Genomic DNA, 113,945 nt, shown 5'->3' with positions numbered 1-113,945 from the left:
AGCTTGCGGTACCGCATGGATGCTCCTCTGTGCCGGATGAGGCTTCCGCGTTGGGCGACGGATGTCTGAACAGCTTCGGCGTGCCGCCGACGGCTGGTCCTGCTTGGGCGTACTGGGGGCGTGTACCCCGGTCGCGGACGAAGCGGGTCGGGCCGGAGGCCGGCGCCCGCCGGTGCGAGTCTGCTCCACGCCGCTTCCGCCCGGTGCCGCGATGCGGCGGTCCGGCCGAGGCGCAGCGGGGCCCCGGGGCGGGCGGAAAGCCGGCCGGCGACGGGCCCTTCGGGCTCAGGCCGGATGAAGGACCCGGTCGCACGCGGCTGCCCGGTGACGGCGCGGCTTGTCCAATTGCCGTCGATCATTGACGATCAGTGGGTCGGTGCCATCGAGGTTCGAGCGGCACGTGGTTGTGGTGTCAGGGGGCAGGGGGACTCGCGGATGCGGGCGCGGATCTGGATCTCGGGGCGTTCGGCCCGGGCTTGTCGTAGGAGGGCGGACGGGTTCGGTGGTCGCTCGCGGCTTGACGGGGTGCCCGCCGCTCTGCGTCGCCACGCTGCCCCGGCCCTGCTGATCCTCGCCGTCGCGGTGGCCGCGGGGGCCGGGTGCCACGCCATGGGGGGTCCGGGCCCGGGTCCGTCCGCGTCGGGCCAGGGCGGTGGGGCAACCCGCCGGGCCGAGGTCAAGGCGACCGATCCGCCACCGGGACTGCCCGCGGTGTTCACCACCGGCCAGCGGCTCGACTGGGCCTCCTGCCCGGCACCGTCCGAGGCGCGGGGCGGCGGTGACGCACCCGGCGACGGATGGGAGTGCGCCACCATGAAGGCGCCGCTGGACTACCGGCGGCCCGACCGCGACACGATCGACGTCGCCTTGATCCGGAAGCGGGCCACCGGACCGGAGCGCAAGCGGATCGGCTCCCTCCTCTTCAACTTCGGAGGCCCTGGCGAGTCCGGCGTCACGGGGCTCCCCAGGTTCGCGGACGACTACACCTCGCTGGGCGAGCGCTACGACCTGGTCAGCTTCGATCCGCGAGGTGTCGGCAGGACCGCCCCCGTCAGCTGCGGGGAGAAGGAGTTCGAGAGCGGCGACGCCTGCGAGAAGCACTCCGGTCGGCTCCTGCCGTACGTCGGCACCTCACAGACGGCGCGCGACCTGGACCTGATGCGCTATCTCCTCGGTGACGAGAAGCTGAACTACTTCGGCGTCTCCTACGGCACCGAGCTGGGCGGCGTCTACGCCCACCTGTTCCCGAAGAACGTGGGCAGACTCGTGCTCGAGGCCCCCGTCGACCCGACGCTGGACCTCCTGCAGGACAACATCAGCCAGGTCAAGGCCGTCCAGCTCGCCTTCGACCGTTTCACCCGACACTGCGCGAAGACCTACGACGACTGCCCCACCGGCAACGACCCCGAGCAGGCCGGCCAGCGCGTCATCGAGCTGCTGGACAAGCTCGAGAAGAAGCCCGCTCCCACCGGCGGCGGCGAGAAACTCGACGCGGATCTCGCCGCTCACGCCATCGCGAACTTCCTGGACCTCGGCAAGCAAGGCCGGCCGCCACTGGTCAAGGCGCTCAGCGAGGTGATGGAGCGGGGCACCGGCGGGAAGTTGCTGGAGAAGGCCTACGACCACGCCCCGGGCGCCCGGGCCCGGGCCGGCGTCGGCGACCGCGGTGGGGTCTCGGGCGACAACAGCGTGTCCGCCTACGTCGCGATCACCTGCGCCGACTCCAACCTGCGCCCCGGATTCACCGAGGCCGAGGAAATGATCAAGAAGACCGAGGCGGCCTCGCCCGTCTTCGGAAAGGCCTGGTCCTCCTTCGTCTACCTCTGCTACGACTGGCCGTTCAAAGGCGAGCGCGCCACCCCCGACGTCAGCGCTGACGGCGCTCCCCCGATCGTCGTCGTCGCCAACACCGGCGACTCGACAACCCCGTACGAGGGCGCCAAGCACATGGTGCGCGAGCTGGGCGAAAAGGTCGGCGTCCTGCTGACGGTGCGGGCCGAGGGCCACGGCTCCTATCCCTACAGCCGTTGCGCGACCAGGACCGTCGACACCTACCTCCTCGACGGCACGCCCCCTGAACGCGGCACGACGTGCTCGTGATACGCCGTTCGGAGCCGGCGCCCCTCGGAGGAGCACCGAGGCGTGGCAAGAGCATGCCATCCGGGCCGGTACCGCACGGTGACGGGGGCCGGCGGTGCGTCCCCCTCGGTACATCGACAGCGCGTCGATGGCGCCGACCCGGTCGGCGCCCGGTTCAGTTCAGGATCGCGATGAACTCCCCGCAGGCCTTGGCGCAGGTCCGGCAGGCGCCTGCGGCCTGCTCGGCGCCGGGGTGCCGGTCGAAGACGTGCGCGCTCTCCAGACAGACGCTCACACACCAGTCCAGCTGGGTGCGGAGGGCGGCCTCGTCCTGGCTGTTCTGCTCGGACAGCACCCGGCAGGTCGTGTCGCAGACCTCCGCGCACATGATTCCCATGCGCCGCAGGAGTTCCTGCTCCTCGCTCCCACCCGGGTCCACCAGGCTCGCCCGCAGGGCGCTGGCCCGCGCACACTCCGTGCACGCCTGCGCACAGGCGAACCGGTCCTCGAGGAACCGTATGAGTTCCTGTTGCGAAGTCGTCGATGGTGGCGTAGATGGCGTAGTCACACTCGGCGGGTAGCCGGTGCCCTACCCGCCAAACCCGCTGTTCCCAAGGGCTCCGCCCCGTTTTCCGTGCCTCGTGCAGGGCACTCGACCGGCCCGGAGATCAAGCAGGACGGAGGTGGATTCAGTGCCCGGACGACAGGAACTGCCGTCGACACTGGAGCGCTCCCCCGAGGACGCCCAGCGCACCTGGATCAAGGCCCACGACTCGGCGGTGGAGGAGTACGGCGAGGGCGAGCGGGCGCACCGCGTGGCGTACGGCGCGCTCAAGCACAAGTACGAGAAGGTCGGCGACCACTGGGAGCGCAAGGAGGGCGGCCGCAAGGGCCCCTCGGACCCCCAGTCGGCCCGGCCCCGCGGCCAGGGCGGGCGCAGCGGCGAGGGCGTCGACGAGAGTGCGTCCAAGGAACACCTGTACGACATGGCGAAGGAGCTCCACATCGAGGGGCGCTCGCACATGTCCAAGGGTGAGCTGCTGGAGGCGATCCGCAAGGAAAACCGTTCTCGCACCCGTCAGGCCCGCTCGTGAGGCCGGACGATTCGGGTGGGCCGAGTCCGTCCCCTCGCGGGGCGTCCTTTCGCCAACCCGGCCCGCCGTCCGGTCGTTCCCGGTGAGTCGGTTCGTGGTGGTGGGCACGGGTACTCGCGCGACATGAGTCCGACGCCGTACCGGCTGGGCCCCGGTGGCCGCCGACCCCGCCGACCGTCTCGTCTCCATGTGAGGCCGTCGCACAGAGGGAAGTGAGATCCATGGCCGATGATCCCGGCCGCAGTACCCTGCCCCTGCCCGACTACGACCATCTTCCCCTCGGCGCCCTGGAGAGCCGCGTGCGCTCGCTGTCCGCCGAGGAGGTCGAGGAGCTGCTCGCCTACGAGCGCACCCACGCCGACCGCGTTCCGGCGACCGAGGTGCTGACCGCCCGTCTCGAGCAGCTGCGGTCGGGCGCCCAGCCCACCCCGGGCGACCCCACGGCGCTGCGCCCCGAGCAGACCCAGGGGCAGGCGGGTTCCCAGGTGAGCCCCGCGACCTCCCCGCAGCCGTTCGGCCCGCCCCCGCACGGCACCCCGGACCAGCCCGGCAAGCCCAAGGGCGACCGCACATGAGGAGCGGGTGACAGCTGGTTTCCCTTCCGGCACGGGCGCACGAGTATTCACTCGTGCGCCCGTGCCGTTGCGTAAGTCAAAGGCGCGGGTCCGGCTCCGGGTCCGGATATTGGAACACCATGCCGAGCACCCCGCACCCGAGCACGCCGAAGCCGAGCAGTGCGAGCCACAGGCCGTAGACGACACCCAGCGCGAGCACGGCCGTGCCGAGCGCGACGACGACCGGCCAGGGGCTGTGCGGGGAGAAGAAGCCCACCGGTCCGGCGGCGTCGATCACCTCGGCGTCGGGGCGGTCCTCGGCACGCGGGCCGTCCCTGCGGTGCCGCACCCGCAGGAAGAACGCGACCAGAGCGGCCATGACGGCGGCCAAGGCCAGGGCCGCGGTGCCCGCGGGCTCGGCGGACCACCGGCCGTAGTCCGCGGCGGTCACGGCGAAGAACAGCGCCACACCGGTGAAGAGCCGGACCTCCGTTCTCACGACACGCTCCTCCCCTCCGTCAGTTCGCGGTCTGCCGCTTGCCGTTCGCTTTGCCGTTCGCTCTGCCGTTCGCTCGGTTGTTCGCTCGGCTGTCCGTTGCTTGCCGCTCCCGCCGGACGACGTCCGGGTGGTGCAGGTCGAACGCCGGGGACTCCGACCGGATGCGGGGCAGTGCGGTGAAGTTGTGGCGCGGCGGCGGGCAGGAGGTGGCCCACTCCAGGGAGCGGCCGTAACCCCAGGGGTCGTCGGTACCGGCCGTGCGGCCGTGCCGGGCAGACGTCCAGACGTTGTAGAGGAACGGCAGCGTGGACAGCCCCAGCAGAAAGGCGCCGATGGAACTGACCGTGTTGAGCAGGGTGAAGCCGTCGGCGGCCAGATAGTCGGCGTAGCGGCGCGGCATGCCCAGCTCGCCGAGCCAGTGCTGGACGAGGAACGTGGCCTGGAAGCCGACGAACAGCGTCCAGAAGTGGATCCTGCCGAGTCTTTCGTCGAGGAACCGGCCGGTGTCGGTGGTGGTGGTCCACCGCAGCAGCGCCTGTCCGGGTCGTCCAGGTCCCGGACTCGTCCGACGCACCCGCGCCCCGCGCGGCCCCCGCGCGCTCCTTCTGTCCGCCGTCATGCGCCGCGGGTACCCGGCGAGGTCCTGCTCAAGCCGCCGCCGCCGACGGCCCGTCGGGCTGCGCCCGGCCGGTCGGGTCGCGATGATGGACACGGGCTGGTTTCACGCGCCCCGCGCGGTCACCCGCGGCACCGGAAGGAGGCGCCGTCACCATGTCACGCCGAAGGACGCGCCCGTCGTGGGCCGTTGAACTCCACCGGCGGGGCAAGCGGCTGGAACTCATGCACCGGGCGCTGGGGTTCGCCACTCTGGCCCTGATCACCCTGGCTCCGCTGCTGATCGTCGTCGCCGCGGCGGACCCCCTGCGCCACAGCGGTTTCGCGCTCTGGCTGGTGGACGGCATGGACCTGTCCGGCCGGTCCGCCGAAGTGCTCTCCGACGTCTTCAGCCCACCGCGCGAGGTGACCGGCACCACCAGCGTGTGGGGCGCGGTCCTGCTCGCGGTGTTCGGCCTGTCCTTCGCCGCCGGCGTCCAGAACGCCTACGAGCGTGTGTGGCGGCTGCCCGCCGGGCCGTGGCACCGGATCTGGCGGCAGGCCGTCTGGCTGGGCGTCCTCATGGTCTACCTGTACGTTCAGGTGCAGACCCGCACCGTGCTCGCCGGGAACCACCGCATGCTGCTGAGCGTGGCGATCGGTGTGCTGTTCTTCTGGTGGGGGCCGCGCTTCCTCCTCGGCCACCAGGTGCGATGGCGGCTGCTGCTGCCCGGTGCCGTCGCCACCATGGCCGGCCTGGTGGGCCTGCGGGCCTTCTCCTACCTGGTGTTCACGCCGCTCATCGTCACCAACGCGGTCAGCTACGGCTCCATCGGCACCATCCTGGTGGTGGAGTCCTGGCTCATCGGCGCCGGGTTCGTCGTCTACGGCGGTGCGCTGGTCGGTCATGTCTTCTGCGACCGGACGGGACACCTGCTCAAGCATGGGGAGGCCCCCGAGGAGCCCACGGAATTCGGAGAACTCGGGGAACCCAGGAACGCCGGCGAGCCCGAGCAACCAGGGGAACCAGAGGACCCGGAGGAGCCCCCGCAGCGGACGCGTGGGTGAAGGGCGGCCGCGGGTGAACGGCCGCCGGCCGCGCCGGGCCGGCCGCCGCCCGTGGGCGTGTCGTCCAAGGTGTACGGGGCACTCGGGCCAGGGCACACGAGGGACTCGGGCCGGGGCACTCGAACCGTTGCCCGCCCCGCCCCCGGACCTCACCGGATCCCGTCCATCCGCACGTCACTGGAGAGGAAGCGCGCCATGACGGCCGCAGAGCGGTCCTACGACGACCAGGGCACCGTGCCCCTCGGCGGGTACGCCGTGCTCGCGGCGACCTTCGCGACGGGCGCGGCACTGTTCGCCGTGGGGGCCCGGCGGAGCGGCGTACGCCTGCCCGACCAGGTTCCGCCGTGGGACGTGGCGCTGCTGGGCGCGGCCACGTTCAAGGCGTCCCGGCTGCTGACCAAGGACAAGGTCACCAGCTTTCTGCGCGCCCCCTTCACCCGTCGCCGGGCCGACACCACGGCGGGCGAGGTCATGGACGAGCCGCGCGGCGACGGCGTCGTCCGGCGCGCCGTCGGTGATCTGGTGTCGTGCCCGTTCTGCGTCTCCGTCTGGGTGGCCGCCACCCTGACCGGGGGGTACGCCTGCGCGCCCCGGGCCGCCCGCCTGGTGTGCGCGGGGATGGGTGCGGTGACAGTGGCGGACTGGCTCCAGTACGCCTGGAGTCTTACGGAGCGGAAGGCCGAGGACTGAGCGGGGCCTGGAGGCCGAGGACTGAGCGGGGCGCGCGGGCCGGGGAGCTGAGCACGGTGACCGAGCTGGCGGTGCTGGTGGGGTTGCAGGCGTCGGGCAAGTCCACGTTCTACCGCTCCCGGCTCGCGGACCGGTTCGAGCTGGTGAGCAAGGACCTCTTCCCCCGTGGCGCGCGCCGCAAGCAGGCCCGGCAGATGCGGCTGGTCGAAGGGGCCCTGGCCGCGGGCCGCTCGGTGGCCGTCGACAACAACAACCCCTCCCCGGAGGAGTGGCGCCCCCTGGTGGACGCCGGGCACGCGCACGGCGCCACGGTCATCGCCTACTGGTTCCCCCCGGATCTGGCGGGTTCACTGCGCCGCAACGCGCTGCGCACGGGCCGCGAACGGGTCCCGGACGTCGGCATCCACGCGACGCACGGACGGCTGCGCCGCCCCGCGCCCGGTGACGGCTTCGACGCGGTGTACGGCGTGCGGTTCGACGGCCGTGGAGGGTTCGAGGTGCGGCGGATCGCTTGACGACCGGCGACCAGTCGGGCAGCTGGGACTACATCCGCTGGCAGATATCACGTCGCCGCGCAACGGGCCGCGCTGCGTACCATGCCGGCCCCGCCCGAGGGGGAGGCCTGGGCCGGTGATCTGCCCTGGCTGAACGCCACCAACGGCTGGGGGCCGCCCGAACGCGACCGCAGCAACGGGGAGTCGGCCGCCGGCGACGGCCATCCGCTCACCCTCAACGGCACCTCCTACGCCAAGGGCATCGGCGCGCACGCCGGCTCCGACATCGAGTTCTGGCTCGGCGGGCAGTGCTCCTCGCTCACCGCCACGGTCGGCATCGACGACGAGATCAACGGCTACGGCGGCGTGTCCTTCTCGGTCGTCGCCGACGGCAGGACACTGTGGTCCTCCCCCACCGTCAGCGGCAAGTCCGACCCGGTCCCGGTGAATGTGACGCTGACCGGGGCCCGGCACGTCCGCCTGGTGGTCACCGACACCGACGGCACGAAGTCCGGTGACCACGGCGACTGGGCGGACGCGAAGTTCCACTGCGCCTGACGCGCGGACGTGCCTGACCCACGGACACGGCGGCCGGTACCGGCCCTGGGGGGTGTCTCGTCGATCAGGCCGGATCAGGGAGCGGTGGCCGGTGATGGGGGTATCTCCCACGCCGTTCAGGCAGTCGGGGGAGCATCGCACGGCGGAGGAGGGAGTCGACGTGGAGCATCGGCGACCGACGACAACGCGGCGGGGTGCGGCGCCGGCCACCGCGAGCCCGGTCTGATCGGCGAGACGCCGCCTACGGCCTCTCGCGCCGTGGGGCCGGGCCACCGGCCGGTGCGGTGCTCGCGCGGACGACGAGCCGCGGCTCCACCGAGGCCGGTTCCGGCAGCGCTCCGGGGTCGGCGATGTGCCGCAGCAGATGGGCCACGGCGAGCGCGCCCATCTGCCCGAACGGCTGGGCGACGGTGGTCAGCGACGGCGAGCAGTACTCGGCCAGCTCGATGTCGTCGACGCCGACCACGGAGATGTCCTGAGGCACCCGCCGGCCCTGCTCGTGCAGGGCCCTGATCACGCCGAACGCCATCTCGTCGCTGGCGACGAACACCGCCGTCACCTCGGGGATCCGGGCCAGGACCAGTCCGCCCCGGTACCCCGAGGAGGGCGACCAGTCGCCCTCCAGGGGCGGTGGCACCGGCCGGCCGGCCTCCTCGAGCGCGGTGCGCCAGCCGTCGCGCCGGGCCGCCGCCTCCAGCCACTCCTCGGGACCGGCGAGGTGCCAGACGGTCTCATGGCCCAGGTCCAGCAGGTGGCGGGTGGCCAGCCGGGCGGCCAGCGCCTGGTCGACGGCCACCACCTCGGTGGCGTCGGTGCGCGACCCGTCGATGGTGATGGTGGGGACGGCCCGGGTGAACTGCTCGATCCGCGGACTGCTGTGGGTCAGCGGCACCGACAGGATGATCCCCTCGACTCCCTGGTCGGCCAGCCGGGACAGGGCTGCCTCGATGGCCGAGGTGTCGAGCGAGGCGGTGGTCGCGGTGCTGACCGTGTACCCGGCGGCCTGGGCCGCGCGCTCGATGCCCGAGGTGACGGCGGCCCGGGAGTAGAAGGTGGTCCGGAGGGTCACCACGCCGATGGTGCGGCTGCGTCCCGAGGAGAGCATGCGGGCCGCGTTGTTGCGCCGGTAGCCGAGCTGCTCGACCGCGGCCAGGACCGTGGCACGTGTCTTCTCCCGCACGTTGGGGTGCCCGGACAGCACGCGTGACACGGTCTGCGCCGACACTCCGGCGACCCGCGCCACATCGGTCATCCCCGGCGGCCGCCCCTCGGCGCCCTTCTGCTTCGCCATGGGTTCCTTCCTCGTACCGGGCTCGATGATATCGCCCACAAACCCGGCGCTTCCGCTGCTCCCTCGGGCTCCGTCCTGCCTGCGCTCCGCCTGTTGGCATCGATAACATCCTCTGCCATAGTTGCGCCCGTCGGCCCGCGCCCACCATCCAGGAGGAGCCGTGAAGAGCCACGTCCCCCGGCGGGACGGCATCGATCACATCCCGGAGTTCCCCGCGGATCCTTCGGGGGCCGGGGGAAAGCCGGCGGACCCCGCGCGGTCCCTGCTGACCCGCTCCGGCGGCATGCTGCTGCGCGCCGGACGGCCGCACCGGGTGCTGTCCGGTTCGCTGCACTACTTCCGGGTCCGTCCAGAGCAGTGGGCCGACCGTTTGCGGCGGCTGGCGGCGCTCGGCCTGAACACCGTGGACACCTACGTCCCGTGGAACTTCCACGAGCGCTCCGCGGGCGATGTCCGCTTCGACGGCCCACGCGACCTGACGCGCTTCGTCCGGCTGGCGCAGGAGACGGCACTGGACGTCATCGTGCGCCCGGGACCGTACATCTGCGCCGAGTGGGACAACGGCGGGCTGCCCGCGTGGCTGACCGGCACCCCGGGCATGCTGCCGCGCACCTGCCACGGCCCGTTCCTGGACGCGGTGGGGCGCTGGTTCGACGCGCTGATCCCGCGCGTCGCCGAGCTCCAGGCCGGCCGGGGCGGACCGGTCGTGGCCGTGCAGATCGAGAACGAGTACGGCAGTTACGGTGACGACCACGCCTACGTCCGCTGGGTGCGCGACGCCCTGGTCGAGCGGGGCGTCACCGAACTGCTGTACACGGCCGACGGGCCGACGCCGCCGATGCAGGACGGCGGCACCGTGCCCGGGGAGTTCGCCGCGGCCACGCTCGGCTCACGGCCGGCCGAGGCGGCGGCGCTGCTGCGCTCGCGCCGCCCGCACGAGCCGTTCTTCTGCGCGGAGTTCTGGAGCGGCTGGTTCGACCACTGGGGGGAGAAGCACCACGTCCGGTCCGCCGCGGGCGCGGCCGAGACCGTGGGCCAGATCCTCGGCGCGGGCGGCTCGGTGAGCCTGTACATGGCGCACGGCGGCACCAACTTCGGGCTGTGGGCCGGCGCCAACCACGACGGTGAACGCCTTCAGCCGACCGTCACCAGCTACGACTCGGACGCGCCGATCGCCGAACACGGCGCGCTCACCCCGAAGTTCTTCGCCCTGCGGGAGAAACTGGCCGCGTACGGCGGCCCGGACGCGAGGATCCCCGCGCCACCGGCCGATCCTCCGCTGCTGGCGCCCCGCACCCTCGAGGTCACCCGGCGGGCCGCGCTGCTGCCCGCGCTGCGCTCGGCCGCGGAGCCGGTCCTGGCGCCTGTGCCGCTGAGCTTCGAGAAGCTCGGCCAGGCCTCCGGTCTGGTCCTGTACGCCGCCGAACCACTGCTGCCGCCGGGCCGCCACGAGCTGACCGTCACCGGCCTGCACGATCGCGCCCAGGTGTTCGTCGACGGCGCCCCCGTCGCCGTACTGGACCGGGAGACCGCGTCGTTCACCGTGCCCGGCACGGGCGCCCGCGTCCGGCTGGAGATGCTGGTGGAGAACCAGGGCCGGATCAACTACGGCCCGTTGCTCGGGCAGGCCAAGGGCATCCTCGGCGGGGTGCGCGTGGGCCGCCGGCTGGTGCACGGCTGGAGCATGTACCGGCTGCCGCTGGACGAGTGGGGGCCGCAGGACACCGCCCGCGCCGTGGCGGCGGCACCCCCCGGTGGCGGCGCGGGCTTCGCCACCGCCCGGCTGGTGCCGGCCGAGCCGGCCGACGCCTTCCTGGCCCTGCCCGGCTTCGGCAAGGGCTTCGTGTGGGTCAACGACACCCTTCTCGGCCGCTACTGGGAGATCGGTCCGCAGCGCACGCTCTACGTGCCCGGCCCGCTGCTGCGCGCCGGTGAGAACACACTCACCGTCCTGGAGCTCGAACGGTTCGGCGACCGCCTCGCCCTGCTCGACCGTCCCGTCCTCGGACCGCCCGAGGAGTACGTCGAGACCTTCGACTGACCCCCCGTACCCCACAGGAACCGCACAGGCACCACACCCAGGGGGCGGCGCATCCCGGCGCCGCCCGTCACGAGTAAGGAGCACCTGTGTCAACTCCACCGTCAACTCCACGGAGAAGACTGGCCGGCGCGCTGGTCGCCGCGGTCGTCGCCACGGCGCCGGCCGTGCTCGGCGGCGGTACGGCGGCCGCCGCCCCCGCGACGACCGCCGCCGGCCCCACGTACACCGTCACCGTCGGCGCGAAGGGTTCCTGGACCCATCCGGACGACACCCCGGCCGCCCCGTACATCGACAAGGACGGCACCTTCCACTTCCAGCAGTCCCACGCCCTCTACGGCGCGAACGACAGCCGGCAGTGGACCTTCTTCACCGGCAGGGACTTCGACACCGCCACCCGTGACGCCCGGCTGAGCGACGCGGTGAACCCGGCCGATCCCGACGACCGGAACAACGACACCACCTCGCGGTGCAACAACAGCCCCACCGGCCTGACGGCCACCTACGCCCCGGCCGGCTCGGGCTACGCGCAGAAGAACTACTGCGACCTGGCGGGTGTGTGGGTCGACCCGGACACCGGCGACTGGTACGGCCTGGTGCACAACGAGTTCACCCCGCAGCCGTTCGGCGACGGGCTCCACTACGACGCCATCGACTACGCCGTCTCGAAGGACCAGGGCCGGACCTGGACCATCGAGGACCACGTGATCACCTCGCCCTACAGCACGCGGCGCGGCGACACCACCGCGTTCCCGCAGCAGACGTACCACTACGGCGACGGCGACCCGCGCCTGTTCGTGGACACCGCCTCCGGCTACTTCTACGTCTTCTACGGCTCGCGGATCGTGGAGAAGGGCGGCGGCTGGAAGGCCTTCCACGCGCATGTGGCCCGCGCCCCGATCTCCGGCAAGATGGCGCCGGGTTCGTGGCGGAAGTGGTACGACGGCTCCTGGTCGCAGCCCGGCACGGGCGGCGAGGAGAGCAACATGGTGCCCGCCGACGCCGCGCACCCCACCGGCTACACCCCGCCGGGGCAGGAGTACGACCCGGCGAACAGCGGCACGGTGAGCCAGCAGGTGGCCGCGGGCGAGATGCCCCCGACGTCACCCCTGTTCGTCATGGACGTCACCTACGACGCCCATCTGGGGCTCTACATCGGCGAGCCGCAGGCCGTGGACCAGAGCGGGAACGCTCCGCAGCAGTTCTACGCCACCGACGACCTCGCCGCGCAGAAGTGGCGGCTGATCGGGGACACGGGCGGCCACACCAACGCCTCCTGGTACCGCTGGTTCCTGGACCCCGCCAACCGGACCTCCTCCACCATCGTGGGCAAGTCGTTCCGTTCCTACTGCTCCTTCGGCTGCTCGGGCGGCTCGGCGAGCGAGTACGTCGACGTCACGATCGGAACCTCCGCGCCCGCCACGCCGGTCGACCCGCGCCGGACGTACCGCGTCACCAGCGGCGGCGGCCGCGTCCTCGCCCAGGTCCCCGGCGGCTCCGCCACCACCTCCACGGCCAGGGCCACCGGCTCCGCCCTCCAGTCATGGATCTTCACCGGCAACGGCGACGGCTCGTACCGCATCGCCAACGCCGCCACCGGCGGCCTCCTGGGCGTCGGCTCCTCCGCCACCGCGCAGCGCGCCTGGGGCACCAGGCCCACCGTGACCGCCGCCCGCGCCGGCGGGCCCTCCGTCGGTCAGCAGTGGTGGGTGATCCCCGGCACCACCGCCGACGGCACTCCCACCGGAACGTACCGGCTGGTCAACCGCTACAGCGGCCTGGTGATCGGGCTGTCGCCCGACGCGCGGCGGCTCGCCGAGACCACACCGGCCCGCTACTGGAGCGACACCGGCGGCAGCCGCGTCGGGGGTTCGCGCACCGCGGCCGAGCAGACGCTGACCCTCACCCCCACCGGCCGGGCATCCGCCTCACCCCACCACTGACGCTGTCCTGCCCTCCCCCGCCCTTCGCCCTGCCGCGTCAGCCGCGCAGCAGGGCGAGCTGGTGTCGTACCGCGGCACCGACCCGGGGTTCGTCGTCGGAGGCGAGGAGGTCGAGCAGGGCGCCGCGGAGCACCGCCAGGGCCAGCGTGCGGCGGACGGCGCCGGTCTCGGAGTCCCGCTCCGGCAGCGGCTGGCAGGCGGCCAGGACCGCGAGCCAGTCGTCGACGGTGGCACGGGCGAAACCGGCCCACGCCCCGCCGGGCTCGACGAGGGACCGGGCGTACGCCTCGGCCCACAGCCGCAGCAGCGGGCGGTGCTCCTCGCCGGCAAGCCACTCCCACACCCGTTCGACCGCCGGAACCAGTCCGATGGGCTGCCCGGACCTCCCGGGCTGCTCGGCCTGCCCGAGGCGGTCCAGGATCGCCAGCTCGTCGGTGCGGGCGCGCGCCAGCAGCGCCCGCACCAGACCGTCCTTGTTGCCGAAGAGGAACATCAGCACCCGGGGGCTGGAGCCGATGGCCGTGGCCAGCGGGCGCAGCGACAGATCGGCCAGGCCGTGGTCGAGCACGTACGTGTAGGCGGCCTCCAGCAGCTCGACCTGCCGGGCGGACGGGGCTGTCGTTCCCTCGGGCATGGAGCTAGCGTAGCGTTACTGAAACAGTTGTGTCAGTGGGTGGAGGGAAGCGACCATGCCGCAGCAGGACAACCGGCCGCACGTCACCGTGCGCCGCGCCGACCGTCCCGGCGACCTGGGCTGGGTGGTGATGGCGCACGGCGAGGTCTACGACGAGCAGTTCGGCTGGAACACCGACTTCGAGGTCCTGGTGGCCCGGATCGTCGCCGACTACGCCGACGGGCACGACCCGGCCGGGGAGGCCGGCTGGATCGCCGAGGTCGACGGCGAACGCGCGGGATGCGTCTTCCTGGTGGCCGGTGACGAGCCGGGCGTGGCCAAGCTGCGCATCCTGCTCGTCACCCCGGCCGCCAGGGGCCTGGGCGTCGGCAGCCGCCTCGTCGGGGAGTGCCTGGACTTCGCCCGCGAGGCCGGCTACCGGCAGGTGACGCTGTGGACCAACGACGTGCTGGTGTCCGCGCGCAGGATCTACCAGGGCCACGGCTTCACCCTCGTCGACGAGCAGCCCCATCACAGCTTCGGTCACGACCTCGTCGGCCAGAACTGGACGCTCGACCTGCACGCCGGCCCGGCGGGGGACGCGGCGGACCCGCTCGGTGACGGCGCTCGCGGGAGCACACTGGAGGTGTGCGCCGGGCACGCCGGCGACGGGTCTCACCGCAGCGTCAGCCGGTGACGTGGCCCGACGCAGCGCCAGGAGGACACCGTGGAGTTCGACGTGATCGTGGAGATCCCCCAGGGGTCCCGCAACAAGTACGAGATGGACCATGAACTGCACCGCATCCGGCTGGACCGGCTGCTGTTCACCTCCACCAAGTACCCGGCCGACTACGGCTACATCGACCACACCCTGGGACGGGACGGCGATCCTCTCGACGCCCTGGTGATCGTCGGCGAGCCGACCTTCCCGGGGTGCACCATCGAGTGCCGGGCGGTGGGCATGTTCTGCATGAAGGACGAGCAGGGCCCGGACGAGAAGATCCTCTGTGTGCCGGCGCACGACCCCCGGTTCGCGAGCCTGCAGGACATCGGTGACGTCCCCGACTTCGACCGGCTGGAGATCACCCACTTCTTCGAGGTGTACAAGGACCTGGAGCCCGGCAAGAGCGTCGAGGGCTCTCACTGGGAGAGCCGGGAACGGGCGTACGCCGAGATCGAGGCCTCCCGCGCCCGGGCCGGCGGGGCCGCCACGTGATCACCTGACCGGGCTCAGGTCCCGGACCGCCGCCCGGTGCGGCCCTTGTCCAGGAAGCGCCGCAGCCGCGCCTCCGACCAGGTGTTGATGACGTCGTCCCCGGTGAGCCAGCCGCGCTGGGCCGTGCCCACGCCGTAGCGCATGTTCGCCAGGTGCAGGGTGGAGTGGGCGTCGCTGTCGACGGCGAACTTCACGCCGTGCCGTCTGGCCCGCAGGATGTCCTCGTCGCGCAGGTCCAGGCGGTCCGGGTGGGCGTTGATCTCCAGCGCCGTACCGGTGCGCGCGCACGCGGCGAAGACCTCGTCCAGATCGGCGTCCAGGCCCGGCCGCTTGCCGATGATCCGGGTGGTGGGGTGGCCGATGATGTTGACGTACGGGTTCTCGCAGGCCCGCACCAGCCGCCGGGTCAGCTCCTCGCGGCCCTGGTTGAAGTGCGAGTGCACCGAGGCGACGCACAGATCGAAGCCGGCCAGGAACTCCTCCGGCCAGTCCACCTCCCCCTCGGGGTCGATGTTCAGCTCCGCCCCGTGCAGCAGCCGCATGCCGCCGCCCCGGCTGCGCCGGCCCCGCTTGCCGTAGGCGCCGTCCAGCTCGCGGACCTGCTCGCGCTGGGCGAGCATCCGCTCGTCGGTCATGCGCTGCATGTACAGGGTGGGCCCGTGGTCGGTCACCGCGTAGTAGGCGTAGCCGCGTTCGGCGGCCGCCGCGACCATCTCCTCCAGCGGGGCCAGGCCGTCGGTGAGGTCGGTGTGGGTGTGCAGGTCACCACGGATGTCGGACTCCTCGATCAGCTCGGGCAACTCGCCGTGGAGTCCGGCCTCGATCTCCCCGCGGTCCTCGCGCAGCGCCGGATGGATCCACGGCAGGCCGAGCCGCGCGTAGACCTCCTCCTCCGTCTCGGAGACGATCTTCTCGTCGCTCTCGGCGTCGAACAGCCCGTACTCGGACAGCTTCAGTTTCTGGTGCACGGCCAGTTCGCGGGTGCGGATGTTGTGCGCCTTGGAGCCGGTGAAGTACTGAAGCGCCGCGCCCCACGAGTCCGGTGGTACGACGCGGAGGTCGACGGAGAGGCCCTTGGTGGTGCGGATCGAGGTCTTCTTCTCACCGTGGGCGATGACCTCCGAGACGTACGGCAGCTCGGTGAGGACCCGCATCAGCGGCTTGGGCCTGGTCGCGGCGGCGAGCACGTCGATGTCGCCGATCGTCTCGCGGAAGCGGCGCAGTGAACCGGCGTAGGTGCACCGCCGGCAGCCGGTCACCCGGGACAGCTCGGCGACCACGTCGTCGGCGAGGTCCAGGGCCACGTCGAGCAGCACACGGTCCTCGGCGGACTGCAACAGCTCGATGCCGTGGAGGATGTTCTCCTCGGTCTTGGGCCCGAAGCCCTTCAGATCGCGCAGCCGCTCGGCGTGGATGGCGTCGGCCAACTCGTCGACCGAGGAGATGCCCAGCTCCTCGTGCAGGACGCAGGCCTTCCTCGGGCCGAGGGTGGGGATCGCCGTCAGCCGCCGCACACCGGCGGGGATCTTCGCCCGGAGTTCCTCCACCGCGGACACCTTGCCGTCGCGGAAGTACTCGGCGATCTTCTCCGCGATCGACTTGCCGACGTTGGGGATCTCCTGCAGGCCCTTGACGTCGAGCGTGGCCACGTCGGCGTGGTAGCCGCCCACCGACCGGGCGGCCTTCTCGTAGACGCGCGCCCTGTACGCGTCTCCTCCGGTGATCGAGATCAGGTCCGCGTATTCGGCGAACAGCGCGGCGACCTCGTCGTTGGAACGAGCCACACCTCCAGCGTAGGCGGCCGTGGCCGGCCGTGCCGAACGCCGGGGCGGCGCTCCGAGAACCGCGGTGGTATGCGCAGCGGCGAATCGGCATCCGGGATCTCGTGCCCGATGTGGATCACATGCCGGCGGGGCAACCCAGGGGCCGAAAAGCCCGTCAGTAATGAGCGTCGACAGTCATCCGGTCCAGGGAAGGTCCCCCCATGCCGCTGCGCACCCGAATAAGACGGCCTCGCGTCCTCATCGCCCTCGCGACGGCCGTCATCCTGACCGCGGCCGTCGCTCTGATCGTGGCCCTGACGGTCACGACGTACGACCACACCTCGCCGCGAGCCGCCCGCGGCAAGGCATCCGGCACGGTGGCGGGCCCCGTCGACTGCCGCAAGGCGAAGTGCGTGGCCCTCACCTTCGACGGCGGCCCCAGTCTCACGACCCCCAGGCTGCTCGACATCCTGAAGCAGCAGCATCTGCACGCGACGTTCTTCGTGCAGGGCCGGGGTCACATCGCCGAGTACCCCGAGATCCTGCGCCGTATCGCCGACGAGGGGCACGAGATCGGCAACCACACCTGGACGCACCCGGTCCTGACGCAGATCGACGCGGACGACGCCCGTGCGGAACTGACCCACACCCAGGACGCCATCGAGAAGGTCACCGGCACCAAGCCCGTCCTGATGCGGCCGCCGCAGGGCCGCACCAGCCGCAAGGTCGCGAACATCTGCAAGGACCTGGGGCTGGCGCAAGTGCTGTGGAGCGTCACGGCCAAGGACTACGAGACGACCGACACGGCCCTGATCACCAAGCGGGTGCTCGAGCAGACCCACCGCGACGGCATCATCCTCCTGCACGACCTGCACAAGGGGACCGTGCCCGCCGTCCCCGGGATCATCAAGGCACTCGAGGACCGCGGCTACACCATCGTCACGGTGTCCCAGCTGCTCGCCCCGGCCCGGCCCGAGCCGGGGATGGTCTACCGGCCCTGACCGCCTGCGCCCCGGGACTCCGGCCGGGCAGAACGGCAGTGGCCTCCCGCCGCGAGGCCGAGCGCCGCGTTCCTACCGAAGGGGACGCGGCATCCGGACGATCGCGGTTCCTCCGGCCAGATCCACCGTCGTCCTGTTCGGCGGCGCTCCGTCATCCTCGCCGTCCGGCATCACCAGCGCCGACTGCCGCTCCTTCAGCTCGTTCTGCTTGCCCGGCGACAGGCTCGCATGCAGCTGCTCGAAGCGGGCTGGTCTCGCTGCTGTGGGTCGGGGTGAACGAGGAAATCCACAGCCGCGGCCTGGTCCAGCAGACCCTCACTCCGCTCGGCGTGATGCGGGCGGCCGTCGGCGTCGCCGTCCTCTTCGGCGCCGGGCACCTCCAGAACTACCTGTTCTTCGGCGCGCAGTTGAACGACACGTTGTGGCAGATGCTCTCCGCCACCCTCTTCGGCTTCACCTGCGCCGGCCTGCGCTACGCGATCGGCTCCGTGTGGCCGCTGGTCGTTGTCCACGCCCTCGACGACTTCTTCCAGATCCGCTCCCCCGGCGCGGCCCCGGACTGGTGGCAGGGGGGCGTGTACGTCTTCCACGTCGCTTACGGCCTGTGGCTGTTGCACCGATACGCATACGCCGCTGAAGACGCCCCCACGCTGCGCGCTTCGATCCGTACGGACCCTGGCGAGCGTCCCGAGGGAGCCGAGGCGCTCGACTGACGTCCGCCTGCCACCCAGCCCGCGGTCGCAGTGACGCGGGCCGCCAGGGAGGCTGCACCCCGCCGGCCTTCGACATCGGCTTCCCGGCCCAGGCTGTCACCCTCACCGGCGTCCCCTGCAGAACGTCCACGGCGCCGACGCCGCTCCCGAAGTCTCCTCGATCGGCTGGGTCTGCAGGACTACGAGCCGGTCGGCGTCGTCGGCCTCAGCGGCCTCCGCCCGAACTGCGCACGCCACATGCGGAACCCTCGGGCGTCCGGGGCTGCCCGGCGCCTACCCGAACGGCACTCCTCTCATCCGGCTGACCGACGCTGCACCGCGCCGGAGCAACGGCGGTACCGCCTGCCCGCGGCCGACCGGCTACCGCTGCGACGAGTGTCCCTTCCGCTCGGCCCGGAGGACGAGAACGTGGGCGCACCCCCACCGTTGTGAAGGGCGATGCGGCCCGCGTCCGGTAAGTCGTCGGGTGAGGGTCGGGCAGGCCGTTCGCGTGACCTTTCCCGGCCGCAAGGTCGATACTGCCGACATCAGCTTGTGAACCGAGCCGCTGAGGACGACGGCACGCACTTGAAGACCCGTCACCAAGGTCGGCATCGAGTCGGCATCAGTACCGCCGGAGCCCGATCGGAGCCGCCACCGACCGCAAAGATCGATAACTGACCCTAGCCCTCGTGACCTGGGGAAATGCAGGTCAAGGGCCCACCTGCTAGTCTCACCAGGAGGTACCCATGAAGATGCTGATCAACGTCGCCGAGACCGTCGTCGCGGACGCGTTGCGCGGGATGGCGGCCGCTCATCCCGGGCTGGCGGTCGACGTCGAGAACCGGGTGATCGTACGGCGGGACGCCCCCGTGGCGGGGAAGGTCGCCCTGGTGTCCGGTGGCGGGTCGGGGCACGAGCCGCTGCACGGCGGGTTCGTGGGTCCCGGGATGCTGTCGGCGGCCTGTCCCGGGGAGGTCTTCACCTCGCCGGTGCCCGACCAGATGGTGCGGGCCGCGGCGGCCGTGGACAGCGGCGCGGGCGTGTTGTTCGTCGTGAAGAACTACACCGGTGACGTGCTCAACTTCGACATGGCGGCCGAACTGGCCGAGGACGAGGGCATCCAGGTCGCCAAGGTGCTCGTCAACGATGACGTGGCGGTGACCGACAGCCTGTACACGGCCGGGCGGCGCGGCACCGGCGCCACCCTGTTCGTGGAGAAGATCGCGGGCGCGGCGGCCGACGAGGGGCAGCCGCTGGAGCGGGTGGAGTCGATCGCACGGCAGGTCAACGAGAGCTCGCGCAGCTTCGGAGTGGCGCTCAGCGCCTGCACCACCCCGGCCAAGGGCAGCCCCACCTTCGATCTGCCGCCCGGTGAGCTGGAGCTGGGCATCGGCATCCATGGCGAGCCGGGCCGGGAGCGGCGGCCGATGATGACCTCGGGGGAGATCGCCGACTTCGCGGTCAACGCGGTCCTGGAGGACCTGAGCCCGAGCAATCCCGTGCTGCTGCTGGTCAACGGCATGGGCGCCACCCCGCTGCTGGAGCTGTACGGCTTCAACGCGGAGGTGCACCGGGTCCTCGCCGAGCGCGGGGTGCCGGTCGCCCGCACGCTGGTCGGCAACTATGTGACCTCCCTCGACATGGCCGGTGCCTCCGTCACCCTGTGCCAGATCGACGAGGAGCTGCTGCGGCTGTGGGACGCGCCGGTGAACACGCCGGGTCTGCGCTGGGGCGTGTGACCCGGCCCCCTCCCCCGACTCCACCCATCGCACCGGCCACGCAAGGGAGTTCCAGTGCTCGACGCCGATTTCTTCCGCCGCTGGATGGCGGCGACCGCCGCGTCCGTCGACCGCGAGGCGGAACGGCTCACCGCCCTCGACTCGCCCATCGGGGACGCCGACCACGGCAGCAATCTGCAGCGCGGGTTCACGGCCGTGCGGGCCGCGCTGGAGAAGGACGCGGCTGACACGCCGGGCGCGATCCTGGTCCTGGCCGGGCGCCAGCTGATCTCGACGGTCGGCGGGGCCTCCGGCCCTCTGTACGGGACGCTGCTGCGCCGGACCGGCAAGGCGCTCGGGGACGCCCCGGAGGTGAGCGAGGAGCAGCTCGCCGAGGCGCTGCGGGCCGGTGTGGAGGGGGTCATGACGCTGGGCGGCGCGGCGCCGGGCGACAAGACCATGGTCGACGCGCTGGTGCCGGCGGTGGACGCGCTCGGTGAGGGTTTCGTGGCGGCGCGCACCGCCGCCGAGCGGGGGGCCGAGGCGACCACGCCGTTGCAGGCCCGCAAGGGCAGGGCGAGCTATCTGGGCGAGCGCAGCATCGGCCACCAGGACCCGGGGGCCACCTCGTCCGCGCTGCTGATCGCGGGGCTGGCCGAGGCGGCGGAGGCCTGACATGGGCGACGACAAGCTGGTCGGGATCGTGCTGGTGTCGCACAGCGCGGAGGTGGCCGCGTCGGTGGCGGCGCTGGCGAAGGAGCTGGCGGGCGGGGCCGAGGCGGTGCCGGTGGCCCCGGCGGGCGGCCGAGAGGGCGGCGGGGTCGGTACGAGCGCCGAGCTGGTCGCCGCCGCGGCCGCCTCCGTGGACCGGGGGGCCGGGGTCGCGGTGCTCACCGATCTCGGCAGCGCGGTGCTCACCGTGAAGGCGCTGCTCGCCGAGGGCGACGAGCTGCCGGACCGCACCCGCCTCGTCGACGCACCGTTCGTCGAGGGTGCGGTCGCCGCGGTCGTCACGGCGGCCACGGGAGCGGATCTGGACGCGGTGGAGGCTGCGGCCGCGGACGCGTACGCCTACCGGAAGGTGTGACGGGCGAGTGCGAAGGGCGGCTGGCCCGGGCGCGTGCGCCGGTCATCGGGGGCGTGGGCTGTCGCCGTGCACCAGTTTCCGGGCCAGGCGTTCGCCCTCCGCCACGGCGGCGGCGTGGTTCTCGATGTGCTTCGCCTTGGAGTGCTCGAAGACGATGCAGGTCACGCCCGAGCGGGTGCCGCCGGCGCGCGGGTCGGCGGGGATGCCGAGCCGCCGGGCGGTGGGGTAGGAGGCCTCGCCGATGATGTCCCGGTGGCCGGTGTCGCCGACGGCCGCGTAACGCACCCGGCCCCGGTGGACGACGGCCGCGACCGAGCCGCCGCCCAGGCCGTGGGCACGGTGGTTCCCGACACGGCTGGGGGCGGGCAGGACGATGCAGGGCAGGCGCTCGGCGTCCGGACGGCGGCCGTCGGACTGCGCGCAGGCCGCGGCGGGCGAGAACCCCGGGTCGGTGCGGCGGCTGCAGCGGCGGGTGGGCCGCCCGTCGCGGTCGATGTCCATGTCGGACTTCCAGAAGACGGCTCCGCGCAGGCCGCATACCGGGATGGTGGCGGGCCGGCCGGCGTCGGGACGGTAGCGGCCGCGGGAGACCGGCGCGCAGCCGCGTGCCTTGCCAGCAGGTCGGCGGTGCGGCACGGTGGCGGTGGGCGGTGTCGTCGGAGCCAGCAGGGCGGCGCTCGCCGCGACGAGCGTCAGCGACTGGACACGCACCATGCGGAACCCTCTCCTCGGGGACACGGACTGACATTCATTCTGAAATGGGGTGAATTCATCGTGCGCCCACGTGAGGTGACCGGACGGGGCGTCGCCCGCAGCACTTGCCGGACGGCCGGGGGCCGAGGCCGCGCCGGCCCGGCCCCCGGTCGCCCGCACCGGCGCGGTATCAGCGACGACAGCGGTCCGCGCCCACGGCACGAACTCCCCTTCTGCTCCGGGCAGTTCGGCCGGGGTGAGGTTTCAGCATACGTAACTCCCCGGGAACGGCGGCAACGACGCCCCCCTTGATGCCCTCCGGCCGACGCGGCATATTGGTCCGGACCATTGGATCGAGCGGTGTCCCGGCCGTGCGCACCGCAGTTGACCGGGAGGCAGACCTCGTGCGACGCGTTCCCGACCTCGTTTCCCGCCCTGGCCGTGTTCCCGGGCCTGTCGTGGCCGTGTGCGGTGCGCTGGTACTGCTCGCGGCCTGCGGCCGGAGCGCCGCGGACGACGGGGAGGGCGACGGCCCCGGGGCACCGACCGGAGTGACCGCCACGGCCGGCAGTGCGACCAGCGTGCACGTCATGTGGAACGCGGTCACCTCCACGTCGGGCATCCGCGGCTACCAGGTGTATCGCGGCACCACGAAGGTCAAGGACGTACCGGCGTCCGAGCACATGGTGGACGTCCCCCGGCTCAGCCCCGCGACGACCTACGTCTTCACCGTGCGGGCGCGGGACAACCGCGGCAGGCTGGGGCCGCGCAGCCGGGAGGTGCGGGCGAGGACACCCGCCGCGGTCGCGGCGGACCACTCGGCCCCCACCCGCCCGCTCGCCCCTCGGGGCCGGGTGGCGGGCAGCCGGGCCGTGCAGTTGTCCTGGTCCGCCTCGACGGACGACCGGGGCGTGGCCTCCTACGACATCTACCAGGGGACCACGAAGATCCACAGCGTGGGCGGGAGCCAGACGGCGACCGTGGTCACCGGGCTGCGGCCGCGCACCCGCTACTCCTTCACCGTCCGGGCCCGCGACGCCGCCGACAACCTCTCCCCCGCGAGCGCCCCCGTGCGGCTCACCACCGCGCCGGGCTCCGACGACGGCCGGGGCACCGCGCCCACCTCCTTCCGCGCCGGCACGCACCGCACGGACGGCGCCTGCTACCTCGACCTGGCCTGGGTCCCGCCGCGCACGGACGGCGTGGTGACGGAGTATCAGATAGTGCTGGACGGACGCCCGGCCACCTCCCTCGTCCGGGGCGGCACCGCACCGCGCGAGAAGGCGTCGTACAGCTTCTACCTGGGCCGCGACGCCGGGATCAGCCACCGGGTGCGCATCCGCGCCAAACTCCCCGACGGCACCTGGGGCGGCTTCTCGCCCACCCGCACGGTGACCACCGGCCGGCGACACTCCTAGGCCCTCTCGACTCGCTCGGCCGTTCGGCCGTCGGCCGCGTGGGTGGGGTACGCGTGCGGCGGGCCGTCACGGGGGATGGGCTGCCTCGGAGGCGGCACGGGCACCTCTTCGTCCGCGGCGGTACTCGGGACGGTCCGCCGACCGTGCCGCCGGAGGAGAGTCCATGCGCGATCGATCCCTCCTGCGCGGCGGCCCGTGGCCCGTCGCCGCGGCCGCCGCCCTCACGTTCCAGATCGCCGCCGGAACGGCTGTGGCCGGGCCGGGGATCTCCGCGAGCACCAGCGGCTCCACGGTGACGGTGAGCACCAGCTCGTGCACCCCGGTCAACGGCGCGTGGGGCACGGCCTCGCTGCTCAGCGCCGGCGAGACCGGCTTCGCCGAAGGACGCCGGGCGGCGCTCGCCGGGACGACCGCCGGCCAGTCGGCGGTCTGGCGGGACGTGCGCCCGGGCACGTACACCGTGATCGTGGTGTGCGCCGACGACATGACGGCGGGCACCCAGTCCGTCGTCGTCTCCGCCCCCTCGAAGCCGGCGACCTCCTCCGCCCCCGCCGCCTCCACGCCGTCGCGCGGTCTGCTGGACCGTCCGAGCAGCCGTGTCGAGGCCGACGGCACCATGGTGCTCGCCATGGGCGGGGCGCTGGTCGGGGCCGCGATGATCGCCACCGGGTGGGTGCTGCGCCGCCGTTCGAAGCCGTACCCGCTGTGAGCGGCGGGCCGCCGGAGGCCGGGAGGGGACACGGTCGACGCGGGGCGACGCGGGGCGACGCGGTCGTCTCAGGCCGGATCCGTGCCCGGCAGTTCGGCGAACTCCTCCAGCGCGTGCCTGAGCCACCCGGTCCAGAAGGTCTCCAGGTCGATCCCGGCCCGCAGGACCAGGTGCTGCAACCGGTCCTGGGGGCTGTCCTTCCCGGGCGGGAAGTCGCGCTTCTCGATCTCCTGGTACTCCGCCAACTGCCGCTCGTGCAGCTGAAGGTGGCGCCTGAGATCGTCCTCGAGCCCCGCCGTGCCGACCACGGCCGCCGCGCGCAGCCGCAGCAGCAGGGCGTCGCGCAGCGGCTTGGGCTCCTGGGAAGCCGCCGTCCAGCGGGCCAGTTCGGCCCGGCCCGCCGGCAGTACCTCGTAGCTCTTGCGCTGCCCCCGGGCCGGCTGGTCCGCCGGCAGGGCGCGGATCAGGCCGTCCGCCTCCAGCTTCCCCAGCTCCCGGTAGATCTGCTGATGCGTGGCCGACCAGAAGTAGCCGATCGACTTGTCGAAGCGGCGCGTCAGCTCGAGCCCCGACGACGGCTTCTCGAGCAGGGCGGTGAGCATCGCGTGCGGGAGTGACATGGGGTCATCCTAGGGACGGGCCGGCCCTGCCCCGGCGCGCCCCTACAGGGCCGCCGCCACCTCCGTGCCCTGCTTGATCGCGCGCTTGGCGTCCAGTTCGGCGGCCACGTCCGCGCCACCGATGAGGTGGGCGCGGCGTCCGGCGGCGACCAGCTCGTCGTACAGGTCGCGCCGCGGCTCCTGTCCGGTGCACAGCACGACGGTGTCCACCTCCAGGACGGTGCTCGCGCCGTCGACGGTGATGTGCAGCCCGCTGTCGTCGATCCCGTCGTAGCGCACGCCCGGGAGCATGGTGACGCCGCGGTGCTTGAGCTCGGTGCGGTGGATCCAGCCGGTCGTCTTGCCGAGGCCCGCACCGACCTTGCTGGTCTTGCGCTGGAGCAGGTGGACGGTGCGCGGCGGGGCGGGCCGCTCGGGCGCGGCGAGGCCGCCGGGGGCGCGGTAGTCGGTGTCGACGCCCCAGGCACGGAAGTACGCGGCGGGGTCCTCGCTCATCCTGTCGCCGCCGTCGGTCAGGAACTCGGCGACGTCGAATCCGATGCCGCCCGCACCCAGGATCGCCACCCGGTCGCCGACGGGGGCGCCGTCGCGCAGCACGTCGAGGTAGCCGAGGACGCGCGGATGGTCCACGCCGGGGATCTCCGGGGTGCGCGGGGTGACCCCGGTGGCGACGACCACCTCGTCGTGGTCGGTGAGGTCGCCGGCGCTGACCCAGGTATTGAGGCGTACGTCCACACCGTGCGCGTCGAGCTGGTGGCGGAAGTAGCGCAGGGTCTCGTCGAACTCCTGCTTGCCGGGGACCTTGCGGGCGACGTTCAGCTGGCCGCCGATCTCGTGCGCGGCGTCGAAGAGCGTGACGTCGTGGCCGCGTTCGGCGGCGCTCACCGCGCAGGCCAGCCCGGCGGGACCGGCGCCGACGACGGCGACACGCTTGCGCCGTCGGGTGGGCGAGAGCACCAGCTCGGTCTCGTGGCAGGCGCGCGGATTGACCAGGCAGGAGGTGATCTGCCCGCTGAAGGTGTGGTCGAGGCAGGCCTGGTTGCAGCCGATGCAGGTGTTGATGGCCTCCGGCCGGCCGGCGGCGGCCTTGGCCACGAAGTCGGGGTCGGCGAGCATCGGGCGGGCCATGGAGACCATGTCGGCGCGGCCCTCGGCGAGCAGCTGCTCGGCGAGTTCCGGAGTGTTGATGCGGTTGGTGGTGACGAGCGGGACCGAGACCGCGCCCATCAGCTTCTTCGTCACCCAGGTGTAGGCGCCGCGCGGCACGGAGGTGGCTATGGTGGGGATGCGGGCCTCGTGCCAGCCGATGCCCGTGTTGATGATGGTCGCGCCTGCCGCCTCGACGGCCTTGGCGAGCGTGATCACCTCCTCCAGGGAGGAGCCGCCGGGCACCAGGTCCAGCATGGACAGCCGGTAGACGATGATGAAGTCCTCGCCGACCGCCTCGCGCACCCGGCGGACGATCTCGACCGGGAAGCGCATGCGGTTGTCGTAGGAGCCGCCCCAGCGGTCGGTGCGGTGGTTGGTCGGGGCCGCGACGAACTCGTTGATCAGGTAGCCCTCGGAGCCCATGATCTCGACGCCGTCGTAGCCCGCCTGCCGGGCGAGTCGGGCGGTGCGGGCGTAGTCGTCGATGGTCCGCTCGATGTCGGCGTCGGTGAGCTCGCGGGGGGCGAAGGGGCTGATGGGTGCCTGGAGCGGGCTCGGTGCGACCAGGTCGTGGTGGTAGGCGTAGCGGCCGAAGTGCAGGATCTGCAACGCGATCCGGCCGCCCTCGCGGTGCACGGCGTCGGTGACGACCCGGTGCTGCCCGGCCTCCTCGTCCGTGGTCAGCTTCGCGCCGCCCTCGTACGGCCGGCCCTCGTCGTTGGGGGCGATGCCGCCGGTGACGATGAGGCCCACTCCGCCGCGCGCCCGGGCGGCATAGAACTCCGCCATCCGCTCGAAGCCGCGCTCGGCCTCCTCCAGGCCGATGTGCATGGAGCCCATCAGGACGCGGTTGGGCAGGGTGGTGAAGCCCAGATCGAGCGGGCTCAGCAGGTGCGGGTAACGGCTCATCGGGCCCTCCGTGCGCGGTGTCGTCACCGCATTTGTAGAGGACGCCGAGGCGTTTATGCAACTAGTTGCACAACCGGGGTGCGGGCTCGGCCACCGGCGGACGGTTCACTCCGGTGGCCGTACGACCGCCGCCGTCCCGGATTCGGACGGCCGCGGCCCGGATCAGCGACTCTCCAGGCGTACGTGCAGCTCGCGTTCCTGGTCGCCGGACGCCGTGCACAGGTCCTGGACGGTGAACAGGGAGTCCAGGGTCGTGCGGAACCGGTCGATCGCCCAGTAGCCGCCCTGCGCGTCGGCCGTGACGGACGCCCCGAGGTGCGCGGGATCGCATGTCCCGCGGGGCTCGGCGACGTCGAAGGTGCCGAGCCACACCGTCGGGCGTACCTCGTGGTAGTCGCGGGGCACGTCGTCCGCGCGCCGGTCGGACGAGAAGCAGGCGCGCAGGGCGTCGAACACGGTCCGGGCGTCTTCCTTGCTGCATCCGCTCAGCTCCACCGAGACGGATTCGGGGTGCTCGGGCTCACTGACCATCGTGATCGCTCCTCTCGTGGCCGCGCTGCGACTGCCGCACAGGCTTCCTGCGACTGCCGCACAGGGTTCCCCCGAAACCGCGCTCCACCCCCACCCCTCAGCAAAGCACCACCTCCCGGCAGAGCACCACCGGCGGAGCACCATCGGCGGCGTTCCCCGTCACGGACCTCATCCGCGCGGGACATCTCGGACACCGCGCAGCGTGCGGCCCCGTCGGCCCTTACGGGCGACTCGGCGGGACGACCACCCGGGTGGTGAGGGATGGTGGAAAGAGGCGACGGACCCTCGGAGAGGTGAGCGTGGGCGCGGTACAACAGGGGGTGTCGGCACCGAGCACGGCGGGCCGCGTGGACGGGCGAAGGCGGTGCGTGCGATGACTGCAGCCGGGGCTGCCTCGGCCGAGGGCCAGGAGCCGTTCGGCGCTCCGGTGGGGCCGAGCGGGCTGCTCGACGTGCTGGGCGTGGCCTCGGTGGTCCTCGACGCCCAGGGGCGCATCGTGCTGTGGAGCCCCCAGGCGGAGGAACTCTTCGGCTACTCGGCGCAGGAGGCGCTCGGGCAGCTCGCCGGCCGGCTGATGGTCCACGAGGAGCACCTGGACCTGGTGATCAAGCTGTTCGCCGACGTCCTGCGGACCGGCCAGGGCTGGGCGGGCGCCTTCCCCATACGGCACAAGGACGGCAGCACCCGCCTGGTGGAGTTCCGCAACATGCGGCTGCTGGACGACCGCGGCGACGTCTACGCGCTCGGGCTCGCCGCCGACCAGACGACCGTGCGCCGGCTGGAGCGGGACGTGGCGCTGTCGGCGCGGATCGTCTCGCAGTCCCCGATCGGGCTCGCCGTCCTGGACACCCGGCTGCGGTACGTCTCGGTCAACCCGGCCCTGGAGCGCATGGACGGGCTCCCGGCCGAGGCGCACATCGGCCGGACCATCGCCGAGGTGCTGCCACAGGTGGACGCCGCCACGCTGCAGACCGCGGCGCTGCGGGTGCTGGAGAGCGGCCAACCCCTCGTCGACGTCTTCGCCGTCGGCCGGACACCCGCCGATCCCGAGGAGGACCACGCCTGGTCGGTCTCGCTGTACCGGCTGGAGGACGCCGTCGGCACGGTGCTCGGCGTGGCCGTGTCGAGCGTGGACATCACCGAGCAGTACCGGGCCGGCATCGAGGCGGAGGCGGCGCGCCGGCGCCTGGCCCTGATCGCCGACGCCTCGGCCCGGATCGGCACCACCCTGGACCTGGACCGGACCGCCCGGGAGCTGGCGGACGTGGCCGTTCCCGAGCTGGCGGACGTGGCGGCCGTGGACCTGCTGGAGGCGGTCGTCGGGGGCCGGCGCAGCAGCCTGGGCCCCACCGAGCCGGCGGTGATCCGGGCTCTGGCCGTCCGGGCGGAGCATGCCGCCGACGCCCTGGAGGCCGCCGACCCGCCGGGCCAGATCGCCCGTTACGGCCCCGAGCGGCTGGTCACCCAGTGTGTCCGCACCGGACGCCCGGCGCTGGTGCGGCATGTGAAGGACGAGGACCTGGCGCGCATCGCCCGGTCCCCGGAGGCGGCCGTCCTGCTGGGCCGCGTGGGCGTGCACTCGTATCTGGCCGTGCCGCTGATCGCGCGCGGCGAGGTGCTGGGCGCGCTGGACCTCAAACGCACGCGGAACCCCGAGCCGTTCAGCGAGGACGACGTCCTGCTCGCCCGGGAGCTGGCCGCGCGCGCGGCCGTGCAGATCGACAACGCCCGCTGGTACCAGAACGCCCGCGACACCGCCCTCACCCTCCAGCGCAGCCTGCTGCCCCACCACCCCTCCGTCACGGGCGGGCTCGAGGTCGCCTCCCGATACCAGCCGGCGAGCGCCACGATCGAGGTGGGCGGTGACTGGTTCGACGTGATCCCGCTGGAGGGCGACAAGACGGCGCTGGTCGTCGGGGACGTCATGGGCAGCGGCATCAGCGCCGCCGCCACGATGGGCCGGCTGCGCACCGCCACCAAGGCCCTGGCCTCGCTCGACCTGGACCCCGCGCGGCTCCTGGAGCACCTGGACCGGATCACCGACGGCCTGGACCAGTCCATCGCCACCTGCCTGTACGCCGTCCACGACCCGCATCTGCGGCAGTGCCGGATCGCCAACGCCGGGCATCTGCCCCCGGCCCGGGTCCGGCCGGGCCGGCCCCCGGAGCTGCTCGACCTGCCCACCGGGGTGCCGCTGGGCGTCGGCGGGGTGGCGTTCTCGACCACCACCGTCGATCTGGAGCCGGGCGACCAGCTGGTGCTGTACACCGACGGACTCGTGGAGACCCGGCGGGATCCGCTGGACCAGCGCCTGGAGTCGCTGCTGACGCTGCTCGGCGATCCGGGGTGCCCCTTGGAGGACCTCTGCGACATGCTGCTGCGCACGCTGCACCAGCCGGACAACCACGACGACGTGGCCCTCCTGGTGGCCCGCGCGCAGACGCTCCCGCCGCCGGATGCCCCGACCGCCTGACGGCGGGACCGGGGTTTCCGACGAGCCGGGTCAGACACCTGGGCAGTGTCTCGTCGATCAGGCCGGATCGGGGACCGGTGGCCGGCGGTGGGGGTACCTCCCACGCCGTTCAGGCAGTGGGGGAGCATCGCGGGGCGGAGGAGGGAGTCGATGCGGAGCATCGGTGACCGACGACAACGCGGCGAGGTGCGGCGCCGGCCACCGCGAGCCCGGCGTGATCGGCGAGACACCCCTTATGGCTTCGTGCCGATGACCACGTTCGCGTAGAGCTCCGGCGACACGGCCAGGCGCGGGGTCAGGCCGGCCCTGGTGAAGGCCTCCACGGCGGCCGGGGTCTGGCGTTCGCTCGTCTCGACGAGGAGGCGGCCGCCGGGGGCGAGCCAGGCGGGGGCTCCGGCGGTGACACGGCGCAGCACGTCGAGGCCGTCGGCGCCGCCGTCCAGGGCGACCGGCGGTTCGTGGTCCCGGGCCTCGGACGGCAGGAGCCCGACCTCGGCGGTGGGGACGTAGGGGACGTTGGCGGCGAGGATGTCGACCCGGCCGCGCAGCCCGGCCGGCAGCGCCTGGAACAGGTCGCCTAGGTGGACCCGGCCGCCGAGGGGACCGATGTTGCGCCGGGCGCAGCGCACCGCGGCCGGGTCGATGTCGGCGGCGTGCAGTTCGGCCGGGCCGAGCGCGGCGGCCAGCGCGGCGCCCACCGCGCCGGACCCGCAGCACAGGTCCACGACGACGCGGGCGTCCGGGGCCCGGGCGACGGCCTGCTCGACCAGGAACTCGGTACGGCGCCGGGGCACGAAGACACCCGGCTCCACGAGCACGCGCAGGCCGCGGAACTCGGCCCAGCCGAGGACCTGTTCGAGCGGCAGCCCGGACGCGCGCCGGTCCACCAGTGCGGTGAGTTCGCCGGGTGTGCGGGCGGCCGCGAGGATCAGCTCCGCCTCGTCCTCGGCGAACACACAGCCGGCCGTGCGCAGCGCGGTGACGACCGCGGCACGGGACTCCGGCGGGAAGGCGCCGGCGGCGGAAGGAGACGACGGAGCCGGAACGGAAGGAGAAGCAGAACGCGGAGTGGAACGTTCGGGCATGGAGAGCCGGGACCTTTCGGGAGCCGACGGACGCTCCCCCGGTCACCTATCGGCGGTGACCCGCGCGGTCGTGCGGAGAGAGCACCCGAGCTGACACAGCGATGATGGGTCTCACCCCCTCGGCTTCCCACGGTCGGGACCGTCCGCGACCGCTGGTCACCCTACCCCAACCCGCGGGCGCCGACGGTTCCTTCGCTCTCCCCCCGGCGACGGCCGGCGGCCACGGCCCGACCAGCCAGTTGTACTATGCAACCAGAGCGGCAGGGAGGTGTTCCGTGACAGCGGCCGAGAGCGAGCGCGAGGGCGAGACGGCCGTGGAGACGATCCACCGCGAGATGACGGTCTTCGCGCGCCGGGCCCGGGCCTCGGCGGGGCGCATGCACCCCGAGCTGTCGCTGGTGTCCTACACCCTGCTCGGGCATCTGGAGGAGCGGGGCGGCTGCCGCGCCACCGACCTGGCGGCGCACTACGCGCTGGACAAGTCCACGGTCAGCCGGCAGGTGACCGCTCTGGAGCGGGTGGGCCTCATCGAGCGGCGCCTGGACACCGAGGACCACCGGGTGCAGGTGCTGCATCTGACGGACGCCGGCCGGGAGATCCTCGCCCAGGTCACCGAGAGCCGCCGGGCGGCCTTCCGGGAGCGGCTGGCGGACTGGCCGGAGGAGGACCTTCAGCGGTTCGCGGCGTATCTCACCCGCTACAACGCGTGGCCCCTGGCGCCGAAGGACAGGATCTAGGACTGCCCTGACCCAGGGCCGGTCCCGGGCCGCTCCGGCGAACACGTACGGTGGAGCACCATGAACGTCACCCGAGGATTCACCGGGCGTCCGCGCGTCGCCGACCCCGGACTGCCGCCCGGGCAGTACGACGCCGCCGACGACTGGCCGGTGCTGTCCGCCGAGGTCACGCCCGGCATCGCGCCCTCGGACTGGACGTTCCGCGTCGACGGCATGGTCGCCGAGCCCCGCAGCTGGGACTGGGAGCAGGCACGGCAGCTGCCGGCGTCCGCGTACGAGGGCGACATCCACTGCGTGACCGGCTGGTCGAAGTTCGGGGTGCGGTTCGAGGGCGTGTCGCTGGACGTGTTCCTCGACGCGGTACGGCCCGTCGCCGGCGCCACGCACGCCGTGGCCTACTCGCACAGCGGGTACACCACGAACCTCCCGCTCGCGGACCTGCGGGGCGGGCGCGCCTGGATCGCGTTCGCGTACGACGGCGCACCGCTGCCCGCCGAGCACGGCGGTCCGGCGCGGCTGCTGGTGCCGCACCTGTACTTCTGGAAGAGCGCCAAGTGGATCGCGGGCCTGCGCGTCCTCGACCACGACGAGCCGGGCTTCTGGGAGCAGAACGGCTACCACGCCCGGGGCAACCCCTGGGAGGAGCAGCGGTACTCCGGTGACTGAAACCTTCGCGCCCCCGACCCGGTTCGCCGTGCCCGGCCGTATCGCCGTGAGCGAGCAGGCGGCCGCCCGATGGCAGACCGCGACCCTCACCGAGATCCGGCGGGAGACCCCGCGCGCCGCGACCTTCCGCCTGGCGGTGCCGGCGTGGCCGGGGCACCTGCCCGGGCAGCACCTGAAGCTGCGGCTGACCGCGCCCGACGGCTACTCGGCGCAGCGCCACTACTCGATCGCCTCGGCGCCCGACGACTCCGGGCACATCGAACTGACCCTGGACCACGTCGAGGGCGGCGAGGTCTCCGGCTGGTTCCACACCGTGGCCCGCCCCGGCGACCGGGTGGAGGTGCGCGGCCCGCTGAGCGGCTTCTTCGCCTGGCCCGGCGACCGGCCGGCGCTGCTGCTCGGCGCGGGCTCCGGCGTCGTGCCGCTGATGTCGATGGTGCGCCACCGCCGGGCTCGGGGGCTGACCGTGCCGCTGCGGCTGCTGGTGTCCGCGCGCGACCCCGAAGAGCTCATCTACGCGCGGGAGTTCGGTCCGGAGACCACGCCGGTGTTCACGCGCCACGCACCCGAGGGCGTGCCGGTGGGGCGGCTGTCGGCCGCGCATCTGGCGCCGCTGGTGGCGGGGCCGCCCGCGGGCGGCTGGGAGGCGTACGTGTGCGGGTCCAACGGCTTCGCGGAGCACGCCTCGCGGTTGCTCGTCGCCGCGGGCCTGCCCGTGGACCGTATCCGGATCGAGCGCTTCGGCTGACGGGGGCCGGGCTCTGCGGCCCGCTCACCGGGCTTCCACACGGCCGGTCGCGTACAGGTGACCCGACCGCCTGCCCGGGTACCGCTCCGCCGGGCCGTCCGGCCCGTCGAACGAAACCGGTCCGCGCGGTTGCTCTGACCAGCGGCGATCGGCCCGCACGGGCCCTCGCGCGCGGGCGGTCACTGCGTGGACAGGGCCTGGCGAGTCCTCCGACCACCGCCGTACGGTGTGATCACCTATCGGTATTTTCTGTGTGCGAAGGCGGTTGTTGATGGCCCTGTTCGACCTTCCTCTCGACGAACTCCGTGAGTACCGCAGCGAGTCCACCGAGCCGGAGGACTTCGACGCCTTCTGGTCCAAGACCCTCCAGGAGGCCCGCGAGCACGATCTGGACGCCCGCTTCGACCTGGTCGACGCGGGACTGACCACGGTCAAGGTGTACGACGTGACCTTCGCCGGGTTCGGCGGCCACCCGGTCAAGGGCTGGCTGACGCTGCCCGTCCGGGTCGACGGGCCGCTGCCGCTGGTCGTGGAGTTCATCGGCTACGGCGGCGGACGCGGCCTGCCGCACGAGCACCTGCTGTGGGCGTCGTCGGGCCGGGCGCACTTCGTGATGGACACACGGGGGCAGGGCAGCGCCTGGGGCGGCGGAGGCGGCACCGCCGACCCGGTGGGCGGCGCACCGGCGTACCCCGGCTTCATGACGCGCGGCATCGACGCGCCGGAGAACTACTACTACCGCCGGGTGTTCACCGACGCGGTGCGCGCGATCGAGGCGGCGCGCTCGCACCCGCTGACCGATGCGGCCCGGACCGTGGCGATCGGCGGGAGCCAGGGCGGCGGCATCACGATCGCGGTGGGCGGTCTGGTGCCGGATCTGGCCGCGATCGCTCCGGACGTGCCGTTCCTGTGCGACTACCCGCGTGCGGCGGCGCTGACCGACCGCCACCCGTACCGGGAGATCGGCCTGTACCTCAAGACCCACCGCGGGCGCACCGAGGAGGCGCTGCGCACCCTGTCGTACTTCGACGGCGTCCACTTCGCCGCCCGGGGCTGTGCGCCGGCGCTCTTCTCGGCGGCACTGGAGGACCAGACCTGCCCGCCGTCGACGGTTTTCGCCGCGTTCAACGCCTGGGCACACGAGGACAAGACCATAGAGGTGTACGACTTCAACGACCACGAGGGCGGCGGCCCCTACCAGGAGGCGGCCAAGCTGCGCTGGCTGCGGTCGTACGCCTGAGCCGGGCGCCGGGCCGGGCGGTCCAGGTCGCCGGGGTGCGGTCCGGGGTGGATCATGGACGGATTTCGGCCGAACCGCCCGGCCGCACTTCCGAACTGGTTTAGACCAATGGTAGATCTGGTGGCGCAATGAGCCCGAGCGGCTACGGTACGTCATCAACAGGAGGCGGGGCATGGCCCGCACCACCCCCCGGACCCATCCGACGACGGAAGGAACCACCGAGGAACGGCCGCTGTACTGGAGAGTCGCCGGCGAACTGGTCGGAGAGCTGCGCGACGGCACCATCCCGCCCGGTGAACGACTCCCGGGCGAACGGCAGTTGGCCGCGCACTTCGGGGTCAGCCGGGAGACCGTCCGGCAGGCGCTGGAGGTGCTGCGCCGCGACGGGCTGATCTCCACCGACCGGCGCGGCAGCCATGCCACGCTGACCGGACTGCCGGTCGAGGCCCCCTCCTCGCTGGCCTTCCCGGTCGGCGCCCGCACCGCCGACCCGGACGCCTTCGACCGGGCCACCGTCGCCTGGGAGGCGCCCCCCGCGGAGCACGCCGTGGCGCTCGGCCTCGCCCCGCACCGGCCGACCCTGGTGCACCGCTACCGGTCCGCGGCGGCCGACGGCACCGGGCTGCGCACGGCTGTGACCTCCTTCTCCGCCGTGGCCCTGGCGGAGGTCGAGGAGCTCGCCCGCTACCGCGACCGCGCCGACGGCTCGGGCGCCGCACAGCTGCGGCGGACCTACGACTGGATGCGCCGGGCCGGCCTGACCCTGCATCACCGCGACTCGATCACCTGGCTCGGGAACGGCGCCTCGGTACGGGTGACCCGGCGCGTCCACGACCAGTACGCGCGCCCGCTGGAGATCACCGACCTGATCGTGGACGCCCGCCAGGACGCCCTCGTCTACGAGTTCACCCTGCCGGCCGCGGTCTGACCCGCCGTCTCCGGGCCCGGCCGCCCCGCCCGTCAGGGTCCGCCGGGGCCGGCCTGCGGGCGGCGATCATCCGGGCCCGGGGGCTGCCGTCGGCGCGGTGGCCGAACCCGGGCAGCGCGTACAGCTCCACCCGGAAGCCCGCGCGCTCCAGCTCCCGCCGCACCTGCCCGAAGCGCAGGGCGCGGTAGTACATGACGAACGGCGGCCGCCACACGGCGTTGCGCACCCGCATCACCGCGTCGAAGCCGAGCAGCATCCAGAACGCGGTCGAGCGCGGTCGGGGCGGGGCGAGGACCGGGAACGCGAACAGGCCGCCGGGCCGCAGTGCCGCGTGGACGCCGCCGAAGAGTCCGGGCAGTTCGGCGGGGAGGAAGTGGCCGAACGCGCCGAAGCTGACGACGAGGTCGAAGCCTGAGGCGAAGGGCAGGGAGCGGGCGTCCGCGCGCACGAGGCGGGCCCGGGGGCCGGCGTCCGGGAGCCGTTCCCGGGCGACGGTGAGCATCCCGGCGCTGAAGTCGACCCCGGTGACCGACCTCCGGCACACGCGGGCCAGCACGTCGAGGCCGGCGCCCGTGCCGCAGCACAGGTCGAGTCCGTCGTCGTAGGGCCCGGTCAGGTCCAGGACCGCGCCGACGGCGTCCAGCACCGCGTCCGGGGTCCGGAACGGGGTGTGGTCGAACTTCGGCGCGAGCAGGTCGTAGCCCCGCTCGACGGAGGACAGCGCCTGCACGGCGAGCTCGCGGAGCGTGGGGCCTTCGGGGCTGAACATCGGCGTCAGCTTAGACCGTCGCAGACCGGCGCACGCCGGGTGACGGGGTGAGGACGGACCCGTGGCACCACGGACAGGTCCGTGGTACATTCCGATCAGCACGCGTGTACGCCCCGCTTGCGGGCGCCGGTGCGAGTTCTCGATTCTTTCGTGCCCTTCAGCCGATCCGTCCGCCGCTTCAGATCGCGCGTCCGGTGTACCGGCCTTCTGTCACCACCCGGTCGGTCGTGTGTGTCCCGCGTTCGCGGGTCCGGCCTACCGAGGTGGTGTTCTCCCGCCGCCGCGGACCCTGCCCCGAGCAGCCTCCGCCCTGCGGCTTCTCCCTTCGCCCACACGCCTGTTCCCCCAACACGCCTGACGTGTCATCCGTCCGTGAAAGGACCGCCATCCCCATGACCACCACACTCGAACACCCTCCGGTGGAGCGCCGGCCGTCACCGGCCGCCCGGCCCGTCACCGGTGTCCTGGACATCGACGCGAGCGGGAAGGGCAGGCTGCGCGGTGCGGACTGCCTGTCCTCCCCCGCCGACCCCCAGGTCCCCGCCGCCCTGGTCCGCCGGTACGGACTGCGCAGGGGCGATCTGGTCGAGGGCGTGCTCGGCGACCGGCACGCCGTCACCGGCATCGTGCGCGTGGGCGGGCGCGCCCCGGACGAACCGGGGGGCCGGCGCCGCTTCGCCGACCTGACCCCGCTGCACCCGCGCGAGCGGCTGCGCCTGGAACATCCGGTGGCCGGTCTCACCGGGCGCGTGGCGGACCTGGTCGCGCCCGTGGGCAAGGGCCAGCGCGGACTGATCGTGGCGCCGCCCAGGACCGGCAAGACGGTGCTGATCCAGCAGATCGCGGCCGCCGTCGCCGGGAACCACCCCGAGTGCCGGCTGATGGTCGTGCTGCTGGACGAGCGCCCCGAGGAGGTCACCGACATGCGGCGCTCCGTGCGCGGCGAGGTCTACGCCTCGACGTTCGACCGGACAGCCGGGCAGCACATCGCGCTCGCCGAACTGGTCGTGGAGCGGGCCAAGCGGTGCGTGGAGGCCGGCGAGGACGTCGTCGTGCTCCTGGACTCCCTGACCCGGCTGTGCCGGGCCCACAACAACGCGGCCGCCGCGGGGGGCCGCACCCTCAGCGGCGGTGTCGACGCCGCCGCGCTGCACGGCCCCAAGCGGCTGTTCGGGGCGGCCCGCCTGGCCGAGGAGGGCGGTTCGCTCACCATCCTCGCCACCGCGCTGGTCGAGACCGGCTCCCGCGCCGACGACCTCTTCTTCGAGGAGCTGAAGAGCACCGGCAACCTGGAGCTCAGGCTCAGCCGCGAACTCGCCTCCCGCCGCCTCTTCCCGGCCGTCGACATCCAGGCCTCCGGCACCCGCCGCGAGGAACTCCTCCTCTCCCCGGCCGAGTTGACGGCGACCCGCGGGCTGCGCCGGGTGCTGCGGGACCGCGACGGGCGGACCGGACTGGAGACCCTGCTCGAGCGACTGCGCGACACACCCGACAACGCCACGTTCGTGCGCCGCGTCCAGCCGACGCTGCCGAGTGGCTAGTGCCATCGGCCAGGTGCCCGCGCCGACCCGAATGGCGGCGGGCGCTGGGACATCCGGGTGCCGGTGGTCCCCATTCGGCCCTCGGCAAGGTCTCGCCTCCACCGGTTCGTTCCTAGCTTTGCGGTATGACGATCGGTTTTTCTCCTCGAGTGACCCTGTCGGCCTGCGCACTGTGCGCGACGGGCGTGCTGCTGCTGGCCTCACCGGTGGCCGCGGTGGGCGGGTCCGGAGCGGACCCGGGCGGCCAGGGGCAGCCGAAGACGGCGATGCCCCAGCCGGCCCTGCTGAATCGCGAGGGCACACATGTCCGGCTCCGCGACGGGGCGCCCGAGACACCGGACGTCTCCGCGATGTCCTGGCTGGTCGCCGACGCCGGCACCGGCGAGGTGCTCGCCGCGCACAACGCGCATGTGAAACTGCCGCCCGCCAGCACCCTCAAGACCCTGTTCGCGCTGACCGTGCTGCCCGCCTTCCCCGGCGGCGTCCGGCACACCGTCAGCCGCGACGAGCTGATGGGGATCGGCGAGGGCAGCAGTCTGGTGGGGGTCGTCGCGGGCAACACCTACAAGGTGGCCGACCTGTGGCGCGGGGTGTTCCTCAACTCCGGCAACGACGCCGTGCACGTGCTCGCCGCGCTGAACGGCGGCTGGGAGCACACGGCCCGGCAGATGCAGGCCAAGGCCCGCACACTGGGCGCCCTGGACACCCATGTCGTCTCCCCCGACGGCTACGACGCCGACGGGCAGGTGTCCTCGGCGTACGACCTGGCGGTGTTCGGGCGGGCCGGACTGCGCAACGCGGACTTCGCGCGCTACTGCTCCACGGCCGAGGCCGCCTTCCCCGGACTGGGCGGCGCGACCTACGAGATCGCCAACACCAACCGGCTGCTGACCGGCGCCAGCGGTGTGAAGCCCTACCCCGGCCTGATCGGCATCAAGAACGGCTACACCACCAACGCCGGAAACACCCTCGTCGCCGCGGCCCACCGGAACGGGCGCACCGTCCTCGTGACGGTGATGCACCCTCAGCAGGGCGGCGGACTGGCGGTGTACGAGGAGGCGCGCGCACTGCTCGACTGGGGATTCGACGCCTCCGGGCACGTCGACCCGGTGGGCTCCCTGGACGCGCTGCGCCCGGTGGCCCGCACGGCGCAGGCGGCGCCCTCGGCGGGCGCGCTGCACGCGGCGGCATCGAGGCCTGCCTCGGACTGGGACTGGCCCACGACGGGCGCGGTCGCAGGCGGGGCCGGGCTGGGCGCGGGTGCGCTGGTGATCGTCCTGCGACGCAGGGGCAAGCCGCTCACCCGCGGCTGAGCCGGCTCAGAACACCGACAGGCCGGTGAGCGTCGTGAAGCGGTCCAGGGCGGCGACGCCCGCCACCGAGTTGCCCCGCTCGTCCAGAGCGGGACTCCACACGCACAGCGCGCACCGGCCGGGGACCACCGCGATGATGCCGCCGCCCACACCGCTCTTGCCGGGCAGCCCGACCCGGTAGGCGAAGTCGCCCGCCGCGTCGTAGGTCCCGCAGGTCAGCATGATCGCGTTGACCTGCTTGGCCTGGCTGCGGCTGAGCAGCCGGGTGCCGTCGGCGCGGACGCCGTGCCGGGCCAGGAACGTGGCGGCCAGGGCCAGGTCGGCGCAGGACGCCGCGATCGAGCACTGGCGGAAGTACTGGTCGAGCAGGACCGGCACCGGGTTGTCGATGTTGCCGTAGGACGCCATGAAATGCGCGAGGGCGGCGTTGCGGTCGCCGTGCGCGGTCTCGGAGGCGGCGACCTCCTCGTCGAAGTCGAGGTCCGGGTTGCCGCTCTCGGCACGCAGCAGAGCGAGCAGTTCGCCGGCCGCGTCCCCGGTACGGGTCTGGAGGCGGTCGGTGACGACCAGGGCGCCCGCGTTGATGAACGGGTTGCGCGGGATGCCGTTCTCGTACTCCAGCTGCACCAGCGAGTTGAACGGGTTGCCCGAGGGCTCGCGGCCCACGTGCTCCCACAGCTCGTCGCCCTCGCGGGCCAGGTCGAGCGCGAGGGTGAACACCTTCGTGATGGACTGCGCCGAGAACGGCTCCCGCCAGTCCCCCACCCCGTACACCGTGCCGTCCAGTTCGGCGACGGCCATGCCGAAGGCGCGCGGGTCGCGGGCCGCGAGCGCCGGGATGTAGTCGGCGGGGCGCCCGCGGCCGGGCGTGTGCTCGACCTCCTCGGCGATGCGCTCCAGGACCGGCTGGAAGGCCGGGGTGGACGACGGGGGAACTGCCATGATCACCATTGTGCCTCCGGCCGGTCCCGGTGCGCCGCCGCGGCTCAGACCAGAGGTGCGCCGCTGCCCGCCACGACCTCCGGCCGCAGCAGGTCCGCCAGCCGCTCGGCCGGCAGCAGGCCCTTCTCCAGAACGAGTTCGGCCACCCCGCGGCCGGTGGCGAGGGCCTCCTTGGCGATGTCGGTGGCGGCGGTGTAGCCGATGTGCGGGTTGAGGGCGGTCACCAGGCCGATGGAGTTCTCGACGGTGGCGCGCAGCGCCTCGGTGTTGGCGGTGATGCCGTCGACGCAGCGCTCGGCGAGCGTCAGGCAGGCGGCCCGCAGGTGGGTGATGCTCTCCGACAGGGAGTGCAGGATGATCGGCTCGAACGCGTTGAGCTGGAGCTGTCCGGCCTCGGCGGCCATGGTGATGGTGACGTCGTTGCCGATCACCTCGAAGGCGACCTGGTTGACGACCTCGGGGATCACCGGGTTGACCTTGCCGGGCATGATGGACGATCCGGCCTGCACCGGCGGCAGGTTGATCTCGCCGAGGCCGGCGCGCGGCCCGGAGGAGAGCAGCCGCAGGTCGTTGCAGCTCTTGGAGAGCTTGACCGCGATCCGCTTGAGCACACCGGACATCTGGACGAACGCGCCGCAGTCCTGGGTGGCCTCGACCAGGTTGGCCGCGGTGACCAGAGGCAGTCCGGTGATGTCGGACAGGTGGCGGCGGGCGGACTCGGCGTATCCGGCGGGCGCGTTGAGGCCGGTGCCGATCGCGGTGGCGCCGAGGTTGATCTCGTGGATCAGCTCGACGGCCTCCGCGAGGCGGCTGCGGTCCTCGTCGAGCATGACGGCGTACGCGGAGAACTCCTGGCCGAGCGTCATCGGCACCGCGTCCTGCAGCTGGGTGCGGCCCATCTTCAGTACGTCGCGGAACTCGACGGCCTTGCGGGCGAAGGCGTCCTGGAGCACGGCCATCGCCTTGAGCAGCCCGCGCACCGCGAACACGGTCGCGATCTTGACGGCGGTCGGGTAGACGTCGTTGGTGGACTGGCCGAGGTTGACGTCCTCGTTGGGGTGCAGGTGCCGGTACTCGCCCTTGGCGTGACCCAGCAGTTCCAGGGCGCGGTTGGCGACGACCTCGTTGGCGTTCATGTTGGTGGAGGTGCCGGCGCCGCCCTGGATCACGTCGACCACGAACTGGTCGTGCAGCTTGCCGGAGCGGATCTCCCGGCAGGCGGCGACGACGGCGGCGGCCTTGCCCGGATCCAGCAGGCCGAGCTCCTCGTTGGCGAGGGCGGCGGCCTCCTTGACGGCGGCCAGGGCGTCGATCAGGTGCGGATAGGCGGAGATCGGCGTTCCGGTGACGGGAAAGTTCTCCGTGGCGCGCAGGGTGTGGATGCCCCAGTACGCCTCGGCGGGAACGTCCCGGTCGCCGAGCAGGTCGTGTTCGCTTCGGGTGACGGCGGTCATGAGGATGCGGCCTCTTTCGGAAGTACGAGGTCTCGTCGTCCCCTTCCCCTCGTCCGCCCGGAGGACGGGCGGACAGGGACGTGGCGACAGAGCCCGGAGAGGAGGGGTGCGGGTGTGATCAGGCGCAGGCCGGCTCGGTCAGTGGCTCCAGCGCGCGGACCGGGCGGACCCGGCCGACCGGGACGCCGCCACCCAGCAGCTGCTCACCCGCGAACTCGGTGAGCAGCTCCGCGTCGACGCCGGCCCGGACGAGGGCAGCCGCGGCGACCGGGATCCGGGCCCGGTTCGCACCGTCGGCGATCTTCACGGCGACGGCCCTGCCGTCCGGCAGCGCGGCGACCTGGACGCCCTCGAAGCCGTCCTTGGCGAGCAGTCCGGGCACGGCCCGCATCAGCGCGGCCACGTCCCGGCCGGAGCCGGAGGCCATCTCGGCGTGCTCGCGCATCGCGTCGGCCACGCGGGCCTCGGGGGTGCCGGGGGCGGCGGTGGTGATACGGGCGAGGGCGCGGGCGAGGCCGTGCAGGGAGACGGCGAACAGGGGCGCGCCGCAGCCGTCGACCGTGACCTGTGCGATCCGCTGGCCGGTGAGGTCCTCCACGGTCTCGGCGACGGCCTGCTGGAGGGGGTGGGCCGGGTCCAGGTAGTCGTCCGGGGACCAGCCGTTGAGCTCGCAGGTGTAGAGCATGGCGGCGTGCTTGCCGGAGCAGTTCTGGGCGAGCCGGGAGGGCCTGCGGCCCTCGCGCACCCAGGTGTCCCGGACCACCGGGTCGAACGGCAGGTCGGGGACGTTGCGCAGGTCGTCCTCGGCCAGCCCGGCCAGTTCGAGGATCCGCCGGGCGCCGGCCAGGTGGCGTTCCTCGCCGGAGTGGCTGGCGGCGGCGAGCGAGAGCAGGTCACCGTCGAGCGGGAGGCCGGCCCGCACCATGGCCACGGCCTGGACGGGCTTGAGGGCCGAGCGCGGGTAGAAGGCCGCCTCGATGTCGCCGAGCTGGAAGCCGGCCCGGCCGTCGGCGTCGAGGACGACGACGGAGCCGTAGTGGATGCCCTCGGTCACGCCGCCGCGGACGAGGTGGGCGACGGGGGCGTGGAGGGGGTCGCGGACGAGGGGTGCCGCCGCGGGCGAACTGCTGTACATCACTGCCTGCATCACTGGTGGGTGGGTGTCGTGGGCCTGCGCGGGGTTCATGTGCCGGCCCGGCTGGGGGTGCGGCCGGCGGGTCTGCTCACGCCTCGGTTCCGCCGTCGGTGCGCTCGTCGGGGCGCGCGGCGCGCATGATGTCGGTGAGGGTGGTCTCGACGCGGTCGAGGTGGTGGGACATCGCGGCCACCGCGTCCTGCTCGCTGCCGCCGGTGAGGGCCTCGACGATGGCGCGGTGCTCCCGGTTGGACTGCTCGCGCCGGCCGCCGAGCTCGTTCAGGAAGGCCGACTGGCGGGCCAGCGCGTCGCGGATCTCCTCGATGACCCGGCGGAACACCGGGTTCCGGGCGGCCTGGGCGACGGAGAGGTGGAAGAGGGTGTCCAGCGCGACCCATGAGGTGGTGTCGGTCTCCTGCTCCATCCGCTCCAGCAGGTGGACCAGCTGGTCCAGGTCCTCGGGGGTGCGGCGCCGCGCCGCGTAGCCGGCGACCGGGATCTCGATGTGCCGGCGCACCTCCAGCAGGTCGCTGGCCGCATAGTCGCCGAAGGTGGGGTCCTCCACCGCACTGGCGACGACGAAGGTGCCCTTGCCGGTCCTGGAGACGGTCAGGCCCATGGTCTGCAGCGCCCGCAGGGCCTCGCGCAGGACCGGCCGGGAGACCGCCAGGGTGCGGCACAGCTCCGCCTCGGAGGGGAGCTTGTCCCCGATGGCGTACTCACCGCGCTCGATGGCGTCCCGCAGGTGGGTGAGCACCGCTTCCATCGCGCTGACGCGCCGCGGCACAGGCCCACCTGTCTGGCTGTCTGACAGGTTCACGCGCCGATGGTGCGGGTGCCGGGCGCTCCCTGTCAAGTGAAGCGAGAAGACGGCGTTCACTCCCCTCTCTTGCGTGAAAGCGCGCATCCAGCCGCTGATTCTGTCTTTTGGCGCTCTTCCCGGCCGCACGCGCTTCCGTCACCATGGACGGCATGGCGGAGACGATGACACCGGCTGAGACCCTGCAGTCGGACCTGATCGACGTGACGGACGTGCCTCTGGCCGAATTAGGAAAGGTGCCTCTGCAGCCGACCGCGCTGGTCGGCCTGCTGGGCGGGCTGGGGGCCTCCCCCGCTCCCCTGTGCGAGGGCAGGATGGCCGCCCTGTGCGGGATCACTCCCTGGCCGTCCACCGGTGCGCCGCATGACAGTTGAGCGCGCCTGAGAGGTTCCGGCTGCCGCTGTCGACGCTCACCGCGGTGGCCACGGGGCAGGTCGGTCACGCCGATCTCGCCCTGCTGCGATCGTCCCAGCGCAGCCGGCTCCTGCTCACCCTGGCCGCGATCCTCGCCCACCGCGAGGAACCCGCGAAGACTGCGCGGCGCGACGCCGAGGGTCCGACGCGGCCGGCCGCGGCCTGGGACGTCCTCGCCCATGTCCAGCGCCAGGATCCCTCGGCCGTCGAGGCCGTCCTGGAGGATCCCTGTGTCGGCTCATGGGCGTTTCCGCTGCTGCGCAGGCTCCGCCATGGCGCGGCGGCGGCCGGCACACGGGTGCCGCCCTGGGCGGAGGCGTCGCTGTTCGCCGCGCTGGCGGGTGCGGCCGCCGTTCGGGCCGGGGTGCGTGCCACCGTCCGGATCCCGGCCTATCACGGACGGGTGTGGCTGCCGTCGCTGGGTGTGACCGACTCGGTGGGCCGTGGCCCGTGGGCGGTGGCGACGCTCGAACACGGTCCCCATGGCACGGTCGTCTTCGGCGGTCAGGGGTCCGTGCGGCTGCCGGACGATCCGGCACGCCCCGCCGACGGCTGGCATCCGCTGCCCCGCCCCGGCGGCCCCGGTGGACCGTACGGCGAGGGGTCCGTCACGCTCGACCATCTCAGTCCGTTCCGCGACTTCCGCTCGCTGGCCGACCCGGTCGCGCTGTCGCCGCGGACGCTGGAGCGCTGGCACGAGCTGCTCGCCGACAGTGAGGCGCTGCTGCGCCGGGACCAGCCCGAGGCGCATCGCCTGGTGACCGGCGCCCTGCGCACCATCGTGCCCGTGGACGGCCCGAGCGCGCTCCAGCCCGTCAGTGCGACGGTCCCCGACGCGCACGGCGCGGTCACGATGTCCCTGCCGCTGGACGCGGCGGCCATGGCGGCGATTCTCGTCCACGAGGCCCGCCACCAGCTCCTGAGCGCCCTCGCCGACCTCACCCCGCTGTTCGTCCCCGTCCACGAGGGTCCCGAACCCACCTACTTCGCTCCCTGGCGGGCCGATGCCCGGCCGCTGCGCGGACTGCTGTTCGGCGCCCACGCCTTCACGGGTGTGATGTCGTTCTGGCTGACGCAGCGCACCGCCGACCAGGACCGCGCGGAGTTCGAGTCGGCCCTGCACCACCGGCAGGTACGCACGGCCCTCGCCCAGTTGCGGAACGCCGCCGGGCAGCTGACCCGCGCGGGCGGGCTCGTCGTCGAGGGGATCGCCGCGTCCTTCCACCGGCACGGCCCGCTGGAGCCCGTCACGACGCCGCCACGCCGGCTGGCCGAACTCGCCCACGACGACGAGCAGGCGGCATGGCGGGTGGCGCACCTCGCGGTGGATCCCGAGGAGGCCACCGCCCTGGCCCGCCGGCTGCTGGCGGGCCGGCAGGCGCCCGCGCACCTGCCCCCGGCCCGGATGCGCCCGGCGGCGAGCCGTGCCGCACACCCCTCCGGCGGTCAGGCGCCCCGCACCTGGCTGGCTCGCCTGCGGTGCACCGACGGTGAGGCATTCGCCGCCGCGCGACGGGAACTGGGGAAGCCGCACGCTTCCCCGGCCGCCGTCAAGGACGCGACCCTCGGGGACGCCCAGCTGGTGGCCGGCGAGACGGACGCGGCCCTGGACTGGTTCCGCGGCCGGCCCGGCTCGGTGCAGGCATGGATCGGTGCCGGTCTGGCCCACCGGGCGGGCTCCGCCCGGCTGCTGCGGCAGCGCCCCGAACTGGTGCTGGCCCTGCACCACGCGCTCCGGGACCTGGGCGCGGCCCCGCCGGCCGCCGAGGAACTGGCGGCCTGGCTGGACTCGCGCCCCACGCCCGCGGGCTCAGACGCTCAGGGCGTCGATGTCGCAGTTGGCCCGGATGCCATTGGCCGCGTCCCGGGTGGCCTGGTGATCGACACCCAGCACGCGGCGGAATGAGGCGAGGGCCCGCTCGTATTGCTCCTTGGCCTCCACGGTCTGGCCCAGCCCCTTGAGGTCGTAGGACAGATTGAGCCGGACGGCCAGCGTCGACGGGTGGTCCTCGCCGCGGGACTCGACGCTCTGCCGCAGCAGTTCCTCGTCGATGTCGTGGGCCCGGCGCACCTCGCCCAGCGCGAAGTAGTCGCTGGCCAGGTTGGTCCGGGCGAGGATCGTGCGCGGGTGCCGTTCGCTCAGCACCCGGCTCAGTCCGCTCACCGCCTCCTCGTCCAGTGCGCGGGACTCCTCGATCTGTCCGAGCAGCCGCAGGGTGACCGCCAGGTTCGTGACGGTGGCGTAGGTGTGCGGGTGCTCCGCGCCCAGCAGATCGCGGGTGTGCATCATCGTCTCCCGGCCGAGCGCCGCCGCACCGGCCAGATCACCGGTCTGCCGCAGGTCGGTGGCATGGTTGAGCGCGGCGCGGGCCGTGTCGAGCGACCTCTCGCCGCGCGTGCGCCGCAGCACCTCAAGGACCTTGGACGACAGTTCCAGGGCGCCGTGGTGGTCCCCGGCCTTGCGACGGGTGACGGACAGCTCACGGGTGACCCACACCGTCAGCGAGTACTCGTCGCCGAACATCTGCAGGGCCCGCTCCCGCAGCGCCTCCTGACCCTCCAGAGCCGCCTGGAACCGGCCCAGTTCCTGCATGTCGATGTAGAGCTGGTGGAGGGTGTTGAGGGTCAGCAGGTGGTCGTCGCCGAGGACCTCCACCCGGCGCTGATAGGTGTCCTCGTCCAGGCGCAGCGCCTGCTCCAGGTCCCCTGCCAGGCGCAGGCTCACGCCGTAGTTGTGCGCGGAATCCAGCGTTCCCGGATCGTCGGGGCCCAGTTCCCGCAGCGTCGTCTCGTACGCCTGCTGATCCAGTTCGCGAGCCCGGTAGAAGTCCCCGCGGGTGCGCAGCACGAGCGCGAGGAAGCTGAGGGCACGCTGGGTGGCCTCATGGCTCTCGCCCAGCACGCGACGGCAGCGTTCGACCAGTTCCGACTGGACCTGATAGGCATCCCTGTAGCGGCCGAGCCAGCGCAGGGCCTCGGCGCGCACCTGGTCGATGGAGATCACGTGCTCGTGATCGTCGCCCAGCAGGCTCCGCCAGCGCCCGGCGGCTTCCTCCGCGGCTTCCAGCGCCGGCTCGTAGTCGCTGCGGGCGAGCAGGAACCGGGCCTCGTTGAGCACGAGCTCACGGACCCAGCCCTCCTGGCACTCGACCATGCCGGAGGCCCGGACGTGCGGCAGCAGAGCCGAGTAGCGGGGCCATGTGCTGGCTCGCTGCGGATTGCGCGGGTCGGAGTGCGCGAGGATCTCGTGTGCGCAGTGGCGCATCTCGGCCCGCTCGTGGCTGTTCATCTGCTCGATGAGGACACGCTGCACCAGACGGTGGACCTGGATGGTCGACTTGCGGTGGTCGATGCGGGCGAGGGCGTAGCGCCCGATCTCCCGCACCGCCCTGGCCAGCTTGATCGGGTCGTCCAGGGCGGAGCGCAGCGCCTCGGGGGCCGCGACGCCGCGTACGGCGGAGAAGAAGTCCCAGTCGATCGGCTCGGGCGCGAAGAACGCGCAGACCTGCAGCAACTGCAGAGCGGCCGGATGATCTTCGCGCAACCGGTCCAGGGAGACGTTCCAGGCGGCGGCGACCGGAAGGTCGTAGTCGGCGGGCGGATCCACCTGAAGCAGTTCCGCGTACTTCGTCTCGAAGAGATCGAGATACTGGTGGACCGGCATTCCTGTCTCCGCCAGCCACACCGCGGCCTGCTCCACGGCCAGGGGCAGGTCGCCGAGCGAGTCGGCGAGTCTGTCGGCCGCGTCATCAGGAATCTCCGGACTGCGTCGTTTGATGAGCGCGACGCTTTCCTCACGTGCAAACACATCGACCTCTAGGGAATTGGCCAAGCTCGACCACTGGGCATTACGGGACGTGACCAGCACTCGCCCGGGCCCGTCGTTGGGGAAGAACTGCCTGACCTCATGCGGGTTCTCCGCGTTGTCGAAGACCAGGAGCCAGTTCGAGTAGGGTTCTCCGACCCGCAGGGCCTCCAAGACAGCCGGTACGGCGCTTCGGTCGGCGCCGGCCCGCAGGTCCATCTGTTCCCCGAGTTCGATGAGGGACTGCACGATCAGGTTGGTCTGTTCGGCTGGAATCCACCAGATGAGCCGATAATCGCGACTGTGTCGATACACGTGTTCGATGGCGATCTGGGACTTCCCGACGCCTCCCATGCCGTGCAGGGCCTCGGGAAGCACGGCCGTCGTCCCCTCGCTCAGACGCCTGTTCAGTTGCTCCAGAAGTTCTTCGCGTCCCGTGAAATTGCGGTTCCGTTGCGGAACACTCCCCCACAATCGCGGCGGCACATCCGTACGAGTGACGGTCGGGACGGGCTGCGACGCGGTGGACACGGAACCTCCTGGTGCTTGGTGCGACGGGACGGACTCCTGCTCGGGTGAGACAGGAGGCGGCGAGTGCTCGCCAACCGTAGTAGATACATCACCCTGTGTCACACCGACTGGTGTGGAGGGGTTCTCGGGTTCGCTCAGCAGCCGCCTGAGACGTCCGGCGCGGGCCAGATACGGGCCGGCCAGAGCCGAGAGCGCCGAGTGCAGGGGGCGCACGAACGGGCGGGTGCGCGCGGTGACCGGCGGGTCCGCGGCGTTCGGACGCCATTCGACAAGCCGCTCCCCGCCCGCGATCGTGGTGGCGAGACGCGGCCCGAGATGCGTCGCCACCTGGCGCAGCACGCCCATCGTCTCGGCCCGGGAGCCGAGGCCCAGCAGCTCCTCCCTGACCCCTTCGTCGAAGTCGTAGGAGACCTGTCGGTCGTCCTCGGCGTCGACGTGCTGATCGGTTCGGTGCAGCAGGCCGAACAACACGATCTCGGCGAGGTTCCACGCCTCGGCACCCGGCAGGGACCTCTGGATGAGCCGCATGACCGGAAGGTTGAGGGGGGCGGCGGCCAGCCGGCGCGCCAGGGCCACCGCGGTCGGTGACGCCTTGGCCATGAAGTTCCTGACCGTGTCCCGTGCGCGCGTCACCGGGACCTCCGACCAAGGCAGTGCCTCCTGACGGAGCACTCCCAGGTCTCCTCGCGGGCTGGTGAGAAGCACGGCAGCCTGGTGCCGGCGGCCGGACGCCGCCACCAGGCGCGCCCAGCGCCCGAGGGCCCCCGGCGACATCTCCAGCACGGGGACCGGCACGGCCTGCTCGGCGTGGGCCGCCGCTCGCGTGCCGAGGCCCATGCCCGGGCCGCTGGTGCCCAGGACGCGCAGCAGCCGGTTCGGGGCGGCGGCCGCGACCGTGTCCAGCTCCGCCCTCATCGCGGTCGGCAGGGTGAACTCCCAGACCTCCTGCGGCATCAGACTGAGCACGGCGGTCGGGGAGGTGCGGGCGGCCGAGCTGAGGAACGCCGCCGCGTTGCCGTTGCGCCAGGCCTGGGCGAAGCCGTCCGTCACCACGAGCACGACGTCGTCCGGCCCGCTGCCGACGGCGGGCGCCCGGCGGCGATGGCGACGCACCGCGGAACCGGCGGCGGCCACGTCCACGGAGGTCACGGTGATGTGCCGGAACGCCGCCGTCTGTTCCAGCACCCCGCGTAACTGACGGATGGTACCGGTCCACAGCTCCATCGACGGCGAGCTGTCGATCAGCAGGACGAGACCCAGCCGGCGCTCCTCGGGCTGCCGGCAGACCGGCAGCCACAGTCCGTCCGCGGCGATCCGGTCCGCGGTCGCCTCCTCATCCATCTCCCACGCGTCCGGTTCCGGGCGACGCAGCCGCAGCGGCCGTAACGCACGGGCCAGGGCCAGTCCGCCGCGCGGCAGTAGCACGGCATGGGCGGGCTCCGGCTCGAGCGGCCCGTGGACGCCCGGTCCGGCCCGTCTGTGCGGCGGATCGTCCCCGCCCTCGGTGTTCCCCGTCGGATCGCCGCCGGGAAGACGGAACGCCCGTTCGGCCGCCTCGGTGCCCGTACGGTCCGGCGCGGCGCCGTTGTGTCCGGCACCGGGGCCGTCCGGGGCGGTGCCGTTCCGCTCGGTGTCCGTCGGCATCGGGTCCGGTCGTTCCCCTTCGGGGACGGGTGATGCGGTCCCGGTCCCGTTGACACGCTGCGTCCGACGACGGCCCGCGGAGCGGCGGCCGGTCCGCGGGGGTGACCAGTCACGGTAGGGTGCCGCCGCGTCCTGGCAGGCGGCCAGGTACACGGCGTCCCGGACGTCCAGCCAGGAGACGCCGCTCACCGGTGGTTCGTCGGCCGAGTGGGTCATTCCGGCCTCACCGGCGGTGCCGTCCCGTCGAGTCGGTGCCAGATCGCCTCGGTGAGGCCCAACAGCCCTTCGTCGTCCCCGGACGGGCGTGAGGCGGCCAGATAGAAGGAGTTCAGCAATTGGTCGATGGACAGCCCCCCGCGCTCCCGGCTGCGCTTGAGGAAGTCGGCGATCAGGGTGCCCGCCCGTTCCTCGGCCAGTCCGTCACCGAAGTGGGCGGCCGCCATGGCCGCGAGGTCCTCGTCGCCCGGCTCGGGCATCTGCAGCAGCAGGCACCGTCGCAGGAAGGCGGGAGGGAACTCCCGTTCACTGTTCGACGTCATCACGACCACCGGGAAGGCACGGCACCTGACCACGCCTGCGACGATGTCCGCCTCCCCGTCCGGATCGTCCGTCTGCACCCGGACGACGGGATTGCGGCGCCGGGCGCGGCGCAGCTCCGGAATGGTGAACGTGCCGTCCTCGAACACGCTCAACAGGTCGTTCGCCAGATCGAGGTCGCTCTTGTCCAGCTCGTCGATCAACAGGACGCGCGGCTCCGCGTGGGGCAGCAGAGCCGTGCCGAGCGGGCCGAGCTGGATGTAGTCGCCGATGTCGGGCGGGGACGTCCGTGCGTCCTCGCCCCGAGGCGCCTCACCGGCCGCGGCGCGCAGCGCGGCGGTGTCCTGGATCCTGCCGATCGCGTCGTACTCGTACAGCCCGCGCTGGAGGGTCGTCCTGCTGGTGATGTGCCACCGCAGCACCCTCCCCAGCCGTAACTCCCGGCTGATCCGGTAGGCCAGGCTCGACTTGCCGGTGCCCGGCCGCCCACTGACCAGCAGCGGACGGCGCAGCAGCAGGGCGGCGTTGACCAGGTCGGCTTCCGTGCGCGCGGCGCGCGGCGCGTATCCGGCGGGCTGGTGGCCACCCAGCCGGCGGACGTTCTCCTCCTCGTCGTCCGGCGGCGGATCCACCAGGGGACCTCCGTCGAACGCCCGCCAGGGCGGGGGCGGCGGGAGCAGTTCGCCGAGCGTCGTGTCGTGCAGCGGCTCACCGCTGCCGCGGTAGATCCACCAGCGCGGCCGCCCCGAGGCGCCGGCCTGTGGCCGGAACTCCGGATGCGGCAGGGACGTGTCGTCAGGTGGCGTCACCGGCCCTCCTCCACGACCGTGGGCGCGGCCTCCTGGCTGCTGCGCGCGGGCACGACCGGCATACGGTCGGGGTCGTCCCACAGCAGCGCCACATGACGGCCGACAACAGCGTTCTCCTCAGGATCGCGGTCCGCGGCGGCAATCCGCAACGCCTTGACCACGCCCGGCAACCCCCGCAGATCATGGCGCGCGAGCAGATCGCGCAACTGAGCGCGAAAGGCGGTGTCCGCGGGTCCCCTGCGATCCCAGAGCACCACGGGGACCCCTGCCCGCAACGCCTCACCGAGCTCGTCCGTGCGTCCATGCGCCCCGGCGGCCCTCCGTGCGCTCCCGGGAGCCGCGCTCAGGACCACGACGGCCGGGGGCGGATCGGACAGCAGGTGGGCTCTGCCGTCCTCCGGGAACCAGTGGACACGTCCGGCGTTGCCCTCGCTGAAGACACGCCATCTGCTGCCCCAGCGGCCGTGCAGGTCGCGCCGGTCGTGACGGTCCAGACTGCGCAGAACGACGTGATGTTCCTCCCCCAACACCCCACCCACTCCTTGGAAAGCCGTCTTGCGCCATCGTTCCACGCGCAGGTCCAGCAAAGCACGCGGAAGGACGAACTCGACCGCGATGTCCGTCTTCAGATATCCCCAGTCGCTCTCCGCGCGATGGATCAGTTCCCGCACGGCGCTCTCGGCCTGCCCCAGGGCGATCCGCCGGTCCGTGCCCCGCTGCTGGTGACCGGGCTGCACCCGCCACCAGTAGGAGAGCAGCACGTCCGTCGGCCGCTCGGAGTCCAGCAGCGGCCGGAATCGGATGACCAGGTAGCTCGTGGGGCTCCACACATCCGTCCGGCGTGACTCGGAGGACTTCGCGGCCGGCTCCTCGCGGGTATCGGGCTGCGCCGGGCCGAAGTCGTGCGCGTCCGCCCAGTCGGCGAGCGCGAGGTGCTGCTCGCCGTCCGCGACGAGGGCCAGCTGCCGCAGCACCTGGAAGCAGGGAAGGCTCTCCCCCGGGCGGGTGTTGAGAGTCGCGGCGTGCAGGAAGACGGACCAGGGTTCGGTGCAGTACGCCGGCGGGAGCGAACGCCCCCGGCCGTGCAGGAAGTCCGCGTACCATCGGCGCAGATCGGGCACGCGCACGCCGTCGAGCAGCACGAGGACCTCGTTCCACTCCTCGGTGGTGAACAGCTCGACCTCCCAGGCCGCGTACGCCGCCTTCAGCCGCTGGATCACCGTGGTGTTGCCCTCCCGCACCTCGAGATGGCGCACCAGCGGAGCCAGCCTCTCCGGCCCCTCGCACATCTCCTCCATGAGCTGCACGAGCACTGCTCGGCGCCCACTCGGCACCGTGCTGTCCACCGCTGCCCGGCTGCGCCGGCCGAACCGGCGGATGACCTGCCCCAGGGAGACGGGATCCAGCAGTGAGCAGGCGTCCTCGACCACATCCACCAGGTATCTGGGCAGCTCACGCGGCTCGTCCCCGACCAGCTCCTCCGTTTCAGTCATCCAGGCCCCCCGCGGCCGGTTCCGCCGAACAGCAGATCCGGTCCAGCACGGCCACGGCCTGCTCGGCGGACCTGGAGCCCGCGCCCAGGGCCAGCACCGCGGCCCGCAGTGCGGCACAGCCGCCGCGGTGGTCCACACAGCTCTGGACGAGTCCCTGCACGTGCTGCCGGGGCCAGGGATGGTCCGGCGCCGCGCGCCGGACGGGGGCCGGCAGCTGTGCCCGCAGCAGGCGGCCGCTGTCGTGCCCGATCTGCGGCACGTCCAGCAGGGCGTCGGCCAGTTCGTACTGCTCCTCGACGGAGGGCGGGTCGCAGGCCGGGGCGGAGGCGGCGCGGACGGCGGCCGCCAGTGGCGGCCACAACCTGGTGACCGCCTCCACGGGCAGCATCCAGGCGACCTTCGCCGTGCGGTCGGTGAGGGCCGCGGTGACGATCCCGACCAGACGCCGGTCGGCCGGGTCCCAGACCCCCGCCCCGCTGAAGCCCCTCTCGACCGGTGCCCCGGTCATGTGCAGGCCGTCCAGCTGCACCCAGTCCGGACAGGCGCCGCCCCGGCCGGTCGGGTGCGCCGTCGCGACCAGCCCCGCCGGCGCGCCCCGGGGGTAACCCACGATCGCGACCCGTCGGCCGTCCGTGGGACTGTGCGCGGCCACCGGCAGCGCGCCCGCGCCCCGCGGAAGCCGGTGCCCGCCGTCGTGGAGCGCGAGAACGGCCAGATCAGCCCGGTCGGTCAGTAAGGCCCCCGGAGGAGGACTGTCGAGCGGCGGGGGTGGTGACCAGGCCTGGGCGAGGACGTCCGCACGCGCCGACCATCCGCGACCGGGAAGGTCGATGACCAGATGCCCGGCGCCCTGCCCCGCTTCGGGGCGTGCCCCGTCGTCCAGCCCGAGGGCCGCCGTGACGACATGCGCGCAGGTCAGTACGCACAGCCCGGCACCGGCCGGCGCGACCAGCGCCCCGGCGCCCCAGACGGCGCCGTCCTCGGAGAGTATGCGGACTTGCCCTCCCTCTGGCCCCACAGTGATCGTCTCCCCCATACGTCACGCATGTGCCCGAACCCGTTCCCTCAGTGTAAGAGGGCATTCCTCTTCGGTTTTCGGTTGTGCGCCGGGGGATTCCGGGGCCGCGCCGCTCCGCGCGGTCAGGCGCTGAGCGTGCCCGTGCCCAGCAGGCCGAACAGCAGCACGCCGACGGCGATCCGGTACAGGACGAAGGCGTTGAAGGAGTGCTTGGCGACGAACTTCAGCAGCCAGGCGATGGAGGCGTAGGCCACGATGAAGGAGACGATCGTGCCGACCGCGAGCGGCGCGGCGCCCACGCCCGCGCCCAGGGCGTCCTTCAGCTCGTACAGGCCGGCGCCGGTGAGGGCCGGGATGCCGAGGAAGAAGGACAGACGGGTGGCGGCGACGCGGTCCAGGTCCAGGATGAGCGCGGTGGACATGGTGGCGCCGGAGCGGGAGAAGCCGGGGAAGAGCAGGGCGAGGATCTGCGAGGTGCCGACCAGCATCGCGTCCTTGAAGGACGTGTCGTCCTCGCCGCGCTTGTGCCGGCCCATCTGGTCCGCGCACCACATCACACCGCTGCCGACGATCAGCGAGCCGGCGACCACCCACAGGGAGGCCAGCGGGCCCTCGATCAGGGGCTTGGCCGCGAGGCCCACCACGACGATCGGGATGGTCGCGTAGATCACCCACCAGGCGAACTTGTAGTCGTGGTGGTAGCGCTCCTCGCGGTTGGTCAGGCCGCGCAGCCAGGCGGAGACGATCCGCACGATGTCCTTGAAGAAGTACACGAGCACGGCGGCGATGGCACCGACCTGGATGACGGCGGAGAACCCGACCACGGCGTTGTCGTCGACCGGGATGTCCATGAGCCCCTCGGCGATCTTGAGGTGGCCGGTGGAGGACACGGGGAGGAACTCGGTCACCCCCTCGACGACTCCGAGGACGACGGCCTGACCGACGGAGATGGCGCTCATGGGATCCAGTTCTGGGAAGAGTTGGTCGACAGTGTTGTAGACGGTCCTTGCGTTGCAGACACTCTTACTACGCCGAAGTGAAGTCCCGGTGACCTACGACCACAGGGCCTGTGACATCCAGACTCCGGCGAAGGCGGCACCGAGGCCCGCCACGACACTCGCGGCGGCGTTGGCGGCAGCGTAGAGCCCGGCGCCGCTCTCGGTCAGCCTCTGGGTCTCGTAGGAGAACGTCGAGTACGTCGTCAGGGCCCCGCACAGACCGGTGCCCAGCAGCAGCTGCACATGCGGGCCGGCGGCGCCGGCAGAGACGGCGCCGGTCAGCAGCCCGAGGGTCAGGCAGCCGGTGGCGTTCACCACGAAGGTGCCCCAGGGGAAGACCGAGTCGTGGCGGGACTGCACCGCGCGGTCGGTGAGATAGCGCAAGGGGGCGCCGACCATGGCTCCCACGGCCACCAGCAGCCAGTTCACAACGACCTCTCACCCTTCCCGCCCGTGTCGACCTGGATCACCGGGGACGGACCCGCCCTCGTCCGCACCGCGGCGTCCGCGGCCGACATACCGGATGACCTCGCAGTCGTCGAGGATGACGAGCCCCTCGGTGACCAGCTCGTCCAACTGCGGCAGAAAGGCCCGCACCCGCTCCTCGGTGTCGACGATCACGATCGCCACGGGCAGGTCCTCGCTCATCGACAGCAGCCGCGAGGTGTGGATGAGGGAGGACGCGCCGAAGCCCTCCACGCCTCGGAAGACGCTCGCGCCGGCCAGGCCGGCGGCGTGCGCCCGGTGCACGATCTCCGAGTAGAGGGGCTTGTGGTGCCAGGTGTCGTTCTCGCCGATGAAGACGGTCACGCGCAGGGCACTGCCGGTGAGTCTCGTCATGGCTGCCTCCACTTCAGGACCCGGCGGGCCGCCGTCACGGCGAGCCACACCGCCGCGAGCGCCGAGCACAGGGTCGCGGCGAGATAGGCCAGGCCGGTGCCGGGGTGGCCGGAGTCGGTCAGCTTCTGGATGTCGACGGCGTAGGTGGAGAAGGTGGTGAACCCGCCGAGCACGCCGGTGCCGAAGAAGGGGCGGACCAGGCGGTGGGCGACCCATACGTCGGTGATGACCACCATGAAGACGCCTATCACCGCGCAGCCGACGACATTCGTCCAGAAGGTCGCCCAGGGAAAACCGCCGGGCGGCGTCGGCCACCACAGCGAGGCCGCGTAGCGGCCGGAGGCGCCGAGCGCGCCGCCGAGCGCCACCACCGCGACCACCGGCGCCTGGGCGCGCCAGGCGTGCCGCCGCGCCGGACGCCCGGTCCGCACGCTCAGGCTCTCGGTCTCGGGGGCTGTCATCCTCGTGCGTCTCCTACTCGCCCGGGCCCTGCGGACATGCGGGGCCGCTGCCTTCGCAAGTAGGGACCGTTGGCGGCGACGGTGCCGCGGTTCGGGTACGGCGGGCCCCACCGCCGCGCCGCGAGGTGATCGCGGCCGGGCAACAGGGTAACGCCGGGCGACGGGGCGGGTCACACCGAGGGCCCTGCCGAGGTCACCAGCCCTTCTCGAACAGCCGGGCCACCTCGGCGATGCGGAACTCGTCCCGCCGGTAGTAGGTGCGGCGGCGGATCCGGCGGGTGCGCAGCAGGCCGAGGCCGGCGAGGAGGGTGAGGTGCGTATCGGCGACGCGCCGGGGTATGCCGAGGGCGGCGGCGACGGCCTCGGCGGTCGCGCCGTGCTCGGCGGGGTCGATGCGGCGGTCGCGGTGCCGTGACCTTTGCTGCGGGACGTGCGCGGCGGGGTCCTTGAGCCACTCCAGGATGACCAGACGCGTCCGGCCGACGGGAGTCCTCAGCATCTCCGCCTCCTGTCGTCGAGGCCGTCCCGTCCTGAGGTTTTCCCACTGTGGCGCGGACCGACCCGTCGTGTCCGGGACTCGACGGCGCTTGTCCGGTACCTGACGGAGGGCGGCGGCCCCGCCCGGATCGGCGGCGGCCCCGCCCGGATCGGCGGCAGCCCCGCCCGGACGGCGGTCGCCGGATCCATGCACGCGCATGAACCGCACTAGCATGCGACCCATGGGAGCGAACGCGGCCGACGCCCGGCTGGAAGAACAGTGGCGGGGCATCCTGTCGGTGCACGCGCGGACGGTGTGCGAGATCGACCGCGTGCTGCACCCGTACGGCCTCGGCGCGAGCGACTTCGAGGTGCTCGACATCCTGGCGTCCGGGCCGGACGGGACCGCCGAAGCGTGCGGGGCGGCCGAGGAGCGCCGGCATCACCGTGTGCACACCCTCGCCGAGCGGGTCCACCTCAGCCAGAGCGCGCTCTCCCGGCTCCTCGGCCGGCTGGAGAAGGAGGGCCTGCTCGAACGGTCGGTGTGCACCAGGGACCGGCGCGGGGTGTGGGTCTCCCTGACCCGCAAGGGCCGCGACCTGCACGCCGAGGTGCTGCCGCTGCAGCGCGCGGTGCTGGCACGCACGCTGGGCGGCAGCCGGTGACGACGGGACGGCGCGCCCGTGCGCGCTCGTCCCGCGCCCGCCCGGTCCTGTCGGTACCGCTCAGTCCTGTCGGTCCTGCTCAGTCCTGCGGCCGGGCCAGCAAGGTGCGTACGCCCTCCGACGTGAGTGTCAGTCCGTGCGGGGAGCTGGCGTCTATGGTGAGCGACAGGTCCTCGGCGGGCCACTGGGAGGCCAGGGCTCCGAGCGGCACCAGGCGGTAGCGGGAGACGAAGGGCAGCAGCTCCGACATCTCCAGCTCGGAGGTGAACACGGGCACCACCGGCACTCCGCCCGGCTGCTCCAGGACCGGCAGCGCCACCGCCGACGGGTTGGTGGCCTCCTCGTCGCTCACGTCGTCGGGTACAGGGATCAGCACATCGCTCCCGGCGAGCGCGTCCAGTGCCGCCGTGTCCTCGGCGTTCTCGGCGAGCACGTCCAGCGCCCGCTGGGCGAGCGTGGGGGTGTTGTCGTGCGCGGGTGTGTCCATGGCAGATTCCCTGGTCGCGGCGGTCGTGCGGCCCGCCCGGAGGTGGTCGAGGCCGCCCCCGGTACGGCCCTGGTCGCGTACCCGACCACACGCGGCGCAATCGTCCCGGCCACGGGAATCCTCGGGACCCGCACGAAAGCGTCGCAGGCCCTCGCACGTGGGTGGCCGTGCCCGCCGGGGCGGCACGGGAGGTGAGTGACCGGCCGCGGCGGATACCCGGTACGTCCTGGTCATTCGGATTCGCTTCCGTGCCCGAAGGATGCGCATCCCGTCCGGAGAGGGAGAAGGAGCCATGGCCCACAGGACGAGCGCCCAGGACGTGGTGAAAGCCATCAAGGACGTCGACTTCCCGGCCGGCAAGGACGACCTGGTGCAGGCGGCCAGCCGGTCCGGTGCGCCGCAGGAGGTCGTCAAGGCGCTGCGCGGGATTCCGCCCGAGCAGTACGCCAACCGCGAGGAGGTGGCCCGGTCGGTGCGGACGGCCCCCGACTCCGACCTCGGCACGAGTCCCGCACAGCGCGCCGAGCAGGCCCGTGAGGGCGGTAAGCCCGGCCAGTCCCAGCACCTGCGCGAGGTGCCGAAGCCGCCGGTGGAGGAGGAACTGGACCGCTAGTGCCGCAGCAGGCGACGTTCGCCCCCTCGCGACCCCCGGCACTCCCCCAGAGCGCGCACCGGACGCCGCTCCTTGAGGGGCAAACGCTGCCTGCCGCGGCACTATGACGTGTGACCGCGCCCCCCGGCGCGGGCGGGCCCTCCGCGATGCGCGGCGCGGAGAGCCCCGGGGCTCACTTCCGAACCCCGCGGGTCTGAGTAACCAGCGGCCCGGGAGCCGATTCGGGCGCGGCACGCGGGATACACGCACCCGCACCCCACCGAACACGCACACCCGCACCCCGCCGGACACCCGCGAGGCGTCAGTGCGGTTGGCCGGGTTCGCGGACCCAGCCCAGGGACCGTTCGACGGCCCGCTGCCAGCTCTCGTACTCCCACGCGCGCCGTTCGGGGTCCATGTCGGGCAGCCACTGGGCGGCCCGGTGCCAGTTGCGGCGCAGGACCTCCAGGTCGGGCCAGTATCCGGCGGCGAGTCCGGCGGCGTAGGCGGCGCCGAGGGAGACCGTCTCGGCCACCATCGGCCGTACGACGGGTACGTCGAGGACATCGGCGAGCATCTGCATGAGCAGGTTGTCCGAGGTCATGCCGCCGTCCACCTTGAGCTCCCGCAGCGCGAGCCCGGAGTCGGCGTTCATGGCGTCGACGACCTCCCGGGTCTGCCAGGCGGTGGCCTCCAGCACGGCCCGCGCCAGATGGCCCTTGGTGATGTAGGAGGTGAGGCCGACGACGACCCCGCGCGCGTCGCTGCGCCAGTGCGGGGCGAACAGCCCGGAGAAGGCGGGGACGATGTAGCAGCCGCCGTTGTCCTCCACCGTGCGCGCCAGGGTCTCGATCTCGGGCGCGGTGCTGATCAGGCCCAGCCGGTCGCGGAACCACTGGACCAGCGAACCGGTGACGGCCATCGGGCCTTCCAGGGCGTACACCGTGGGCTGGCCCGCGATCTTGTAGGCCACGGTGGTGATCAGGCCGTGCCGGGAGCGCACCAGGTCGGTGCCGGTGTTCGTCACCAGGAAGCTGCCGGTGCCGTAGGTGCACTTGGCCTCGCCGGGCGAGAAGCAGGTCTGGCCGAACAGGGCGGCCTGCTGGTCGCCGAGGGCCGCGGTGATGCGGACGCCGGGGAGCAGCGCGCGGGCCTCGCCGTAGCTCTCCGCGGAGGAACGGATCTCGGGCAGCATGGTGCGCGGCACGCCGAAGAACTCCATGAGTTCCGGGTCCCAGGTCAGGGTCCGGATGTTGACGAGCATGGTGCGGCTGGCGTTGGTGGGGTCGGTGATGTGCAGGCCGCCGTCGGTGCCGCCGGTCAGGTTCCAGATCAGCCAGCTCTCGATGGTGCCGAACAGCACATCACCGTCCTGGGCGCGCTGCTCCAGGCCCTCCACGTGGTCGAACAGCCAGCGGATCCGGGGGGCGGAGAAGTAGGTGGAGGGCGGCAGGCCGCAGCGGTCGAGGAAGAACTCGTCGCCGGGCCGGTCCCGGAGCGCCTCGACCAGCGGCGCGGTGCGGGTGTCCTGCCAGACGACGGCCCGGCCCAGCGGGGCGCCGGTGCGCCGGTCCCAGAGCACCGTCGTCTCGCGCTGGTTGGCGATCCCGACGGCCGCTATCCGCTCGGTGTCCACGCCCGCGCTCGCGAGCGCCTCGGGCACGATGCGCCGGACGTTGCGCCAGATCTCGAGGGCGTCGTGCTCGACCCAGCCGGGCCGGGGGAAGTGCTGCTGGTGCTCCCGCTGGGCGACGGACACCAGCCGCCCACGATGGTCGAACAGGATGCATCGTGTGGACGTGGTGCCCTGGTCGATGGACATCACATACCGCTCAACCATGTTCGGACCGTCCTTCCGATGCGTCGCGCACGTGGGAGGCCTCGACGGTGAGACCGTCCAGCGGAGACCTGCCGGGACCTACCAGCGAACCGCCCCCAGATCCCGGGAGATCGCCCGGGCCGCCTCCCGGAGCAGCGCGATCAGTGCGGGCAACGGCCGGCCCCGGGGATCGCAGATCCGCTCGACGGCGCCGGACAGGCCGATCGCGCCCACCACGAGACCGCCGTGGCCGCGGATCGGGGCGGCGATGCCGGCGTCTCCCATGCTCATCTCCTGCACCTCGGCCCCCCAGCCGAGCTCGCGGATCTCGGCCAGCGCCCGGTCCAGGTCCTCCCGTACCACGAGGGTGTGGCGGGTGTACGCCTCCAGGCCGTCCACGGGCATCGGGCCGAGGGCGGCGGTGCCGAAGGCCAGCAGGACCTTGCCCAGCGAGGAGGCGTGCAGCGGCAGCAGCGCGCCCACGTCCAGGGTCTGCAGGGTGTCGTCGGGCCGGAAGACGTGGTGGACGATGAGGACCCTGCCCTCCAGGGGTGTGCCCAGGCGGACGGCCTCCCCGCTGCGGGCGGCCAGCGCGTCGGCCCAGTTGATGGAGCGCGAGCGCAGTTCGTTGACGTCGAGATAGCTGGTGCCCAGGTGCAGCAGCGCGGCCCCGAGCTGGTACTTCCCGGTGGCCTCGTCCTGCTCGACGAAGTCGACGTGCTGGAGGGTGCGCAGAATGCCGTGGGCGGTGCCCTTGGCCAGCCCGAGGGACGACGCCACCTCGCCGAGCCCGAGCCTGCGGGGCCCACCGGCGAGCAGGCGCAGGATCGCCGCCGCTCGTTCGATGGACTGGACGGGTCCGGCCATATGGCGATTTTAGTCCTGTTTGCCCCGGTGAGGACTGCCGTTCGGTAATGCCGACCGCTGCGCGTTGACCGGGCGGGCATCCGTTTCTTAGCGTGCCTTGTCGCGCCCGGCTCCCGGTCGGCAGCGCCGCCCGGAGGAGGAGGGGACACCATGTCCGTAGCGCAGCTCGACGCCGCGCCTCTCAGGGAGGTGGACCACCACGCCTTCCCTCTGCCGCACACCCCAGGTACCGTGTCGGCCGTTCGCCATCGCGTCAGCGCGCTCCTGGGCTCCTGGGGCCTGCCCGCCGAAGCCGCCGACGACGTGCTCCTCGTCGTCTCGGAACTCGTCACCAACGCGCTCGTGCACGCCCGGCCGCCCGCCACGCTGCGTCTGTGGCAGCTGCCGGTCGACGGCCGGCGGGCCGTCCACGTCGAGGTGAGCGATCTGGGGCCCGCGGCACCGCCCGGGCCGGCGGCGGCACCCGACCCGGACGAGCACGGCCGCGGCCTGGACATCGTCACCGCGCTGTCGGCCCGGTGCGGGCTGCACGCGGACCGTGGCGGGACCAGCCGGTGGGCGGAGGTCCTCGCGGGCTGAACCATCGGCCGGGGCCGCCGCAGGACCCTCGGCCGGGCCGCCGCCGGTGATCCGGCTTCCGACCCCGGTTCGGCCATGTCGGCGCCCTTGTGCCTCGCGCCGGTCGGCCACGACGCCCGGGCGGCGCACGAACACCGCGCGCCGTCCGGCGGCTCTCAGTCGCCGCCGGACGGCGCTGCCGTGGTGCCGCGCACCTCCAGGACGGGCACGGTCAGGTCCACGGTACGCGGGCGGCCCGGGTCCTCGATCCTGTCCAGCAGCCGCTGCGCGGCGCGCCGGCCCACATCGTGGCTGGCGTTGTCCACCGTGGTCAGCCACAGATGCCGCAGCCGGGACAGGTAGGTGTTGTCGTATCCGGCCAGGGACAGGTCGCCGGGCACCCCGAGACCGCTCTCCTCGGCCGCCGACAGGGCGCCGACACAGGTCATGTCGTTGACGGCGAAGACGGCGGTCGGCCGCTGCCTGCGGCTCAGCAGCCGGACGGTGGCCCGGTAGCCGCCCTCCTCGGTGAGGTCGCCCTGCTCCACCACCGCCGTCTCCGCCAGACCGTGCTCGCGCATGACGGCCTCGAAGCCCCGGCGGCGCAGCTCACCGACCGCGCCCCGCCCCGCGATGTGCGCGATGCGCCGGTGACCGAGGCCGATGAGGTGCTCGGTGGCCAGCCGGGCGCCGTGCTCGTCGTCGCCCGCGATCACGTCCACCCCGGGCAGTTCGGGTTCCCGGGCGCCGGCGACGACGGTGGGCACCCGGTCGGCCGCCGTGCGCAGCGCCGCCGGGTCCTGAAGGGTGCCGACGGCGACCACGCCGTCCACACGCAGTTCGGTGAACGTACGGGTGAGGTCCTGCCCCAGACGCCGGTTGAGCCGTCCGTCGGCGAGCAGCACATGCAGGCCGCTGTCGTGGAGGCGGCCGTTCAGCCCGTCGAGGAGTTCGACGAACCAGGGGTTGCGCAGGTCGTTCAGCAGGACGCCGACGGTGCGGGTGCGGCGCTCGCTGAGGCTGCGGGCGGCGGCGTTGGGACGGTAGCCGAGCTCCTCGATCGCGGCGAGGACGGCCCGCCGCTTCTCGGGACGCACGCTCTCGGAGCCGCGCAGCACCAGCGAGACCAGGGACTTCGACACACCGGCCCGCGCGGCCACGTCGCGAATGGTCGGGGATCGCACGCGATGGACCGTTCCACAAGCGGACGGCTCTTGTAAAGGGCGAGTGCGTAGCCGGGGCCAGCGCCTTGACACCCGGTGGGGGCGGCGGTCATGGTGAGCGAGGTTTTGGATCGGTCCAAAGAGGGGCTGTGAAGAGAGGCTGCCATGGTGAACACGCTCGGCGTCGCCGTCGTCGGATTCGGCTGGATGGGGCGGGTGCACACCCAGGCCTATGTCCGCGTGCCCCACCACTTCCCTCAGCTGACGGTCCGTCCGCACCTGGTCGCGGTCGCCGACGAGGTGCCCGGCCGGGCGGACGAGGCGGCCGGGCGGTACGGCTTCGACTCCGCGACCCGCGACTGGCGGGAGATCGCCACCGATCCCCGGGTGCGGGCGGTCAGCATCACCGCGCCGAACTTCCTGCACCGCGAGATCGGTGTCGCCATGGCCGAGGCCGGCAAGCACATCTGGATCGAGAAGCCGGTCGGCCTCACCGCCGACGACGCCCGCGCTGTCGCCGACGCGGCCGCGCGGGCCGGCGTGCAGGGCACCGTCGGCTTCAACTACCGCAACGCGCCCGCCGTCGCCGCCGCCCGCGAGCTGATCGCCACCGGCGGGATCGGCACGGTCACCCATGTCCGCATCCGGCTGTTCAGCGACTACGCCGCCCACCCCGAGTCCGCGCTGACGTGGCGGTACGAGCGCGAACGCGGCGGCAGCGGAGTCCTGGGCGACCTGGCCTCCCACGGTGTCGACCTCGCCCGCCACCTGGTCGGCGAGATCGACTCGCTGGCCGCCGACACGGCCGTGTTCGTGCCCGAGCGGGCCCGTCCGGCCGGCGCCACCGCCGGCCACGCCCGGGCGACGGGCGGGGAGTCCGGCCCCGTCGAGAACGACGACTACGCCGGCTGCCTGCTGCGCTTCGCCTCGGGCGCCCGAGGGGTGCTGGAGACCTGCCGGGTCTCGGTCGGCGAGCAGAACGCCTACGGCTTCGAGATCCACGGCACCACGGGCGCGCTGTTCTGGGACTTCCGCCGCATGGGCGAACTCGGCGTCAGTCGCGGCACCGCGTACCAGGACCAGCCGGTCAGCACCGTCCACGTCGGCCCCGGACACGGCGAGTACGCCGCCTTCCAGCCCGGGGCGGCCAACGCCATGGGCTACGACGACCTGAAGGTCATCGAGGCCCACCACTTCCTGCGCTCCGTCGCGGAGGGCACCGCCCACGGCGCGACCCTCGCCGACGCCGTCGCCGCGGCGACGGCCCTGGACGCCATGGCCCTCTCCGCGCGGGAGCGAAGGTGGGTGACGGTGGCCTGAGCGGTCACCCACGCCGTCACCCGGGCCGTCAGCGGGACGGCACGAGCGGGAGGTCGTCCGTGTAGCCGTTGATCGGACGCGGGATCTTCTTGATCTCACGGGCGTCCATGGCCGCCCGGGCGGACGTCGTGCCCAGGGTGCCTCCCGGGTGCCAGGTACCGGTGACGGACACCCAGGTGTCGGCGGGCAGCGCCGGTGTCCCGTGGATCCGTACCTTCACGGACTGGGCGTCCGCCGCGCAGCAGGAGAGGATGATCCGCGTCAGGTACCAGGTGTCGCGGCCCTTGTCCGGCGTGACGAAGCCGGTCAGCAGGACGGTGCGGCCCCGGATGGCCCGCTCGCGGTCCTGCTGCACCCGGCGGGTGAAGTCGGTGAGGGTCATCGGGAGCGGTGAGGTCGCGGGCAGCGGGTCGAAGTGGCTCTGCCGGTCGACGGCCCTGGGTGCCTCGCGGGAGGCGGTGTACGCACCGAGGGCCGGCGGGGCGTAGAACAGCAGGCTGAGCGCCGGAAGCAGCAGCAGCCAGGCGACGCGGGGCACGGAGCCGTGGTCGTGGCCGTGGCCGTGACCGTCGTGGCGGGAGGTGTCGCCGTGATCGTCGTGGGCGGCGTGGCCGTGACCGTCGTGGGAGGTGTGGGCGGTGCGCGCGTCCGGCCGCGACGCCCATGCCTCCGCCACGCCCAGCACGAGCAGCACCACGCCGGAGGCGATCAGCAGCGGCCGCATGCCCTCCTTGACGTAGCGCAGGAAGAGGTCGGTGAAGAGCGAGGCGTGCAGCAGGCCGAGGCCGCTGAGCACGAGCAGGGCCACCTGAAGGGGGCGTCTCACAGCAGGAAACCTCCGACGAGCGCGCTGCACAGTACGGCGACGACCATGGTGGCGGTGGAGAAGCGGGCCGCGAACGCGCGGCCGAAGGTGCCGGCCTGAAGGGCGATCAGCTTCAGGTCGACCATGGGGCCGACCACCATGAACGTCAGCCGGGCTAGGGGGGAGAACCCGGTGAGCGAGGCCGCGACGAAGGCGTCGGCCTCCGAGCAGACCGCCAGCAGGACGGCGAGCGCCGCCAGGAACAGCACCGACAGCCAGGGCGAGCCGGAGAAGGCGTCGAGCACCGTGCGCGGGACCGTCACGTTGAAGGTGGCCGCGGCCATGGCGCCGAGCACCAGGAAGCCGCCCGCGTGCAGGAAGTCGTGCTGGAAGCCGCGCCGGAACTCCGTCCAGCGGTTGTGCCCCGGCTGGTGCCCGGTGTGCCGCGCGGTGGGCCGGAGCCACTTCTCGCGCCCCAGGAAGAGCCAGAGCCAGCCCATGACGGCGGCGGTGGCCAGCGAGGCGAGCAGCCGGGCCAGCACCATGGCGGGCTTGCCGGGGAAGGCGATCGCCGTGGCGGTCAGCACGACCGGGTTGACGGCGGGCGCCGACAGCAGGAACGCCAGCGCGGCGGCCGGGGTCACGCCGCGGTTGATCAGGCTGTTCGCGACCGGCACCGAGGCGCATTCGCAGCCGGGCAGGACCACTCCGGCGACCCCGGCCACCGGGACGGCGAGGACGGGACGCTTCGGCAGCACCCGGCTGAACACACGGGCCGGCACGAAGGCGTTGATGGCGCCGGACAGGGCCGTGCCGAGCAGCAGGAAGGGCAGCGCCTGGACGGTGACGGCGAGACAGACGGTCCGCCAGGCCTGCAGGGCGGGCGCGTCCGACCACCGCCCGGCGGCGAAGATCACCCCGCCGGGGACGACGGCCGCGCCCAGCAGCAGGAGCGGCCAGAACCGGGGCAGGCCGCGGGCCGGGGCGTCGTCGGCCGCCACGGGGGCCGCGGGGGACGCCGAGGGCGTCACGGCCTCCTCCCCCAGTACGTCTGTCTCGCGCATGCAGGCTCCGGGGATCGATTCTCCGGAGAGAACATAGCGGGCCCGCCACCCCGTCCCGCGCGCGGGACGCGCCGACCATTTTTGAACGTGTTCAACTCTCTGGGTTACAGTCGCTCCCACCGACAGAGGGGGTCGACGTCCGATGAAGATCGTGCTGCCCGGCGGGACCGGGCAGGTGGGTACGGTGCTGGAGCGCGCGCTGACCGCCGCCGGGCACGAGGTCGTGGTGCTGAGCCGGCGCCCCGCGGGCCCGGGGCAGGTCCGGTGGGACGGACGGACCCTGGGTCCGTGGGCCGGGGTGATCGACGGCTGCGACATGGTGGTGAACCTGGCCGGACGCAGCGTCAGCTGCCGGTACACGCCCGCCAATCTCCGGGCGATGATGGACTCACGGGTGGACTCCGCCCGCGTCGTGGGCGAGGCGATCGCCGCCGCCGTGCGGCCGCCGCGCGTCTGGCTCCAGATGAGCACGGCCACCGTGTACGCCCATCGCTTCGACGCGCCCAACGACGAGCGGAGCGGGGTGATCGGCGGGTCGGAACCCGGGGTTCCGGGCTATTGGGCCTACAGCGTCGAGATCGCCGAGGCCTGGGAGCGTGAGCAGGAGCGGGCCGACACCCCGCACACCCGCAAGGTCGCCCTCCGTTCCGCCATGGTGATGAGCCCCGGCCGGGGCGGTGTCCTCGACGTCCTGCTGTGGCTGGCCCGGCTGGGTCTGGGCGGCCCGGTGGCGGGCGGCGGGCAGTACGTGTCCTGGATCCACGAGCACGACTTCGTCCGCGCGGTGGAGTTCCTGGCCGGCCGGGAGGACATCGCCGGGCCGGTGAACCTCGCGGCGCCGCACCCCGTGCCGCAGCGCGCCCTCATGCGCGAACTGCGCGCCGCGTGGGGTGTCCCGATGGGCCTGCCCGCGACGGCGTGGATGGCGGAGATCGGCGCATTCGTGCTGCGCACGGACACCGAACTGCTGCTGAAGAGCCGGCGTGTCGTGCCCGGCCGCCTGCTCGAGGCGGGCTTCGTCTTCGACCACCCGCGGTGGCCGCAGGCCGCCGCGGACCTCGTCCGGCGCGTCCGGACCCGACCGCGCGCCCGGCGCTCCGCCCCCGGCACGCGATGAGCGCCCCGGCACGCCGTCCGCCGCCCGCCGCCCGACGGCACCGCCAGGAATCCCGAGGGCGCCCAGGCGGTCCGGGCGGCAGGGCTCGGCGCGCGCGATCCGTTTCGGGCTGGTGTGCTGGAGGTGGGGGTACCTGTCGGGAGCGCCGTATCGAACCGGGAGAGTCGGACATGAGTACCTACAGAGTCGCCCAGGCGACCGCTGCCGGTGGGCCGTTGGAGATCGCCGAGCGTGAGGTGGCGGAGCCGGGTCCCCGTCATGTGCGGATCACCGTGGAGGCCTGCGGCGTCTGCCACAGCGACACGTTCTTCGTGGACGCGGCGGTGCCCGGCATCCGTTTCCCGGTGGTTCCCGGACACGAGATCGCCGGCCGGATCGACGCGCTCGGCGAGGGCGCGCGGGAGTACGGCTGGCAGGAGGGCGACCGGGTGACGGTGGGCTGGTTCGGCGGCAGCTGCCTCCACTGCACGCCGTGCCGGCAGGGCGACTTCATCGTGTGCGTGAACCTGAAGGTGCCCGGCTGGGCGTACGACGGTGGCTTCGCCGAGCGGGTGATCGCACCGGTCGACGCCCTGGCCCGGATCCCCGAGGGACTGGCGGCGAGCGACGCGGGGCCCATGGCGTGCGCCGGCGTGACCGTGTTCAACGGGCTGCGGCGCAGCGCCGCCCGGCCCGGCGACCTGGTCGCGGTGCTCGGCATCGGCGGCCTGGGGCACCTGGGAGTGCAGTACGCGGCGGCCATGGGCCTGGAGACGGTGGCGATCGCCCGCGGCGCCGACAAGGCCGACATCGCCAAGCGGCTGGGCGCCCACCACTATGTCGACAGCACGGCGGGCACCCCCGTGGCCGAGGCGCTGCGCTCCCTGGGCGGCGCGAAGGTCGTCCTGGCCACCGCGGGCAGCTCCGAGGCCATCGCGGCGACCGTGGACGGGCTCTCGCACCGCGGCGAACTGGTCGTCATCGGCGCGACGCCCGAGCCGCTGGGGATCAGCCCGTTGCAGCTGATCATGTCCGGCAAGGAGGTCCGCGGTCATCCGTCCGGCACCGCGCGGGACGTGCAGGACACCATGGCGTTCAGCGCTCTGCACGGGATCCGCCCGATAACCGAGACGGTTCCGCTGGAGCGGGCCGACGAGGCCTACCGGAAGATGCTTTCCGGCGCGGCCCGCTTCCGTATGGTGCTCACCACGGCGTGACGCACCCGGGCCCGCGGGCGTCAGGGCTTGCGGGCCAGCAGGCAGGCGTGCCGCCGGGTCAGCCTCCCCTCGGGCTCCTGCTCCAGGGTCGCGGTGACCACGAGCCCGGCCCGGCCCAGCAGTTCGGCCACCCGTTCCGCCGGCGACAGGTACGACTCGTAGGACACGGGGTGACCGTACCCCTGGACGGGGCGCAGGTGTTCGTCGCCGGTGTAGCACCCCCACAGCAGATGGCCGCCGGGCGCGAGGACGCGGTGGAACCCGGCGAAGACCGCGGGCAGGTGGGCGGGGGGCGTGTGATGCGTGGAGTACCAGGCCAGGATGCCGCCGAGGGTGCCGCCGCCGATCCCCAGGGCGGTCATCGACCCCTGGACGAACCGCAAGTGGGGATGGGCTCGCCGGGCCAGTGAGAGCATCCGGGACGACAGGTCGATGCCGAAGGCGTCGACGCCGGACGCGGCGAGGTGGGCGGTGACCTTGCCGGGCCCGCACCCCACGTCGGCGACCGGCCCCGTCCCGGCGATCCGCACCGACTCGGCGAACGCCGCCAGCATGCCGCGGGACAGGGGATCCAACGCGGCCGGTTCCGGCACGCGTTCGGCATAGGTGGCGGCGACGGTGTCGTACGACTCGCGCACGGCCGCGAGATAGTCGGTCTCGGTCACACCGCCACGCTATCCGAGGACACGCGCCGCCCCCGGCACGATGCCTCGAGCGGTGCCGTCACGCGAACGGCCGCACACACGACGCCGACACCCACACGGCACCCGCACCCACCACCTTCACATTTTCCTCATCTTCCCGTCACATGTCCGTCACGTGTTGTGTAAGCTCCTGCCGCTTCGTTCGCACCACTGAGGGGGGAACCTCATGCGCATACGCTCCGCGCTCGCCACCACCGCCGCCACCGCCACCACCGCGGCACTCGCCGTCGTCGCCGCGGTCCCGGCCCAGGCCGCCGAGTACTCCTCCGCCCTGAAGATCAAGGGCATCCAGTACGACGCGCCCGGGCGGGACTCCAACAGCTGCAGCACGGGCAACACCAAGAGCGAGTATCTGACCATCAAGAACTACTCGCGCTCCACGAGCGTCAACCTCAAGGGCTACGTCGTCAAGGACGCCGCCGGCAACACGTACCGGTTCTCCGCCAACCACTACCTCCAGCCCGGCGACTATGTGAGCCTGCGCGGCGGCAAGGGCACGGAGTCCGACGCCAAGAACGTCGCCTACCGCCAGAACTGCAACTTCATGTGGAACAACGACAAGGACACCATCTACCTCTACAAGCCCTCCGGCGCCCGCGCGGACGTGCACTCCTACACCAGGTCCCGCGACGACCGGGACGGCAACGGCTACATCACGTACCACGGCTGACCCCGCGCCCGGTCGGCCCGGCCGCCCGGCAACCGCCGGCGGCCGGTCCCGGTCAACCCCGCACCCCGGGCCTGCTCCTGACGGCTACTCCTCGTCCTGCGTGCTGCCGCGGGTGCGCCCGGGCTCGGGCGGCACGCCTTCCTGGGCGCGGACGGTGAGGACGTCGCCGACGAAGAGGTCGTAGACGAGCACGCCGACCACACCGCCGACCAGCGGCCCGACGATGGGGATCCACCAGTAGTGACTGAACGAACCGGCCAGGGACCCCGGTAGCGCGAGATCGCCCCACCCCGCGGCGAACGTGAACAGCCGGGGGCCGAAGTCGCGGGCCGGGTTGATGGCGTATCCCGCGTTCGCGCCGTAGGAGATGCCGATCGCGGCGACGACGAAGCCGATCACCAGCGGCCCGAGGTTGGCCTTCACCGCGGTGTTGCGCAGGTCGACGATCGCCGCGATCAGCATCAGCAGCAACGCGGTGCCGACGATCTGGTCCACCAGCGGGCCCCAGACGCCGCCGTGGAAGTAGGGCGCCGGGAAGGTCGCGAAAATGGAGAACGAGGCGACGGTGTGCCCGTTGGTCTTCGGTCCCTTCATCGCCGCGTCGAAGGTGTTGATCGCGTCGTGGTACACGGCGTACACCAGGGCCGCTCCGGCGAAGGCGCCCACCACCTGCGCGCACCAGTACGGGACCACCTTCACCCACGGGAACCTGCGCCGCACCGCGAAGGCCAGCGTGACCGCGGGGTTGATGTGCGCGCCGCTGACGCCGCCGGCCACGTACACACCGAAGACCACGGCGAACGCCCAGCCCCAGGTGATCAGCAGCCAGTCCCCCGCCCCCAGGAAGAAGGTGGTGGGCCCCTCCGTCCGGCCCGATCCGGGCAGCGCCGCGACAGCCATGGCCACCGAGCCGCATCCGAAGGCGATGAGGACGAAGGTCCCCAGGAACTCAGCCAGGCACTCGCCCCACAGACCTCCACGGCGCCTGAGACGGGAGGGTTTGATCAGGGGCGGTATCTCTACGGCCATATAGGCCCCCTCGACGAACGGTCCGGCCCGCGGGCCGGCACAGCCCTGCTTCGGGCGGCCCCGCGACAGTGCGCAGTCGCGGCCCCGCGTCACTGCTCAGTGTGCGCGTCCGTACGGGCCGTGGCCACTCGGCTGCCAAGGGTTTCCCGTCGGGCCGCCCTCCGCGCCCGCGCGCACCGTCGCGACGCGCGGGAAGGGCCGGACGAGTGAACTCCATACGGGTGATCCCGCCGCACGTCCCGGCCGGCGCGGGGGCCGGTAAACAAGCGGCGAGCCGGGCCGTCCCGGGGCGACGGTGACCCGCGGCCGGCCGGCGGCACAGGTGGCAACGGGGCTCTGACGGCACAAGACTGATCCATGCTTTGGTGATCAGTCTTCGTGATCAGGCCCCAACGGATTCAGCCACAACGGATGCAGACGACAGCGCACGGTCTCGGGGACCGGTCACGCCGGCCGGTGGTTTTCGGCCCTTCCTCAGGGAGCACGCATGGTGGAGAAGTCTGCCGACATCCTGATGCCCGAGCCGGACGGACCCGCCATCGCCCCACGCGGAGACACCGCGCCGACGCCGGCGGACACCGAGCGGGAACTCGCCGGCATCCTGGCGGACCTCGTGGACGCCGACGATGTGCCGGCGGACAGCCACTTCTTCACCGACCTCGGCGCGAACTCCCTGGTGATGGCCCAGTTCTGCGCACGGGTGCGCAAGCGGCCGGGCCTGCCGTCCGTGTCCATGAGGGACATCTACCGGTGCCCCACGATCCGCGCCCTGGCGGCCGCGCTCGCACAGCCCGCGTCCGCGCCCGCCGGATCCACCGCCCCGGCCGCCGCCCCGGAGCCCGTGTCACCCCCCGGACCCCCGGCACGGCCGGCCCCGTCGGCGCCGCCACCGCCGCCCGCCCGGGACGCACCGGCCGGTACGGTGCGCTACCTGCTGTGCGGGACCCTTCAGCTGCTGATCTTCCTCGGCTACTCGTTCGCGATCGGGATGGCGACCACCCAGTCCTATGAATGGGTCGCCTCGGCCTCGGGTCTCCTGGACATCTATCTGCGGTCGCTCGTGTGCGGCGGCGCCGGGTTCATCGCCGTGTGCGCCTTCCCGGTGGCGGCCAAGTGGATTCTCGTCGGACGCTGGAAAGCCGGTGAGTTCCCGGTCTGGTCTCTGGCGTATCTGCGGTTCTGGATCGTCAAGGCGCTGCTCCACGCCAATCCCATGATCCTCTTCGCCGGCAATCCGCTGTACGTGATGTACCTGCGGGCGCTCGGCGCGCGGATCGGCAAGGACGTCACGATCCTCTCCCGCTCCGTGCCGGTCTGCACCGACCTGCTCACCATCGGCGCCGGCACCGTGATCCGCAAGGACGCCTACTTCCTCTGCTACCGCGCGCACGCCGGGCGCATCCAGACCGGCCGGATCACCCTCGGCCGGGACGTGTTCGTCGGCGAGAAGACGGTGCTCGACATCGACACCGCCATGGGCGACGGGGCCCAGCTCGGACACGCCTCCGCCCTGTACCGGGGCCAGGAGATCCCGTCCGGCGAGCGCCGCCACGGCTCCCCCGCACAGCCCACGCAGGTCGACCACGTGCGGGTGCCCCCGGCCCGGTGCGGCACCCTGCGGCGGGCCTGCTTCGCGCTGTCCTCCCTGCTCCAGCTGCTCCTGATCTATCTGCCGCTCGTCGTCGGCGGCATGTACATGGTGTTCACCGCGGTCCCGGCGCTCAGCGACCGGTTGGACGCGCGGACGCGGGCCACCTCGACCGGGGAGTTCGTCACCGACACGCTGATCGTGGCCTCGGTGCTGTTCCTCGGCGGCGTCGTCCTGGGCCTGATCGCCCTGTGCACCGTGCCGCGGCTGCTGCGCCTGGTGGTCAGGCCCGACCGGACCTATCCCCTCTACGGCTTCCGCTACGCCGCACACCGGCTGACGACCGCCCTGACGAACATCAGGTTCTTCACCTGGCTCTTCGGCGACAGCTCCTACATCGTCCCCTATCTGCGCGGCATCGGATACGACCTGTCGAAGGTCGAGCAGACCGGCTCCAACTTCGGCACCGAGGTGCAGCACGAGACCCCGTTCCTGGTGTCCGTCGGCAGCGGCACGATGGTCGCCGACGGGCTGTCCGTCCTCAACGCGGACTACTCCCGCACGTCCTTCCGGGTGTCCCGGACCTCGATCGGCGCCCGCAACTTCCTCGGCAACAACATCGCCTATCCGGCGGGTGGCAGGACCGGCGACAACTGCCTGCTGGCCACCAAGGTGATGGTTCCCCTGGACGGCGAGATCCGCGAGGGGGTCGGCCTGCTCGGCTCGCCCTGCTTCGAGATCCCCCGCACGGTGGAGCGCGACACCCGGTTCGACCACCTGCGCACCGGCGAGGAGCTGCGCCGCAACCTTGCCGCGAAGAATCGTTACAACGTCCGCTCGATGGCGCTCCATCTGTTCCTGCGCTGGCTGCACACGGTCGCGCTCACGGCGGTCGGTCTGGCCTCGGTCGACCTCTACGGCACGCTGGGACACGTGGTGATCGCCTGCTGTCTGGCGCTCACCGTCGCCTTCAGCGCGGGCTACTACGTGCTGGTGGAGCGGATGCTCACCTCCTTCCGCCCGCTGCGCCCCCGGCTGTGCTCCATCTACGACCCCTATTTCTGGTGGCACGAGCGGCTGTGGAAGGTGCCGGACCGCTACCTCGCCCTGTTCAACGGGACGCCGTTCAAGAGCCTGATGTGGCGGCTGATGGGCGTGCGCATCGGCCGCCGCGTCTTCGACGACGGCTGCCTCATCACGGAGCGGACCCTCACCGCCATCGGCGACGACTGCACGCTGAACGTCGGCAGCAAGATCCAGTGCCATTCGCAGGAGGACGGCACCTTCAAGTCCGACCGCACCACGCTCGGCACCGGTGTCACCCTCGGGGTCGCCGCGCATGTCCACTACGGCGTGACGGTGGGCGACTCGGCCGTGCTGGCCCCCGACTCCTTCCTGATGAAGGGAGAGGAAGTCTCCGCGAACGCGCACTGGGAAGGCAACCCCGCCGCGCCGACGGCGAACTGAGGAAGGGTCAATCGATGGGAACGCTCGTGGCACCGGACCGGGACTTCTGGGCCGACGTGCTCACCGCCGGTGGATTCACCGCCGTTCCACGGTGGGTGGGCGGGCAGCCGGAAGCGGGTGTGGGCCGGCACGAGGAACAGGTGCCGGCCGACGTGGTGGAGTCGGTGCGCGCGCTGGCGGCGGAACTGGGCGTGCCGGTCAGCGCCGTGCTGCTGGCCGCCCACGCCAAGGTGCTTGCCGCGCTCTCCGGTGAGCGCGACGTGGTGACGGGGTACGCCACGGGGCCCGGGGGCGGGCCGCTGCCCTGCCGGCTGACCGTCGCGCCGCCGACGTGGCGCGGGCTGGTGCGCAGCGCCCGCCGGGTCGAGGCGGACCTGCTCACGCACCGGGACTTCCCCGTGGGCGAACTGCGGCGCGAGTTGGGGCTGACACAGCCGCCGTACGAGGTGCTGTTCGACCCCGGGGAGGCCGCGGGCATCAGCGAGGACACCCAGGGCGGCCGGACTGCCGAGAGCGCCAAGGACTCGGGCGGTGCCGGGCGCGCCCCGAGTGCCGGGGCCGCCGAGGGCGCGCTGCCCGGGGACGTGGTGCTGGACGTGCGCTGGAGCGTCGGGGACGGCTCCGGGCGGGCGGCGCTGCGGCTGCGGTACCGCACCGACGCGCTGGACGCCGATGCGGTGGCCCGGATCGGTGGCTATCACCTGGCCGCGCTGCGGTTGATGGCGGCCGGCGCGGACGCCGAGCACGCCGGACAGAGCCTGCTGTCGGCCGAGGAGCTGCGCGAGCAGCTGGACGGACTGGCGGGACCGCACCGCGAGCTGCCCGGGGCGCGGGCGCACGAGCTGTTCGAGCGGCAGGTACGGGAGCGTCCTGACGCGGTGGCCGCCGTGCACGGCGAGCGTTCGTGGACGTACGCGGAGCTCAACGCCCGCGCGAACCGGCTGGCGCGGGCGCTGCTCGCACGCGGGCTGGGCCGCGAGGACGTGGTGGCGGTGGTCACCGAACGCGACCTGGACTGGCTGGCGGCGGTCCTCGCCGTGTTCAAGGCGGGTGGCGTCTATCTGCCGATCGAGCCGCACTTCCCGCCCGGCCGGATCGCGGCGACGCTGAAGCGGGCCGGGTGCCGGCTGGCCGTGACCGAGCCCGGCAGCACCGCCTCCCTGGACCAGGCCCTGGCCACACCGGCGGCGGACGTCGAGAAACTGCTGGTGGACACCGCCTACGCGGAGGACCACGCCGAGGACGACCTCGGGATGGAGGTGGCACCCGGCCGGCTGGCGTACATCTACTTCACCTCCGGTTCCACGGGTGAGCCGAAGGGGGCGATGTGCGAGCACGCCGGCATGCTCAACCACCTGTTCGCCAAGATCGACGACCTGGGGATCGGTCCCGGCCGGGTGGTGGCGCAGACGGCCCCGCAGTGCTTCGACATCTCGCTGTGGCAGCTGCTGGCGGCCCTGCTGGTGGGCGGGCAGACCCTGCTGGTGGAGCAGGACGCGGTCGTGGACGTGGAGCGGTTCGTGGACACGCTGGTCCACGGCCGGGTGGGCGTGGCGCAGGTCGTGCCCTCCTACCTGGAGGTGGTCGCGTCGTACCTGGAGCAGCACCCGCGCGAACTGCCCGACCTGGCCTGTGTGTCGGTGACCGGGGAGGCGCTGAAACGGGAGCTGGTCCAGCGCTGGTTCGCCGTGGCCCCCGGCATCCGGCTGGTCAACGCCTACGGACTGACCGAGACCTCCGACGACACCAACCACGAGGTCATGGACGCGGTGCCGGAACGGGTGCTGCTGGGCCGGCCGGTCAACAACGTCCGTGTCCTCGTCGTCGACGAGCACCTGTCACTGGTGCCGCTGGGCGCTCCCGGGCTGATCGCCTTCTCGGGGGTCTGCGTGGGGCGGGGCTACGTCAACGACCCCGAACGCACCCGTGAGGCCTACCGGGAGGACCCGTACCGGCCGGGTGAACGGCTGTATCTGGGCGGCGACTGGGGACGCTGGCATCCCGGGGGCAAGCTGGAGTTCCTGGGCCGCCGGGACAGCCAGGTGAAGATCCGGGGGTTCCGTATCGAGATCGGTGAGATCGAGAACACCCTGCTGCGGGTGCCGGGGGTGCGGGACGGCGCCGTGGTCGTCGCCGAACTCGCGGGCCGCAGCACGCATCTGATCGCCTACTACTCCGGCCGGCGCCTGGAGACGGAGGAGCTGCGGAGAGCGCTGGGGGACGCGCTGCCCGCGTACATGGTGCCGACGGCATTCCACTGGCAGGACGCCCTGCCGCTGACCGCCAACGGCAAGATCGACCGCAAGGCCCTCACGGCGCTGGCCGAGCGGACCGCACGGGCCGAACCCACGGCACGTGCGCAAGGGCCGGGCGGGGAGCACGGCGACGCCCCGCGCACGGCGACCGAGCGCAGGCTGGCCGAGGCGTGGGCCGAACTGCTGGGGCTGCCCCGGGAGCGGATCGGCCGCGGGGACCACTTCTTCGACTCCGGCGGCACCTCGCTGTCGGCGGTGAAGCTCACCATCGCCCTGAACCGGGCCGTGTCCCTGAAGGACATCACCCGCCATCCGGTCCTGGCCGACCTCGCCGCGCTGCTGGACGGCACGGCCCGGCAGCGCACCGGGCTGCTTCAGCCGCTGGCGGGAGCGGACGGCCGGCGGGAGTGCGCCCTGGTGTGCTTCCCGTACGCGGGCGGCAACGCGGTCAACTTCCAGCCCATGGCGAGCGCCCTGGCGGGCAGCGGTGTGGCGGTGTACGCCGTCGAGCTGCCCGGCCACGACCTGGCCACCGCCGACGAGCCGTTCGCACCGCTGGAGCAGGTGGCCGAGGAGGTCGTGGCCGAGATCACCGGGCGGGGGATCGAGCGCGTCATGCTGTGGGGCCACTCCTCCGGCTCCGCCCTCGCCGTGGAGGCGGCGCGCCGGCTGGCCCGGCGCGGGGTGGAGGTGGTGCGGGTGTTCCTCGGCGCGCAGTTGCCCGGGACGGCCGCCGAACGGCGCGCCGCCGCGGCGGAGCTGGCGCGGTGCGGCAACGCCGAGATCGCGGCGCGGCTGGCCGCGGACAGCGGCTACACCGAGCTGGGCGAGCTCAACGCACGGCACGCCGAGCACATCGGTGCCGCCTACCGGCACGACTGCGTCTCGGCGCACCACTACTTCGCCGACGCCCTGGACTCCCCGCCGGCGGGGAGGCTGGCCGCGCCGGTCACCGTGGTCGTCGCCGCCGACGATCCGCACACCGCCGGATCCCGCGAGCGCCACCGTGACTGGCGGTTCCTGGCCGACCACGTGGATCTGCGTGAACTCGCCGACGGCGGCCACTACTTCCCCCGCACCCGGCCGGCCGAGGCGGCACGGGCCGTGCTCGGCGCCGCCGAGTTGCTGGCCTCCTCCTGAGGCCCTCACCGCCCGACGAAAGGAAACCGAGATGTCGTTCTCGTCCCCGGCGTCAGTGCTGGAGGTGGAGCTGCGACCGGACCGGCCGCCGGTCCTGCACGTCGAACCCCCGGTCGACGCGGCCGGCTGGGCGGCGGAGTACCGTCCGGCACTGCGCGCGCAGGTCACCGAGCACGGCGCGGTGCTGGTGCGCGGCCTGGGGCTGCGGGAGCCGGAGCAGGTCCGGGCGGTCTTCGCCGGGCTGGGCGGTGAGCTCATGGCCGAGCGGGAGGCGTTCGCTCCCCGGACGTCGTACGGCGCGGGGCTGTACTCCTCCACGGCCTGGCCGGACAACCAGCCGATGTGCATGCACCACGAGCTGAGTTACGCCCTCCGGGTGCCGGGCCTGATGCTCTTCGCGTGTCTCACCGCGCCCGCGGGTGGCGGGGCGACCGCGGTGGCCGACGGAGAGGCGGTGCTGCGGGCGCTGCCTGCCGAGCTGACCGAGCGGTTCGAACGCGAGGGCTGGCTGCTCACCCGCAGCTACAACGACGAGATCGGGGCGTCCCTGGCCGAGTCGTTCGGCTCTCAGGACCGGGAGACGGTGGAGAACTACTGCCGCGCCCACGCCATCGACTTCGCCTGGCAGCCCGACGGGTCGCTGCGCACCCGGCAGCGCCGCGCCGCCGTCCTGCGGCATCCGGTCACCGGCCGCCGCTGCTGGTTCAACCAGATCGCCTTCCTCAACCAGTGGACGCTGGCGCCGGAGGTGCGCGAGTACCTGGTGGACGAGTACGGCGAGGACGGGCTGCCGTTCAACACCCGCTACGGGGACGGCACGCCGATCGGGGAGGACGTGGTGCAACTGCTCAACGCCACCTACGAGGAGCACACCCGGCGCGAGCCGTGGCAGCCCGGCGACCTGCTGCTGGTCGACAACATCCGCACCGCGCACAGCAGGGAGCCCTTCACCGGCGAACGCGAGGTGCTGGTCGCCATGGCCGAGCCCCGGCTGCTCGCCGAGGGCCGCCCGACCCCGGAGGGAACCCGGCGATGACCCCTGTGACCCCCGTGACTCCCGCGACGTCCCCCGCCCCCGGGACGGGCACCGCCGGCCCGGCGCCCGTGCCGTCCTTCGCGGTGATCTCCGGCGCGCAGGTGCAGCAGGCGCTGCACGGCCGCGAGCGGGAGATCGTGGACCTGGTCGAGGCCACCTACCGGCTGCACGGCGCCGGGCGGACGGTGAACCCGCCGTCGTACTTCCTGCGCTTTCCCGACCGGCCCACGTCCCGGATCATCGCGCTGCCGGCCTCCGTCGGCGCCCCGGTGGCCGTGGACGGCCTGAAGTGGATCTCCAGTTTTCCGGAGAACGTCGCGGCCGGAGTGCCGCGGGCCTCGGCGGTGCTGATCCTCAACGACCCCGCCACCGGCTACCCGTTCGCCTGTCTGGAGAGCTCCATCATCAGCGCCACCCGGACGGCGGCCTCCGCCGCCCTGGCCGCGGACCGGCTCAGCCGCAACCGGACCCGGCCCACCCGGGTCGGCTTCTTCGGCGCCGGCCTGATCGCCCGCTACATCCACACCTTCCTCACCGGCACCGGCTGGAGCTTCGACACCGTCGGCGTGTACGACGTGTCCGCCGGCAGCGCCGCCGGTTTCTGCGGCTACCTGAAGCAGGCCGGCGCCGAGGGGGCCGGGTCCTTGGGCGCGGTCACCGTGCACGACAGCCCCGAGGAGCTGATCCGCTCCAGCGACCTGGTGGTCTTCGCCACCGTCGCGGGCGAACCGCACGTCGCTGAGCCGTCCTGGTTCGCGCACCACCCGGTGGTCCTGCACGTGTCGCTGCGCGACCTCGACCCGCGGATCCTGCTCGGCTCGGCCAACTTCGTCGACGACGTCGAGCACTGTCTGAAGGCCGGCACCTCCCCGCACCTGACCGAACAGCTCACCGGGGGCCGGGACTTCCTGGACGGCACCCTCGACGACGTCCTGACCGGCCGGGTGGAGCCGCCGGCCGACCGCACGGTGATCTTCTCCCCCTTCGGCCTCGGCGTCCTCGATCTCGCCGTCGGCAAGTTCGTCCACGACGAGGTGGCCCGCTCCGGGCGGCTCCGCGTCGTCGACGACTTCTTCCACGAGCTGTGCCGGTACGGGTGATCGACCTCTCGGCTGATCGTCCCTCCCCTCGGCCCAGGCATCAGGAGGCCAGCGTGCCCGTCATCACCGCTCCCCACGCCTTCAACGAAGGCCAGCTCTACGTCGACCTCCAGCCGATCTTCGGGCGCTCGCTCTACCTGAAGTGCGAGGGCTTCAACTTCGCCGGCTCGATCAAGCTGAAGGCCGCGGTCGAGATGGTGGAGTCGGCGGAGCAGGAGGGACTGCTGTCCGAGGACTCGGTCCTGATCGAGTCCTCCTCCGGCAACCTCGGGGTCGCGCTCAGCATGATCGCGGCCAGCAAGGGCTACCGGTTCCTGTGCGTGACGGACTCCCGCTGCAACCTGTCGACCAGGCTGCTGATGGAGGCGCTGGGCAGCGAGGTCCAGGTCATCTCCGACCTGGACGCCAACGGCGGGTTCCTGGGCGCCCGCATCGACTACGTCCGCTCGCTGTGCGCCTCCGACGAGCGGTACGTGTGGCTGAGCCAGTACACCAACCCGGGCAACTGGCAGGCGCACCACCGCCGTACGGCGCCGGAGATCGCCCGCCAGTTCCCGCGGCTGGACGTGCTGTTCGTGGGGGCGGGGACCACGGGGACCCTGATGGGGTGCGCCCGCTACTTCCGCGAGTGGCACCGGCCGGTGCGGATCGTGGCGGTGGACACCGTCGGCTCGGTCGCCTTCGGCGGCGAGCCGGGCCGGCGGATGATCCCCGGCCTCGGCATGAGCATGCGCCCGCCGCTGCTGGACGAGTCCTACGTCGACGAGGTCATCCGGGTGGAGGAGGCGGACACCATCCGCGCCTGCCACCGGCTGGCCCGCCGCGGGTTCCTGTTCGGCGGCTCCACCGGGACGGTGGTCAGCGGTGCCATGGACTGGCTGGCCCGGAACGAGACCCGCGGTCTCACCGCGGTGGCCATCTCCCCGGACCTCGGCGAGCGCTACCTGGACACGATCTACCAGCGGACCTGGCTGGAGGACCTGTACGGCGACCAGGTCCTCGGCGACGACCGGGATCCGGCCTCCGAGGAGGTCGCCGCGGGCTCCCCCGGCGCCGAGCCGGTGTCCCGGACGTGCGACCACAGCCGCGAGGCGTAGGGGGTGTACGGCTGGTCGCGGTGCGCCGTGGGGTCCTCAGTCGTCCGGGAAAGAAAGGTCGATGCGGACCCTGCCCGACGGTCCGCCCTTCCAGTAGCCGCGCTTCGGGGCGTTCCTGAAGCGCGGGAACTTCCTTGGTGACGGCGGAGTTGACGCGCTCGGCCCAGCACCAGGCCGCCCAGGCGGGCACGCGCGGCCCGCGCGACCCCGTCTCAGGAGCGGGCCGGTGGCGTCCAGCCGGCGTGGCGGAGGATGGCCCGGAGGGTGGTGCTCTCGCCCGCGGTCACGCGCAGCCGGCCGGGGCCGTCCTCCTCGACGGACGCCGCCTCCGTCCCGATGCGCAGGCACTCGGGTGGCAGCGCGGCGCGCAGCACGCGGTGCAGCTGGGCGCGGGGGATGCCGACGATCGGCGTCCCCAGCGCCTGTTCGAGCGCGGCTCCGTCCATCCTGGCCAGCCATCCGCCGTCCGGAGTGCGGGTGCCCCCGGTGTACTGGGGCCGGGCGGCCGCGCGTACGGCGTCGCCGACACCGAGGGCGTCCAGGGCGCGCATGCCGTTGGCGTGCAGCGAGATGCCCGCGCCCACGTCCGCGAGTTCCCGGGCGCGTTCGAGCACCGTCACCTCCCAGCCGGCCTGCCGCAGACCGGCGGCCGCGGCCAGCCCGCCGATGCCCCCGCCGACCACCACCGCGCCGTCACCCATGTCCGTCCTCCCGATCCCCGCTGCGCAACCCGCGACGCCCGGTCTTCTACAGGTGTAGAAGCGCCATGCCGAAGACACGCCCGCCCCCGCCCCTCTACAGCTGTAGAAACAGGGGTGTAGAAATGAGGGGTGCCCAGGGACCGACGCGCCGTCCTCGCCGACGCCGCCATCGACGTGCTCGCCCGCGGCGGGATGCGCGGGCTGACCCATCGCGCGGTGGACCGGGAGGCCGAGGTGCCTCCCGGCACGACCTCCGCCTACTTCCGCACGCGTCGGGCCCTGCTCACCGCCCTGGTACGGCGCCTGGTCGAACGCGACCAGGCGGAGCTGGAGGAGACCGGAAGGAGGACGCCGGTGCCGCGCGACACCGAGGAACTCGTGGCCGGGATCACCGCCTTCATGGAGCGCCGGCTCACGGGGGACGGACGGCGGCGCTCCCTGGCCCGTTACGCCTGCGCCATCGAGAGCGTGCACCATCCGGAACTGCGGGAGATCCTCACGCCGCGCGAGAACGCCGGGCGCGACGTGGTGCGCGCCTTCCTGGCCGCGCAGGGCGTCAGCGACGTCGAGGACCGCACGGTCACCTTGCTGACCTGCATGGACGGCCTCGTCTTCGATCGCCTGGTGAACGGCGGAAGCGTCTCGCCCGGGGACGTACGCGGCCTGGTGGCCGCCGCGCTGCGCTGATGCGGGCCGCTGCGAGATGCCGCACATGGCACACCCCGGACTGGACGACATACCGACTAGTCAGGATGATGGTCGTGACCTGATGTTGTCGTCTCGTTCCCAGGAGCGTTCGATGAGCCCTGACCACCCGCCCGGACTCGACCTCGACCGGCTGCGCGGGCTGCTCGACCGTGAGCGGCCCGGCCTGGTGCGCGGCCCCCTGACCGGCCGGCTGATCGAGGGCGGACGGTCGAACCTGACGTACGCGCTCTCGGACGGCGTCTCGAAGTGGGTCGTGCGGCGGCCTCCGCTCGGCCATGTGCTGGCCACCGCGCACGACATGAGGCGTGAGCACCGGGTGATCAGCGCCCTGCACCCCACGAACGTGCCGGTGCCCCGCCCGGTGCTGCTGTGCGAGGACGAGGACGTGCTGGGGGCACCGTTCTACGTCATGGAGTTCGTCGAGGGCACCCCCTACCGCACCGCCGACCAGCTCGCCCCGCTGGGCGAGGAGCGCACCCGGAACGCGGTGCTGTCGCTCGTCGACACCCTGGTGGAGCTGCACGCGGTGGACCCCGACGGCGTGGGCCTCGGCGACTTCGGCCGGCCCGAGGGGTTCCTGGACCGGCAGCTGCGGCGCTGGGGCAAGCAGCTGGACGCCTCCCGCAACCGCGACCTGCCCGGCATCGACGAACTGCACGCCGCTCTCGGCCGGCGGCTGCCGGTCTCCCCCGCGCCCACCGTGGTGCACGGCGACTACCGTCTCGACAACGTCCTGATCGGGACCGTGGAGGGCACCGACAGGATCAAGGCGATCCTCGACTGGGAGATGTCCACGCTCGGCGACCCGCTCACCGACCTGGGCCTGCTGGTGATGTACTCCACCCCGCTGGGCATGCCCGACTCGCCCGTGTCCACCACCGCCCAGGCCCCCGGGCACCCCTCGCCCACCGAGCTGATCGCACGGTACGCCGCGCGCTCGGGGCGCGACGTCGGCGCCGTCGACTGGTACACGGCGTTCGCCTGGTTCAAGCTCGCGGTGATCCTGGAGGGCATCCACTACCGGTACACGCTCGGCCAGACGGTCGGCCGCGGTTTCGACCGCATCGGCGACCTCGTTCCCGTCTTCATCCGGCACGGCCTCACCACTTTGCACGAAGGCCTTCAGGAGGGCTGACCATCATGGACTTCGCGTTCGACGCGCGCACCGAGGAGCTGCGCGCCAGGCTGCTGGCCTTCATGGACGAGTACGTGTACCCCGCCGAGCAGGTCGCGCACGAGCAGCGCGCGCGGCTCGCCTCGCCGTGGCAGGACCCGCCGGTGGTGGAGGAGCTGAAGGCGGAGGCGCGCCGGCAGGGCCTGTGGAACCTGTTCCTGCCGGACGCCGAGTACGGCGCCGGCCTGACCAACCTCCAGTACGCGCCGCTCGCCGAGATCACCGGCCGCTCCCCGCAGCTGGCGCCCACCGCCACCAACTGCGCGGCCCCGGACACCGGCAACATGGAGGTGCTGGCCCAGTTCGGCGACGAGCGGCAGAAGAAGCAGTGGCTTCAGCCGCTGCTGGCGGGCGAGATCCGCTCGGCGTTCGCGATGACCGAGCCGGAGGTGGCCTCCTCGGACGCCACCAACATCACCACGCACATCGAGCGAGCCTCCGACGGCACAGACGAGTACGTCATCACCGGCCGCAAGTGGTACATCTCCGGCGCCATGCACCCGGACTGCCAGATCTTCATCGTCATGGGCAAGACCGACCCGGACGGGGCGGACATCCGCCGCCAGCAGTCGATGGTGCTGGTGCCGCGCGACACCCCCGGTGTCACCGTCGAGCGGGCCATGCAGGTCTTCGGGTACGAGGACCACTACCACGGCGGCCACGCCGAGGTGGTCTTCGACCACGCGCGCGTGCCGGTGTCGAACCTGATCGGCGAGGAGGGCGGCGGCTTCGCCATCGCCCAGGCCCGCCTCGGCCCGGGCCGCATCCACCACTGCATGCGGCTGATCGGCATGGCCGAACGGGCGATCGAGCTGATGTGCCGGCGCGCGGTGTCCCGTACCGCGTTCGGCAAGGCACTGGCCCAGCAGGGCGTCGTCCAGAACTGGATCGCGGACGCCCGGGTCCAGGTCGAGCAGCTGCGGCTGCTGGTGCTGAAGACGGCCTGGCTGATGGACACCGTGGGCAACAAGGGCGCCCACACCGAGATCCAGGCCATCAAGATCGCCACGCCGCGCACGGTGGTCGGCATCCTGGACCGGGCGATCCAGTTGCACGGCGCGGGCGGCGTCAGCCAGGACTTCCCCCTGGCCGAGCTGTACGCGGGCGCGCGCACCCTGATGCTGGCCGACGGCCCGGACGAGGTCCACCAGCGGTCGCTGGCCCGCCGCGAGCTGAAGAAGTACCTGTGAGTTCCCGGCGGTGAGGGGCCCGCCCCCGCCCCTCACCGCCGCGGACCGCGGCCGTGCGCCGCGCCACGGTGGCGTCCTCGGGTAGGGACGACCGCCGAGGGGTACCCCGGCAGGCATGGCTGGCATCGAACTCTCCAGCAGCGCTTTCAACGATCACGCCTTCATCGCGCGCCGGTACGCGTTCGAGGCCGAGAGCGTCTCCCCACCGCTGAGGTGGAGCGGCGCGCCGGACGACGCGGCCGAGCTCGTGCTGCTGTGCGAGGATCCCGACGCACCCTCGGGCACGTTCGTGCACTGGGCCGTGGTCGGTATCGATCCCCACAGCGAGGGTGTCGCCACCGGCGAGTGCCCGCCCGGCGGCACCGAACTGGTCAACGGCTACGGCGAACGGGGCTGGGGCGGACCGCATCCCCCGCCGGGCGACGAGCCGCACCGCTACTTCTTCCGCCTGTACGCGCTGAAGGAGCCCTGCGTCCTCCCCGACGCGCCCAGCGCCACCCAGGTGCACGAGGAGGTCGAGAAGCGGCAACTCGCCAGCGGCACCCTGGTCGGGCTCTACCAGCGGTGACGGCCCTCCGGCCGATCCCCTGCCGGATTCCCGAGCCGGCCGTCCCCTGCCGGATTCCCGCAGCGAACCAGGGCAATCCGGGCGTCCTGGGCGGGTACCCGGACCCGGTGTGGATGTGTTCGCCCACGAAGCCAAGTGCCGGGGAGTGATGACCCATGATGTCCGAGACGGTGTCGGTGCCCGCCGATCGTGTCAACCTGGACGGCGACCTGTCCGTTCCGGCGGCGGCCGAGGCGATCGCGGTGCTCCCGCACGGCGTCGACAGTTCCCGGCAGAACGCGCACAGCCGGTCGATCGCCGCCCGCCTGCACGCGGCCGGGATCGCGACCCTGCTGGTGGACCTGCTCAGCAAGAGGGAGGAGGAGCGCAGGGCCACGGAGAGCGGTGAGCACCTCTTCGACGTGGCGCTGCTGTCCCGCCGCCTGGTGGCCACGGTCGACTGGGTCAAGATCCAGCCCGACACGCGGGCCCTGCCGGTCATCCTGTTCGGGGTCGGCACCCAGGCGGGCTCGGTGCTCGAAGCCGCTGCGGACCTGCCGGACCGGGTGCTGACGGTGGTGCTGTGGGGCGGCCTGCCCGACCCGGGTACCGACACGATCAAGCGGGTCCGCGTACCGGTGCTGTTCGTGGCCGGCGGACGGGAGCCGGGAGTGCTGAGGCTGACCGAGAGGGCGGCCCACCGGCTGCACGTGCCCCACGCCGTGCGCGTGGTGCCCGGGGCCACCCACCTGTTCCAGGAACCGGACGCGCTCGACCAGCTCGTCGACATCGCCAGGGAGTGGTGCGCGGAGCGCCAGCGGTACGCGGAGACGACCCGTCCGTGAGACGACGAGACGACCCGTCCGTGACCGTGACCTGAGACGACCCGCCCATGACCGTGACCGGCGCGGTCGGGCGACGATCAGGCCCCGCGCTCGCGCCGCATCCGGCGCACCACCACCGCCAGATCGACCGCCGCCAGTACGGCGAGCGCCGCGCACACGGCGGCGAGAGCGACGAGCGCGCCGCGGCCCGGGCTGCCGCCGGGGCTCCAGTCGGCCGCCCAGAGCCCGAAGAACGCTGCCGCCGCGCAGAACAGCGGCACGAAGACGGAGGACAGGAGCAGTCGCAGCCCCAGCGGGCTCTGCGCGGTGGCCGGCTCGGTGCCGGTCCGGGGGAAGCGGCGGCCGATCATGCCGGAGCGCGCCCGCGGCACCGGCTCCCGCGTCCGGGGGGCGTCGTCGTCCCGTGCCGCCCATCGAGGGGTCCGGTGGCCTCCGGTCCGCCGGGGCTTGTCGTCGGTCATGGCGTGCGTCCTCCAGGCGCTCGCGCGTGCTGCCCCCTGACGCGCGCCCGGGTACCCGGCCGGATCACGGCCAACCGCGGTACGGCGCGCGGGGACGGGTACGCGGGATACGTCCGGGGAATCCGGTCGGGCGCGCGCCCGGCCGGGCGAGCGTGGACCCACACCGGGAAGGGGCGGACGCGATGGTCACCGAGCGGCGTTCGGGCGGGACGGTGGCGCACCGGCTCATCGAGGAGCACCTGGTCGAGGGCCGCATGACCGCCGGGGAGGAGATCGGCCTGCGGATCGACCAGACCCTCACCCAGGACGCCACCGGGACGCTGGTGATGCAGGAGCTGGAGGCGCTCGGCCCGAAGCGGGTGCGCACGGAACTGAGCGTGCAGTACGTCGACCACAACCTGCTCCAGGCCGACGAGCGCAACGCGGAGGACCACGCCTTCCTGCGCTCGGCCGCCCGGCACTACGGCATCTGGTACTCCAAGCCCGGCAACGGCGTCTCGCACCCGACCCATATGCAGCGCTTCGGCGTCCCCGGCAAGAGCCTGGCCGGCTCCGACTCCCACACCTGTGCAGCGGGCTCACTGGGCATGCTGGCCATCGGCGTCGGCGGTCTGGAGGTGGCGCTGGTCATGGCCGGACAGCCGCTGTACGTGCGCATGCCGCAGATCTGGGGCGTACGGCTCACCGGCACCCTGCCCGAGTGGGCCGGCGCCAAGGACGTGATCCTGGAGATGCTGCGCCGGCACGGGGTCAAGGGCGCCGTGGGCCGTGTCCTTGAGTACCACGGCCCGGGGCTGGCCCACCTGACCGCGATGGACCGGCACGTGATCGCCAACATGGGTGCCGAACTGGGCGCCACCACGTCGCTGTTCCCCGCCGACGAGGCCGTGCGCGCCTTTCTGCGCACCGAGGGCCGCGAGCACGACTTCCGGGAGATCGCCGCCGAACCCGGTGCCCGTTACGACCTGGAGGAGGACATCGACCTGTCCGGTCTTCAGCCGCTGATCGCCCGGCCCACCTCGCCGGGCAACGTGGTCGCCGTGCGCGAGGTGGCGGGCGAACCGATCGGACAGGCCGTGATCGGTTCCTCCGCCAACCCGGGGCTGCGCGACTTCGCCATGGCGGCCGCCATGGTGCGCGGCCGGCAGACCTCTCCGGCGGTGAGTTTCGACGTCAACCCGACCTCGCGGGAGATCCTCCAGGACCTCACCCGCGCGGGCGCCACCTTCGACCTGCTGGCGGCCGGCGCGCGGCTGCACCAGGCGGGCTGCCTGGGCTGCATCGGCATGGGCCAGGCCCCCGCCGCCGGCCGGAACTCGCTGCGCACCTTCCCCCGCAACTTCCCCGGCCGCTCGGGCACCGAGGAGGACGCGGTCTGGCTCTGCTCCCCGGAGACGGCGACGGCCTCCGCGCTGACCGGCACCATCACCGACCCGCGCGACTGGGCGGCCGAACACCATGTGCCGTACCCGGAGTTGGAGCTGCCGGAGAAGGCCACGGTGAACGCCGCCATGCTCGAGTCCCCGCCGCCGCCCGACGAAGCCGCCCGCATCCCGCTGGAACGCGGCCCCAACATCTCCGCCCTGCCGGAGCTGGATCCCCTGCCCGACACCATCGACGTCCCGGTCCTGCTGACGGCCGGCGACGACGTCTCGACGGACGAGATCTCACCCGCCGGGGCCAGGGCGCTCCCCTACCGCTCCAACATCCCCAAACTCTCCGAGTTCACCCTCACCCGGCTCGACGCCGACTATCCCCGGCGCGCGGCCGAACTGCGGGAGAACGGCGGCCATGTGATCGTCGCGGGCGAGAACTGGGGGCAGGGCTCCTCCCGCGAACACGCCGCGATCACCCTGCGGTACCTGGGGCTGCGTGCGGTGATCGCGAAGTCCTACGCCCGGATCCACTGGCAGAACCTGGCCAACTTCGGTGTCGTGCCCCTGGAGTTCGACGACCCCGCCGACCAGGCGCGCATCCAGCCCGGCGACCGGCTGCGCCTCGACGGGCTCCACCAGGCGCTGGCGCCACAGGGCCCCTCGACGCTCACCGCCCACAACACCACCCGCGACGAGCACTACCGCCTCCGCCACCGGCTCTCCGACCGGCAGCGCCGGGCCGTCCTCGCCGGGGGTGTCATCCCCGCCCTCGCCCGCTCCGCGTGAAGGAACGACACCGATGACCGACGAACACCATGGCAGGGTCCTCGTGGGAGTCGACGACTCGCCGCACTCCCGGCTCGCCCTGAACTGGGCGGCAGCCGAAGCCGAGTCGAGCGGCAGGGCGCTGCGGCTCGTGCACTCCGTCGGCCCCGGCCCCGAGGTCGGCTACGACGAGACCGGGGCGGGCCTCACCGAGGAGGTCTTCGAGGCGGCCACCGGCATGCTGGACGACTGCCGGGCGCTGGTCGCCTCCGGGCATCCCCGGCTGCCGGTGGACACCACCCTCGTCCACGGCGACCCGGCGGAGGCCGTCCTCGACGCGGCCGAGGAAGCGGACGCCGACATGATCGTGCTCGGCACCCGCGGGCGGGGCGGCTTCGCCGAACTGCTGCTCGGCTCGGTGAGCCTCAAAGCGGCCGCGCACGCCGACCGTCCGGTGGTCGTGACCCGTGGCGCCCCGGACCCCGCCGCGGGCGGCGACATCGTGGCCGGGATACGCGACGACCGGGACGAGCCGGCCGTACGGTTCGCACTCGCCGAGGCGGACCGCCGCCGGGCCACCGTCCGCCTGGTCCATGCCTGGACGCCGCTGCGCCAGGCCGGCCTCACGGTGCCGCAGGTGGACGACGTGGACCAGGAGCGGCGCGACCACGCCGGACTGCTGAGCCGGGCCGCTCGTGCCGGGAAGGAGTTCCCCGGGGTGAACGTGGTCACCGAGCTGGCCGCGGGCGCGCCCGCCTCCGCGCTGGTGAATGCCTCCAAAGAGGCCGGTCTCCTGGTGCTTCCGCGTCACCCCGCCGAGGGCCGGCTGGGGCTGCCCCTGGGCTCGGTGACGCACGCGGTACTGCACCATGCGAGCTGCCCCGTCGCCATCGTTCCCGTGCGGTAGTCCCTTTCCGGCCTCAGCCGGACACGGGTTCCGGTTCAGCCGGACACGGGTTCCGGTTCAGCCGGGCACGGCCCCCCGCCGGGCGACGAGGCGCTCGATGTCCTCGCGTTCCAGAAGGCCGAGGAGGTGTCCCTCCGGATCGGTGACCGGCACGGCCGCCGTGCCCGATCGCGCCATGCGCTCCAGCAGCGGGACGAGCGGCTGGTCGGCACGGATCGTCGTCGGGCCGGGCTGCAGGACGTCGTCCACGACTCCCCCGGTGAGGCCGGCGGCGTCCTCGTGCCGGAGCAGGCCGATGACCACCTGCTCGGCGTCGGTCACCACGCACACCCGCCGCCCGGTCTCGTCCAGCCTGGCCAGGGCCGCGTCGATCGACTGGTCGACCGTGCAGACGGGCACCTCGCGGTCGGCCACGTCCCCGGACAGCGGTGTGGAGGCCAGCTCTCCCTCCCTCGGCAGCCCCGCCGCGAGCCAGTCCGCCTTGCCGGGCACGTAGTCGTACACCTGCCGGAAGCCGAGCTGTTCGAGCCGGGCCGCCGCCCGCGGGCTCAGGTCGCACAACTCGTCGGCGCAGTAGACGATCACGGGCCGGGCGATGTCCAGCCGCTCCCGGGCCTGCCGGTCCAGTTCGCGCAGCCCGATCCGCAGCGCACCCGGGAGATGGACCAGCTCGTACGGTTCCCGTGGCAGCACCTCGACCAGCTGGGCCATCTCCTGCTCGACGAGACGGAACACTTCCTGCCGGTCCATCAGTCGCGTCGGCATCGTTCCGCTCCCTCCGGATGTCCTCGTACTCCTCCGGGGCCGGTGCCGGCCGGCGAGGTCCCTCCCGGCCGGCCGGGTACCCGAGCCCGTACGGCCCACACGGCGGGAGCCGTTTCCCGGGCCGGCCGGCGGGCACCCGGAGCCCGGGCATGCGGATCGGCGGCGGACGGCAGGAGGGTGCCGTGCAACTGGAGGAGTTCCTGAACGAGGTCCGCGACCGTGGGGAGTACCGCAGCCGGGACGAGGCCGAGCACGTCAGCACGGCCGTCCTGTGGGTGCTCGCCACCCGGATCACCCCCGAGGAGGCCGACGACCTGGCGTCTCGGCTGCCCGCGCCCCTGGACGAGGCGCTGCACCTGGAGCGGGGCCGCCCGGAGTCCTTCGGCCTCGAGGAGTTCCTCTGGCGCGTGGCCGAGCAGACCGGCGCCCGGCCGCGGACCGCCCAGTGGGACGCGTGCGCCGTCCTGTCCACCGTCGCCGACGCCGTCCCCGGCGGGCGGGTCGACCATCTGCTGTCCCGGCTGCCGACGCGCTACGCGGAGCTGTTCGGCAGGACCGGTCCGCAGGCAGGGAGCCCGTAGGCGGCGAGCAGTGAGCAGACCTGACCCGCGGGCGCCCCGGCCCGCACGCTCGTGCCAGGAGGACAACCGTGCCTTTCCGTGACCGCACCGACGCCGGCCGGCAACTGGCCCTCCGACTCGTGGAGTGGGCGGACTCCGGCGATCTCGTCAACCGGATGGTCCTCGCCCTGCCCCGCGGCGGGGTGCCCGTCGGGGCCGAGATCTCCCGGGCGCTGCACGCGCCGCTGGACGTCCTCGTCGCCCGGAAGATCGGCGCTCCCGGCCGTCCGGAGACGGCCGTCGGCGCCCTCGTCGACGACGAGCCCGCGGTGTTCGACAGCCGCAGCCTGGACGCCCTGGAGCTGACCGAGGACGCGTTCGACTCCGAGGTCGCCCGGGAGCGCGACGAACTGCACCGCAGGGAGCACGTGTACCGCGGCGACCGCCCCGCGCCGGACGTCCGCGGCCGGGCCGTGGTCCTGGTCGACGACGGCCTCGCCACCGGCCTGACCGCCACCGCCGCCCTGCGCCATCTGCGCCGCCAGGACCCGGGACGGCTCGTCCTGGCCGTGCCCGTGTGCAGCCCTCACGCGGCGGGCGAGCTGCGCGCCGAGGCCGACGACCTGGTCTGTCTGGAGCAGCCGGGGTCCTTCCGCGCGGTCGGCGAGTGGTACGAGGACTTCGCCCAGCTCTCGGACACCGAGGTGGTCGACACCCTCCGCACCTTCCACGCCACGGCCTGAGACCCGTCCGTACCGGCTCGGCGGTCAGCTGCGCAGCCACACCGCCGTGTCCGGCGGCAGCAGACCGCCGGCGGCCAGCGGTCCGCTGGCCAGCAGCAGCGTCCGGTGCGGCGGGAGTCCGGCGGGGCGCCCGGAGAGGTTGACCACGCAGACCAGGCCGTGGGTCCGGGCGAAGGCCAGGACACCGTTGTCGGCCGGCAGCCAGGTCATGGGACCGTCGCCGAAGCCGGCGACGGTCCGGCGCGTCCGCAGGGCCTCCTGGTACAGCCTGAGCATCGACTCCGGCTCGGCGCTCTGACGGTCCACGGCGTACCCGGGCCAGTCCGCGGGCTGGGGCAGCCAGGGCTCGGACCCCGCCCCGAAGCCGCACCAGGGCGCGTCCTGGTTCCAGGGCAGCGGGATGCGGCAGCCGTCGCGTCCGGGATCGACGCCCCCGGAGCGGAAGTGCATGGGGTCCTGGATGCGGTCCAGCGGCACCTCGGCCTCGGGCAGCCCGAGCTCCTCGCCCTGGTACAGGTAGACCGAGCCGGGCAGGGCGAGGGTCAGCAGAGCCGCGGCGCGCGCACGCCGGGTGCCCAGCCGCAGGTCGGTGGGGATGCCGAAGGTCTTCGTCGCGAAGTCGAAGGAGGTGTCGGCGCGGCCGTAGCGGGTCACGGTCCGGGTGACGTCGTGGTTGCACAACACCCAGGTGGCCGGGGCCCCCACGGGTGCGTGCTCGGCGAGGGTGTCGTCGATGGCCCGACGCAGCCGGTCCGGCTCCCAGGGGCCGGTGAGGAAGTTGAAGTTGAAGGCGGTGTGGAGTTCGTCGGGGCGGAGGTAGCGCGCGAAGCGCTCGGCGTCCGGGAGCCAGACCTCGCCGACGAACACGGCGCCGTACTCGTCGGCGATGGCCCGCCAGGAGCGGTAGATGTCGTGCAGTTCGTCCCGGTCGACGTACGGGTGCGGGTCCACTCCCTCCTCGAAGTCGGCGAGCGCGGGATCCTTGACGAGCAGCGCGGCGGAGTCGATGCGTACACCGGCCACTCCGCGCTGGAACCAGAAGCGCAGGATCTCCTCGTGCTCCTGACGGACGGCCGGGTGGGCCCAGTTGAGGTCGGGCTGCTCGGGGGTGAACAGGTGCAGGTACCACTCACCGTCGGGCACCCGGGTCCAGGTCGGGCCGGAGAACTGGGACGGCCAGTCGTTGGGCGGCAGCTCCCCTCTCTCGCCGCGGCCGGGCCGGAAGTGGAACAGCTCCCGCTCCGGGCTGCCGGGTCCGGCCTCCAGCGCGGCGCGGAACCACGGGTGCCGGTCGGAGACGTGGTTGGGGACGATGTCGACGATGATCCGGATGCCGAGTTCCGCGGCCTCCTCGATGAGCTTCTCGGCCTCGGCGAGGGTGCCGAAGGCGGGGTCGATGGTGCGGTAGTCGGAGACGTCGTAGCCGCCGTCCACCATCGGGGAGGCGTACCAGGGGGTGAACCAGACGGCGTCGACGCCGAGTTCCGCGAGGTAGGGCAGTCTCGCCCGGACTCCCGCGAGGTCCCCGGTGCCGTCGCCGTCGCCGTCGGCGAAGCTGCGCGGATACACCTGGTAGATGACGGCGTCGCGCCACCAGTCGTCGGTGCGGGGCGAGTGAGGGACTGCCACGTGAGGTCCTTTCGGGCAAGGCGGATCTTCGCCACCGGCCCGGAGCTGCGGGGCGTCGGACGGACCGGCGGCGAAGGCTTGTGAGAAGGAAGGCGGGGACAGCGGGCGGTTGCCCGTTCAGCCCTTGAGCCCGCCGGCGGTGAGGCCGCTCATGATGTTCCGCTGGAACACCAGGAACACGATCAGCGTCGGCAGCGAGGCGATCGTCAGTGCGGCGATGAGGACGTTGACGGGAACGCCGTTGGAGAGGGAGTAGATGCCCACGTTGAGGGTCTGCTTCGACGGATCGGGCAGGGTGAGCATCGGCCAGAGGAAGTCCTTCCAGACGCCGACGACCGCGAAGATCGACACCACACCGAGGATCGGCCGGGAGAGGGGCAGCACGATCGACCACAGGACGCGCATCGGGGAGGCGCCGTCCATCGACGCGGCGTCCAGGAGTTCCCTCGGGACGGAGTCGAAGAACCGCTTCAGCAGGAAGATGTTGAAGGCGTTGGTGACGGACGGCAGCCAGATCGCCCAGGGCGTGTTCAGCAGGTTGCGGTGCACGATCGGCACGTCCAGGACGGTCAGGTACTGGGGGACGACCAGCACGGTGGCCGGGATCATCAACGTGGCCAGCATCATGCCGAGGATCGCCTTGCCGAGCACCGGACGCAGCTTGGACAGCGAGTACGCGGCGGCGACGTCCAGGACGAGCTGGAAGGCCAGCGCGCCGAACGCGTAGAAGAGCGTGTTGAACAGCAGGGTGGACAGGCCCATGACGTCCCAGGCGCGGCTGTAGTTGCCCGGGGTGAAGGACTTCGGCACCAGGGTGGGCGGCGTCTGGACCACCTCCTGTGCGTCCTTCACACCGCTGGACGCCATCCAGTACAGCGGTCCGAGGAACACCAGGGTGAAGGCGACGACGACCATCGCGAAGACGGTCCAGTACAGGACCCTGCCCCGGGGACGGGCGAGTTGGGCCGGCGAGATGAGTGTGCGTGTGGACATGCGGGTCTCCCCCCGGCTACTCGTTGTCGTGGCGGCTGAGCTTCACGTACACCGCCGAGAACCCGGCGAGGACGACGAGCAGCAGCAGGCCGAGCGCCGCCGCGGCACCGTAGTTGTTGAAGTTGAAGGCGTACTGGTAGATGAGGTAGACGACCGTGGTGGTCGAGCCCTCGGGACCGGCGCCGCCGGTGAGCAGGAACGGCTCGACGAAGACCTGCATGGTCGCGATGATCTGCATCAGCATCATCAGCGACAGGATCAGCCGGGTCTGCGGGATGGTGACGTGCCAGATCTTGCGGAACAGGCCGGCGCCGTCCAGCTCGGCCGCCTCGTACAGCTCGCCGGGGATGCCCTGGAGCGCGGCGAGGTAGATGAGGGCGGCGCCGCCCATGTTCATCCAGGTCGAGGCGATGACCACGGACAGCATGGACAGGCCGGGGTCCTGAAGCCACTGCTGCTCGGGCAGGTGCAGAAGCCGGAACACCTCGTTGAGCAGGCCGTATCCGGGGTCGTAGAGGTACTTGAAGAGCAGTACCGAGGCGACCGGCGGGAGCATCACCGGCAGGTAGACGAGCAGCCGGAGGTAGCCCTGGCCGTGGCGGAACTCGTTGATGACGACGGCGGTGACGAAGGGCACCGCGAAGCCGAGGAGCAGCGCGAGCACGGTGAACAGCAGCGTGTTGCGCCAGGCCTGCCAGAAGGCCGGGTCGTGGTAGACGGTGATGAGGTTGTGCGGGCCGACCCAGGTGACACGGCCGTCCTCGGTCTTCTGGAAGGCGAGGAGGAACTCCCTGATCATCGGGTACCAGGAGAACACCGCGAAGCAGACGACCGCTCCGATGAGGAAGCCGTGGGCGGTGAGGTTGCGTCTCAGGCTCTTGGCGAGGCGTCCGCCCGGTGGGGCGGGAGCCGCTGCGCGCGGGGGTGAGGGGCGGGCGTGGTCCGCCGCGCTCGGGGTCAGGCTGGGGGCCGCCATCGTCTCTCCTCGGTGCTGGGCCTCGGTGCCGGGCTGCCGGTTGCCGGCGCCCCGGGGTCGCGGGTGGTCGGGTCCCGTGCGGCCGGGACCGGAACGCGGTGTGCCCGGTCGGGGCGGGCCCTGCGGCCCCCCCCGGCCGGGGACCGGTCACTGGTTGGCCAGGACCTGGTCGACCTGTGCCTCGGCCGTGGAGAGCAGCTTGTCGATGTCGGCGTGTCTGTTGGTCAGGACGCCGGACATCACGTTGTCGAGGACCTTGTAGATCTCCTGGGCCTTCGGCGGTTCGGCCTTGCCGGGCACCGGGTTGTCCATGAACGTCCTGAAGTTCTCGACCGGCATGGTGGCGTTGGTCCTGCGTGCGGCGTCGTCCGTCTTCTTGGACTCGCCGAGCCAGAAGTTGGGCTGCGGGACGCCCACGGGGAGCTTGTCGGCCTTGGTGCGGGCCCAGTCGAACTGGCCCTTGCCGACGGTGAGGTTCTTGAAGTTCAGCCAGGCGATCGCGGCCTTGATCTTGTCGGAGGAGATTCCGTTCTTGATCATGTAGTTGTTGCCGCCGGCCAGGGTGTTCTTCTCACCCGGGATCGGGCCCATGCCGAAGTTCTCGTAGCGGGCGCCGAGTTGCTGGACCATGTAGGCGATGTCGTCGGGGGCGGCGAGGAACATGCCGAGCTTGTCGGTGGCGATCTGCTTCTGCAGGTCGCCCCATTTCAGCAGCTGGGTCTTGCCCATGCTGTCGTCCTCCCAGCGCATGGCGTGGAGGCTCTGCAGCACCTGGCGGCCGATGTCGTTGTTGAACGCCGCCTTCTTGCCGGTCGGGTCCACGATGTCGCCGCCGCGGCTGTACATCTGCGCGGTGAAGTGCCAGCCGCCGGTGTTGGCGGCGCTGTACTCGCCGTAGCCGGCGATGCCGTGGCCGAGCCCGGCGATCTTCTTGGCGGCGGCGCGGACCTCGTCCCAGGTGCGCGGCGGGTTGTCGGGGTCGAGCCCGGCCTGCCGGAACAGCCTGCGGTTGATGAGCAGGCCCATGGTGTAGTTGCTGGTCGGCAGGCCGTAGAGCTTGCCGTCGTGCTTCAGCGAGGCCAGGACGTTCGGGTCGATGTCCTTCAGCAGCGGGACCGTCTTGCCGTTGACGTAAGCGGTGATATCCGCGGCGCCGCCGTTGTCGAGGACCTGCGGCAGGTCGGTGAAGTACGTGTAGAAGACGTCGGGCTGGGAGTGGGCCTTCAGCATCGCGGTGAAGCGCGGGGGCTCCAGGCACTGGCCCGGAGTGGACCGGCCCTCGATCCTGACGTTCGGGTACTTCTTGTTGAACTCGGCGACGTCCTCCTTCCACTCCTTGAGCTCGGCCGCCTTCGCCGCGGGAGGCATGCAGTCGATCGTCAGGGTCACCTTGGTCTTCGGGTCCAGCGGGGCGGCCGGGTCCGAGGAGCCACCTCCTTCGGAACCACCGGAGCCGTTGTCGCTCGCGCTGGTGCCGCAGGCGGCGAGCGCGGTCAACGTGAGCGCGGAGACGAGTGCGACCGCGCCGGCGCGGCGGGTACGGCGGAACCGGGCACTTCTCATGGGTGGTCCCCTTCGGGCATGAACGGTGAGGTCGCCCCACCGTCGGTGCGACTCGGTGCGTTGTGGGGCGCGACACACTCAACCACCGGCCACAGATGAACGCAAGATGTCGCGCCAATCTCGTAATTGTTTGACAAGCCCTGTCGATTGCATGAGTGTCAAGGCCGCGGCGGGGCGAGGAAGCCCGCGGGGCCGCCCAGCCCGGGTGGGCCGCACAGGGCTCCACGTCGGCCTGTCAGGCCGAACGCACGCAAGGCCGGTGCAAGCCTCCGCAAGGAGCTTGCACCGGCCTCACGCACTGACCTCACGCGCCGGCCTCTCACACCGGCCTCACGAGCCGTCGGCGCCCGGCCGTCGCGACGTGCCGCTACGGATTGATGTTGATCTTGAAGGTCGAGGTGGTGTTGCGGATGTCGACGGCGTTGTTGGTCAACTTGAGCCCGTTGAACGTCACCTCACCGACGGCCGGGCCCTGGCCCGCCTCGGGCATCTCGTTGGCCCACAGGCCGAAGCCCGACTTGGCGTCGTAGGCGTCGCCGCTCCTGCGGGCGCCGGAGACGGAGACGTCGGTGAAGACCGTGTCCTTGATGGGGTACTGCGGCTGCCCGCCCGAGTAGTTCGTCTGGAACATCACCCCGCTGTAGGTGGGATCGACGATGTCGACATGGTTGACCCGGATGCCCTGGAACACCTTCGACGCGGAGAACAGCCAGATGCCCGGGAAGGTCTGCGCGCCCCAGAAGTGGCCGCCTGCCCGCTCGATCGTCACGTTCTCGAACGTCGTCGGCTCGGTCCCGAAGCCGTTCATCGGATAGCCGAAGTCCAGGGAGGAGATGGTGATGCCGGAGTACACCAGCGTGTCGGCGATGCGGATGTTGCGGAAGGTGTTGTTGTAGCCGCCGTAGACGGCCACACCCGCGGCCCGCCAGGTCAGAGTGGTGGTCAGGTTCTCGTAGACGTTGTTCTTCTCGTCCGCGCCGCCCGCGTCGATCGCCGAGAACAGCGCGAAGCTGTCGTCGCCGGTGGCGCGCGCGTCGTTGTTGGTCACATGGTTGTCCGTGGAGCCGTTGGTCATGTTGATGCCGTCGGCGAACATGTCCCGGATCCGGGAGTTCCTGATGGTGATCCGGTCGGTGTTGGCGCCCCAGTAGAGGCAGACCATGTGCTCGTTCCAGATGTCGTCGATGACGATGTCCGACACGCCTGAGAAGTCGAACACCTTGCCCGGACCGTCGATGCGCGAGGTGTAGTTGCCGAAGTAGGCGAAGCCCTTGAACAGCGAGCCCTTGGCCGTGGCGTCGGCGCGGAAGCCGATGTCGGTGTTCTCCTGCGTCGACGGTGCGTGGAACGTGGTGTACCAGGGGCCGGCGCCGACCACGTTCACGGCCCTGCCGTACACCTGGAACTTGCCCGACGTCTCGTAGTCGCCGGGCGGCAGGTAGACGCCGGTGAGCTTGCCGGTGGTGTCCATGCGGACCTTGTCCAGGGCGTCCTGCACGGCCTGCTGCGTGAAGCCGGCGGGCACGACGTACGCGGCCGGGTCGGGGTTGGCGACCGGTGCGGCCAGCTCCAGGTTGATGAAGTCGATCGCGTAGGCCGAGGTGTTGGCGGCGTCCTTCTGGAGCCGGATCCTGCTGCCCTTCGGAACGGTGTCGCCCAGGAGGATGTGCGCCTCGTCGTAGATGTGCCGCGGGGCTCCCGCGCTCGGCGAGTTGCCGGGCGCGCTCTCCGCCCCGTACAGCCAGGCGTACTTCGACGTCAGTGGCAGCGCGTTCTTGAAGACGCCGTCGACGTAGACGTCGATGGTGGAGTCGATGCCCCCGCCGCCCGGCGCGTCGGGGATGGAGAAGCGGGTCACCAGGGTGTTGGTGGCGGCCCGTGTGGTGAACTCGACGTACTCCCCCGTCCGGTCCAGCTCGACGGCCTTGCGGCCGGAGGCCTCGCCCGCGATGTCGCCCACGGTGCGGTTGGGGCCGACGACGGTGGCGCCGCCGCCGAGGGTGCCGTCCTCCGCCTCGTACATGTCGTACGGCATGTTCGCGCCGCGTCCCACGAACAGCGGCTGGCTGGAGGTGTTGTTCTCGCGCTTGACCGGCACCTCGTTGGCGTCGGCGGCGACGACGGTCTTCACGGTGTAGGAGCCGTTGGCGGCGGTCCAGGTGCCGAGGTCCACGCCGGCCGAGGAACCGGCGGCGAGGGTACCCGTGCAGTCGCCGGTGAGGGTCTTGACCGTGTCGCCCTGGGAGTCGGTCAGGGTGAGCGTGACGCCGTGGTCACCCCCGGCGCTGGGCCGGGTGCCCTGGTTCTTCAGCTTGACCTCGAACGTGACGTTCTGGCCGGCCGACGGGCTGGAGGGCGAGGTGGTCACCGAGGACACCACGAGGTCCGAGGTGTCGACGGGCTTGATCACCAGGGGATCGGGACTGGTGTAGGTGTTGTTGGACTCGTTCTGCTCGGTGACCGCGTCACCGTCGTCGGCGACCGCGCTGAGCTGGTACGAACCGGCGTCCCGCCGGCCTATGGAGGCGGTGACCGTGGTCTGCTCGCCGGCCGTCAGGGCACCGACCTGCGCGGTGGCGACCTTGGAGCCGCCGAGGCGCACGGCCAGGCTGCTGGCCGGTGCGTCGGCCGGACCGCTGTTGCGCACGGTGGCAAAGACGCTGACGGGGTCCGACTCCACGGGGGCGGTGGGCGACACGGTCAGCCCGGTGACCTCCAGGTCGGGATTGGGCGCCGGGACGCCGATCACCTGGAACTCCGCGACCTGGCCCGCCGTGGCACCGGAGTTGGCCGTGAACTTCAGCTGCACATCGGCCACCCGGGCGGACACCGGAATGGCGACGCTGTTGCCGTCGGCCGGATCGAAGGTGTAACTCCTGGCGCCCACCAGGGACTTGAAGTCGTCGGCGCTCTGCTCCCGGCCCAGGACCTCGATGGTCTGCGTGCGCTTGGACCAGGCCGGGTCGGGGTTCAGCCTCAGCACCAGACGGTCCAGGTCGGCGTTGGCTCCGAGGTTGACGGTGAGGGTGTCCGGGTAACTTCCGGCCGCGCCTTCCCAGTAGCTGGTCACGCTGTTGTCATTGGCGTTCGCCGCCACATAGGTGTCCACCACGGAGGAAGCGGTGATGGGCTTGCCGACGGCGAGGTCGGAACCGCCACCTCCGCTGCCGTTGCGGGTCACGCTGTTGCTGGGGACGGACTTGTTGCCGGCCGCGTCCTCGGCCCGCACGTAGTAGGTCACCGTGCTCGTCGCGGGCTGGGTGTCGGTGTACGTGGTCACATCACCGGCGACGGTGCCGCGCAGGGTGTCGTCGGCGTAGATCTCGTACCCGGTGACCTCGGTGTCGTCGGACGAGGCGGTCCAGGTCAGCTTGATCCTGCCGTCCGTCGTCTCCGTGCAGGCGAGGTTCGACGGAGCGGTCGGGGCCTGGGTGTCGCCCTTGTCGCCGGTGCGGGTCACCGTGTTGCTGTCGGCCGACTGGTTGCCGGCCGCGTCCCGCGCGCGCACGAAGTACGACACGGTCTCGCTCGTCGGCCGGGTGTCGGTGTACGTGGTGACGTCACCGGCGACGCTGCTCAGCAGCGACCCGTCTGCGTAGATGTCGTACCCCGTCACCCCGACGTCGTCCGTGGCCGCGTTCCAGGTCAGCCTGATCTGGCCGGTGGCGGGTTCGGTGAGGGCGAGACCGGCCGGGGCGCTGGGGGCCTGGGAGTCGCCGGTGTCCGGACCGTAGACCTCCAGCTCGGAGACCTGGGCGCCGGGCTGGACGCTGTTGGCGGTGACCAGGACGCGCACGTAGCGGGTGGTGGTGGCGTCGAAGGCGATGCTCACCGAGTTCCCGCTCGCGGGATCGAAGGTGTACGCCTGAGTGGCCGTCAGGTCGGTGAAGTCTGTGCCGTTGGCGCTGCCCTGGATCCTCAGCGTCTGGCTGCGCCTGTCCCAGCCCGCCGGCAGCCGCAGCACGACACGGTTGACGCGCACGGAGGACGCGAGGTCGGCCTGGAGCCACTGCGGGAGGGCGTTGTTGTCGCTCTCCCAGTAGGTGGCCCGGTTGCCGTCGTTCGCGTTCGCGGGGGCGTACACCTGGGTGTGGCTGCTGGCGGTCAGCGTCCGGCCGGCGGCGAGGTTCGCCGAGGAGCCGTCGGCGGCGTGCACCTCCAGCTCGGACAACTGGGCCGACTTCCAGCCGGTGTTGGCGGTGACGGCGATGCGTACGAAGCGTGTACGGGCCGCCGGGAAGGCCACCGTCACGGTGTTGCCCGATCCCGGGCTGAAGGTGTACGAGGCCGAGGTCTTCAGCGTGCTGAAGCCGGTCCCGTCGGCGCTTCCCTGCACGGAGAGGGTCTCGGCCCGGCTCTCCCACGACGCCGGCAGTCTCAGGACGACCTCGTCCACGTTCTGCGTGGTCCCGAGGTCGGCCTGTACCCACTGCGGGAAGTCGGATCCGGCGGCCTCCCAGTAGGTGCCCTGGTTGCCGTCGGTGATGTTCGCCGCGGAGTAGTCGCTCAGGGCGCTGCTCGCCGACGCCCTGTCGCCCAGCGCGATGTTCGGCCCTCCCGACGCCCGCGCGGTCACGACCGGACCGACCAGGGCCAGGAGGCTGCTCACGATCACGGCGCTCAGCGCCCGTGATCCCCGTCTGCGGAATCTCATCAGTCCCTCGTTCTCGGCCTCGCGTCTCACACCGCGAGGCGCGGCTCTGTTGGGTACGTGGACAAGCGACGGAGTGATGTCGCTAACTTGCGTTGAACGCTCAGAGAGTTCCAGAAGACTGTCAACTCGTCTACGGCTCAGGAACCGCGATGTGGAGGGGGAGTACGGCGAAACGGAGCCGGCCTCGGCCGGGCGCCACGAGAGGGGCGCCCGGCCGAGGCCGGCTCCGGGAGAGATATGGGTGGATACGGAAGGGCGGGCCGGGCTCAGCCGGCCGGCGGCGGCGCGGTCGAGCCGCGCAGGACCAGTTCCGGTTCGAACAGCAGCTCACCGGGGTGCGACCGGGTCCCCTGGAGTTGCGCACACAGCAGCTCGACCGCCGCGCGGCCCATCGCCTCGATGGGCTGCCGGACGGTGGACAGCGGCGGCTCGGTGCAGTTCATGAAGGCGGAGTCGTCGAACCCCACGACCGACACGTCCGCGGGGACGGAGAGGCCGCGCCGGCGCACGGCCCTGATGGCGCCGAGGGCGAGCGGGTCGCTCGCGCACACGATGCCGGTGATGCCCGCGTCCAGCAGGCGGGCGGCCGCGGCCTGCCCCCCTTCGAGCGAGAACATCGACCGCACGACGGACTCCTCGGGCAGCTCCGCGCCCGTGGCCCGCGCCACCGCACGGGCGGCTTCCAGCTTGCGACGCGAGGGAACGTGGTCGCTCGGGCCGAGGACCAGGCCGATCCGCTCGTGCCCCAGCGAGGCCAGGTGCCGCCACGCCTGCTCGACCGCGACGGCGTCGTCGCACGCGACACAGGGGAAGTCGAGCCCCTCGATCGAGGCGTTGATGAGAACGACCGGGATGTCCCGCTCCGCGAGCTGCCGGTAGTGGTCGTGCGGGGCGTCGGCCTGCGCGAACAGGCCACCGGCGAAGACCACGCCGGACACCTGCTGCTGGAGCAGGAGATCCACGTAGTCGGCCTCGGACACCCCGCCCTTGGTCTGCGTGCACAGTACCGGCGTCAGCCCCTGCTGTGCCAGCGCCCCTCCGATGACCTCGGCGAACGCCGGGAAGATCGGGTTCTGCAGCTCCGGCAGCACCAGGCCGACGAGCCGGGCGCGCTCTCCGCGCAGCTGCGTGGGCCGCTCGTACCCCAGCACGTCGAGGGCCGTGAGGACGGCCTGGCGGGTCGACTCGGACACCCCGGGCTTGCCATTGAGGACACGACTGACCGTCGCCTCGCTGACCCCCACCTTCTTAGCCACCTGAGCAAGTCGTCGCGTCATGTACGCAAGACTAGCGCAATTCTCGCAAGCGGATTGCGGCCCAGAGTGCCGGGACCGACGGATGCCGCCTGCCGAGCCGAGGGTGAGTGTGCCGGACAGGACCGGGGAACAGGACGGGTGGGGCTGTGCAAAATCCGCGCAGGACTTGCAAAGATCAGTTCCCCGTCGGGCGGGCGGAGGCGCGGGGGGTGCGGCCGCCGTCGGGACCGTAGCCGAAGCGGATCAGCACATGGGGGCTGCAGCGCCGCCGCGGGCCGCGCATCGCCGCGCGCAGGTCGGGCCACTCCATCGCCTGGTGCAGCATCGACGTGCGTACGCCGTGCAGGGTGGCCACGAGCAGCGCCCGCTCCAGGGCCTGCCCCGCCCGCAGCCAGTCCGCCCGCCGGTCGTGCGCGGTCCACAACAGGGCCACCTGGGTGTGCCGTTCGAAGCGCAGGGCGGGCAGGTGCAGGCCGCGCAGCGGGCCGGTGAAGTCCCGCATCGGCATCCGGCCGGCCGCGTCCCGGGCGCCCAGCGAGGTCAGGGGTATTCCGTACGGGACGTGCGCGTCGGGCGCGACGACCCAGGCGCGGGCCTCGGCGATCCGGTCCGGGTCGCCGGTGTTGCGCGCCTCGGCCAGCGCGGTCAGCCGCAGCAGGCGCCGGGTGCCGGCGATGCCGGGAATCTCGAGCTGGGCGCCCTCGGCGCGGGCCGCGGTCACCATCTCGGTCACGATGTGCTCGGGCACCGGGCGCCCGGTGAAGGGCATCCGGCTGGTGTGGCGCCGTGCGACGGCCTCGTACAGCCGGCCGTACGACGGCCGCGCGTCCGCGGCCGGCGGGGTCAGCCGCACGGTGGCCAGCAGATCGGGGTCGTCCTGCGGGTCCGGCAGCAGGCGGACGTCGGGATCCCAGCCCAGGTGGACCGCGGCCACCCGGAGATTGAAGACGGCAGCGCCCACGGAGAGGTGCTGGGCACGCAGATGCGGGTCGGTCAGCGGCAGCTGCCGGGCGCGGTCCGCACGGACGTGGACCGAGCGGGTGTCCGCGTCCAGGCCGAACCGCCACGGCTGGGTGTTGAAGATCGAGGGCGCCGCCACGGCCGCGTACAGCAGGCTCTCCAGCGCCGCCGCGTCGACTTCCGGCGTCTGCATGACGGCTCCTTCATGTGCCTTGTCCGTCGCTTCCTCCTCCACCTTGCGTTCCCGACCGGCCGCGGAGGGAGGGCTCAGCGGGCCTTCGCGCGGGGCCGCAGGTCCCGCCGGGGAGGGGACCGGTCGGAACTCGAACCCGTCCGGGCGGCCGTTGGCCGCCGCGCTCCCGGGCACGGTCAGGTGGCCGGCGGCGCGGCGGCGAGCAGGACGACACCGAGGGAGCCGGCCAGCGAGGCCGCGGCCAGGGCGCGGGCCAGTTCGGGGCGGGACCTGGCATGCGCCCAGCCGTGCGCGGCGGCGGCGAGCATCACCAGGGTGAACAGGCCGAGCTTGGTGGCAAGGACGCGGCCGTAGCCGGGTTCGCCGAGGGAGGCCCAGGTGACGCCCTTGTGCCAGGCGATGGCCCAGCCGGTGCCGAGCTGCACCGGCAGGAACGCGGCGCCGGTCAGAATGCCGAACCCGCGGCCCACCCGCGCCGCGAGGGCGTCCCGCTCCCGCTCCGGCGGCATGCGGCGGGACAGGGGCAGGACCACCAGCGACAGGGCCAGCTGGCCGCCGACCCACAGCGCGGCGCCGGTGACATGCAGGAAGCGCACCAGCTGCCAGAGGCCGACCGCGCCCATCACCTCACCTCCACCATGCCGTGCGCCCCGGCCTCGGCGTGGCGCATGTCGTGGTCCACGAAGGAGTAGTGGCCGGCCGAGGGGAACACCGTCTCCACGAAGCCGCCCTGGGCGGGCGCCAGGTCGAGCGCCTGCGATCCGCCCGGGTCGCCCGGCTTGAGCAGGTAGGCGCCCTCCTTGTAGACGGTGTCGAAGACCGTGCCCACGATGTGGAAGGCGATGCCGTCGCTCGGGCCGGCCGCGACCAACCCAGAAGCGGACCCGCTGCCCGGCGCGCACGCTCAGCCGCGCCTTGGCCGGATCACGATGAACGGGCGCTCGGCCATGTCCTGGTGCCGGCGGCGCACCACGGGTCCCGCGCCGCCCTGCTTCGCCGGTCCGGCGCTCACCGCCGTCCCCCCCGCGTGCGTCCGGCCGCCCGGGAGTCAGGGCAGACGTGACCGGCGGCCGGACCCGGACCGTGCCGCAGGACGGGGCATGCCGTACGCCGGGCCCGCCTCGGCCTGGGACGGGGGATGGGGCCGGGCCGGCGCCGGGTGCGTTCGTACATGCGCTCCTCCGATTCGATCAGCGCCAGCATGTACCGCGCGGACATCTGTTCCGCAGCACTGAACGGCCCTCGTCACAGGGCCGATGGTCCCTGATCGGGCGGGCCTGCCGGGGCCTTCGGGCAGTCGGCGGGGGGCCTTCGGCCCAAGGCCCGCGGGGTGGCGCCGCCATAGGTTTCCGGCCATGGAGAACGACGAGAACGCACGGCAGCGGGAGCCGCGCGCCGGACAGGGCTGGCCGCTCGCCGCCCGCCGGCTGCTGACCCGTAGCGAGGTCTCCGCCGACGGGCGCGCCGTCTTCGGCGAGAACGACGGCACGTGGGAGGGCTTCTACCGGGACCGCTGGGCGCACGACAAGGTGGTGCGCTCCACGCACGGGGTCAACTGCACCGGTTCCTGCTCGTGGATGGTGTACGTCAAGGACGGCATCATCACCTGGGAGCACCAGGCCACCGACTATCCGTCGATCGGCACGGACTGCCCCGAGTACGAGCCCCGTGGCTGCCCGCGCGGCGCCTCGTTCTCCTGGTACACCTACTCCCCCAGCCGGGTCCGGTACCCCTACGTCCGGGGCACGCTGCTGAAGATGTGGCGGGAGGCCCGGCGCCGGCTCGGCGACCCCGCGGCGGCCTGGGCGGAGATCACCGGGGACCCGGCGAAGGCGCGCGCCTACAAGCGGGCCCGCGGCAAGGGCGGTCTGGTGCGCGCGGACTGGGACGAGGTGACCGAGCTGATCGCCGCCGCCCATGTGCACACCATCAAGACCTACGGCCCCGACCGCGTCGCCGGCTTCTCACCGATCCCGGCGATGTCCATGGCGTCGTTCGCGGCCGGGTCCCGGTTCATGTCGCTGATCGGCGGCACGCTGCTGTCGTTCTACGACTGGTACGCGGACCTTCCGGTGGCCTCGCCGCAGGTGTTCGGCGACCAGACCGACGTTCCCGAGGCGGCCGACTGGTGGAACGCGGGCTATCTGGTGATGTGGGGCTCCAACATCCCGGTCACCCGCACCCCTGACGCGCACTTCCTGACCGAGACCCGCTACAACGGCACGAAGGTCGTCGCGGTCAGCCCCGACTACGCGGACAACGTGAAGTTCGCCGACGAGTGGATGGCACCGCACCCGGGCACCGACGGCGCGCTGGCCATGGCCATGGGGCATGTGATCCTGCGCGAGTTCCTCGTCGACCGCGAAGTGCCGTACTTCCGCGACTACCTGCGGACGTACACGGACGCGCCGTTCCTGGTGTCGCTGCGCGAGAGCGCCCACGGGCTGGTCCCGGACGGGTTCCTGACCGCCGCCGACCTCGGCCGCGAGGAGGAGAGCGAGGAGAACGCGGCGTCCAAGACGGTGCTGCTGGACCGGGTCACCGGCGAGGCGGTGGTCCCCGGCGGCTCGCTCGGCTTCCGCTGGGGGGAGGCCGGGCGGGGCCGCTGGAACCTGGACCTGGGCGATGTCGTGCCCGAGCTGAGCCTGCTTCAGACGGCCGAGGACACGGTGCGGGTGGCGCTGCCCCGGTTCGACGAGGGCGCCACCGAGGGCGGCTCGGTGATGGTGCGCGGGGTGCCCGTGCGCCGGATCGGCGGCCGGCTCGTGACCACGGTCTTCGACCTGATGCTCGCCCAGTACGGGGTGGCCCGGCCCGGTCTGCCGGGCATCTGGCCGCTCGCGTACGACGACGCCTCCCAGCCGTACACCCCGGCCTGGCAGGAGACCATCACCTCCGTGCCGGCCGCTCAGGCGGCCCGCATCGCCCGCGAGTTCGCCCGCAACGCCGAGCGCACGGGCGGCCGCTCCATGATCGCGATGGGCGCGGGCACCAACCACTGGTTCCACTCCGACACCATCTACCGGGCGTTTTTGGCGCTGACCACGATGACCGGCTGCCAGGGCGTCAACGGCGGCGGCTGGGCGCACTACGTCGGGCAGGAGAAGGTCCGTCCGCTGACCGGCTTCCAGCACCTGGCGTTCGCCTTCGACTGGCAGCGCCCGACCCGGCACATGGCGGGCACCTCCTACTGGTACCTGAACACCGACCAGTGGCGCTACGAGGCCTTCGGGCCCGAGGAGCTGGCCTCGCCGCTGGGCGCGGGCCGGTTCAAGGGCAAGGCGTTCGCGGACTGCCTGGCGCAGGCCGTGCGCCTGGGCTGGACGCCCGGCCACCCCGGCTTCGGCCGGAACCCGCTGGATCTGTGCGACGAGGCCGCCGCCCGGGGGCGCGGTGTCGCCGAGCACATCGTGGACGAGCTGAGGTCCGGGCGGCTGCGGTTCGCCGCCGAGGACCCGGACGACCCGGCCAACTTCCCGCGGGTGCTGACCGTGTGGCGGGCGAACCTGCTGGGCTCCTCCGGCAAGGGCAACGAGTACTTCCTGCGCCATCTGCTGGGCACCGACGCGGCCGTCCGCTCGGCCGAGACCCCCGAGGCCGAGCGCCCCGAGGAAGTGGTGTGGCGGGAGGAGGCCCCCGAGGGCAAGCTCGATCTGCTGGTCACCATGGACTTCCGGATGACCTCCACCGGCCTGCTGGCCGACGTCGTACTGCCGGCCGCGACCTGGTACGAGAAGGACGACCTGTCCAGCACGGACATGCACCCCTTCGTGCACGCCTTCACCCCGGCCATCGCCCCGCCCTGGCAGGCCCGCACCGACTACGACACCTTCCTCGGCATCGCCGACCGGTTCAGTGAGCTGGCCGCCGAGCACCTGGGCACCCGCACCGACGTCCTCGCCGTGCCGCTCACGCACGACACCCCGGACGAACTCGCCCAGCCGGGCGGGGTGGTACGGGACTGGAAGACCGGCGAGTGCGAGCCTGTCCCGGGCCGCACCATGCCGAAGCTGGTCGTCGTCGAGCGGGACTACACGGCCGTGGCGCAGCAGATCCGCGCGGTCGGCCCGCTGCTCGACACCCTCGGCACCACGACCAAGGGCGTCACCGTCCACCCGGACCGGGAGATCGAGGAGCTGCGGCACCGCTGCGGCACCGTGCGCGACGGGGTCGGCGCCGGCCGTCCCTCCCTGGCCACCGCGAGCGACATGTGCGAGGCGATCCTCGCGCTGTCCGGCACCACCAACGGCCGTCTGGCGACCGAGGGGTTCCGCGAGCTCGAACGGCAGACCGGCAGCGAGGGCCTGGTGGAGCTCGCCGCCGAGCGGGAGGCCGAGCGGATCACCTTCGCCGACACCCGCGCCCAGCCCCGTGCCGTGATGACCTCCTACGAGTGGTCGGGTTCGGAGACCGGTGGCCGCCGCTACTCGCCCTTCGTCATCAACGTCGAACACCGCAAGCCCTGGCACACCCTCACCGGCCGCCAGCACTTCTTCGTGCAACACGACTGGATGGCCGAACTGGGCGAGCAACTCCCGGTGTACCGGCCTCCGTTGAACACTCCGCGCCACTACGGCGACGAGGAGCTGCACGAAGCCGGCCGGGCCGAGGTCACCGTCCGCTACCTGACCCCCCACTCGAAGTGGTCCATTCACTCCAACTACCAGGACAACAAGTACATGCTCGACCTGTCCCGCGGCGGCCCGGTGATCTGGATGTCCACCGAGGACGCCGAGAGGATCGGCGTCAGGGACAACGAGTGGATCGAGGCGTACAACCGCAACGGCGTCGTCGCCGCCCGCGCCGTGGTCACCCACCGCATGCCCGAGGGCACCGTGTACATGTACCACGCGCAGGACCGCAACGTGAACGTCCCCAAGACCGAGGTCAGCGGCAAGCGCGGCGGCATCCACAATTCCCTGACCAGGCTCCTGCTCAAGCCGACTCATCTGGCGGGTGGCTACGCGCAGTTCACCTATGCCTTCAACTACTACGGCCCGACCGGCAACCAGCGCGACGAGGTCACCGTCATCCGCCGTCGCTCGCAGAACGTGGAGTACTGACATGCCCCGTGGCGAAGCCACTATCGGACGCGTCATGGCCCAAGTGGCGATGGTGATGAACCTCGACAAGTGCATCGGCTGCCACACCTGCTCGGTCACCTGCAAGCAGACGTGGACCAACCGAACCGGGGTCGAGTACGCCTGGTTCAACAACGTCGAGACCAAGCCCGGCGTCGGCTACCCCCGCCGTTACGAGGACCAGGAGCAGTGGAAGGGCGGGTGGATGCTCGACAAGCGGGGCCGGCTGGTCCTGCGCTCGGGCGGCCGGATCAAGCGCCTGCTGTCCCTCTTCTCCAACCCCGACCTGCCCAGCATCGAGGACTACTACGAGCCGGTCACCTACGACTACGACAACCTCGTCAGCGCCCCGGCCGGCGAGGACATCCCGGTCGCCCGCCCCCGCTCCGTGCTCAGCGGCAAGCCCACCGCCATCACCTGGGGTGCCAACTGGGAGGACGGCCTCGGTGGCGCTCCCGAGCACGCGGGCGGCGACCCGAACCTGAGCGGCGAGTGGGCCGAGAAGGTCAAGTTCGAGTTCGAGCAGACCTTCCTCTTCCACCTGCCCCGGCTGTGCGAGCACTGCCTCAACCCGGCCTGTGTCTCCGCCTGTCCCTCGGGCGCGATGTACAAGCGGGTCGAGGACGGCATCGTACTGGTCGACCAGAACCGCTGCCGCGGGTGGCGGATGTGCGTGACCGCGTGCCCGTACAAGAAGGTGTACGTCAACCACGCCACCGGCAAGGCCGAGAAGTGCACCTTCTGCTTCCCCCGCATCGAGGCCGGCCAGCCCACCGTCTGCTCCGAGACCTGCGTCGGCCGGCTGCGCTACCTCGGGCTGCTGCTGTACGACGCCGACAAGGCGGGCGAGGCGGCGGCGACCCCGGACGAGCGGGATCTGCTGGACGCGCAGCGCGACGTCTTCCTCGACCCGTCCGACCCCGGGGTGATCGCGGCGGCCCGCGAGGCCGGCATCCCCGAGGACTGGCTGGAGGCGGCCCGCCGTTCGCCGGTGTACGCGCTGGTGTCCAAGTACAAGGTGGCGCTGCCGCTGCACCCGGAGTACCGCACGCTGCCGATGGTCTGGTACGTGCCGCCGCTCTCACCCGTCCTGGACGCGGTGAGCGCGGCGGGCGGCGACCAGGACGACCCGGACCATGTGTTCGCCGCCGTCACCCGGCTGCGCATCCCGCTGGAGTACCTGGCGGAGCTGTTCACCGCCGGGGACACGGACGTGGTGGGCGGGGTGCTGATGAAGCTGACCGCGCTGCGCTCGTACATGCGGGAACGGACCCTGGGCGAGGCCGGCGACGAGGACGTGCTCAAGGCCGTGGGGCTGACCGCCCGGGAGGCGGAGGACCTGCACCGGCTGCTGGCGATCGCCAAGTACAAGGACCGCTACGTCGTGCCGGCCGCGCACAAGGAGGACGCGGCCGCGCTCACCGCCATGGAGAACCGCTGCCCGGTGGAGTCCTCCGGCGAACCGGCCGAGCGCAAGGTCCTGCTCGGCATCCCGACCCTGCGCCGCCGCTCCTCCGACTCCCCCGCCGGAGGCCACCTGTGAGCCCGCTGCCTACCACCGTGCCCGCCATCGTGCGCGCCCGGGTGCGCGCCGCCGTGCGCCGCCGCCCGTCCCAGCTCACGCCGGACGAGGTCAGGGACCGCGCGCTGGTCCTGCGACTGCTGTCGCTGCTGCTCCAGTACCCGGACGCCGAGCTGGCCGCCGCGCGTCCCACGGTGGTCGCCGCCGTCGAGGCGCTGCCGGCATCCCCGGCCGCCACCGAACTGACGGCGTTCACCGACTGGTTCACCGAGCAGGAGCCGGAGGCCCTGGAGCGGCACTACGTCGAGACGTTCGACCTGCGCCGCAAGAGCAGCCTCTACCTCACCTACTACCTGCACGGCGACACCCGCCGCCGGGGCATGGCCCTGCTCACCCTGGCCCGCAGCTACCGGGCCGCCGGCTGGGAGACCGGCGGCGGGGAGCTGCCCGACCATCTGCCGGTGGTGCTGGAGTTCGCCGCGCTCGCCGGGCCCGGCGCGGGCGAGGCGCCGCTGCGCCGTCACCGGCGCGGTCTGGAGCTGATCCGACGGGCGCTCACCGACGCGGGCTCGCCCTACCGGCACCTGCTCGCCGCCCTGCTCTCTCTGATGCCGCCGGCCACCGAGGCCGACCTGGCGGCCGTGGCGGAACTGGCCGCCGAGGGACCGCCGAACGAGGACGTCGGCCTGGACCCGTACGCGGGCGGCTCCCTCGCCCCGCCCGGAGCCTTCGTCCCGCCGGGGACCTACGCCCCGCCGGGCACCTTCGTCCCGCCCGAGCCGGCCCCGCCCACCCTCGTGCCCCTCGCGCCCCCGTTCCCGTCGTCCCCGGATGGTCCTCGATGAACGCTTCAGGAACCGACCTGCTGCTGTGGGTCGCCTTCCCCTACATCTGCCTGGCCGTGTTCGTCGTCGGGCACGTCTGGCGCTACCGGCAGGACCAGTTCGGCTGGACCTCGCGCACCAGCCAGTTGCTCGAGCACCGCTGGCTGCGCTGGGGCAGCCCGCTGTTCCACCTCGGGGCCTTCATGGTGATCGCCGGGCACGTCGTCGGGCTCGCCGTCCCCGCGTCCTGGACTCAGGCCGCGGGCATCAGCGAGCACATGTACCACACCACCGCGGTGTGGGCGGGCTCGGTGGCGGGCGTGACCATGGTCACCGGGCTCGGCATGCTGTGCGCCCGCCGGCTGCTGACCCGGCGGATCCGGCTCGGCACCGACAGCAGCGACAAGGTGCTCTTCCCGCTGCTGTCGGCCACGGTGCTGCTCGGCATCTCCGCCACGGCGGCACACAACGTCTTCGGCGGCGGCTACGACTACCGGGCGACCGTCTCGGTGTGGTTCCGCGGCGTCTTCACCCTCCGTCCGCAGCCGGAGGCGATCTCCGGCGCGCCGCTGCTGTTCCAGCTGCACGCCCTGAGCGCCTGCCTGCTCTTCGCGGTCTGGCCCTTCACCCGCCTGGTGCACGTGTGGAGCGCCCCGATCGGCTATCTCGCCCGCCCCTACCTGGTCTACCGGCGGCGGGCGGCCACGGCACGGCCGGTGGCGCACGGCATGACGCCATCGATGACGCCGCCGGTGCCGCGGCCGGTTTCACGGTCGGTTTCACGTGAGGCGCGCGAACCCCACCCCCGGCGCGCAGCGTGAGCGCGGCGCACGCCGCGCACCCTGGAAGGCGGATGGGCCTGCTGCTGACGCTGACCGGCGTCATCGGCTGGCTCGCCGCCTTCCGGCTCGCGGTCGAGGACTGGCGGTTGCTCAAGCATCCCGGCTACCAGCTGTCGTGCGACATCAGTCCGGTGGTGGGCTGCGGCAGCGCCATGGCGAGCGCGCAGGGCAACCTGTTCGGCTTCCCCAACATGCTGCTCGGCCTCGGCGCCTTCGCCGGCGTGGCCGCGCTCGGCGTGGCCGCCCTGACCGGTGCTCGCCTCCACCGGCTGGTGTGGCTCGCGCTGAACGCGGGGGCGCTGGCCGGTGTGGCGTTCGTGCACTGGCTGATCTGGCAGTCGCTGTACGTGCTCAACCGTATCTGCCCGTACTGCGCGGTGGTCTGGGTCGTGACCATCGCGCTGTTCTGGTACATCACCCTGCACAACCTCAAGCATCGCGTGCTGCCTTCGCCGGCGGCCGGCCGCAATGTGCTGACCCTGGTGCTGGAGACGCACTGGATCCTGCTGGCCGCCTGGTACGGACTGATCGCCGTGCTGGTGCTGACGCGCTTCTGGGCGTACTGGTCCAGCCTGCTGTGACCGCCCGGGGGACGCGGGAAGCCCCCTGGCAGCCGATGGTGCTGCCAGGGGGCTTCCCGCGTCCCCGGGGCGGGGCGCTCCGGCTCAGCCCTCGCCGCGGGCCAGCCACAGGTCGGGGCCGAAGACCTCGTAGCGGATACGGCGGGCGGGGATCCCGGCCTCGAGGAGCTGGGCACGGACGGCTCGCATGAAGGGCAGCGAGCCGCACAGGTAGACGTCGGCGTCGGCGGGCAGTTCCAGCTCGTCGAGGTCCATCAGGCCCTCCCGGGCGCCGGATGCAGCGTCGGCGTCCTGCTCGTACCAGAACTGTGCGCGGGCGTCGGCCAGTTCGCCCACCAGTCGGTGGGTGTCGGCGCGCAGGGCGTGGTCCGCCGGGGAGCGGTCGGCGTGCAGGGCCCACACCTCGCGGGGGGATCCGGTGGCGGCGAGGTGTTCCAGCATGCCGGTCATCGGGGTGCAGCCGATGCCGGCGGAGACCAGCAGCAGCGGCGCGTCGGAGTCGTCGAGGACCACGTCACCGAACGGGGCCGACAGGGTCAGCTCGTCACCGGCGCGGACGGTGCGGTGCAGCAGGTTGGAGACCTCGCCCTCGGGCGCCTCGTCTACGGCGGCGACCCGCTTGACGGTGATGCGTCGCATCGCCTCGCCGGGGGCGCCCGAGAGGCTGTACTGGCGCAGCTGGTGGACACCGTCGGGCATCAGGACGCGGACGCTGACGTACTGGCCCGCCTTGGCGGGCGGTACGGGCGCGTCGTCGGCCGGGCGGAGCAGGAAGGACACCACCTCGTCGGTCTCCTCCCGGCGTTCCACGACGGTCCACTGCCGCCAGGGGTGCTGCGGTTCGACGCCCGCGTCCTGGTAGAGGCGGGCCTCACGGGCGATGAGCGCGCCGGCCATCAGCCAGTACACCTCGTCCCAGGCACCCGCCACCTCAGGGGTGACCGCGTCCCCGAGGACGTCTCCTATGGCACGGAAGAGGTACTTGTGGACGATCGTGTACTGGTCCTCGGTGACCCCGAGAGCAGCGTGCTTGTGCGCGATCCGGGAGAGCAGCGCGTCGGGGTCGGCGAGCAGGGCCTGCGCGAAGCCGGCGATGGAACCGGCCAGCGCCTGGCGCTGTTCTCCGCTGGCCTGGTTGCCGCGGTTGAACAGCCCGTCCAGCAACTGGGGCTGTTCGGCGAACATCGTGCCGTAGAAGCGAGTCGTGATCTCGTCGAGGGCACCGCCGACAGCGGGCAGTGTGGCGCGGACGACGGCGGCGGACTCGGGCGAAAGCATGGGTCTCCTCAGGAGTAGGAGGGTGGAGGGTGCGGCCGACACGGCGCCGCTGACCTTTGGTCTATCAGCCGCCCGGAGCCCTCCGGCGCCATGACGGCCGATCGAGGCCGAACGGCGGTGCAGGTCAGGCCGGTAGGGCCCGACGGCGCGGGCGAACCGGGGCCGTACGGCCCTGGCGTGCACCGCGCCGCCGCGGCACCTGTGCGGCCCCGCCGCGACTCACGGCACCGGCCACGAGCGGACGGGCGACGCTCCCGTGGTGCCGATCCCCGGGCGGCAAGGGCCTGTCGGCCTTGATCCGTGCCCCGTCGGACTCTCGTGCCCCGCCCGGGGCCCGGGAACGATCAGGAGCCTCGTGGGCGGCCACGACACTCCCCGGTTCGGCCGTCCACGGCACACATGGGGAGAGAGGACGTCCGGAAGTGATCGCTGTCGTGGGGCATCCCGACCTCACCGCCCCGACGCTCGCGCTGCTGGAGGAGGAGTTGCGCTCCCGCCTGGCCGGCTTCGCCCAGGCGCGCGGGGCTGGGCTGGTCCGCGCGGGCAAGGGGCTGCCGGTCGTGGTCGGCCGGGCGGCACGCGCCGCCGGGCTGGCCCTGGTGACGGTGCTGCCGTCGCACAACGGCGTGCCCGCGCACCTCACCGAGCCCGACCGGAAGGCTGCGGGTGAGCTTCTGCTGCTCTCGGAGCAGGTGCGGCTGCTGGAGTACGACCCGGGCGACCGCGGCGCATGCATGACCGCCGACGAGAGCCTGCTGCGCGGCTGCACCCGGGTACTGGCCGTGTGGGACGGCTCTCCGTCCACCGGAAGGGACGCGACGGCGCACCTGGTGGCCTACGCGCGCAGCCACGGAGTCGACGTCGAGGTGCTCTGGCCCCGCGGGGCCCGGCACCGGGCCTGCTGAGAACTCCCTGCCGCCGCACCGGCGGGCCCCGGGTCCGCGCCAGGCCGGTTGCGGGGCCCGGAACACGGACGGAGGCGCGGCGGCGCACCGTGGGGGCCCGGCTGGGCGTACGGCGCCGCCGACCCCGTCGGCCCCGTCGCTCCCGTCGTCCCCCGGTCGCTTTCGGCTGTCCGCAGGGCAGGCTGCCGCGGACGCGGCGACCACGCCGGCGCCCAGCGGCAGCGGCCCTCCCGGCTGCCGCAGGGGCCGGCTACTGGTCCGGGGCCGTCACAGGCACCCGCCACACCAGTGTCGTGCCCCCGCCC

General features: G+C 72.5%; 98 protein-coding genes and 4 pseudogenes. 55 read left to right on the top strand and 47 right to left on the bottom strand.

Translation table 11 applies throughout. The annotated features are described in order from the left end of the window. The first annotated feature begins 435 nt into the window (after positions 1–435). Complete coding sequence (locus R2S09_RS26830) at positions 436–2,100, top strand: alpha/beta hydrolase (RefSeq protein ID WP_316743705.1); 1,665 nt, start codon at positions 436–438, stop codon at positions 2,098–2,100. Between the two features lie 154 nt (positions 2,101–2,254). Here R2S09_RS26830 and R2S09_RS26825 read toward each other — a convergent pair whose 3' ends face one another. Then, entirely contained in the window at positions 2,255–2,647 is a 393-nt protein-coding gene (locus R2S09_RS26825) for a ferredoxin (RefSeq protein WP_306187637.1), read from the bottom strand. Between the two features lie 124 nt (positions 2,648–2,771). Between R2S09_RS26825 and R2S09_RS26820 the strand changes: the two genes are divergently transcribed. Together R2S09_RS26820 and R2S09_RS26815 are read left to right on the top strand one after the other, a co-directional pair. Beyond that, a complete protein-coding gene (locus tag R2S09_RS26820; protein WP_030166112.1) occupies positions 2,772–3,173 on the top strand; it encodes a ChaB family protein in 402 nt (133 codons plus the stop codon). A gap of 221 nt (positions 3,174–3,394) precedes the next feature. After that, positions 3,395–3,748: a hypothetical protein gene (locus tag R2S09_RS26815; RefSeq protein ID WP_316743703.1), complete on the top strand. Its 354-nt coding sequence runs from the start codon at positions 3,395–3,397 to the stop codon at positions 3,746–3,748. 76 nt (positions 3,749–3,824) lie between these two features. Here the strand turns inward: R2S09_RS26815 and R2S09_RS26810 are convergent, their stop codons facing one another. Together R2S09_RS26810 and R2S09_RS26805 are read right to left on the bottom strand one after the other, a co-directional pair. Continuing rightward, complete coding sequence (locus R2S09_RS26810) at positions 3,825–4,226, bottom strand: cytochrome c oxidase subunit 4 (protein ID WP_306187641.1); 402 nt, start codon at positions 4,224–4,226, stop codon at positions 3,825–3,827. A gap of 19 nt (positions 4,227–4,245) precedes the next feature. Further along, a pseudogene (locus R2S09_RS26805) lies at positions 4,246–4,731 on the bottom strand (cbb3-type cytochrome c oxidase subunit I); the annotation flags it as partial. Between the two features lie 266 nt (positions 4,732–4,997). Here R2S09_RS26805 and R2S09_RS26800 point away from each other — a divergent pair. From R2S09_RS26800 to R2S09_RS26785, 4 genes and pseudogenes are all read left to right on the top strand, one after another. Then, entirely contained in the window at positions 4,998–5,888 is an 891-nt protein-coding gene (locus R2S09_RS26800) for a ribonuclease BN (protein WP_316743701.1), read from the top strand. A 195-nt stretch (positions 5,889–6,083) separates the two neighbouring features. Then, a complete protein-coding gene (locus R2S09_RS26795; RefSeq protein ID WP_316743700.1) occupies positions 6,084–6,578 on the top strand; it encodes a DUF1360 domain-containing protein in 495 nt (164 codons plus the stop codon). Positions 6,579–6,634: 56 nt separating this feature from the next. Next, positions 6,635–7,093 carry an AAA family ATPase gene (locus R2S09_RS26790; protein WP_306187647.1) on the top strand — a complete coding sequence of 153 codons (459 nt, stop codon included), beginning with the start codon at positions 6,635–6,637 and terminating at the stop codon, positions 7,091–7,093. 33 nt (positions 7,094–7,126) lie between these two features. Further along, positions 7,127–7,630: pseudogene (locus R2S09_RS26785) on the top strand (NPCBM/NEW2 domain-containing protein); the annotation flags it as partial. 241 nt (positions 7,631–7,871) lie between these two features. On the opposite strand, the gene R2S09_RS26780 reads toward R2S09_RS26785, so the two are convergent. Further along, positions 7,872–8,921: a LacI family DNA-binding transcriptional regulator gene (locus R2S09_RS26780; RefSeq protein ID WP_306187648.1), complete on the bottom strand. Its 1,050-nt coding sequence runs from the start codon at positions 8,919–8,921 to the stop codon at positions 7,872–7,874. A gap of 283 nt (positions 8,922–9,204) precedes the next feature. Here R2S09_RS26780 and R2S09_RS26775 point away from each other — a divergent pair, with 283 nt between their 5' ends. Then, positions 9,205–10,962 carry a beta-galactosidase gene (locus R2S09_RS26775; RefSeq protein ID WP_316743717.1) on the top strand — a complete coding sequence of 586 codons (1,758 nt, stop codon included), beginning with the start codon at positions 9,205–9,207 and terminating at the stop codon, positions 10,960–10,962. Positions 10,963–11,048: 86 nt separating this feature from the next. Then, entirely contained in the window at positions 11,049–12,902 is a 1,854-nt protein-coding gene (locus R2S09_RS26770; RefSeq protein WP_316743699.1) for an RICIN domain-containing protein, read from the top strand. Between the two features lie 37 nt (positions 12,903–12,939). Here R2S09_RS26770 and R2S09_RS26765 read toward each other — a convergent pair whose 3' ends face one another. Further along, entirely contained in the window at positions 12,940–13,536 is a 597-nt protein-coding gene (locus tag R2S09_RS26765) for a TetR/AcrR family transcriptional regulator (RefSeq protein ID WP_316743697.1), read from the bottom strand. 55 nt (positions 13,537–13,591) lie between these two features. Here R2S09_RS26765 and R2S09_RS26760 point away from each other — a divergent pair, with 55 nt between their 5' ends. Beyond that, entirely contained in the window at positions 13,592–14,212 is a 621-nt protein-coding gene (locus R2S09_RS26760; protein WP_306187654.1) for a GNAT family N-acetyltransferase, read from the top strand. Positions 14,213–14,242: 30 nt separating this feature from the next. Continuing rightward, entirely contained in the window at positions 14,243–14,731 is a 489-nt protein-coding gene (locus tag R2S09_RS26755; protein ID WP_306187655.1) for an inorganic diphosphatase, read from the top strand. Between the two features lie 14 nt (positions 14,732–14,745). Here the strand turns inward: R2S09_RS26755 and polX are convergent, their stop codons facing one another. Then, the gene (polX, locus tag R2S09_RS26750; protein ID WP_316743696.1) at positions 14,746–16,515 is read right to left on the bottom strand and encodes a DNA polymerase/3'-5' exonuclease PolX; all 1,770 of its coding nucleotides are present in this window, start codon (positions 16,513–16,515) and stop codon (positions 14,746–14,748) included. A 200-nt stretch (positions 16,516–16,715) separates the two neighbouring features. On the opposite strand from polX, the gene R2S09_RS26745 reads away from it, so the two are divergent. Continuing rightward, the gene (locus R2S09_RS26745; RefSeq protein ID WP_306187658.1) at positions 16,716–17,495 is read left to right on the top strand and encodes a polysaccharide deacetylase family protein; all 780 of its coding nucleotides are present in this window, start codon (positions 16,716–16,718) and stop codon (positions 17,493–17,495) included. Positions 17,496–17,567: 72 nt separating this feature from the next. Here the strand turns inward: R2S09_RS26745 and R2S09_RS26740 are convergent. Then, a pseudogene (locus R2S09_RS26740) lies at positions 17,568–17,738 on the bottom strand (DUF6191 domain-containing protein); the annotation flags it as partial. A 29-nt stretch (positions 17,739–17,767) separates the two neighbouring features. On the opposite strand from R2S09_RS26740, the gene R2S09_RS26735 reads away from it, so the two are divergent. From R2S09_RS26735 to R2S09_RS26720, 4 genes are all read left to right on the top strand, one after another. Continuing rightward, on the top strand, positions 17,768–18,208 hold the full coding sequence (locus R2S09_RS26735; RefSeq protein ID WP_399144732.1) for a lysostaphin resistance A-like protein: 441 nt from the start codon (positions 17,768–17,770) through the stop codon (positions 18,206–18,208). Between the two features lie 728 nt (positions 18,209–18,936). Beyond that, positions 18,937–19,929 (top strand): dihydroxyacetone kinase subunit DhaK, encoded by a 993-nt coding sequence (gene dhaK / locus R2S09_RS26730; RefSeq protein WP_306187660.1) that lies wholly within the window; start codon positions 18,937–18,939, stop codon positions 19,927–19,929. Between the two features lie 54 nt (positions 19,930–19,983). Continuing rightward, positions 19,984–20,583, top strand: coding sequence for a dihydroxyacetone kinase subunit DhaL (dhaL, locus tag R2S09_RS26725; protein ID WP_306187662.1), 600 nt, complete (start codon positions 19,984–19,986; stop codon positions 20,581–20,583). A gap of 1 nt (position 20,584) precedes the next feature. After that, positions 20,585–20,995, top strand: coding sequence for a PTS fructose transporter subunit IIA (locus R2S09_RS26720; protein WP_306187664.1), 411 nt, complete (start codon positions 20,585–20,587; stop codon positions 20,993–20,995). Between the two features lie 42 nt (positions 20,996–21,037). Here the strand turns inward: R2S09_RS26720 and R2S09_RS26715 are convergent, their stop codons facing one another. Continuing rightward, positions 21,038–21,706, bottom strand: a complete 669-nt coding sequence (locus R2S09_RS26715; RefSeq protein WP_316743714.1) for a glycoside hydrolase family 75 protein — start codon at positions 21,704–21,706, stop codon at positions 21,038–21,040. Positions 21,707–22,152: 446 nt separating this feature from the next. Between R2S09_RS26715 and R2S09_RS26710 the strand changes: the two genes are divergently transcribed. Next, entirely contained in the window at positions 22,153–23,106 is a 954-nt protein-coding gene (locus R2S09_RS26710) for a fibronectin type III domain-containing protein (protein ID WP_316743713.1), read from the top strand. Positions 23,107–23,269: 163 nt separating this feature from the next. After that, the gene (locus R2S09_RS26705; RefSeq protein ID WP_316743692.1) at positions 23,270–23,815 is read left to right on the top strand and encodes a hypothetical protein; all 546 of its coding nucleotides are present in this window, start codon (positions 23,270–23,272) and stop codon (positions 23,813–23,815) included. A gap of 68 nt (positions 23,816–23,883) precedes the next feature. Here the strand turns inward: R2S09_RS26705 and R2S09_RS26700 are convergent, their stop codons facing one another. The 3 genes from R2S09_RS26700 to R2S09_RS26690 all read right to left on the bottom strand — a co-directional run bounded on the left by R2S09_RS26700 (position 23,884) and on the right by R2S09_RS26690 (position 27,024). Continuing rightward, entirely contained in the window at positions 23,884–24,435 is a 552-nt protein-coding gene (locus R2S09_RS26700) for a PadR family transcriptional regulator (RefSeq protein WP_306187669.1), read from the bottom strand. 42 nt (positions 24,436–24,477) lie between these two features. Next, positions 24,478–26,493 (bottom strand): NADPH-dependent 2,4-dienoyl-CoA reductase, encoded by a 2,016-nt coding sequence (locus R2S09_RS26695; protein WP_316743690.1) that lies wholly within the window; start codon positions 26,491–26,493, stop codon positions 24,478–24,480. A 162-nt stretch (positions 26,494–26,655) separates the two neighbouring features. Further along, positions 26,656–27,024: a hypothetical protein gene (locus tag R2S09_RS26690; RefSeq protein ID WP_306187671.1), complete on the bottom strand. Its 369-nt coding sequence runs from the start codon at positions 27,022–27,024 to the stop codon at positions 26,656–26,658. 373 nt (positions 27,025–27,397) lie between these two features. Between R2S09_RS26690 and R2S09_RS26685 the strand changes: the two genes are divergently transcribed. Next, positions 27,398–29,497, top strand: a complete 2,100-nt coding sequence (locus R2S09_RS26685) for a SpoIIE family protein phosphatase (RefSeq protein WP_306187673.1) — start codon at positions 27,398–27,400, stop codon at positions 29,495–29,497. A gap of 233 nt (positions 29,498–29,730) precedes the next feature. Here R2S09_RS26685 and R2S09_RS26680 read toward each other — a convergent pair whose 3' ends face one another. Beyond that, entirely contained in the window at positions 29,731–30,582 is an 852-nt protein-coding gene (locus R2S09_RS26680) for a putative protein N(5)-glutamine methyltransferase (RefSeq protein WP_316743689.1), read from the bottom strand. Between the two features lie 335 nt (positions 30,583–30,917). Between R2S09_RS26680 and R2S09_RS26675 the strand changes: the two genes are divergently transcribed. The 5 genes from R2S09_RS26675 (at position 30,918) to R2S09_RS26655 (ending at position 34,901) form a co-directional block, all read left to right on the top strand. Then, a complete protein-coding gene (locus R2S09_RS26675; RefSeq protein ID WP_316743711.1) occupies positions 30,918–31,319 on the top strand; it encodes a MarR family winged helix-turn-helix transcriptional regulator in 402 nt (133 codons plus the stop codon). Between the two features lie 60 nt (positions 31,320–31,379). Continuing rightward, the gene (locus R2S09_RS26670; protein WP_316743688.1) at positions 31,380–31,985 is read left to right on the top strand and encodes a sulfite oxidase-like oxidoreductase; all 606 of its coding nucleotides are present in this window, start codon (positions 31,380–31,382) and stop codon (positions 31,983–31,985) included. Beyond that, complete coding sequence (locus R2S09_RS26665) at positions 31,978–32,733, top strand: ferredoxin reductase (protein ID WP_306187678.1); 756 nt, start codon at positions 31,978–31,980, stop codon at positions 32,731–32,733. Before R2S09_RS26670 ends, R2S09_RS26665 begins: the two co-directional genes overlap by 8 nt. A gap of 271 nt (positions 32,734–33,004) precedes the next feature. Further along, on the top strand, positions 33,005–33,973 hold the full coding sequence (locus R2S09_RS26660; protein ID WP_316743686.1) for an acetylxylan esterase: 969 nt from the start codon (positions 33,005–33,007) through the stop codon (positions 33,971–33,973). 172 nt (positions 33,974–34,145) lie between these two features. Then, positions 34,146–34,901 (top strand): GntR family transcriptional regulator, encoded by a 756-nt coding sequence (locus R2S09_RS26655; RefSeq protein ID WP_316743685.1) that lies wholly within the window; start codon positions 34,146–34,148, stop codon positions 34,899–34,901. Here the strand turns inward: R2S09_RS26655 and R2S09_RS26650 are convergent. Next, positions 34,879–35,670 carry a class I SAM-dependent methyltransferase gene (locus R2S09_RS26650; RefSeq protein WP_316743683.1) on the bottom strand — a complete coding sequence of 264 codons (792 nt, stop codon included), beginning with the start codon at positions 35,668–35,670 and terminating at the stop codon, positions 34,879–34,881. The two genes, R2S09_RS26655 and R2S09_RS26650, sit on opposite strands and share 23 nt — an antisense overlap. Before the next feature lie 392 nt (positions 35,671–36,062). Between R2S09_RS26650 and rho the strand changes: the two genes are divergently transcribed. Together rho and R2S09_RS26640 are read left to right on the top strand one after the other, a co-directional pair. Then, positions 36,063–37,211, top strand: a complete 1,149-nt coding sequence (gene rho / locus R2S09_RS26645) for a transcription termination factor Rho (protein WP_306187685.1) — start codon at positions 36,063–36,065, stop codon at positions 37,209–37,211. A 125-nt stretch (positions 37,212–37,336) separates the two neighbouring features. Further along, on the top strand, positions 37,337–38,524 hold the full coding sequence (locus R2S09_RS26640; protein WP_316743682.1) for a serine hydrolase: 1,188 nt from the start codon (positions 37,337–37,339) through the stop codon (positions 38,522–38,524). 6 nt (positions 38,525–38,530) lie between these two features. Here R2S09_RS26640 and R2S09_RS26635 read toward each other — a convergent pair whose 3' ends face one another. The 4 genes from R2S09_RS26635 to R2S09_RS26620 all read right to left on the bottom strand — a co-directional run bounded on the left by R2S09_RS26635 (position 38,531) and on the right by R2S09_RS26620 (position 42,875). After that, positions 38,531–39,475, bottom strand: a complete 945-nt coding sequence (locus tag R2S09_RS26635; protein WP_306187687.1) for a glutaminase — start codon at positions 39,473–39,475, stop codon at positions 38,531–38,533. A gap of 35 nt (positions 39,476–39,510) precedes the next feature. Beyond that, entirely contained in the window at positions 39,511–40,920 is a 1,410-nt protein-coding gene (gene aspA, locus R2S09_RS26630; RefSeq protein ID WP_306187690.1) for an aspartate ammonia-lyase, read from the bottom strand. A 118-nt stretch (positions 40,921–41,038) separates the two neighbouring features. Further along, the gene (locus R2S09_RS26625) at positions 41,039–42,055 is read right to left on the bottom strand and encodes an asparaginase (RefSeq protein WP_316743709.1); all 1,017 of its coding nucleotides are present in this window, start codon (positions 42,053–42,055) and stop codon (positions 41,039–41,041) included. Positions 42,056–42,143: 88 nt separating this feature from the next. Continuing rightward, entirely contained in the window at positions 42,144–42,875 is a 732-nt protein-coding gene (locus tag R2S09_RS26620; RefSeq protein ID WP_306187692.1) for a FadR/GntR family transcriptional regulator, read from the bottom strand. 152 nt (positions 42,876–43,027) lie between these two features. On the opposite strand from R2S09_RS26620, the gene R2S09_RS26615 reads away from it, so the two are divergent. After that, a complete protein-coding gene (locus R2S09_RS26615; protein ID WP_306187693.1) occupies positions 43,028–43,249 on the top strand; it encodes a hypothetical protein in 222 nt (73 codons plus the stop codon). Then, positions 43,246–45,195 carry an aKG-HExxH-type peptide beta-hydroxylase gene (locus tag R2S09_RS26610; RefSeq protein ID WP_316743681.1) on the top strand — a complete coding sequence of 650 codons (1,950 nt, stop codon included), beginning with the start codon at positions 43,246–43,248 and terminating at the stop codon, positions 45,193–45,195. The genes R2S09_RS26615 and R2S09_RS26610 overlap by 4 nt, the downstream gene beginning before the upstream one ends. On the opposite strand, the gene fxsT is transcribed toward R2S09_RS26610, so the two are convergent. From fxsT to R2S09_RS26565, 9 genes are all read right to left on the bottom strand, one after another. Beyond that, positions 45,100–49,485, bottom strand: coding sequence for an FxSxx-COOH system tetratricopeptide repeat protein (fxsT, locus tag R2S09_RS26605; protein WP_306187697.1), 4,386 nt, complete (start codon positions 49,483–49,485; stop codon positions 45,100–45,102). The two genes, R2S09_RS26610 and fxsT, sit on opposite strands and share 96 nt — an antisense overlap. After that, entirely contained in the window at positions 49,482–50,615 is a 1,134-nt protein-coding gene (locus R2S09_RS26600) for an AAA family ATPase (protein WP_316743679.1), read from the bottom strand. Before R2S09_RS26600 ends, fxsT begins: the two co-directional genes overlap by 4 nt. Further along, positions 50,612–52,108, bottom strand: a complete 1,497-nt coding sequence (locus tag R2S09_RS26595) for an effector-associated domain 2-containing protein (protein ID WP_316743677.1) — start codon at positions 52,106–52,108, stop codon at positions 50,612–50,614. The genes R2S09_RS26600 and R2S09_RS26595 overlap by 4 nt, the downstream gene beginning before the upstream one ends. After that, positions 52,101–53,126 carry a trypsin-like peptidase domain-containing protein gene (locus R2S09_RS26590; protein WP_316743676.1) on the bottom strand — a complete coding sequence of 342 codons (1,026 nt, stop codon included), beginning with the start codon at positions 53,124–53,126 and terminating at the stop codon, positions 52,101–52,103. The genes R2S09_RS26595 and R2S09_RS26590 overlap by 8 nt, the downstream gene beginning before the upstream one ends. A gap of 122 nt (positions 53,127–53,248) precedes the next feature. Next, positions 53,249–54,085, bottom strand: a complete 837-nt coding sequence (locus R2S09_RS26585) for an undecaprenyl-diphosphate phosphatase (RefSeq protein ID WP_306187705.1) — start codon at positions 54,083–54,085, stop codon at positions 53,249–53,251. A 93-nt stretch (positions 54,086–54,178) separates the two neighbouring features. Next, a complete protein-coding gene (crcB, locus tag R2S09_RS26580) occupies positions 54,179–54,553 on the bottom strand; it encodes a fluoride efflux transporter CrcB (RefSeq protein WP_316743675.1) in 375 nt (124 codons plus the stop codon). 9 nt (positions 54,554–54,562) lie between these two features. Next, positions 54,563–54,964, bottom strand: a complete 402-nt coding sequence (locus R2S09_RS26575) for a DUF190 domain-containing protein (protein ID WP_316743674.1) — start codon at positions 54,962–54,964, stop codon at positions 54,563–54,565. Continuing rightward, positions 54,961–55,425: a fluoride efflux transporter CrcB gene (crcB, locus tag R2S09_RS26570; RefSeq protein ID WP_306187710.1), complete on the bottom strand. Its 465-nt coding sequence runs from the start codon at positions 55,423–55,425 to the stop codon at positions 54,961–54,963. Before crcB (R2S09_RS26570) ends, R2S09_RS26575 begins: the two co-directional genes overlap by 4 nt. A gap of 193 nt (positions 55,426–55,618) precedes the next feature. Beyond that, complete coding sequence (locus tag R2S09_RS26565) at positions 55,619–55,924, bottom strand: helix-turn-helix domain-containing protein (protein WP_306187711.1); 306 nt, start codon at positions 55,922–55,924, stop codon at positions 55,619–55,621. A 220-nt stretch (positions 55,925–56,144) separates the two neighbouring features. Between R2S09_RS26565 and R2S09_RS26560 the strand changes: the two genes are divergently transcribed. Next, on the top strand, positions 56,145–56,567 hold the full coding sequence (locus R2S09_RS26560) for a MarR family winged helix-turn-helix transcriptional regulator (protein WP_306187713.1): 423 nt from the start codon (positions 56,145–56,147) through the stop codon (positions 56,565–56,567). A 79-nt stretch (positions 56,568–56,646) separates the two neighbouring features. On the opposite strand, the gene R2S09_RS26555 is transcribed toward R2S09_RS26560, so the two are convergent. Beyond that, positions 56,647–57,054 (bottom strand): SseB family protein, encoded by a 408-nt coding sequence (locus R2S09_RS26555; RefSeq protein ID WP_306187714.1) that lies wholly within the window; start codon positions 57,052–57,054, stop codon positions 56,647–56,649. A 292-nt stretch (positions 57,055–57,346) separates the two neighbouring features. Between R2S09_RS26555 and R2S09_RS26550 the strand changes: the two genes are divergently transcribed. Beyond that, a complete protein-coding gene (locus R2S09_RS26550) occupies positions 57,347–57,667 on the top strand; it encodes a DUF2795 domain-containing protein (RefSeq protein ID WP_316743673.1) in 321 nt (106 codons plus the stop codon). Positions 57,668–57,968: 301 nt separating this feature from the next. Here R2S09_RS26550 and glpK read toward each other — a convergent pair whose 3' ends face one another. Together glpK and R2S09_RS26540 are read right to left on the bottom strand one after the other, a co-directional pair. Then, positions 57,969–59,486 (bottom strand): glycerol kinase GlpK, encoded by a 1,518-nt coding sequence (gene glpK / locus R2S09_RS26545; protein WP_306187718.1) that lies wholly within the window; start codon positions 59,484–59,486, stop codon positions 57,969–57,971. A gap of 78 nt (positions 59,487–59,564) precedes the next feature. Continuing rightward, positions 59,565–60,332, bottom strand: a complete 768-nt coding sequence (locus tag R2S09_RS26540; RefSeq protein WP_306187720.1) for an IclR family transcriptional regulator — start codon at positions 60,330–60,332, stop codon at positions 59,565–59,567. Positions 60,333–60,482: 150 nt separating this feature from the next. On the opposite strand from R2S09_RS26540, the gene R2S09_RS26535 reads away from it, so the two are divergent. After that, positions 60,483–60,911 (top strand): ATP-binding protein, encoded by a 429-nt coding sequence (locus R2S09_RS26535; RefSeq protein WP_316743670.1) that lies wholly within the window; start codon positions 60,483–60,485, stop codon positions 60,909–60,911. A 155-nt stretch (positions 60,912–61,066) separates the two neighbouring features. On the opposite strand, the gene R2S09_RS26530 is transcribed toward R2S09_RS26535, so the two are convergent. Beyond that, positions 61,067–62,074 (bottom strand): LacI family DNA-binding transcriptional regulator, encoded by a 1,008-nt coding sequence (locus tag R2S09_RS26530; protein ID WP_306187724.1) that lies wholly within the window; start codon positions 62,072–62,074, stop codon positions 61,067–61,069. A gap of 144 nt (positions 62,075–62,218) precedes the next feature. Between R2S09_RS26530 and R2S09_RS26525 the strand changes: the two genes are divergently transcribed. Then, the gene (locus R2S09_RS26525) at positions 62,219–63,373 is read left to right on the top strand and encodes a Gfo/Idh/MocA family protein (protein WP_306187726.1); all 1,155 of its coding nucleotides are present in this window, start codon (positions 62,219–62,221) and stop codon (positions 63,371–63,373) included. A gap of 28 nt (positions 63,374–63,401) precedes the next feature. Here the strand turns inward: R2S09_RS26525 and R2S09_RS26520 are convergent, their stop codons facing one another. Both R2S09_RS26520 and R2S09_RS26515 read right to left on the bottom strand, forming a co-directional pair. Then, positions 63,402–64,199, bottom strand: coding sequence for a TIGR03943 family putative permease subunit (locus R2S09_RS26520; protein ID WP_316743668.1), 798 nt, complete (start codon positions 64,197–64,199; stop codon positions 63,402–63,404). Beyond that, complete coding sequence (locus R2S09_RS26515) at positions 64,196–65,242, bottom strand: permease (protein WP_306187730.1); 1,047 nt, start codon at positions 65,240–65,242, stop codon at positions 64,196–64,198. Before R2S09_RS26515 ends, R2S09_RS26520 begins: the two co-directional genes overlap by 4 nt. 142 nt (positions 65,243–65,384) lie before the next feature. On the opposite strand from R2S09_RS26515, the gene R2S09_RS26510 reads away from it, so the two are divergent. After that, entirely contained in the window at positions 65,385–66,359 is a 975-nt protein-coding gene (locus R2S09_RS26510) for a DUF1731 domain-containing protein (RefSeq protein ID WP_306187732.1), read from the top strand. 170 nt (positions 66,360–66,529) lie between these two features. Then, positions 66,530–67,555: an alcohol dehydrogenase gene (locus R2S09_RS26505; RefSeq protein WP_316743667.1), complete on the top strand. Its 1,026-nt coding sequence runs from the start codon at positions 66,530–66,532 to the stop codon at positions 67,553–67,555. Positions 67,556–67,575: 20 nt separating this feature from the next. On the opposite strand, the gene R2S09_RS26500 is transcribed toward R2S09_RS26505, so the two are convergent. Continuing rightward, positions 67,576–68,220, bottom strand: coding sequence for a class I SAM-dependent methyltransferase (locus R2S09_RS26500; RefSeq protein WP_316743665.1), 645 nt, complete (start codon positions 68,218–68,220; stop codon positions 67,576–67,578). A gap of 205 nt (positions 68,221–68,425) precedes the next feature. Between R2S09_RS26500 and R2S09_RS26495 the strand changes: the two genes are divergently transcribed. Continuing rightward, on the top strand, positions 68,426–68,929 hold the full coding sequence (locus tag R2S09_RS26495) for a lamin tail domain-containing protein (protein ID WP_316743663.1): 504 nt from the start codon (positions 68,426–68,428) through the stop codon (positions 68,927–68,929). Between the two features lie 84 nt (positions 68,930–69,013). On the opposite strand, the gene R2S09_RS26490 is transcribed toward R2S09_RS26495, so the two are convergent. Next, positions 69,014–69,958, bottom strand: a complete 945-nt coding sequence (locus tag R2S09_RS26490; protein WP_306187738.1) for an MIP/aquaporin family protein — start codon at positions 69,956–69,958, stop codon at positions 69,014–69,016. Between the two features lie 487 nt (positions 69,959–70,445). On the opposite strand from R2S09_RS26490, the gene R2S09_RS26485 reads away from it, so the two are divergent. Genes R2S09_RS26485 through sbnA form a run of 5 tightly spaced genes read left to right on the top strand, consistent with a single transcriptional unit; the run spans position 70,446 to position 79,641 of the window. Further along, complete coding sequence (locus R2S09_RS26485; RefSeq protein ID WP_306187739.1) at positions 70,446–73,013, top strand: Pls/PosA family non-ribosomal peptide synthetase; 2,568 nt, start codon at positions 70,446–70,448, stop codon at positions 73,011–73,013. 14 nt (positions 73,014–73,027) lie between these two features. Then, on the top strand, positions 73,028–76,408 hold the full coding sequence (locus R2S09_RS26480) for an amino acid adenylation domain-containing protein (protein WP_316743661.1): 3,381 nt from the start codon (positions 73,028–73,030) through the stop codon (positions 76,406–76,408). 31 nt (positions 76,409–76,439) lie between these two features. Beyond that, complete coding sequence (locus R2S09_RS26475) at positions 76,440–77,444, top strand: TauD/TfdA family dioxygenase (RefSeq protein WP_316743659.1); 1,005 nt, start codon at positions 76,440–76,442, stop codon at positions 77,442–77,444. After that, a complete protein-coding gene (gene sbnB / locus R2S09_RS26470) occupies positions 77,441–78,544 on the top strand; it encodes a 2,3-diaminopropionate biosynthesis protein SbnB (protein WP_316743657.1) in 1,104 nt (367 codons plus the stop codon). The genes R2S09_RS26475 and sbnB overlap by 4 nt, the downstream gene beginning before the upstream one ends. A 53-nt stretch (positions 78,545–78,597) precedes the next feature. Next, positions 78,598–79,641, top strand: a complete 1,044-nt coding sequence (gene sbnA / locus R2S09_RS26465) for a 2,3-diaminopropionate biosynthesis protein SbnA (protein ID WP_306187746.1) — start codon at positions 78,598–78,600, stop codon at positions 79,639–79,641. Positions 79,642–79,910: 269 nt separating this feature from the next. On the opposite strand, the pseudogene R2S09_RS26460 reads toward sbnA, so the two are convergent. Then, a pseudogene (locus tag R2S09_RS26460) lies at positions 79,911–80,342 on the bottom strand (FAD-dependent oxidoreductase); the annotation flags it as partial. A 129-nt stretch (positions 80,343–80,471) separates the two neighbouring features. On the opposite strand from R2S09_RS26460, the gene R2S09_RS26455 reads away from it, so the two are divergent. The 5 genes from R2S09_RS26455 to R2S09_RS26435 all read left to right on the top strand — a co-directional run bounded on the left by R2S09_RS26455 (position 80,472) and on the right by R2S09_RS26435 (position 84,806). Beyond that, on the top strand, positions 80,472–81,029 hold the full coding sequence (locus R2S09_RS26455; RefSeq protein WP_306187748.1) for a TetR/AcrR family transcriptional regulator: 558 nt from the start codon (positions 80,472–80,474) through the stop codon (positions 81,027–81,029). Between the two features lie 112 nt (positions 81,030–81,141). Continuing rightward, positions 81,142–82,185 (top strand): phosphotransferase family protein, encoded by a 1,044-nt coding sequence (locus tag R2S09_RS26450; RefSeq protein WP_306187750.1) that lies wholly within the window; start codon positions 81,142–81,144, stop codon positions 82,183–82,185. A 5-nt stretch (positions 82,186–82,190) separates the two neighbouring features. Further along, positions 82,191–83,414, top strand: a complete 1,224-nt coding sequence (locus R2S09_RS26445; protein WP_316743655.1) for an acyl-CoA dehydrogenase family protein — start codon at positions 82,191–82,193, stop codon at positions 83,412–83,414. 115 nt (positions 83,415–83,529) lie between these two features. Next, complete coding sequence (locus tag R2S09_RS26440) at positions 83,530–83,982, top strand: YbhB/YbcL family Raf kinase inhibitor-like protein (protein WP_316743654.1); 453 nt, start codon at positions 83,530–83,532, stop codon at positions 83,980–83,982. 155 nt (positions 83,983–84,137) lie between these two features. Then, a complete protein-coding gene (locus R2S09_RS26435) occupies positions 84,138–84,806 on the top strand; it encodes a dienelactone hydrolase family protein (protein ID WP_316743652.1) in 669 nt (222 codons plus the stop codon). A gap of 77 nt (positions 84,807–84,883) precedes the next feature. Here R2S09_RS26435 and R2S09_RS26430 read toward each other — a convergent pair whose 3' ends face one another. Beyond that, positions 84,884–85,156, bottom strand: coding sequence for a DUF6343 family protein (locus R2S09_RS26430; RefSeq protein WP_316743708.1), 273 nt, complete (start codon positions 85,154–85,156; stop codon positions 84,884–84,886). Positions 85,157–85,449: 293 nt separating this feature from the next. Between R2S09_RS26430 and R2S09_RS26425 the strand changes: the two genes are divergently transcribed. Continuing rightward, positions 85,450–87,429, top strand: a complete 1,980-nt coding sequence (locus R2S09_RS26425; protein WP_316743650.1) for an aconitate hydratase — start codon at positions 85,450–85,452, stop codon at positions 87,427–87,429. Positions 87,430–87,442: 13 nt separating this feature from the next. Beyond that, a complete protein-coding gene (locus R2S09_RS26420; protein ID WP_306187759.1) occupies positions 87,443–88,315 on the top strand; it encodes a universal stress protein in 873 nt (290 codons plus the stop codon). A gap of 57 nt (positions 88,316–88,372) precedes the next feature. Here the strand turns inward: R2S09_RS26420 and R2S09_RS26415 are convergent, their stop codons facing one another. Next, on the bottom strand, positions 88,373–89,080 hold the full coding sequence (locus tag R2S09_RS26415; protein ID WP_316743648.1) for a CBS domain-containing protein: 708 nt from the start codon (positions 89,078–89,080) through the stop codon (positions 88,373–88,375). Between the two features lie 182 nt (positions 89,081–89,262). On the opposite strand from R2S09_RS26415, the gene R2S09_RS26410 reads away from it, so the two are divergent. Continuing rightward, positions 89,263–89,661, top strand: coding sequence for a DUF2267 domain-containing protein (locus R2S09_RS26410; RefSeq protein ID WP_316743707.1), 399 nt, complete (start codon positions 89,263–89,265; stop codon positions 89,659–89,661). A gap of 68 nt (positions 89,662–89,729) precedes the next feature. Further along, positions 89,730–90,383 carry a phosphoribosyltransferase gene (locus tag R2S09_RS26405; RefSeq protein WP_316743646.1) on the top strand — a complete coding sequence of 218 codons (654 nt, stop codon included), beginning with the start codon at positions 89,730–89,732 and terminating at the stop codon, positions 90,381–90,383. A gap of 24 nt (positions 90,384–90,407) precedes the next feature. On the opposite strand, the gene R2S09_RS26400 is transcribed toward R2S09_RS26405, so the two are convergent. From R2S09_RS26400 to R2S09_RS26360, 9 genes are all read right to left on the bottom strand, one after another. Beyond that, entirely contained in the window at positions 90,408–92,012 is a 1,605-nt protein-coding gene (locus tag R2S09_RS26400; RefSeq protein ID WP_316743644.1) for a glycoside hydrolase family 13 protein, read from the bottom strand. A 117-nt stretch (positions 92,013–92,129) separates the two neighbouring features. Further along, positions 92,130–93,005, bottom strand: coding sequence for a carbohydrate ABC transporter permease (locus R2S09_RS26395; protein WP_306187766.1), 876 nt, complete (start codon positions 93,003–93,005; stop codon positions 92,130–92,132). Positions 93,006–93,021: 16 nt separating this feature from the next. Beyond that, positions 93,022–93,981: a carbohydrate ABC transporter permease gene (locus R2S09_RS26390; RefSeq protein WP_306187768.1), complete on the bottom strand. Its 960-nt coding sequence runs from the start codon at positions 93,979–93,981 to the stop codon at positions 93,022–93,024. Positions 93,982–94,128: 147 nt separating this feature from the next. Then, entirely contained in the window at positions 94,129–95,544 is a 1,416-nt protein-coding gene (locus R2S09_RS26385) for an extracellular solute-binding protein (protein ID WP_316743642.1), read from the bottom strand. 367 nt (positions 95,545–95,911) lie between these two features. Further along, entirely contained in the window at positions 95,912–100,198 is a 4,287-nt protein-coding gene (locus R2S09_RS26380) for a discoidin domain-containing protein (RefSeq protein WP_316743640.1), read from the bottom strand. Positions 100,199–100,464: 266 nt separating this feature from the next. Continuing rightward, positions 100,465–101,475, bottom strand: coding sequence for a LacI family DNA-binding transcriptional regulator (locus R2S09_RS26375; RefSeq protein WP_306187773.1), 1,011 nt, complete (start codon positions 101,473–101,475; stop codon positions 100,465–100,467). Between the two features lie 154 nt (positions 101,476–101,629). Next, on the bottom strand, positions 101,630–102,607 hold the full coding sequence (locus R2S09_RS26370; protein ID WP_306187775.1) for an Acg family FMN-binding oxidoreductase: 978 nt from the start codon (positions 102,605–102,607) through the stop codon (positions 101,630–101,632). A gap of 176 nt (positions 102,608–102,783) precedes the next feature. Continuing rightward, positions 102,784–103,230 (bottom strand): hypothetical protein, encoded by a 447-nt coding sequence (locus R2S09_RS26365; RefSeq protein WP_306187777.1) that lies wholly within the window; start codon positions 103,228–103,230, stop codon positions 102,784–102,786. After that, positions 103,230–103,478, bottom strand: a complete 249-nt coding sequence (locus R2S09_RS26360) for a hypothetical protein (protein ID WP_306187779.1) — start codon at positions 103,476–103,478, stop codon at positions 103,230–103,232. Before R2S09_RS26360 ends, R2S09_RS26365 begins: the two co-directional genes overlap by 1 nt. Before the next feature lie 484 nt (positions 103,479–103,962). Between R2S09_RS26360 and R2S09_RS26355 the strand changes: the two genes are divergently transcribed. The 5 genes from R2S09_RS26355 to R2S09_RS26335 are packed head-to-tail and all read left to right on the top strand — an operon-like array spanning position 103,963 to position 111,457. Next, positions 103,963–107,670 carry a nitrate reductase subunit alpha gene (locus tag R2S09_RS26355; RefSeq protein ID WP_316743639.1) on the top strand — a complete coding sequence of 1,236 codons (3,708 nt, stop codon included), beginning with the start codon at positions 103,963–103,965 and terminating at the stop codon, positions 107,668–107,670. A gap of 1 nt (position 107,671) precedes the next feature. Next, positions 107,672–109,231, top strand: coding sequence for a nitrate reductase subunit beta (narH, locus tag R2S09_RS26350; protein WP_316743637.1), 1,560 nt, complete (start codon positions 107,672–107,674; stop codon positions 109,229–109,231). After that, on the top strand, positions 109,228–110,055 hold the full coding sequence (narJ, locus tag R2S09_RS26345) for a nitrate reductase molybdenum cofactor assembly chaperone (RefSeq protein ID WP_316743636.1): 828 nt from the start codon (positions 109,228–109,230) through the stop codon (positions 110,053–110,055). Before narH ends, narJ begins: the two co-directional genes overlap by 4 nt. Further along, positions 110,052–110,855, top strand: a complete 804-nt coding sequence (narI, locus tag R2S09_RS26340; protein WP_316743634.1) for a respiratory nitrate reductase subunit gamma — start codon at positions 110,052–110,054, stop codon at positions 110,853–110,855. The genes narJ and narI overlap by 4 nt, the downstream gene beginning before the upstream one ends. 32 nt (positions 110,856–110,887) lie before the next feature. Beyond that, positions 110,888–111,457: a vitamin K epoxide reductase family protein gene (locus R2S09_RS26335; protein WP_306187784.1), complete on the top strand. Its 570-nt coding sequence runs from the start codon at positions 110,888–110,890 to the stop codon at positions 111,455–111,457. Positions 111,458–111,541: 84 nt separating this feature from the next. Here R2S09_RS26335 and R2S09_RS26330 read toward each other — a convergent pair whose 3' ends face one another. Then, positions 111,542–112,735: a globin domain-containing protein gene (locus tag R2S09_RS26330; protein WP_316743631.1), complete on the bottom strand. Its 1,194-nt coding sequence runs from the start codon at positions 112,733–112,735 to the stop codon at positions 111,542–111,544. Positions 112,736–113,157: 422 nt separating this feature from the next. Here R2S09_RS26330 and R2S09_RS26325 point away from each other — a divergent pair, with 422 nt between their 5' ends. Beyond that, entirely contained in the window at positions 113,158–113,640 is a 483-nt protein-coding gene (locus R2S09_RS26325; RefSeq protein ID WP_316743629.1) for a hypothetical protein, read from the top strand. Positions 113,641–113,945 lie beyond the last annotated feature (305 nt).

This window comes from Streptomyces sp. MK7 (assembly GCF_032658145.1).
Lineage (GTDB): Bacteria > Actinomycetota > Actinomycetes > Streptomycetales > Streptomycetaceae > Streptomyces > Streptomyces spiralis.
This window is presented reverse-complemented; position numbering and strand designations above follow the sequence as displayed.

Excerpts from the sequence above, each read along its gene's own strand:
- R2S09_RS26830 (WP_316743705.1), top strand. The coding sequence starts at position 436 with ATGCGGGCGCGGATCTGGATCTCGGGGCGTTCGGCCCGGGCTTGTCGT.
- R2S09_RS26815 (WP_316743703.1), top strand. The coding sequence starts at position 3,395 with ATGGCCGATGATCCCGGCCGCAGTACCCTGCCCCTGCCCGACTACGAC.
- R2S09_RS26800 (WP_316743701.1), top strand. The coding sequence starts at position 4,998 with ATGTCACGCCGAAGGACGCGCCCGTCGTGGGCCGTTGAACTCCACCGG.
- R2S09_RS26795 (WP_316743700.1), top strand. The coding sequence starts at position 6,084 with ATGACGGCCGCAGAGCGGTCCTACGACGACCAGGGCACCGTGCCCCTC.
- R2S09_RS26780 (WP_306187648.1), bottom strand. The coding sequence starts at position 8,921 with ATGGCGAAGCAGAAGGGCGCCGAGGGGCGGCCGCCGGGGATGACCGAT.
- R2S09_RS26775 (WP_316743717.1), top strand. The coding sequence starts at position 9,205 with ATGCTGCTGCGCGCCGGACGGCCGCACCGGGTGCTGTCCGGTTCGCTG.
- R2S09_RS26765 (WP_316743697.1), bottom strand. The coding sequence starts at position 13,536 with ATGCCCGAGGGAACGACAGCCCCGTCCGCCCGGCAGGTCGAGCTGCTG.
- R2S09_RS26760 (WP_306187654.1), top strand. The coding sequence starts at position 13,592 with ATGCCGCAGCAGGACAACCGGCCGCACGTCACCGTGCGCCGCGCCGAC.
- R2S09_RS26745 (WP_306187658.1), top strand. The coding sequence starts at position 16,716 with ATGCCGCTGCGCACCCGAATAAGACGGCCTCGCGTCCTCATCGCCCTC.
- dhaK (WP_306187660.1), top strand. The coding sequence starts at position 18,937 with ATGAAGATGCTGATCAACGTCGCCGAGACCGTCGTCGCGGACGCGTTG.
- R2S09_RS26720 (WP_306187664.1), top strand. The coding sequence starts at position 20,585 with ATGGGCGACGACAAGCTGGTCGGGATCGTGCTGGTGTCGCACAGCGCG.
- R2S09_RS26705 (WP_316743692.1), top strand. The coding sequence starts at position 23,270 with ATGCGCGATCGATCCCTCCTGCGCGGCGGCCCGTGGCCCGTCGCCGCG.
- R2S09_RS26700 (WP_306187669.1), bottom strand. The coding sequence starts at position 24,435 with ATGTCACTCCCGCACGCGATGCTCACCGCCCTGCTCGAGAAGCCGTCG.
- R2S09_RS26695 (WP_316743690.1), bottom strand. The coding sequence starts at position 26,493 with ATGAGCCGTTACCCGCACCTGCTGAGCCCGCTCGATCTGGGCTTCACC.
- R2S09_RS26690 (WP_306187671.1), bottom strand. The coding sequence starts at position 27,024 with ATGGTCAGTGAGCCCGAGCACCCCGAATCCGTCTCGGTGGAGCTGAGC.
- R2S09_RS26685 (WP_306187673.1), top strand. The coding sequence starts at position 27,398 with ATGACTGCAGCCGGGGCTGCCTCGGCCGAGGGCCAGGAGCCGTTCGGC.
- R2S09_RS26680 (WP_316743689.1), bottom strand. The coding sequence starts at position 30,582 with ATGCCCGAACGTTCCACTCCGCGTTCTGCTTCTCCTTCCGTTCCGGCT.
- R2S09_RS26675 (WP_316743711.1), top strand. The coding sequence starts at position 30,918 with ATGACGGTCTTCGCGCGCCGGGCCCGGGCCTCGGCGGGGCGCATGCAC.
- R2S09_RS26670 (WP_316743688.1), top strand. The coding sequence starts at position 31,380 with ATGAACGTCACCCGAGGATTCACCGGGCGTCCGCGCGTCGCCGACCCC.
- R2S09_RS26660 (WP_316743686.1), top strand. The coding sequence starts at position 33,005 with ATGGCCCTGTTCGACCTTCCTCTCGACGAACTCCGTGAGTACCGCAGC.
- R2S09_RS26655 (WP_316743685.1), top strand. The coding sequence starts at position 34,146 with ATGGCCCGCACCACCCCCCGGACCCATCCGACGACGGAAGGAACCACC.
- R2S09_RS26650 (WP_316743683.1), bottom strand. The coding sequence starts at position 35,670 with ATGTTCAGCCCCGAAGGCCCCACGCTCCGCGAGCTCGCCGTGCAGGCG.
- rho (WP_306187685.1), top strand. The coding sequence starts at position 36,063 with ATGACCACCACACTCGAACACCCTCCGGTGGAGCGCCGGCCGTCACCG.
- R2S09_RS26640 (WP_316743682.1), top strand. The coding sequence starts at position 37,337 with ATGACGATCGGTTTTTCTCCTCGAGTGACCCTGTCGGCCTGCGCACTG.
- R2S09_RS26635 (WP_306187687.1), bottom strand. The coding sequence starts at position 39,475 with ATGGTGATCATGGCAGTTCCCCCGTCGTCCACCCCGGCCTTCCAGCCG.
- aspA (WP_306187690.1), bottom strand. The coding sequence starts at position 40,920 with ATGACCGCCGTCACCCGAAGCGAACACGACCTGCTCGGCGACCGGGAC.
- R2S09_RS26625 (WP_316743709.1), bottom strand. The coding sequence starts at position 42,055 with ATGTACAGCAGTTCGCCCGCGGCGGCACCCCTCGTCCGCGACCCCCTC.
- R2S09_RS26615 (WP_306187693.1), top strand. The coding sequence starts at position 43,028 with ATGGCGGAGACGATGACACCGGCTGAGACCCTGCAGTCGGACCTGATC.
- fxsT (WP_306187697.1), bottom strand. The coding sequence starts at position 49,485 with ATGACCCACTCGGCCGACGAACCACCGGTGAGCGGCGTCTCCTGGCTG.
- R2S09_RS26595 (WP_316743677.1), bottom strand. The coding sequence starts at position 52,108 with ATGACTGAAACGGAGGAGCTGGTCGGGGACGAGCCGCGTGAGCTGCCC.
- R2S09_RS26585 (WP_306187705.1), bottom strand. The coding sequence starts at position 54,085 with ATGAGCGCCATCTCCGTCGGTCAGGCCGTCGTCCTCGGAGTCGTCGAG.
- R2S09_RS26575 (WP_316743674.1), bottom strand. The coding sequence starts at position 54,964 with ATGACGAGACTCACCGGCAGTGCCCTGCGCGTGACCGTCTTCATCGGC.
- crcB (WP_306187710.1), bottom strand. The coding sequence starts at position 55,425 with ATGACAGCCCCCGAGACCGAGAGCCTGAGCGTGCGGACCGGGCGTCCG.
- R2S09_RS26565 (WP_306187711.1), bottom strand. The coding sequence starts at position 55,924 with ATGCTGAGGACTCCCGTCGGCCGGACGCGTCTGGTCATCCTGGAGTGG.
- R2S09_RS26560 (WP_306187713.1), top strand. The coding sequence starts at position 56,145 with ATGGGAGCGAACGCGGCCGACGCCCGGCTGGAAGAACAGTGGCGGGGC.
- R2S09_RS26555 (WP_306187714.1), bottom strand. The coding sequence starts at position 57,054 with ATGGACACACCCGCGCACGACAACACCCCCACGCTCGCCCAGCGGGCG.
- R2S09_RS26550 (WP_316743673.1), top strand. The coding sequence starts at position 57,347 with ATGGCCCACAGGACGAGCGCCCAGGACGTGGTGAAAGCCATCAAGGAC.
- glpK (WP_306187718.1), bottom strand. The coding sequence starts at position 59,486 with ATGGTTGAGCGGTATGTGATGTCCATCGACCAGGGCACCACGTCCACA.
- R2S09_RS26540 (WP_306187720.1), bottom strand. The coding sequence starts at position 60,332 with ATGGCCGGACCCGTCCAGTCCATCGAACGAGCGGCGGCGATCCTGCGC.
- R2S09_RS26535 (WP_316743670.1), top strand. The coding sequence starts at position 60,483 with ATGTCCGTAGCGCAGCTCGACGCCGCGCCTCTCAGGGAGGTGGACCAC.
- R2S09_RS26525 (WP_306187726.1), top strand. The coding sequence starts at position 62,219 with ATGGTGAACACGCTCGGCGTCGCCGTCGTCGGATTCGGCTGGATGGGG.
- R2S09_RS26515 (WP_306187730.1), bottom strand. The coding sequence starts at position 65,242 with ATGCGCGAGACAGACGTACTGGGGGAGGAGGCCGTGACGCCCTCGGCG.
- R2S09_RS26510 (WP_306187732.1), top strand. The coding sequence starts at position 65,385 with ATGAAGATCGTGCTGCCCGGCGGGACCGGGCAGGTGGGTACGGTGCTG.
- R2S09_RS26505 (WP_316743667.1), top strand. The coding sequence starts at position 66,530 with ATGAGTACCTACAGAGTCGCCCAGGCGACCGCTGCCGGTGGGCCGTTG.
- R2S09_RS26495 (WP_316743663.1), top strand. The coding sequence starts at position 68,426 with ATGCGCATACGCTCCGCGCTCGCCACCACCGCCGCCACCGCCACCACC.
- R2S09_RS26490 (WP_306187738.1), bottom strand. The coding sequence starts at position 69,958 with ATGGCCGTAGAGATACCGCCCCTGATCAAACCCTCCCGTCTCAGGCGC.
- R2S09_RS26485 (WP_306187739.1), top strand. The coding sequence starts at position 70,446 with ATGGTGGAGAAGTCTGCCGACATCCTGATGCCCGAGCCGGACGGACCC.
- R2S09_RS26480 (WP_316743661.1), top strand. The coding sequence starts at position 73,028 with ATGGGAACGCTCGTGGCACCGGACCGGGACTTCTGGGCCGACGTGCTC.
- R2S09_RS26475 (WP_316743659.1), top strand. The coding sequence starts at position 76,440 with ATGTCGTTCTCGTCCCCGGCGTCAGTGCTGGAGGTGGAGCTGCGACCG.
- sbnB (WP_316743657.1), top strand. The coding sequence starts at position 77,441 with ATGACCCCTGTGACCCCCGTGACTCCCGCGACGTCCCCCGCCCCCGGG.
- R2S09_RS26450 (WP_306187750.1), top strand. The coding sequence starts at position 81,142 with ATGAGCCCTGACCACCCGCCCGGACTCGACCTCGACCGGCTGCGCGGG.
- R2S09_RS26445 (WP_316743655.1), top strand. The coding sequence starts at position 82,191 with ATGGACTTCGCGTTCGACGCGCGCACCGAGGAGCTGCGCGCCAGGCTG.
- R2S09_RS26440 (WP_316743654.1), top strand. The coding sequence starts at position 83,530 with ATGGCTGGCATCGAACTCTCCAGCAGCGCTTTCAACGATCACGCCTTC.
- R2S09_RS26435 (WP_316743652.1), top strand. The coding sequence starts at position 84,138 with ATGATGTCCGAGACGGTGTCGGTGCCCGCCGATCGTGTCAACCTGGAC.
- R2S09_RS26430 (WP_316743708.1), bottom strand. The coding sequence starts at position 85,156 with ATGATCGGCCGCCGCTTCCCCCGGACCGGCACCGAGCCGGCCACCGCG.
- R2S09_RS26425 (WP_316743650.1), top strand. The coding sequence starts at position 85,450 with ATGGTCACCGAGCGGCGTTCGGGCGGGACGGTGGCGCACCGGCTCATC.
- R2S09_RS26420 (WP_306187759.1), top strand. The coding sequence starts at position 87,443 with ATGACCGACGAACACCATGGCAGGGTCCTCGTGGGAGTCGACGACTCG.
- R2S09_RS26415 (WP_316743648.1), bottom strand. The coding sequence starts at position 89,080 with ATGCCGACGCGACTGATGGACCGGCAGGAAGTGTTCCGTCTCGTCGAG.
- R2S09_RS26395 (WP_306187766.1), bottom strand. The coding sequence starts at position 93,005 with ATGTCCACACGCACACTCATCTCGCCGGCCCAACTCGCCCGTCCCCGG.
- R2S09_RS26390 (WP_306187768.1), bottom strand. The coding sequence starts at position 93,981 with ATGGCGGCCCCCAGCCTGACCCCGAGCGCGGCGGACCACGCCCGCCCC.
- R2S09_RS26385 (WP_316743642.1), bottom strand. The coding sequence starts at position 95,544 with ATGAGAAGTGCCCGGTTCCGCCGTACCCGCCGCGCCGGCGCGGTCGCA.
- R2S09_RS26380 (WP_316743640.1), bottom strand. The coding sequence starts at position 100,198 with ATGAGATTCCGCAGACGGGGATCACGGGCGCTGAGCGCCGTGATCGTG.
- R2S09_RS26375 (WP_306187773.1), bottom strand. The coding sequence starts at position 101,475 with ATGACGCGACGACTTGCTCAGGTGGCTAAGAAGGTGGGGGTCAGCGAG.
- R2S09_RS26370 (WP_306187775.1), bottom strand. The coding sequence starts at position 102,607 with ATGCAGACGCCGGAAGTCGACGCGGCGGCGCTGGAGAGCCTGCTGTAC.
- R2S09_RS26365 (WP_306187777.1), bottom strand. The coding sequence starts at position 103,230 with ATGGGCGCGGTCGGCCTCTGGCAGCTGGTGCGCTTCCTGCATGTCACC.
- R2S09_RS26355 (WP_316743639.1), top strand. The coding sequence starts at position 103,963 with ATGGAGAACGACGAGAACGCACGGCAGCGGGAGCCGCGCGCCGGACAG.
- narH (WP_316743637.1), top strand. The coding sequence starts at position 107,672 with ATGCCCCGTGGCGAAGCCACTATCGGACGCGTCATGGCCCAAGTGGCG.
- narI (WP_316743634.1), top strand. The coding sequence starts at position 110,052 with ATGAACGCTTCAGGAACCGACCTGCTGCTGTGGGTCGCCTTCCCCTAC.
- R2S09_RS26335 (WP_306187784.1), top strand. The coding sequence starts at position 110,888 with ATGGGCCTGCTGCTGACGCTGACCGGCGTCATCGGCTGGCTCGCCGCC.
- R2S09_RS26330 (WP_316743631.1), bottom strand. The coding sequence starts at position 112,735 with ATGCTTTCGCCCGAGTCCGCCGCCGTCGTCCGCGCCACACTGCCCGCT.